The organism is Mycobacterium terramassiliense (assembly GCF_900157385.1).
Taxonomy (GTDB): Bacteria; Actinomycetota; Actinomycetes; order Mycobacteriales; family Mycobacteriaceae; genus Mycobacterium; species Mycobacterium terramassiliense.
In genome coordinates, this window is the sequence record NZ_LT717701.1 from 2396669 (window position 1) to 2512011 (window position 115343).

Consider the following 115343-nt stretch of genomic DNA (forward strand, 5'->3'; position numbering starts at 1 on the left):
CCGGTGACTACGACATCAACATTCCGGTGATGGCCCGCGACGAGATCGGCGATCTCACGGCGGCTTTCAATGAGATGAGCCGCAATCTCGCGATCAAGGAAGAGTTGCTCAACGAGCAGCGCAACGAGAACAATCGCCTGCTGCTGGCGCTGATGCCGGAGTCGCTCGTGCAGCGGTACCGCGAGGGCGAGGCGACCATCGCGCAGAAGCATCAGGACGTCGCGATCATCTTTGCCGACATCGCCGGGCTGGACGAGCTTTCGAACGATCTCACGGGCGACGAACTGGTGGGGATCGTCGACGATCTTTTCCGGCAGTTCGATTCGGCGGCAGAAACCCTTGGCGTCGAACGCATCCGCACGTTCCACAACGGTTACCTCGCGACCTGCGGGGTGATCACGCCGCGATTGGACAGCATTCACCGGACCGTCGACTTCGCCGTCGAGATGCGCCGCATCATCGATCGGTTCAACCATCAGACCGGTCACGAGCTGGGCCTGCGGGTCGGCATCAACACCGGCAACGTCATCAGCGGGCTGGTGGGCCGGTCGAGTCTGGTCTACGACATGTGGGGTGCCGCGGTGAGCCTGGCCTACCAAATGCACAGGGGCGCACCGCAACCCGGCATCTACGTCAGCGCCCCGGTGTACGAGGCGATGCGCGACGTGCGGCAGTTCACGCCCGCCGGCACGATCTCGGTCGGCGGGACGGAGCAGGCGATGTACCGGTTGTCGGAGCGATGATGCATCTGTGGAACTCCTCGTGGTTCTACTGGGCGATCGGCATCGCGATCGGGTTCCCGCTCGGGCTGATCTTCCTCACGGAGTTGCACCACTCGCTCATCCGCCGGAATAGCCGCCTGGCCCGGCAGGTGGGCCTGTTGCGCAACTACCTGCTGCCGCTCGTCGCGCTGTTGCTGCTGCTCGTCAAGGCCTCGCAGGTCCCGGCAGGGGACGTCCCCGTCCGGCTGCTGACCACGGTGTTCGGCTTTCTGGTGCTGGTGCTCATGCTGTCGGGGCTCAACGCCACGGTGTTCGAGGGCGCGCCCGAAGAGAGCTGGCGCGCCCGCATGCCCGCGATCTTCTTGGACGTCGCGCGCTTCGCGCTGATCGGCGTGGGCCTGGTCGTGATGCTGTCCTACATCTGGGGAGTCCGGGTCGGCGGCCTGTTCACCGCGCTGGGCGTCACCTCGGTGGTCATCGGCCTGATGTTGCAGAACTCCGTCGGGCAGATCGTGTCGGGCCTGTTCATGCTGTTCGAACAGCCGTTCCGGATCAATGAGTGGCTGGACACCGGGACGGCGCGGGGCCGTGTCGTCGAGGTGAACTGGCGGGCGGTGCACATCGACACCGGCAGCGGGATGCGGGTCACCCCGAACTCGGTGCTGGCCACGACGGCGTTCACGAACCTCAGCCGCCCCGCCGGCACCCACAAATTGGCTATCACGACGACGTTTGCCGCCGCCGACCCGCCCGACCGGGTTTGCGCGATGCTCTCGCGCGTCGCCCTGGGCCTGCCCCAGCTCAAGCCCGACAGCGTGCCCCGTTCGGTGCCCGCCGGTGGCGGCGAATACCGCACCTCCTTCGGACTGAGCTCACCCGCGGACGATGGCGCCGCGAAGTCGACCTTTCTGCGCTGGGTCTGGTACGCGGCGCGGCGGGAGGGCCTGCACCTGGACAACTGCGACGACGATTACTCGACTCCCGAACGGGTGGAGAAGGCGCTGCGGACCGTCGTGGCGCCGGCCTTGCGGCTCAACGCCGACGAACAGCGCTCGCTGCATTCCTGCGCGCAGCTGGTCCGATACGGCGCCGACGAAACGGTGGAGTACGCCGGTCAGGTGCCCAGGGGGATGACGTTCCTGATCGCCGGGCGCGTGCAACTGACCGCGATGGCCGACGACGGCTCGATCGTGCCGATCAGCACGCTGGTCGAGGGCTCGTTCCTCGGCCTGACCGCGCTGACTCGGCAGCCGAACATGGCAAGCGCGTACGCCCTCGAGGAAGTGACGGCGATGGAGATCGACCGGGAGCACATCGAGCACCTGGTGATGCGTGAACCGTTGCTACTACAGAACTTCGGCCACATCCTCGATGAGCGGCAAAGCAAGGTGCGCCAGGCGCGCCGCGGCGAGCGGGTGGGCTAAGCCGTAGGATCCGGCGCTGGGCGTGGGGCAGCCTGACCTGGTCGGCGAAGGCCCGATACCCTGATTCAATGAGTCTGCAAGCTCCATCGCTTCCTGACTTGCGCCGGGACGTCCACGACGCCGCCCGCCGAGCCCGGGTCGCCGCCCGCGCGCTGGCGCTGTTGCCGACGGTCGCCAAGGATGCGGCATTGCAGTCCGCCGCGGACGCGGTCGTCGCCCACACGGAGCGCATCCTGGCGGCCAACGCCGAGGACCTCGAGGCCGCTCGGGCCGCCGGCACCCCGGCGGCCATGCTCGACCGGTTGGCGCTGAACCCCACGCGCGTCGACGGAATCGCCGCGGGTCTGCGACAGGTCGCGGGGCTGCCCGACCCGGTCGGGGAGGTGCTGCGCGGCTACACCCTGCCCAACGGTCTGCACCTGCGCCAGCAGCGGGTCCCGCTCGGCGTCGTCGGCATGATCTACGAGGGCCGGCCCAACGTCACCGTGGACGCCTTCGGCTTGGCGCTGAAGTCCGGCAACGCGGTGCTGCTGCGCGGCAGTTCGTCGGCGGCGAAATCCAACCAGGCTTTGGTCGACGTGCTGCGCGCATCGCTGATCAGCGAGGACCTGCCCGCCGACGCGGTCCAGCTGCTGTCGGCCGCCGACCGATCCACGGTCACCCACCTGATCCAGGCCCGGGGCCTGGTCGACGTGGTGATCCCGCGCGGGGGAGCGAGCCTGATCGACGCGGTGGTGCGCGACGCCCAGGTGCCCACCATCGAGACGGGCGTCGGCAACTGCCACGTCTACGTGCACGAAGCCGCCGACCTGGACGTGGCGGAACGGATCCTGCTGAACTCCAAGACTCGGCGCCCCAGCGTCTGCAACGCGGCCGAGACGCTGCTGGTCGACGCCGCGATCGCCGGCGTCGCCTTGCCCAGGCTGATCGACGCGCTGGAACACGCCGGGGTGACGGTTCACGGCGGGCTCGGTGCGGACGCAGACGAGGCCGACCTGCGCCGCGAATACCTGTCGATGGACATCGCGGTGGCGGTGGTCGACGGCGTAGACGCGGCGATCGCCCACATCAACGAATACGGCACCGGACACACCGAGTCCATCGTGACCACGAACATGGCTGCGGCCCAACGCTTTACCGATGGAATCGACGCGGCCGCGGTGATGGTCAACGCTTCGACGGCATTCACCGACGGCGAGCAGTTCGGGTTCGGCGCCGAGATCGGCATCTCCACGCAGAAGCTGCATGCGCGCGGACCGATGGGATTGCCGGAAATGACCTCCACCAAGTGGATCGCGTGGGGAGACGGGCAGACCCGCCCGGCCTGACGCCCCGAGAAAGCTTTAGGAGAACTGAGATTGTGAGTGTGCCCGCCCGGCCGGCGCCGTTGTTCGCCGACATCGACGACGTCTCGCGGCGGTTGGCCGAGACCGGTTACCTGCCCGACACCGCCACCGCGACCGCCGTGTTCCTGGCCGACCGGCTCGGCAAGCCGCTGCTGGTGGAGGGTCCCGCCGGCGTCGGCAAGACCGAGCTGGCCCGCGCGGTGGCCCAGGCCACCGGCTCGGGCCTGGTGCGCCTGCAGTGCTACGAGGGCGTCGACGAGGCGCGCGCGCTCTACGAGTGGAACCACGCCAAGCAGATACTTCGTATTCAGACCGGCAACGCTGCCGGACAAGGTGACTGGGACCAGACCAAGGACGACGTGTTCAGCGAGGAGTTCCTGCTGCAGCGTCCGCTGCTGACCGCCATCCGGCGCACCGAGCCGACCGTGTTGCTGATCGACGAGACCGACAAGGCCGACATCGAGATCGAGGGCCTGCTGCTCGAGGTGCTGTCCGACTTCGCGGTGACCGTCCCCGAACTGGGCACCATCACCGCCGAGCGGACGCCGCTCGTGGTGCTGACCTCCAACGCCACCCGCGAGTTGTCCGAGGCGCTCAAACGCCGCTGCCTGTTCCTGCACATCGACTTCCCGAGCCCCGACCTGGAGCGGCGCATCCTGCTGTCGCGCGTCCCGGAGCTGCCCGCGCACCTGGCCGAGGAGTTGGTGCGCATCATCGGCGTGCTGCGCGGGATGCAATTGAAGAAGGTGCCCTCCATCGCCGAGACGATCGACTGGGGCCGCACGCTGTTGGCGCTGGGCCTGGACACCATCGACGACGCGGTGGTCGCCCAGACACTCGGTGTGGTCCTCAAACACCAGTCCGACCAGCAACGCGCGGCCGGGGAGCTCAGGCTCAACTGATGGCCGCTCGGCGCACCCGTCCCACCCGGCCGCTCGCCCCGCACGGCCTGCCGGGCCACCTGGTGGGCTTCGTGGAAGCGCTTCGCGGCGTGGGTATTTCGGTGGGACCCTCGGAGACCGTGGACGCCGGCCGGGTGATGGCCACCCTCGGCCTGAGCGATCGCGAGGTGCTGCGCGAGGGCATCGCCTGCGCGGTGCTGCGCCGCCCCGATCACCGCGACACCTACGACGCCATGTTCGACCTGTGGTTCCCCGCGGCGCTGGGCGCGCGCGCGGTGGTCGCCGACGATGCGGCCGACGCGGAGTCGGGCGGCGAAGCGTTGCCGGCCGACGACGTCGAAGCCATGCGCCAGATGCTGCTGGACCTGCTCAACGAGAACCCCGACCTCGCGGACATGGACGAGCGCCTGGTGGCGATGGTCGCGCGGATCGTGGAGGCCTACGGCAAATACAGTTCCAGCCGCGGCCCGTCGTTCTCCTCGTATCAGGCGCTCAAGGCGATGGCGCTGGACGAATTGGAGGGCAAGCTGCTGGCTGGCCTGCTCGCCCCATACGGTGACGAGCCCACCCCCACCCAGGAGCAGATCGCCAAAGCCCTTGCCGCGCAGCGGATCACGCAGCTGCGCAAGATGGTCGACGCGGAGACCAAGCGCCGCACCGCCGAGCAGCTCGGCCGTGACCACGTCCAGATGTACGGCATCCCACAGCTTTCCGAGAACGTCGAGTTCCTGCGCGCTTCGGGCGAACAGCTGCGCCAGATGCAACGGGTGGTGGCGCCGCTGGCCCGCACCCTGGCGACCCGGCTGGCCGCCCGCCGGCGACGTTCGCGCGCCGGGGTGATCGACCTGCGCAAGACGCTGCGCAAGTCGATGTCCACCGGCGGCGTGCCGATCGACGTGGTGCTGGCCAGACCCCGTCCGGCGCGGCCGGAATTGGTGGTGCTGTGCGACGTGTCGGGTTCGGTCGCCGGGTTCAGCCACTTCACGCTGCTGCTGGTGCACGCGCTGCGCCAACAGTTCTCGCGGGTCCGCGTGTTCGCCTTCATCGACACGACCGACGAGGTGACCCACATGTTCGGGCCCGAAGCCGACCTGGCCGTGGCGATCCAGCGGATCACCCGCGAGGCGGGCGTGTACAGCCGCGACGGGCACTCCGACTACGGCAACGCGTTCGCGTCGTTCGCGCAGGCTTTTCCCAACGTGCTGTCGCCGCGCGCCTCGCTGCTGGTGCTCGGCGACGGCCGCACCAACTACCGCAATCCGGAGACCGAGCTACTGGCCCACATGGTGACCGCGAGCCGGCACGCGCACTGGCTCAACCCCGAACCCAAGCACCTGTGGGGCAGCGGCGACTCGGCGGTGCCGCGCTACCAAGAGGTCATCACGATGCACGAATGCCGGTCCGCCAAGCAACTGGCCGCGGTGATCGACCAGCTGCTGCCGGTGTGAGGGCGCGGGCGCCGTCACGTTTCACGTCGGCCACCCGCGTCCGCGTCGGCACCGATGCCCTTTGTGTCCGCCTCACCGCGACAACCGCGGATTGCCCTGCGTCACCGCGCCTTCGGCAGCCATTTGTCGCTGGGTGGCGGACGGACGACTTGCCGCCCGACGCCGGGGCTGGTGTGGCGGATGTGACCAGAGCCTGGGAAATCGGCCGCCATCGCCGGCTCAAGTAAGCTGGCACATCGTGCAAAAGCAGCTTCGCAGGTTGGGAGTGATGGGCGGGACGTTCGACCCCATCCATTACGGCCACCTGGTTGCCGCCAGTGAGGTTGCCGACCTGTTCGACCTCGATGAGGTGGTGTTCGTGCCCAGCGGCCAGCCGTGGCAGAAGAGCCGGCACGTCTCCGCCGCCGAGGACCGCTACCTGATGACGGTGATCGCCACCGCGTCCAATCCCCGCTTCTCGGTGAGCCGGGTCGACATCGACCGCGGCGGGCCCACCTACACCCGCGACACGCTGCGGGATCTGCACGCCCTCAACCCGGAATCGCGGCTGTACTTCATCACCGGCGCCGACGCGCTGGAAAGCATCCTGTCCTGGCAGGGCTGGGACGAGCTGTTCGGGCTGGCGCGCTTCATCGGCGTCAGCCGACCCGGATATGAGCTGCGACGCGAACACATCACCGGCGTGCTGGGCGAGCTGACCGAGGACGCGCTGACCCTCGTCGAGATCCCGGCGCTCGCGATCTCGTCGACCGACTGCCGCCAACGCGCCGAGCAGGGCCGCCCGCTGTGGTACCTGATGCCCGACGGCGTCGTGCAGTACGTCTCCAAGCGCGGCCTGTACCGGGCCGAACGAACCACCCTGGCCACGGGGAACAACCCGTGAGCGCCACGCAGGAGGCGATCGACATGGCGAGCGTCGCCGCCCGCGCGGCCGCCTCGAAACTTGCCGACGACGTGCTGGTCATCGACGTCTCGGGCCAGCTCGTCATCACGGACTGCTTCGTCATCGCCTCGGCGTCCAACGAGCGGCAGGTCAACGCGATTGTCGACGAGGTCGAGGAGAAAATGCGCAGGTCGGGTTACCGGCCCGCGCGGCGCGAGGGCGCCCGGGAGGGGCGTTGGACGCTGCTGGACTACCGCGACATCGTCGTGCACATCCAGCATCAGGACGACCGCAACTTCTACGCCCTGGACCGCCTGTGGGGTGATTGCCCGGTGGTGCCGGTGGACCTGGACGAGCGGGACGAGGACTCCGACGACCCGGCCGACTCGGCGAGCGCGCAATGAGGGCGCGATGAGAATCAGACGCCTGGTCATGTTGCGGCACGGGCAGACCGATTTCAATCTCGGCAGCCGGATGCAGGGCCAGCTGGACACCGAGCTCAGTGAATTGGGCCGCGCGCAGGCGGTGGCCGCCGCCGAGGTGCTGGGCAAGCTGCAGCCGCTGCTGATCGTCTCGTCGGACCTGCGGCGCGCGTACGACACGGCCGTCAAGCTGGGGGAGCGGACGGGGCTGAAGGTCTGGGTGGACGACCGGCTGCGCGAGACCCACCTCGGCGACTGGCAGGGCCTGACGCACGCGCAGATCGATGTGGAGGCCCCCGGTGCGCGCCTGGCCTGGCGCGAGGACGCGAGGTGGGCGCCGCATGGGGGGGAAAGCAGGGTCGATGTGGCCGCCCGCAGCCTGCCGCTGATCGCCGAACTGGTAGCCGGCGAGTCGGAGTGGGGCGACCCGAACCAGCCGGAGCGGCCGGTGGTGCTGGTCGCCCACGGCGGGCTGATCGCCGCCCTGTCGGCCGCGCTGCTGCGGCTCCCGGTCGACAACTGGCCGATCCTGGGCGGCATGGGCAACGCGAGTTGGGTGCAGCTGTCGGGTCACTCCGACGATTGGGGCGCCGGCGCCGATTTCGACGCCATCCGCTGGCGCCTGGATGTGTGGAACGCTTCGGCGCAGGTTTCCAACGATGTCCTCTGAACGTTCCCCCCGGCGGGGGTCCCGTCCCACCCTGCTGGTGTTCGCCGACTCCCTGTCCTACTACGGGCCGACCGGGGGCCTGCCCGCCGACGATCCGCGCATCTGGCCCAATATTGTTGCCGCACAACTTGATTGGGATGTCGAGCTGATCGGCCGCATCGGCTGGACCAGCCGCGACATCTGGTGGGCCGCGACCCAGGACCCGCGGGCCTGGGCGGCGCTGCCCAGGGCGGGGGCGGTGATCTTTGCGACCGGTGGCATGGATTCGCTGCCGTCGGTGTTGCCGACTGCGCTGCGCGAGTTGATCCGCTATGTGCGGCCACCGTGGCTGCGGCGCTGGGCCCGCGACGGCTACGGCTGGCTGCAGCCCAGGCTTTCGCCGGTGGCGAGGCCGGCCCTGCCGCCGCATTTGACCGCCGAATACCTCGAACAAACGCGTGCCGCAATCGATTTCAATCGTCCCGGCATCCCGATCGTCGCGTCGCTGCCGTCGGTGCACGTCGCGGAGACGTACGGCAAGGCCCACCACGGCCGGGCCGGGACCGTGGCGGCCATCACCGAATGGGCGCAGCAACACGACATTCCGCTGGTGGACCTGAAGGCCGCGGTGGCCGAACAGGTGATGAGTGGCCGCGGCAACCCCGACGGCATCCACTGGAATTTCGAGGCCCACCAGGCGGTTGCGGAGCTGATGCTCAAGGCGCTGGCCGAAGCCGTGCAGAAATCTGAAGTGCCCGAAGAGAAACCACGCGGGTAGGCGCATGTCTGTCGTGGTGGTGACCGATGCGTCGTCGCGCTTGCCCGCCGATCTGCTCGAAAAGTGGTCGATACGAGTGGTTCCGCTGCACGTCCTGCTCGACGGCCGCGACCTGCGTGACGGCATCGACGACGTCCCCGACGACATCTACCAGCGGCACGCCACCACCGCGGCGGCCACCCCCGCCGAACTGGCCAACGCCTACCAGCAGGCGCTGGCCGACAGCGGGGGCGACGGCGTGGTGGCGGTGCACATCTCCTCGGCGCTGTCGGGAACCTGCGGCGCCGCCCAGCGGACGGCGGCCGACCTCGACCCGAACGTGCGCGTCGTCGACTCGCGGTCCGCGGCGATGGGCACCGGTTTCGTCGCACTGGCCGCCGCCCGGGCCGCGGCCGCCGGCGGCGACCTGGACGTGGTCGCGGGCGCCGCGACGTCGGCCGTGGCGCGCGGCCGGGCGTTCATCGTGGTCCATCGGCTGGACAACCTGCGTCGCAGCGGGCGGATCGGCGGGGCCACGGCGTGGCTCGGCACCGCGCTGGCGCTCAAGCCGGTGCTGCGCATTGATGACGGGAAACTCGTTCTGGCCCAACGGATCCGCACCGTCACCCACGCGACGGCGGCGATGATCGACCGGGTTTGTGAGGTGGTCGGTGAGGCGCCCGCCGCCCTGGCGGTGCACCATGTCGCCAACCCGGACGGCGCGAAGGAGGTCGCCGCGGCCCTGGCGGAGCGGCTACCGGCGTGCGAGCCGGCGATCCTCACCCCGTTGGGGCCGGTGCTGGGGCTCCATGTCGGACCGGGCGCCGTCGCGGTGTGTCTGGACCTAGCTCCTGGCGGCTAACGGTGCCGGTGCCGTCACGCTGGGGGGACGGCCGTAGTCACCGCGCGGGTGAACAACGAGCGGCCACCAGAACCAGCGTCCGAGCAGGGTGGCGATCGACGGCATCAGTAGCGTGCGCACGATCAGGGTGTCGAGCAGCAGGCCGATGCACACCGTGGACCCGAACTGCCCCAGCACCCGCAGGTTGCTGCCGAGCATGGACGCCATGGTGAAGGCGAACACCAGCCCCGCGGCAGTCACCACCCCACCGGTGCCGGCCATCGATCGGATGATCCCCGTCTTGAGCCCGCGATGGATCTCCTCTTTGAACCGCGACACCAGCAGCAGGTTGTAGTCAGATCCGACTGCCAGCAGGATGATCACCGACAGCGCCATCACGATCCAGTGGATTCTGATGCCGAACAGATCCTGCCAAATCAGCACCGACAGCCCGAACGATGCGGCGATCGAACTGGCCGCGGTGCCGACGATCACGAGCGCGGCCACCACGCTCCGGGTGAGCAGCAGCATGATCATGAAGATCAGCGTCAGGGCCGACACCACGGCGATCATCAGGTCGTATTTCTCGCCGTCGGCCATGTCCTTGAACGTCGCGGCCGTTCCGCCGAGATACACCCGGGCATCCGCCAGCGAGGACTGTTTCAACCCCTCCTGCGCGGCGGTGCGTTCGGCGTCGACCCGTGCGATGCCATCCGGGGTCATGGGATCGCCCTGGTGGGTGATGAAGAACCGCGCCGACTTACCGTCCGGCGACAGGAACATGCGAAGCCCCGTCTGGAAATCCGGGTTGTCGAAGGCCTCCGGGGGCAAATAGAAGAAGTCGTCGTTCTTGGACTGATCGAAGCTTTGGCCCATGACGATGGCGGTATTGCTCATCGCCTCCATCTGGTTGATCATCGCCTGGAACGTCTGGTAGAGCGTCAGCGTGATGCCCCGGGTGTTCTTCAGCGTCGAGATCAGTACGGGGAACAGCGCATTCAGGTCGTGTGTGGCCTTGGCGGTGTGCGCGATATCGGCGGTGAGGTAGTGGAACTGCTCGGCGAGCTGGTCGAACCCGTCGAAGGTGTCGAAGAGGGACCGCAGCCCGATGCACAACGGGATGTCATAGCAGTGCCTCTCCCAGTAGAAGTAGGTGCGTATCGGCCGGAAGGTGTCGTCGAAATCCGCGATGTGGTCGCGCAGCTTGTCGGTGATCTGTGAGGTCACCGCGGTGGTCTTTGCGCTGTCGTCGGCGGCGTTGGCCAGGTCCAGCGACACCTCGTACTGGCGTTGCGTGGTGTCGATCTGGGTCTGCAGGTCGTCGGCCATCCTGAGGATGTCGTTCATGCGCTCCTTGAGGAAGCTCATGTTCTGCATCGTCGTCTGACTCTGGATGCTGTTCTGGAACGGAATCGAGCTGTGCTGGATCGGGATCCCCAGTGGCCTGGTGATGTCCTGGACCATGGCGATGCCGAGCGTGCGCATCTCGTTCTTTGCCACCCGGTCCAACACCAGCATGTCGGCCGGGTTGCGCATGTCATGATCGGACTCGACCATCAACAGGTCGGGATTCATTCGCGCCTCGGAGAAATGCCGGTTCGCCGCCTCTTGCCCCTGATTGGACGGGGCTGACAACGGCAGGTAATGGCGGTCGTTGTAGCTCGTGTGATAGCTCGGCAGGGCGATCATGCCGACCAGCACGATCGCGCCGCTGACGGCCAAAATCGGTGCGGGCCAACGCACTACGGCGGTACCCACCCGCCGCCACAGCCGACCGCGCTTGGCCTGCCTTTCGAAGAGGTGGAAGCGACTGCCGGCGAAGACGACCGCGGGGCCCAGCGTAAGCCCGGCCGCGACCACGACCAGCATGCCGATCGCCACCGGTGCGCCCATGGTGTTGAACCAGGGCAACCGCGAAAAACTGAGGCAATAGGTCGCCCCGGCGATCGTCAGGCCCGATCCCAAGACGACGGGGGCGACGCCCTTGAATGTGGTGTAGTACGCGCTCTCTCGATCCTCACCGGCGGCCAATGCTTCTTGATAGCGGCCGACGAGGAAGATGCCGTAGTCCGTTCCGGCGGCGATCGCCAGCATGGTGAGGATGTTGGCGGCGAAGGTGGTGAGCCCGAATGCGTTGTGGTAGGCGAGAACCGCGACGACCCCCCGCGAGCAGGCCAGCGCGACAAAGGTCATGAACAGCTGGACGAGCGTGGTGACGATGGACCGGTAGACCAGCAGCAACATGATCGCAATGGCGCCCAGCGTGAACAACGTGATCTTGGCCAGGCTGGCGTTGCCGATGATGTGCATGTCGTCGGACAGCGCGGCGGGACCGGTGACGTAGGCCTTCACGCCGGGCGGCGCCTTGTTCTCCTCGATCACCTTGCGGACCGCGTCCACGGACTCGTTGGCCTGCGTGGTGCCTTGATTACCGGCAAGGTTGATCTGCACATAGGCGGCCTTGGCGTCGGCGCTCTGGGCGCCCGCCGCCGTCAGCCGGTCACCCCAGAAGTCCTGGATGTGCTGGATGTGCTTGGGGTCTCCGCGGAGCTGTCGAATCAGCTTGTCGTAGTACTGGTGCGCTTCGGGGCCGAGGGGTTGCTGGCCCTCCAGGACGATCATCACCGTGCTGTTGGAATCGAATTCGCGGAAGTTATGACCCAGGCGCATCATCGCCTTCATCGACGGCGCGTCCAGGGGCGCCATCGGCGCCGAGTGCGCCTCGCCGACTTTTTCCAGCGTGGGGACGATGACGTTCACCAACACGGTGATGGCCACCCAGGCCACAATGATCGGTATCGCGAAGATGCGGATCGCGTGGGGGAGATAAGGACGGTGGCCGCGATCCGCCATGCTGGGCTTGTTGGTCGGGATCGGGCCCGTGGCTTCGTCGTCTGCGGCGCTTCTCGCGCCGGAATCGGCCTTGTCGGTGTCGGTCATGCGGACTTCACCAGGCAAAAGGTCTGAGCGTTATGGCCGTCGGAATTCTGGTTGTCGCGGACGACACCGTCCACGATGATCTTGCAGCTGATTCGGCTGCCGTCGCTTTGCGCCATGATATTGGCGCTCACCGACGGGAGCGTGGTGGAGATGGTGGTCGACCAGGGCAGCGGGGCGTCGTTGATTTGGTGGGTGTTGGCGTTCTCGTCCCAGTAGTTGATGTTCGCGGTGGACCCCGGCGGGCCGGAGACGTCGTAGACGACGACCTTCGGATTGAACTGAACGATCTCGATCCCCTTGCCCGCGTTCGCGTTGAGGTCCTGGGACCCGAAGATTTTGTGCAGCCGCGAGACGACCAAGGTTGAGACGGCGAGCACGACCACCAACACCAGCGGAATCCACGCTCGTTTGAGCGCCCGGGTTAGGGCCTTCACCTTGACCGCCTTCCGCTCGCCCTGCGGACCACCGGCGCCACCGACAACGCCGGTTCGCCGATACATTGCTCAGCTAAGCATCGTAAACCGTAGTGCACGGAACCGTTCCTGTGGGGTGCCGACTTTGTGGCGGCCAACACAGGGTCAGCGGGCCACCCGGCCGGTGACGGGCGGGAGGTCGGCGAGCGTGACGATGCCCGGCTTGGCGGCGACGACGGCCGGGACCGCGTTGGTCACCGGCATCGCCGTGTAGATCATTCCCAGCCCCATGAATCCGGGCTCCGTCCAATCCTTCGGCGGCAGGCAGTGCAGCACGGTGCGCATGTTGGGCAGGCCGAATACCTGAATGACGTGGCCGTGCTCGAGGGGTTTGGGCGGCACCACGTGATTGCCCATCGTCCAGTTGAACCCGACGCTGACGACGTTGCGATCGCCTTCCCAGCCGCGGTGGTAACCGTAGACGCTGCCCACCGTTCCCGCGGGGATCTTCATGAAGCCCAGATCGGAGTCGGCGGTGGCCGCGGTGAAGGTGACATCGAAGGTCATCCTGTCCAGCTTCGCTCCGATCGCGTCGGCCATCATCGCGGCGGACTCCGCGAAGACCTCGCTTTCGGTCCGCACACTCTCGGCCAGCCCCGGGGTGTCGGGGTCCTGCGAGAACCCCATCGCCGTCTGGGTTTCGGCCGACTCGTACGTCGAGCAGTCCACCGACTCGGTGATGCGGATCTCGTCGACGCGCTCGCAGGAGGCGGACAGCACCATGCCCACCATGTTCGTCATCCCGGGGTGCGCCCCGCTGCCGAAGATCGTCGAACCGCCCCGCTCGCAGGCGTCCGCGATGCGCTTGCGGTCCGCCGGTGTCTGCTTGCCGCCGGTGATCCATGCGGCGCTCGTGCACACGTTGACGCCCGCCTGAAGCAGCCGCACGAGTTCATCGATGTTGGGCCACAACGGGTTATAGCAACACGCGTCGGGCCGCAATGCCAGCAGCGCGTCGATGTCGTTGGTGGCCTTGACCCCGGTCGGCTCCGGCCACCCGGACAGTTCGGCGGCGTCGACCCCGACCTTTTCGGCACCGTGGGCATACACCCCGACCAACTCCATGTCGGGCCGGCCGATGATGGCGTGCAGCGAGCGCCGCCCGATGTTGCCGGTGGTCCACTGAATCACGCGAAACGGACGGTCTGGGCTGGTTGTGCTCATCGAATGGCTCCTTTGCCGGTGCGGTTGGACCATTATGTGCAACCGAGGTCGGGCTCAGGCGTCCAGTCGGGTGAATTGGTCCTGGCGGTATTGCTCGACGCAGGCGGCGCGCCGGATCTTGCCGCTCGTCGTGGTGGGAATCGACCCGGGTGGCACCAGGACGAGGTCCCCGACAGCCAACCCGTGCGCGTTGGATATCGCCGAGGTGACTTCGCTTTTGACACCGGTGAGCCAGTGCGTCGCCTCCTCGGCGGATTCGCCCCGCTTCTTGAGCTCGATGACGGTGACCAGCTTCTCGGTGCTGTTCACCGGGACCGATATCGCCGCGACCCGGCCGCCCGTGATCTCTTGGACCGTCGCCTCGATGTCCTCTGGATAGTGATTGCGCCCGCGGATGATCAGCAGATCCTTGATGCGGCCGACAATGAACAGCTCACCTTCGAAGACGAAACCCAGGTCGCCGGTTCTCAGCCACGGTCCCTCGGCCGTGCCCGGCGACGGGTCGACGAGCACCGCGCCGAAGCAGCGCTGCTCCTCCGGCGGTTTGCCCCAGTAGCCGTCGGCGACATTGGGGCCATGCAGCCAGATCTCGCCGACCGCGCCGGGCGGGCACTCGCGGCTGTCGGAGTCGACGATGCGCAGCGTGGGTGATTGCGGCACTTTGTATTTGACCAGTGCCGTGCCGGTGTCCTCCGCGCAGCGCTGAACACGGCCGGCGGAGAGCTCCGCGGCGTCGAAATGAACCGCGCCCGACGAATCGTTCCAGGTGCCCGCCGTCACGAAGACCGTCGCTTCCGCAAGACCGTACGAGGGACGCACCATGTCATCGCGAAAATTGAAGTGAGCGAACCGATCAACAAAACGTTGCAGTGTGGCCGGCTCGACACGTTCGGCTCCGCTGATGATGCCCAGCACCCCGCCGAGGTCGAGCCCGGCCAGGTCGCCCTCGGTTGTTTTGCGGGCGGCCAGGTCGTAGGCGAAGTTCGGCGCCGCGGAAAACGCGTGCGGGTTTCTCGCCAAAGCTTGCACCCATCTGGCCGGCCGCTCCAAAAACGCGACGGGACTGGTCAGCTCGCCGCGAAAGCCGCCCAGGATCGGTGCGCAGACCCCGAGCACCAGGCCCATGTCGTGGTAAAAGGGCAACCAGGAAACGATCGTGAGATCCGACGGGACTTTGATCTGGGACTCCGCGAAGAAGCTGCGCATCAGCTGGTCGAAATTCACCTGCAGGTTGCGGTGCGAGATCATGACCCCGGTCGGCAGCCGGGTGGAACCCGAGCTGTACTGCAAATAGGCGGTGCTCGGCAAATCGGCTGTGCGGCCGCTCGTTCCGGCATCGGTTTCCAGATCCAGCGCATCGACTTCGATGATCTTCGGAGCGGCCCGAAGGCCGGCCTGGTCGATGTATTCGGCGATGTCATGCGCCACCGCGGACGTGGTGAGAACGACCGCGGGCGACGTGTCGGACAGAACCGCGCCCACCCGCTCATGGGTCGAGCCGCGGTGCGGCAGCGGGAGTGGAACCGCGACGAGCCCGGCCTGCATCGATCCCAGGAATGCGGCGATGTAGTGCAAGCCCTGGGGAGCCAGGATCACCGCCCGGTCCCCGGCCGACCCGTGCCGGCCGAGCTCGCGTCCCAGGTTGAGCGTTCGGCGGGATAGCTGTGACCACGTGAGGCTTTCGGGGACGCCGGCCCAGTCGTGCTCGTAATCGGTGAAGGTGAACGCTATGTCATCGGGTCGCAGGCTGGCGCGCCCGTGCAGCATCGAAAGCACGGATGATTGAGGCGGTGGTGTCACATTACGTCCGTACTGGTTTGTCCAACGCGTCGCATCGACGTCAGTGGTCGGCCTGTCCCGCGCCGTGCGACAACACGGACATGGCACCGGCAAGGATCTGCGAGAACGGGTCCGCACCGCCGCCGAAGGTCGCCTGGTTGGCCGGCGCGGTGACCTCCGCCGGGTCGAAGCCGTGCACCGGATCCACCTGAACCGGAGCGGTCGACGGGTCGTCGTTTCGCGAATAGCCGGCGTTCACCCGGGGCATCAGGATCGCGTCGAGTTTGTTCAGCGTGTCTTCCGGGATCCCGATGTATTTCAGCGGCATGACCAGCGGAAGGTGCTTCTCCGGGACCATGATCGTCGTGTCTTTGGCGCCCCTGGAGTTGATCGTCGTCCGGATGTTCTGCGGCGGCACCATGCTCGGGTTCGTGAAGGCCACCGCGGTGTGACCGGTGGCGAGGCCCATCAGCGTGTTGGCGAACGCGAACATGTTGTCCGGCCGGTCGGGGAAGTCCGCGATGGAGTCGTAGGCGGCCACGAACCTGTTGGTGTCGTACTGGCTCTCGTACGGCGGCGGCATGGTGTAGTCGAGCGCGGGAACGACGCTGCCGACCGGGAACATGGCCGTCAGGAAGCTCTGACCGAAGGCGTGATGCCCGATCGGGTCGCCGAATGTGGCGAAGTTCAGCGTGTTCGGTGGGGGAGCGGAGGGGTCACTCGCCAGCCGCGCCTGCGCGCCGTCCACCACGAACCCGCCCTCGGACAAGCCGATCGCCGTACCCGGGCCACCGGTTTTGATCGCGGCCATAAGGTTGTCCACTCCCGTGTCGACCGACTCGCCGACGCTCGGGCCGTCCAGACCGAGGCCCGGAAAGATCTCATCGCCGACCTTGCCGATGCCCGGGAAGAGTCGCCCCAGCACGTGGCCCTGAACCTGGCCCGCCGGGTATCCGACGATCTCGCGCTTCTGGCCGGGGAACCATTGGGCGCCCTCCTGACGGATGTACTCGTCATAGGGGATGCCCAGCACGTGAGCGCCGCCCAGGGCGAACGCGGTCTGGTCTCCCGGCGCTCCGGGGGTCGGCGGACCGCCGATCGGCGTGTCGTCGGCGGAGACCCTGCCGGCGCCCAAATACCCTGTGGCGCCAACAGTTACCAGCGCCGTCACTCCGGCGAGTAGTTTCTTCATCCCTACCCCTGACCCCTCGGCTTCTCTAGTCTCACATACGTCATGGGTGCGCCCTAACCGGGTTGCGGCCGGACGCCCGTGACGGCCACCAGTTCGCCCGGCCGACCAGCGCGGCGACGGCGGGCACCGTGATGGTGCGCACCAAGAACGTGTCCAGCAAGATTCCCACACCGATCACGAAGCCGCCCTGGACCACGGTTCCGATGCTGGAGAACAGCAGACCGCCCATCGACGCGGCGAAGATCAGCCCCGCGGCGGTGATCACCCCGCCCGTCGAACCCAGGGTGCGAATAATGCCGTAACGCATGCTGCGCGGAGATTCGTCACGCATTCGCGAGACGAGCAGCATGTTGTAGTCGGCCCCCACCGCGACCAACACCACGAATGCCAACGGCGGCACGCTCCAATGCAATTGCTGGCCGAGCAGGAATTGGAACACCAAAACGCCGATTCCCACCGCTGACAAAAACGAAATGACTACGGAAGCAACGAGATACAGCGGCGCGACAATCGCACGGAGCAGCGCTATCAGGGTCAGCAGCACGACGAGCAGGGTCACCGCGATGATGAACCGGATGTCGTGTTGGTAGTAGTCGCGCGTGTCTTTCAGGCCAACGGTGTATCCCGCCATCGATACCGTGGCGTCGGACAGCGAGGTATTCGGTTGGGCTCCCCGGGCCGTCGCGCTGATCGCGTTGACCTGGTCCATGGCTTCGGTGCTGAACGGGTTGAGTTTGGTTTGCACCAGGTACCGCACCGAGTGGCCGTCCGGCGAAATGAATGCCCTGGCGGCCTGCTGGAACTCCTTCAAATGCAGCAGCTGCGACGGGATGTTGAAACCGGCCATCGCCGGTTGTGCCGCGTCCTGTTTCAGCGACAACAGGAACGCCGCCGACTCGCTGAGGCCGGCGCCGAGCTGTTTGACCTGGTCGACGAGCTGGGCCACCGCGTCGGCCACTTGCCGGCTCCCACCGGCGAATCGGTCGGCGCCACTTTGCAGGCTGTTCAGGTTCGCTTGCAGGCCGCCGGGCTGGTCGATTCCCATGGAATGCAGCACGTTGGTGAGCTTTACCAGGGCGACACGCAGGCGCTCCGTCGACGCTTTCAGGGCCCGTTTGTCCTGGTATTCCTGCAGCTGGTGGGCCAGGTCGTTGATCGCGTCGAGGTCTGCCTGGTCGCGCGCGCCGGTCAGCTGCTCGAACGTCCCGCGGGTGGCGCTGCACGACGCGTCGGCATCGCAGATCGGGTTACCCTGCAGCGCCGTCAGCACCGGGCCCATCCAGGCGAACATGTTCTTGGCGGCCGAGAAATTCCAGCCCATGGCGTTGCTGAGCGCGTTGACGTGGTCGACCAGTTGGGCCGTGAGGTCGACCTCTTTGACCAGCGTGTCCCCGCTGTACTGGTTCTTCGTCGACGAGAAGGCATTCTCGAGTTCCTGCACGCTGGTGGCGAGCTGGGTGACCTGGCCGCGGACCTCGCGGAGGTTGTTGGCCAGCGTGCCGGCCCCGTCGACCAGCCGATTGAGATCGCTTGCGTGGTCGTTGATCAGGTTGGAGCCACCGGCGAGCATGGTGCCGATGGCGCCGGCCTGATAGGTGGCCCTGAATTGCTCCGGGACGCTTCCGGTGGGGCGGGTGATGCCGCTGACGGCGGCGACGTTCGGCAGCTGGCTGACCCGGGTGGCCATCTGCTCGAGGTCCGCCAGGGCTTGCGGGGTGCGAAGGTCACGCGGCGACTGGACGAGGATGTACTCCGGGATGGACTGATTCACGTTGAAATGGCGATCGAGCGCGGCGTACCCCACCGAGCTGGGCGCGGAGGGCCGGAGGGCCTTGCGATCGTCGTAGTTGTAGCGCACCAAGCCTGCGCAGCTGGCCAGGATGATCAGCACGAGCAGGCTGGCAACCAGGTGGGCCCTGGGCCGGCGCACGATGCGTACGCCGGAGCGCCGCCAGAACCGAGCGGTCAGCTCGCGCCGCGGCTTGACCCAGCCTCGCGGCCCGGCGAGCACCAAGATCGCCGGCAGCAGCGTCACCGCGGCAAGGAATGCCACGCCGATTCCGATCGCCGACGACGCCCCGACCGTTTTGAACACCCCCATCCGGGCGAAGCTGATCAGCAGAAACGTGATTCCCACGGTGGTGGCCGACGCGGCAATCACCTTTCCGATCGAGCTCATCGCCCGCCTGACCGCATCATCCGGATCCGCACCGGAGCGCCGATAGTCGTGATAGCGGCTGATGAGAAAGACCGCGTAGTCCGTCCCGGCGCCGGCCATGATCGCGCTCAGAAACACCATGGACTGGTTCGACACGCCCGAGCCCGTCAGCTGCGAGTATCCCGCCACCACCGCCTGCGCGATCACCAGGGACAACCCGATCGTCATCAGTGGCAACAGCATGGTGACGAGGCTGCGGTAGACCACCAGCAGGACGATGAGCACCAAGACGCCGATCGCCAGCTCGATGGGAAGCCTGTCCCGGTCACCCGCGACGGTGAGGTCGGCGACGGTCGCCGCGGGGCCGGTGACGTTAGCGGTCAGGGGGGTTCGGGCGACCGTGCGTTTGACGAGGTCGCTGATCCGGTTGAACGCGGCGTAGGACCGCGGCGTGCCCAATTCGCCCGCGACGCCGACCGGCAGCACCCAGGCTTTGTGGTCCGCGCTGGTCACGACCTGACGCAGGGGTGGCGTGGTGACGAAGTCCTGCACCATCGCGACGTCCCGCGTGTCCTGCCGCAGCGCGTTGACGAGTTTGCGGTACACGGCTTCGTCGTCGGGCCCGAGCCCCTTGTCGTTGGTCAGGACCACCAGCAGGAGGTCCTCGGAGCCCGATTCGTGAAACGCCTCGGTCATCTTGCGAGTGGTGACGCTCGACGGTGCGTCGCTGGGCAGGAGGGCCAGGGGATGCTTCTGGGCCATTTCGCCCAACGATGGGAGTGTCAGCGACAGGGCGACCGCGATCGCGACCCACGTCCCAATCACTATCCAGGGCCAACGCACCACAAAATCGGCTAGCCGTCGCATTTCGCCCTCACCTCAAACCGTGCAATTCCGCGTCGCGAACGTCGGGTTACCCCACGCTACGCAACGCGTCCCCAATGGCCGCTGGCGGCGACCCGCGCGCAGACCGACTTCATCGCTTCCATATAGCGGGTCACTGATTTCTGGGCGACCGGATTGTCGGGAAACATGATCGCCATCGCGGTGCCCTCGCCGTACCGAAATACGTAAATTGTCAACTGATACGAATACCGGCCGTCGGAGTAGATTCCGATGTTGTTCGCATAACCCAGGTCGGCGGCGGCCAGGACGGCATTGAGCGGGGCCGCGCCGCCATGCAAGAAGTTCGATACCGGAAAGTTGGGCTGCGGCCAGTTCAACCAGGGCGCCAGCTCCAAGACGCGGTAATACGGCACCTTCGCCAAGTGCAGGCCGGAATCGAACGACGCCTGCGCCGCCCACGCGGCGTCGCCGAAGGAGGCCGCCGCTATTGGCACGGTGATGGGGACGAGGCCGGTGAACCAGCCCTGCGTCATGAAGTTATCGGTGGTCCTGCGGGTGTCCCGGGGTGTGAGGCCGTAGTAGGTGAGGGCGCCGGTGAATTCGTGCTCTACCAGGGCGAAGCAGGCGAACAACCCGCCGATGAAGCGCGCGCCGACCGCGGCGCACGCCGAATCGAACCGCTCCGTCTGTGCTGCGTCCATCAAGAATTCGGAGATCAATTCGCTGCCGCCCGGCTCCAACGGGTTGCCGAGTGGGAGCGGAAATTCGGGAAAGCCGCCATTGTTGTTCTCCGCGAAGTCGATCCACGCGCGCACCCCGGGCGAATCTACGGTTAACGTCGAGGTGTAATGGCGTTCGCGGGCGCAAAAATCGTCAAAGCTACCGGCATCGGGAAGTGCGAGGGGCTCGCCGCCCCCGCTCAGCGCCGCATACATTCCATTGGCCTCGAGCATCGTCGTGCCAATCAGCGTCGCGTCCCCGTGAACGTGATCCATGGCGGCAAAGAACGTAAAATGATCCTCGTTTTGGATGATTCCGAAGGTGAAGCAGCCCCATTCCAGCGGGTTCGGTATGGCCACGACGTGAGCGCGTATTTCGTCGACCGTCATCTTGCCGTGTTCGATCGGCATGAATTCGATGTCGGCGGGATCGCTGAGGCTGTGCCGGACGAACTCGCCATTACCCGTGTGGCGGAACCAGCTGCGGAACGTGTCATGCCGGCGCAGGTACGCGTTGACGGCGTGATGCATGGCAGAAACGTCGCACCGACCGGGCACTTCACAGGTCGCGATGATCTGCCGGGAAAAGTCCAGCCCCGCGTCCGTCCGTTCGTGATAGTTGCGGAGGTGTTGGCCCTGCATGTAGCTGACCGGCACGGAACTGGCCGGCGCGTGCCGGACCTTCTCGGCGGACGTGGTCGTCGGGTGCCAGGAGATGACTGATCCCGGGATCGGCGCCCAATCGCCCAATGAGCCGATCGTGATCTTCCCGATTCGCAATATTGTTCTCCCCGGTCTGCGCGGCTGATTCGGCCGCTGCTAGCGACACCAAGATAACCCTCTCGGCGAGCACCGTCGGCGGTATGCGCGGACGCGTCCCCCCATTCGAAGGCGCACCGCCGCGGTCGTGGCGACCGCCCCGGCGTGGGACGCGACCCCGCCGCCACGCCCCGACCATACTTGCGCGATGCGCCGCAGGAAGCATCCACACTTGGCATACTTGCCGTCGGAGGTGGTTCGGCTGCGGCAACCGGGTCGGCATGTGTACATTCGCCACGACGGTCGCTGGAGCCAGTACGCCGGGGGGACTTCCGCCAGGTCTGTTCCTGGGTGCGTGCAGTGAGCGGCCGAGCACGTGGTTCGGAGCAACCACGGCCACGGCGCCGCAAGGGCGCGGGCATCGAATCTTCCGACCGACACGGGGAGGACAACCGCATGACATCCGCCGAAGATCCGATGCGGGGGCCATCGGGTTCTGCGGGCTTCGCGATCATCGGCTACGCGGCGCGGTTTCCGGGCGCCGCGGACGCGGACGAATTCTGGCAGGTGCTGCGGGAGGGCCGGGATGCGATATCGGAGGTGCCCGAGGATCGGTGGGATGCCGACGAATTCTTCGACCCGGATCCCGACGCGCCCGGGAAGGTTGTCACCCGCCGCGCGGGTTTCGTCGACGACGTTACGGGGTTCGACGCGCCGTTTTTCGGGATGTCGACGCGCGAGGTCCGGTTGCTGGACCCGCAGCACCGGATCTTGCTGGAGACGGCGTGGCGCGCGGTGGAGCATTCGGGAACGGCACCAACGGCTTTGGCGAACACCAATACCGGCGTGTTCGTCGGCTTGGCCACCCATGACTACCTGGGAATGGCATCAGACGAGCTGACGTATCCCGAGATCGAGGCCTATATGGCGATCGGGACGTCGAATGCCGCTGCCGCGGGCCGGATCAGCTACCGGTTGGGGCTGCAGGGCCCGTCGGTCGCCGTCGACACGGCGTGCAGCTCGTCGCTCGTGGCGATCCATCAGGCCTGCCAAGCCCTGCAGCTCGGGGAATGCGACCTCGCGCTGGCCGGCGGCGCGAACGTCCTGCTCACCCCGGCGACGATGATCACCTTCTCGCACGCCCACATGCTCGCGCCCGACGGCCGGTGCAAGACGTTCGATGCGGCCGCCGACGGCTACGTGCGCGGTGAGGGTTGCGGTGTCATCGTCGTCAAGCGGCTCGAGGACGCGATCCGCGACGGCGACCGAATTCGGGCCGTGATCCGGGGCAGCGCGATCAACCAGGACGGGGCATCGGGCGGTTTGACGGTGCCGAACGGTGTTGCTCAGCAACGGGTTATCGCCGCGGCGCTGAAGCGCGCCGGAATCGCACCGGCCGACGTCGGATACCTCGAGGCGCACGGGACCGGGACATCCCTGGGCGATCCGATCGAGGCCCAGGCCGCCGGCGCGGCGCTCGGTGCAGGTCGCGAGCCGGGCCGGCCGCTGTTGATCGGCTCGGCAAAGACCAACATCGGGCATCTGGAGGCGGCCGCGGGGATCGCGGGCGTGATCAAGGTCATCCTGTCGCTCGAGCACGAGTTGTTGCCGCCACACCTGCACTTCCGCAATCCGTCGCCGCACATTCCCTGGGATCGGCTTGCGCTGCAGGTCGTGCAGGAGGCCACCCCGTGGGAGCGCAGCGGCCGGCGACGTATTGCCGGGGTCAGCTCGTTCGGGTTCGCCGGGACCAACGCGCACGTCATCCTCGAAGAAGCTCCCGATGCGGTGGATCAGATCGGCCCGCCACCGGCCGCGGTCGAGGCGCCCGGGGACCGACGGTTCAGCCTGCTTCCGCTGTCGGCGCGCACGCCCGCCGCGCTGGTGCAGATCGCCGATCAATACCGCGACTGGTTGAGCGCACATCCGGAGGCCAGCCTGGCCGATGTCTGCTTTACCGCCGGGGTGGGGCGAGCACACTTCGAGCACCGCGCCGCGTTGGTGGTGAACTCGAGGGAATCCGCCGGTGAGTTGCTCGGCGCGCTCGCGGACGACCGCCCCGCGCCCGGTCTGGTGCGCGGCATATCCGACGACACGCCGAAGACGGCGTGGCTGTTCACCGGTCAGGGCAGCCAGTACGCCGGCATGGCCCGCGAGCTGTTCGAGACCGAGCCGGTGTTCGCCGAGACGCTAACCCGTTGCGCAGCCGTTGTCGCAGATCTGCTCGAAAAGCCCTTGCTGGACGTGATTTTCGACACGGACGGCCCGGAAGGCGAAGAGACGCTGCGGCAGACCTCCTACGCCCAGCCCGCCCTGTTCGCGGTAGAGATGGGCCTGGCCCGGCTGTGGCAGTCGTGGGGCTTCGAACCCGGCGTGGTGTTGGGCCACAGCGTCGGCCAGTACGCGGCGGCCTGCGTCGCGGGCGTGTTCGGCCTCGAGGACGGAATGCTGCTGATGGCCGAGCGGGGCCGCCTGTTCGGCAGTCTGCCCGCCGGCGGTCGGATGGTCGCGGTCTTCGCCGCCGCCGAGCGCGTCGAGAGCCTGACCGACGAGTTCCCGAGCCTGTCGGTGGCCGCCTACAACGGTGCCAACACCGTGCTGTCGGGGCCCGCGCAGGATCTGGAGCAGGCGGCGGCCGGGTTGACGGCCGACGGTGTGCGGTGCGACTGGCTGGACACCAGCCACGCGTTCCACTCGGCGCTGCTGGACCCGATTCTCGACGACTTCGAGGTGTACGCGAACCGGTTCGAGTTCGGCTCGCCACAACGGATGCTGGTGTGCAACCGCACCGGTGCCGCGCTCGGCAGGAGCGTGAAACTCGATGGCGCCTATTGGCGCCGCCACGCGCGCCAACCGGTGGAATTCGCCAAGAGCGTGCGCACCCTGGCCGATCTGGGTTGCAAAGTGTTGCTGGAGATCGGCCCGCAACCCGTGCTCACCGCCGCGGCGCTGCGGGCGTGGCCTGACACGGTCGCCGCACCCCGGGCGATCGCGTCATTGCGCCGGAACACCGCCGACCGCCGCCAGATCACCGAAGCCCTCGCCGACGCGTACGTCCTGGGCCACCTGCCCGACTTCGGCGCCGTCTCAGGCCCGGCGCGCAAGCTCGACCTGCCGACCTATCCGTTCCAGCACCGCGAGTACTGGTATCGGGACAATCGGGAACGCCCCAACCAACAACAGAACATCGTCGTGAGCACCCACGCCGTCCAGCTCCTCGAGGAAGGCCGGATCGAGGAACTCGCCACGCTGGTCGACGGTGCGAGCGGCAATCAGCAGACCCTGAGCGTGCTGACAAAACTTGCCGCGCAACACAATCAGCAGCGTAAGACCCAGTCGATCGCGGACGCGCGCTACGAGATTCGCTGGGAATCCGCTGGGCCCGTTTCGGAGGCACCGGACGCGGCGGCCACCTGGCTGCTCGTCGGCGACGATTCGGCTGCGGTCGCACCATTGATCGACGCGCTGACCGCGCAGGGCCACCGGCACCGGATCGTGGGGCTGCCGGTGTCGGACGCGGACGAGCAACGGCTCGAGGCCACGCTGCGCGAAGCGGCGGCAGACGAAGCCGTGCTGCGCATCCTGCACATCGCGGCCCTCGAATCCGACACCGTGCCGTCGATGCGGTCCCTGTTACGCATGCAACACCGAGTCCTCGGCGGAACGCGGCGACTCTTCCGCGCGGCGGTCGCCGCCGAACTGCGCATCCCCATCTGGGTGGTGACCCGCGGCGCGCAACGCGTCACCGACGCAGACGCCGTGTCGCCGGATCAGGCCTGCCTCTGGGGATTCGGCCGCGCCGCCTCGCTGGAGCATCCGCACGTGTGGGGCGGATTGGCGGACTTGCCGGGTGGCCGCGAAACCGAAGTCAAGGAATGGTCGCGGTTGATCGACCAGGTGGTGACGGCGCCGAGCGGCTCGGCCGCCGGCGAAGACCAAGTGGCCGTGCGCGATGACGCGGTCTATGTGCCTCGGCTGGTCCGGCGGGCGGGGCCGCCGGTCGCCACACCGCCGGCGCTGCGCGATGACGCAACGTATCTGGTGACCGGGGGGCTGGGTTCGGTGGGCCTGGAAATCGCCGGATACCTGGCCGCGCATGGCGCTAGGCATCTGGTGCTGACCGGGCGACGCGCGCCGGGCGATGCCGCGCAGGCGCGCATCGCCGCCATCCGCGAACAACACGGCTGCGAAGTCCGGGTTGCGGCGGCCGATGTCGGCGATATGCATGAGGTCGAGCGCCTGCTGGCCACCGTGCACGCCGAACTACCGCCGGTGCGGGGCATCGTCCATGCCGCCGGCGAGATCGGAACCACCCCGCTGCGCACCCTGGATGACGCCGAGGTGGATCGCGTTTTCGCCGGGAAGGTCTGGGGCGCGTGGCATTTGAGCGAAGCCGCGGCCGACTTGCAGCTGGACTTCTTCCTGAGCACCTCCTCGATCGCCTCGGTCTGGGGCGGGTTCGGTCAGACCGCCTACGCGGCGGCCAACGCCTTCCTCGACGGCCTGGCCTGGCGGCTGCGCGAGCAGGGGGTGCCCGGGTTCAGCGTCAACTTCGGTCCTTGGTCGGCGGGCATGGCCGACGAACAGGCGCGCGCCCGACTGGATCAGCGCGGGGTCCGGACGTTGCCTCCGGCCGATGCGCTGGCGGGGATGGCCGACCTCGTGGCGGCTTCGGCAACCCAAGGGGTGGTGGCCCGGATCGGCTGGGACCGCTTCCTGCCCCTGTACCAGCAAGCCGGAAGGCGACCATTCCTGGCGGAGTTGGAGCGCGAGCTGCCCGAATCAGCGCCCGCGGCGGCGTTGTTGGGGCGGTCCGGGAAGACCCAACTGGTCGAGCAGCTCACCAACGCCCCGGTGCAGCAGCGCAAGAAACTCCTCACGGATCACCTGCGGAACGCGGTGGCGGAGGTGACGCGCGTCGATGCCGCGGAAATTCGCGAGGACGCCGGGTTCTTCGATCTGGGCATGGATTCGCTGATGGCCGTCGAATTGCGGCGCCGCATCGAGCAGGCGGTGGGCAAGGAGGTGCCGGCCACCCTGGCGATGGACCACCCCCGGCTGTCCGACGTGGTGGATTACCTGCTGGGCGAGGTGCTTGGTCTCAGCGAGCAGGCGTCGGCGCAGCCGGGGCTCCGGCTTGCCTCGGCGGTCACGACGCGCACCGATGAGCCGATCGCGATCGTCGCGGTGGCGTGCCACTTCCCCGGCGCGCCCAATCCCGAAGCGTTCTGGGACTTGTTGTCCGGCGGTGTCGATGCGATATCGGAGGTGCCCGAGGATCGATTCGACATCGACGAGTTCTACGACCCGGATCCAGAGGCGCCGGGCAAGATCTACAGTCGCTTCGGCGGATTCCTGGACGAGGTCGACGGATTCGATCCGGAATTCTTCGGCATCTCCCCGCGCGAGGCGATCTGGATCGATCCCCAGCAGCGGCTGATGCTGGAAACCGTTTGGGAGGGTCTCGAAAGGGCGGGCTACGCGCCGTCCGCGTTGCGCGGCAGCCGAAGCGGCATCTTCGTGGGGGTGGGCGCCAACGAGTATTCGCATCTGCTGTCCGCGGACTCGGTGGACAAGCTCGAGCCCCAGTTCATCACCGGCAACGCGCTCAATGCGATCTCGGGTCGAGTTGCGTTCGCGCTGGGGCTGGAAGGCCCAGCGGTCGCGGTCGATACCGCGTGCAGCTCGTCGCTGGTGGCCGTCCACCAGGCCTGCCAGGCATTGCATTCCGGTGACTGCGATTTGGCGCTGGCCGGCGGCGTGAACGTCTTGCTGAGTCCGGTGACCATCATCGCCGCCTCACGCGCCAGGATGCTTTCCCCCGTCGGGCGGTGTAAGACGTTCGACGCCTCCGCCGACGGATATGTGCGCAGTGAGGGCTGCGGGATTCTGGTGCTCAAGCGGCTCAGCGATGCGGTACGCGACGGCGATCGGGTTTGCGCGGTCATCCCGAGCACCGCGGTCAACCAGGACGGTGCGTCCAGCGGTTTGACGGTGCCCAATGGCGGTGCGCAGCAACGGCTTATCAGCATGGCGCTGGCCCGCGCCGGTCTTGTCGGCGGGGACGTCGACTACCTCGAGGCGCACGGGACGGGCACCCCCCTGGGCGATCCGATCGAGGTGCAGGCGGCCGCGGCCGTTTACGGCGCCGCCCGCGACGCGGACCGGCCGTTGCTGATGGGATCGGTGAAGACCAACATCGGCCACCTCGAGTCGGCGTCGGGTGTCGCCGGTCTGATCAAGGTCGTGCTGTCGTTGCAGCACGAAATGCTGCCGCAGAGCCTGCACTTCGAGACGCCGTCCCCGCACATCCCGTGGGATTCGCTGCCCGTGCGCGTGGTGGACAAGTCGATCCCGTGGCAGGCCAACGGGAAACCCCGACGCGCCGGCATCAGTTCGTTCGGGTTCACCGGCACGAACGCGCACGTGCTGATCGAGGAGGCGCCGGCGCAACCGGCGACGCCCGACGAGTACTCCACGGGCGACGTCCGTTCCGACGTCGCCGTGGCCTCGGAGTCGGACGCTGAAGAGGAAACGGTCGGCCTGCTGCCGCTGTCCGCGCGGTCGCCGGAGGCACTGGTGGCGTTGGCGCACCGATACGAGGAGTGGTTGAACGCCCACCCCAAGGTGGACATCGCCGATGTGTGCTACACGGCCGGGGTGGGGCGTTCGCAGTTCGAACACCGGGCCGCGCTGGTCGTGGATTCGGTTCAGGGCGCCCGCGAGCTGCTGGCCGAGCTGGCCGAGAACCGGTTACGACCGGGGGTGGTGCGTGGTGAGTGCACGGACCGGCCGACGACGGCATGGTTGTTCACCGGGCAGGGCAGCCAGTACCCGGGCATGGCGCGCGAGTTGTTCGACGCCGAGCCGGTTTTCGCGGACGTCGTGACGCGCTGCGCGGAAGCGGTGGATCCGATCCTGCCGCGGCCGCTGCTGGAGGTACTGTTCGCGACCGACAGGGAAACCGCGGAAACGGTGCGGCACACGTCATTTGCACAGCCCGCCCTTTTCGCAATCGAGATGGGCCTGGCTCGCCTGTGGCAGTCGTGGGGCGTCGAGCCGGACGTGGTGCTGGGGCACAGCGTGGGCCAATACGCCGCGGCGTGTGTGGCCGGGGTTTTCAGCCTCGAGGACGGGGCGCGGCTCATGGCCGAGCGCGGCCGGCTGTTCGGCAGCCTGCCCGAGGGTGGGCGAATGATGGCGGTGTTCGCCGACGCCAAGTATGTCGAGGAGATCGCCAACGAGTTCCCCCATGTGTCGGTCGCCGCCTACAACGGCCCCAACACCGTGCTGTCGGGACCCGGCGCGGATCTGGAACAGATCGTCGCCCGGGGTGGCAACGACGGGATCCGGTGCACCTGGCTGGAAACCAGCCACGCCTTCCACTCGGAGTTGCTGGAGCCGGTGCTCGATGAATTCGAGTCGTACGCGGCGCAGTTGCAGTTCGCCGTGCCGACGTTGCCGCTGGTCTGCAACCGCACCGGCGCCGTGCTGACCGGGGAAACCCCACTCGACGCGCAATATTGGCGGCGGCATTCCCGCCAGCCGGTGCAGTTCGCCGAGAGCGTGCGCACGGTGGCGGCGCTGGGCTGCTCGGTCTTGATGGAGATCGGTCCGCAGCCGGTTCTGACGGGGGCCGCGGTGCAGGTCTGGCCCGAACATCTGGCCGCGCCGCGGGCGATCGTCTCCCTGCGCAAGGGCATCGCCGACCGCCGCCAGATCGCCGAGGCGCTGGCCGGGGCCTACGTCAGCGGGCATCGACCGAGCTTCGCTGCGCTGCACCGGCAACCGCGCCGCAGGCTCGAACTGCCCACCTATCCCTTCCAGCGGCGCAGCTTCTGGCCCAAGACCTCCGGCGTCCCCGGCCTCGACGGCCAGGGCGCCTCCGTGTCCGGAATTCTGGGTGGTGCAAAAGATCTCGCCTCGGGCGACTGCGTGTACACCAGCCGGCTGTCGGTCAAGTCGCAGCCGTGGCTTTCCGATCACGTGATCTATGGCACCGTCGTCGTCCCGGGGGCGACGTACGCCGCGATGGCACTGGCCGCCGTCGGGACGCCGGGACGGGTGCAAGACGTCTTTTTCTACGAGCCGATCATCCTGCCGGAGAAGGCCTCTCGCGAGGTGCAGCTGACGCTGCATCCGCTGGAGGAGGGCTCGCAGAACGGGGAGGCCTGGAGCTTCCGGGTGCACAGCCGCCCATACGGCGCCCGTGATGCCGAATGGTCGCTAAATGCGGACGGCACCGTGCACACGGGCGCGACTGGCTTCGACGCTGAGCCGTCGCCCGGTCCGGGGGAGTCCACGGATTCCGTTGACGCGGCCATCGAGCGGATGAACCGCATGCGTCCGCAAGAGCTCTTCGACACCTTCGCCGACATGGAGCTGGCGTGGGGGCCCAACTGGTCCGGTTCGTTGAAGTCGCTGTGGCTCGGCGAGGGTGAGGCGATCGGCGATCTCACCGTCGGCGACGAACTCGCCGAGCACCTCGGAAGCGAGCCAATGCATCCGGTGCTGCTCGACCTGTGCACCGGCGTCGCCTTCCCGGCGTTCCCGGCGCTTCTCGCGGCCGAACAGGGCGTGAGCGATCTGTTCTTGCCGCTGCGCTACGGCGCGGTGGAGCTGCGGGAGAAGATGCCCAAGCGGTTCTATTGCCGCGCGAAGTGGCACACCAGCGCCCTGGACGGCGAAACCCAGGTCTTCGATCTCGACTTCGTCGATCGGGATGGGCGGCGCCTGGGCGGGATTCGCGAGTTCACGGTCAAACGCGCGCCACGCGAGGCGTTGCTGCGCGGGCTTGGCGGCGATGCCACCCGGCTGCTGTATGCCCTCGGCTGGCACGAGGTGCCGCCGCCGGCACCGAGCGGTGATGTCGCCGGCGCCGGAAACGCCCTCGGCACCTGGCTGATTGCCGGCTTCGAGGAGCTGGCGGCCCACGTGCCGGGCTGTATCTCCTTTGACCGGAACCCGGACTCGGAGCCGCTGGGGCAGCTGCTGGCGCAGGCCCACGAGCGCGGTATGCCGTTCTCGGGCATCGTCTGGCGCGCCACCGGACCGGGTGCGCAAGAGTCGAGCGCCGAGTCCGTCGCGCGGGTGGAGTCCGAAATCGCCCACCTGCTCAGCGCCGTGCACACCCTGCAGGCCGATGGGGCGATGAAACTTCCGGGCGGGTTGTGGATTGTCACCGAACGGGCCGTCGCGACCGAATCCGGCGAAGCCGTCGACCCGGTGCAGGCGGCGCTGTGGGGACTCGGTCGCACCATCGTCAACGAGGAACCGGCCCTGCGCTGCAGGATGATCGATTGCGACGGATCGGAGCAGGCCGTGCACTCGCTGGCCGGCCTGCTCGGCGAACCGTTTGACGAACCCGAACTCGCTGTGCGCCAAGGGAAGTTCCTGGCGCCCCGGTTGTTGCAATGGTCGCGCAGCGGTCATCTCACGATACCCCGGGCAGCCGATTACGTGCTGGCGCCCACCGAACGCGGCGCGATCGATAACCTGCGCTTGACCGAGACGGAAGTGTCGCCACCGGAGGACGGCTATGTGCAGGTGCGGGTGGAGGCCGCTGGGCTGAACTTCCGCGATGTGCTCAACGTGCTGGGCCTCTACCCGGGCGATCCGGGCCCCATCGGTGGCGACTTCGCCGGTGTCGTCACCGAATTGGGCGGCGGCGTCACCGGACTCGAGGTCGGTCAGCGCGTCTACGGTTTCATGCAGGGCGCGTTTTCCAGCCGGTTCAACGTGCCGGCCCAGCTGTTGGCGCCGATTCCCGCTCGCGTGAGCGCCGTGGACGCGGCGACCATTCCCGCCGCGGCGCTCACGGCCCGGCTCGCCTTCGACTGGGCGCAGCTCAAGCCCGGCGACCGGGTGCTCATCCACGCCGCCAGCGGTGGCGTCGGATTGGCCGCCATCCAGATGGCCCAGCAGCACGGCGCGACCGTCTTCGCCACCGCCAGCACCTACAAGCGCGCGACGCTGCGCAGGCTGGGTGTGGAACACGTCTATGATTCGCGCACAACGGATTTTGCCGACCAGATTCTCGCCGATACCGACGGCGCCGGCGTCGACGTGGTGCTCAACAGCCTGACAAACGAGGGCTTCGTCGAAGCGACCGTGCGGGCCACCGCCCAGAACGGGCGCTTCGCCGAGATCGCGAAGCGGGACATCTGGACCCCGGAGCAGATGGCGGCAGCCCGTCCCGATATCGCCTACGAGATCGTCGCGCTGGACACCGTCACGCTGCAGGAGCCCGAGCGCATCCGCGGCTTGCTGGGTGAGGTGTCGGCCGGGTTGGCCGACGGCGAGTGGGTGCCCCTCCCCGCCGAGATCTACCCGCTGACCGAGGCGAAGACGGCGTTTCGCCGGATGCAGCAGGCGCGGCACATCGGGAAGATCGTGCTGCGGATGCCGAACCCGCTGCAGCCGCGCGGCGATCGGAGCTACCTGATCACCGGTGGGCTCGGCGCGATCGGCCTGCACACGGCGTCGTATCTGGCCCAGCTCGGCGCGGGCGACATCGTGTTGACCAGCCGGCGCGCGCCAGATGCCGACGCGCAGCGCGTGGTCGAGGACATCACCGAGCGCTACCGGTGCCGTATCCACACCTTCGCCGCCGATGTCGGCGACGAGGCGCAGGTCGAGAAGCTGCTGGAGCGGATCCGCGCCGAGTTGCCGCCTCTCGCGGGCGTGGTGCATCTGGCGGGCGTGCTCGACGACGCGCTGCTGCCGCAGCAGAGCCTGGAGCGCTTCCGGACGGCGTTGGCGCCCAAGGCGTTCGGCGCCTGCTATCTGGACCGGTTGACCAAGGGCGACGATCTCGACTTCTTCATCGTGTCGTCCTCGGTGTCCAGCCTGCTCGGTTCACCGGGCCAGGCCAACTACTCGGCGGCCAACGCGCTGCTCGACGGGTTGGTCGCCCGACGGCAGGCGCGGGGCTTGCCGGCAACCGGCGTCAACTTCGGTCCCTGGGCCAAGGGGGGGATGGCGTCCTCGGAGGCCGCGCGCGCCAATATCGGTGCGCAAGGCCTCATTCCGCTGGAGCCCTCGGCCGCCCTCAGCGCCCTCGCCGAGGCCGTCGCCAACGGGGCCGCGCAGGCGACGGTCATCAAGGCCAACTGGCAGCGTGCCGCGAAGGTGCTCGGCAGTTCTCGTCCACCGATTCTCGACCTGGTGCTGCCCAGCGCGGTCACCGAGGCCGCCGGTGACAGCGAACTGCTCCGGCAACTGCAGGAGATCCCGGTGGCCCAGCGCGCCGTTTTCATCACCGAATTCCTGCAGCGCGAGGTGCAGGGCTTCCTGCGGCTCGCGCAACCACCCGCCGCAACCAGCCGGTTCCTGGACCTCGGTACCGATTCGCTGATGGCGGTCGAACTCCGCAACCGGCTGCACAGCCAGTTCGGCGGCGCGTTCACGATCAACGCCACCGCGGTGTTCGACTACCCGACGATCGGAGGCCTCGCCGAGTACCTCGCCGCGCAGCTGCCGGAAGCCGACGCGGACACGCCGGAGGTGGAATCGGTTGCAGCACCGGAGGAGCCGAGCCCGGAAACGGTGGCGGGGCCAGAGCCGAGCTGATGCCCGGCGGGTCAGTCGCTGATATCGAATCCGGCGATGACCTTGGTCGGGCGCAACCGCACCGCCAGCTCGCCGGGAACGGCGTTGCGGCGGCCGAACTCCTCGGCGCGGTCGGCGCCCATGTAGCGGGCACCGGTTCGCGTCGCGATGTCCAGCACGTCCTGCGGGTCCTCGCTCACCGATGCCAGGCCTTGCACCTGGACGAACGAGTACGGCGGGGGGGGGTCGTCGACACAGATCACCACCCGTGAATCACGCGCCAGCGCACGGCCTTTCGAGGTGTCCCGTCCGGTGGTGAACGCCAACTGGCCGTCGTCGACCACGAACCACACCGGGGCGACCAGGGGCCGGCCGTCGGCGGCGACGTAACCCAACATTCCGGTGCGGGTACCGGCCGAGAGGAACTCGATGACCTTGTCGGACAGCTCGGCCATCGGCTTACAGGCGGGCCAAGTCGTAGTCGCCGAGGTGGTCGATCAGATTGTGCAGGTGGTCGCCCGAGGTGCCGAGCGTGTGCTCGATCGCGGTGAGCCGCGCGGCGTAGTGGCTGACCGGATACTCGGCCGTCACGCCGATTCCGCCGTGCATCTGGATGGACTCCTGCGCAATGTGCCGCCCGGACCGGCCGATCTGGACCTTGGCACGCGAGGCGACGACCGGGTCCAGGTTGCCGTCGGCGATCGACATCGCGGCGTACAGGCTCATGCTGCGCGCCAATTCCAGCGACACGTACATGTCGGCCGCCCGCTGGGTGAGCGCCTGAAACTTGTTGAGCGTGACGCCGAACTGCTTGCGCGTCTTGAGGTAATCGGTGGTCAGGCGCAGCGCTTCCTCCATCGCCCCGACGGCTTCGGAGCACAACGCCGATTGGATGCGCACCATGGCGTCGCGGATGGCCCCCGAGGCGTCCGCCGCTTCGCCGAGGGGCTCGGCGGCCGCGCCGTCCAGGTCGATCTGGGCGCCGCGCTGACCGTCGAACGTCGGGTAGGGGTGCCTGGTCACGGCGGCCGCGTCGACCAGGAACAGGCCGGTGCCGCCGTCGGGCAACGCGGCGCTGACCACCAGCGCGTCGGCGCAGTCACCGGCGAGCACCGGGTTCTTGCGCCCGGTGAGAGTCCATGAATCGCCTTGCCGCACAGCTTGAGTGGTGACCGCGGCGGTCGGTTTGCGGTGCCCCGGTTCCAGGTGGGCGAATGCCAGCAGCCGTTGACCCGCCGCGACCTCGTCGAGCTGTTGTTTCTGGTCGTCGCTGCCCAGCTCGGCGATCAGCGCTCCCGGTGCCAGCGCACCGTGCAGGATCGGTTCGGGGGCCAACCGGCGGCCCACCTCGGTGAGCACCACCATGATCTCGATCTGCCCGGCCTCCTCCGGCTCGAACCCCAGGCCCAGGATCCCGGTGTCGGCGAGCTGGCTCCAGACCTCGCGGCTCCAGCCGAGATCGGAGCCGATGACCTTATTGCGGCTCTCCGGGTCATAGCTGCGCGACAGCAGGTCTCGGGTCGTGTCGCGCAGCAGGGCCTGCTCATCGCTCAACTGAAAATCCATGACTGCCTCACAATCCGAGAATGGTGGACGCGATGATGTTGCGCTGCACCTCGCTGCTGCCGCCGTAGATCGACGTCTTGCGGTAGTTGAGGTAGTGCGGGGCGCTGTGCTGCGCCCAGTTGGGAGAGGCGATCTGGGTCGCTCCGTCACCGTCGACCGGCAGCGCGTCCGGGCCGGCCACCTCGACGAGCAGCTCGGTGGCGATCTGCTGCAGTTGGCTGCCGCGCAGCTTGAGCACCGACGACGCCGGGTTCGGCTGCCCGTCGGCGGAGTCCGAGACCACCCGCGACTGCGTGAGTTCCAGCGCCAGCACCTCGTTCTCGGCCTCCGCGAGGCGCGCCGCGAACAGGGGGTCGTCGAGCAAACCGGTCTCGGTGGCGCGCTTTTTCACCTCGGCGAGGCGCACCTTGGTGCGCCCCACCCCGGCGATGCCGGTGCGTTCGTTGCCCAGCAGGAACTTCGCGTACGTCCAGCCCTGATTCTCTTGCCCGACAAGCTGATTGGCGGGCACCCGGACATCGGAGAAGAACAATTCGTTGATCTCCTGCCCGCCGTCGATCGTCTTGATGGGCCGCAGCGTGATGCCCGGCGTCTTCATGTCGAAGAGCAGAAACGAGATGCCGGCCTGGCGCTTGGGCGCTTGCGGGTCGGTGCGCACCAGGCAGAAGATCCAGTCCGCGTACTGGCCGAGCGTCGTCCAGGTCTTCTGTCCGTTGACGACGTAGCTGTCGCCGTCGCGGACCGCGGTGGTGCGCAGCGACGCCAGGTCCGAGCCGGCCTCGGGCTCGGAGAAGCCCTGGCACCACCAGATGTCGAGGCTGGCCGTCGGCGGCAGGAAGCGTTGTTTGATCTCCTCCGAACCGAATTCGGCGATCACCGGGCCGACCATCTTGGTGTTGAAGTTCAACGGCTCGGGTACGCACGCCAGTTGCATTTCGTCGGCCCAGATCTGGTGCTGGGTGGGCGTCCAGTCCTTGCCGCCCCATTCGACCGGCCAGTTCGGCACCGCCAGCCCATGCTCGTGCAGGATCTTGTGGCTGGTGACGATGTCCTCGCGGCGCACCGACGCCGTCCCGGCGCGCACGCGTTCGCGCAGCTCCTCTGGGATCTTCGTGGTGTAAAAGGTGCGGAGCTCATCGCGGAACGCGGCTTCCTCCGGTGTGAGCGCCAACTGCATGGCAGCCTCCTTTGGTCGGGGTGAACGTCGCGACTCATTCCATCTTGACCCATCGGATTCGCAGCCTGTGCACAGCCTCGGATTAGTCCACATGCTGGCTCCGCGGCGCCGTCGCACGCGGCCGGCGTGGCGGTCGGCGCGCCTACGGTCGGCGCATGCGAACAGAATTGCCCGCCGAGCGGCTGCAGCGCCGGCTCGGCCCGGACCCGGACGCCGATCCCCACCCCGATGCCGCGGACGGATCGGGCTCGGACCCCGACCCCGAAGACTCGGGCGAATCGGAAGACCAGAACTCACTGCTGCCGCGGTGGCTGCCGGACACCGCCGAGAGCCGCGGCTGGGTGGCCAAGGTGCGCGCCGACCCCGGCCGCGCGGGTGCGATCGCGCTGGCGATCGTGGCCGCGCTCGCCGTGCTGATCACGGTTTTCACCCTGATGCGTGACCGGCCCGCACCGGTGATGTCGGCCAAGCTGCCGCCGGTGGAGAAGGGGGCAACGGCAAGCCCCCGATCCTCGGCGACGCCTGGCGCCGGCCAGGCCGCCGGTGCCGATCGACCGGTGGTGGTGAGCGTGGTCGGCCTGGTGCACACCCCCGGGCTGGTCACCCTGGCACCCGGTGCGCGCATCGCCGACGCGCTGCAGGCCGCCGGCGGCGCGGTGAACGGCGCCGACACCGTCGGGCTGAACATGGCCCGCCTGGTCGGCGACGGTGAGCAGATCGTGGTCGGGCTCGCTCCCGCGCCGGGGCAGCCGGCCGCGCTTGGCAGCTCGGTGACCTCCGGTACGTCGCCGGTGCCCGGGGCGCGGGGGCCCGCGGGGCCCGCTTCGGGAACGGTGAAGCCGAAGGCGGGCGAGGCGCTCGACCTCAACACGGCGACCGTCGAGCAGCTCGACGGGCTGCCCGGCGTGGGACCGGTCACCGCCGCGGCGATCGTGGCGTGGCGCCAGGCGAACGGCAAGTTCAGCAGCGTCGACCAGCTCGCCGACGTCGATGGCATCGGTCCGGCGCGGCTGGAGAAACTGCGCCCGCTCGTCCGTGTCTGACGTCGGTGCGCCAGCCGGGCGGCGGTGGATCGGCCGATGCGGACGTCGACGTGCGGCTGGTGGTGCCCGCGCTCACCGGCTGGGTGGTGACCGCCGCCGGGATCTGGTGGTCGATCGGGCGGGGCTTGGCGGCATGCTGCGTCGTGCTGGTCGCCGCGGGTGCGCTGGCCCGCTGCGTGGCCCGCGGGTCTGGCCGACGGCGGCTCCCGGCAGTCGGGGCGGGCGTGGTGGCGGTCGGTGTGGTGGGTGCCGGGTTTGGGTTGGCGATCGGGCTGCGTGCCGACGCGGTAGGTCGCCACCCGATCACCGCGGTGTTCGGCACGTCCGCCCCGGTGACGGTCAGCCCCACCGAGACGGCGCTGCCGCTCGGCAGTGGACGGGTGATGTTTCGCGCCAACCTGCGGCGGCTGCACGACGAGGAGGTGTCCGGCCGGGTGGTCGTCTTCGCCCGGGCCTCGGACTTCGGCGACCTGATCGTGGGTCAACCGGTGCGGTTCACCGCGCGCATCAACCGCCCGGCCCGCCGCGACCTGACGGTGGCGGTGCTCAACGCGTCGGGCCGGCCGACGCTGGGGGCCGCCGGCACGGTGCAGCGGTCCGCTCACCACGTGCGCCGCCGGTTCGCCGCCGCCAGCCGCGACGCCCTGGCCGCCGACCAGGCCGCGATGCTGCCCGCGCTGGTCCTCGGCGACACCGCGGGGGTCACCGGCGAGACGAGCCGCGACTTTCGGGCGGCGGGCATGACGCACTTGACCGCCGTGTCGGGGGCCAACGTCACGATCGTGTGCGCCGCGGTGCTGTTTTCGGCCCGGTTGATCGGCCCGCGCGCCGCGGTCGCGCTGGCCGCCGTCGCCCTGGTGGCGTTCGTCATCGTCGTGCAGCCGACGGCAAGCGTCCTGCGGGCGGCGGTGATGGGCGCGATCGCGTTGACCGCGATGCTGTCTTCCCGTCGGCGCCAAGCGATCCCGGCGCTATCGGCCACGGTGCTGATTTTGTTGGCGGTCGCTCCGCAGCTGGCCGTCGACGTGGGCTTTGCGCTGTCGGTGCTGGCCACGGCCGCATTGGTCGTCATCGCGCCCGCCTGGTCGCGGCGCCTGGTCGGCCGGGGCTGGCCCAAGCCGTTGGCGGACGCGCTCGCCGTCGCGTGCGCCGCGCACGTGGTGACCGCTCCGCTGGTCGCCGGGATCTCGGGCCGGGTCAGCCTGGTGGCCGCGGCGGCCAACCTCGCGGTGGCGCCCGTGATCGCGCCGATCACCGTGCTGGGCAGCGCGGCGGCCGCCGGCTGCCTGTTGTGGCCCGCCGGTGCGCAGCTGTTGATCCGGTTCAGCGGGCCCGAACTGTGGTGGGTGTTGCACGTGGCGCGGTGGTCGGCCAGCGTGCCCGCCGCGACGGTGCCGGTTCCGGCCGGTGCGCCCGGCGTGGTGATGGTCGCCGCGGGCACGACGTTGGTGCTCGTGGTGGCGATGCTGCTGTGGCCGCGGCGCTGGTTTCGCCGGGCGCTCGGGCTCGCCGGGTCGGCGGTGGTCGTGTGCTGGCTGGCCTGGTGGGTCGCCGCCGTCAGGCCCGTCGGTCCCGCGTGACACCATCGTGGGGTGAGCGAGGTTGCGCACCACCTGCACCTGGTGTTGGGGGACGAGGAGCTGCTGGTCGAGCGGGCGGTGGCCGACGTGTTGCGCTCGGCGCGCAAGCGCGCCGGCGCCTCCGAGAACCCCGACGTTCCGGTGAGCCGGATGCGGGCCGGCGACGTGAGTACCTACGAACTCGCCGAACTGCTGAGCCCGTCGCTGTTCGCCGACGAGCGCATCGTCGTGCTGGAGGCGGCGGGGGAAGCGGGCAAGGACGCGGCCGCGATGATCGCCGCGGCCGCCGCCGACGTCCCGGCGGGCACGGTGCTGGTGGTGGTGCACTCCGGCGGCGGGCGGGCCAAGGCCCTGGCCGGCCAGCTGCAGTCGCTGGGCGCCGAGGTCCATCCGTGCGCGCGAATCACCAAGCTCAGCGAGCGCGTCGACTTCATCCGCAAGGAGTTCCGTGAGCTGCGGGTCAAGGTCGACGAGGAGACCGTGACCGCCCTGCTGGACGCCGTCGGCTCCGATGTGCGCGAGCTGGCCGCCGCGTGTTCACAGCTGGTCGCCGACACCGGCGGTGACGTCGATGCCGCCGCGGTGCGGCGCTATCACAGCGGCAAGGCGGAGGTGAAAGGCTTCGACATCGCCGACAAGGCGGTGACCGGCGACGTCGCGGGGGCCACCGAGGCGCTGCGGTGGGCGATGCTGCGCGGCGAACCGCTGGTGGTGCTGGCCGACGCGCTGGCCGAGGCCGTGCACAGCATCGGCCGGGTGGGTCCGCTCTCCGGCGACCCGTATCGCCTGGCGGCGCAACTGGGAATGCCGCCATGGCGGGTGCAGAAGGCTCAGAAACAGGCCCGCCGCTGGTCGCGCGACACGGTGGCCACCGCGATGAAGGTGGTGGCGGAGCTCAATGCCAACGTCAAGGGGGCCGTCGCCGACGCGGACTACGCGCTGGAATCCGCGGTCAGGCAGGTTGCGGAATTGGTCGCCGACCGGGGCCGCTGAAGGACCCGGTGGCGACTCAGAGCTTGTTGAGGGCTTGCGCCAGCGCCGACTTCTTGTTGGCGGCCTGGTTCTTGTGGATGACGCCCTTGCTGGCCGCCTTGTCCAGCTTGCGGTTGGTCGACACCAGCAGCTCGGCGGCCTTCTCCTTGTCGCCGGAGTGGGCGGCCTCGCGGAACGCGCGCACGGCGGTGCGCAGCGAGGACTTGACCGCCTTGTTACGCAGGCGGGCGCGCTCGTTTGTCTTGATGCGCTTTTGCTGCGACTTGATGTTGGCCACGCGTCAGTTCCTTCTTCAAAGATCGGTGTTTTGCTCCGGGCGCCCCACACCCATCGCGACTGCCCAGGTTAGCAGTCGGTTACGTTTTCTCCCAAAAGGGGAAACCGTGGCCTGCCAGAACGCCAATTTAAGGCAGCATCTCTAAAGTGAGTCTTCCGAGCCAGCTTGAGGAAACCAGGCGGGGACTGCGCGGCGCGGCGGGGCGCCCGGACGCGCGCGCCGAGCGCATCTTCGGCGGCTACAACGAGTCGGACGGCTACTCGATGGCCTTCGACGAGATGTTCGACGCCCAGGGCACCGTGCGGGGCCCGTACAAGGGCATCTACGCCGAGCTCGCGCCCTCCGACGCCTCCGAGCTCAAGGCCCGCGCCGAGGCGCTGGGCCGCGCGTTCATCGACCAGGGCATCACTTTTTCGCTGTCTGGCCAGGAGCGGCCGTTCCCGCTGGACTTGGTGCCCCGGGTGATCTCGGCCGCCGAGTGGAGCCGGCTCGAACGCGGCATCACCCAGCGGGTCAAGGCCCTCGAGATGTATCTCGACGACATCTACGGCGATCAGGAAATCCTGAACGACGACATCATCCCGCGCCGCCTGATCACGTCCTGCGAGCATTTCCACCGGCAGGCCTTCGGCATCGTCCCGCCCAACGGCGTCCGCATCCACGTCGCCGGCATCGACCTGATCCGCGACGAAAAGGGCAACTTCCGCGTCCTCGAGGACAACCTGCGCTCACCCTCGGGCGTGTCGTACGTCATGGAGAACCGGCGCACCATGGCGCGGGTCTTCCCCAACCTGTTCGCCACCCACCGGGTGCGCGCCGTGGACGACTACTCGTCGCACCTGCTGCGCGCGCTGCGCAACTCCGCGGCCACCAACGAGGCCGATCCCACCGTCGTCGTGCTGACTCCGGGCGTGGCGAACTCGGCCTACTTCGAGCATTCGCTGCTGGCCCGCCAGATGGGGGTCGAGCTCGTCGAGGGCCGCGACCTGTTCTGCCGCGACAACCAGGTGTACATGCGCACCACCGAGGGCGAGCGCCAGGTCGACGTCATCTATCGGCGCATCGACGACGCCTTCCTCGACCCGCTGCAGTTCCGCGCCGACTCGGTGCTGGGCGTGGCCGGGCTGGTCAACGCCGCCCGCGCCGGCAACGTCGTCATCTCCAGCGCGATCGGCAACGGCGTGGGCGACGACAAGCTCGTCTACACCTATGTGCCGACCATGATCGAGTACTACCTCGGCGAGAAACCGCTGCTGGCCAACGTCGAGACCTACCGGTGCTGGCTGGACGACGAACGCGAAGAGGTGCTGGACCGGATCGACGAGCTGGTGCTCAAGCCGGTCGAGGGCTCCGGTGGTTACGGCATCGTGTTCGGCCCCGAGGCCTCCGACAAGGAGCTGGCCACCATGGCCAAGAAGATTCGCGACGATCCGCGCAGCTGGATCGCGCAGCCCATGATGGAACTGTCGACCGTGCCGACGCAGGTGGGAAGCACGCTGGCGCCCCGCTACGTCGACCTGCGGCCGTTCGCGGTCAACGACGGCAACGATGTGTGGGTGCTGCCCGGCGGATTGACCCGGGTGGCGCTGGTCGAGGGCTCGCGGGTGGTGAACTCCAGCCAGGGCGGCGGCTCGAAGGACACCTGGGTGCTGGCGCCGCGCGCCGCGTCCGGCGCCCGCGAGCTGGGCGCCGCCGAGGTCGTCCGGTCGCTGCCGAAGACCATCCCGGACCCGGTGCTCGACGGTGCGCCGCGGTTGTCGCAGCAGCAGCAGCAACCGCAGCCGACGGAAGTTCCCGACGAGCAACCGCAGCAGCAGCAACAACAGAGGATGCGCTGATGCTGGCCCGCAACGCCGAGGCGCTCTACTGGATCGGTCGCTACGTCGAGCGCGCCGACGACACCGCACGGATCTTGGATGTGGCGCTGCACCAACTGCTCGAGGACTCCAGCGTCGACCCCGATCAGGCGTCCCGGCTGCTGTTGCGGGTGCTGGGCATCGACCCACCGGACCATGACCTCGATGTCTGGTCGCTGACGGACCTGGTGGCCTTCAGCACCAACATTTCCGGCGGCTGTTCGATCGTCGACGCCATCACGGCGGCGCGGGAGAACGCGAAGTCCGCCCGCGAGGTGACGTCCATCGAGATCTGGGAGTGCCTCAACACCACCTACCACGCCCTGGCCGAACGCGAGCGTGCTGCCAAACGCCTTGGGCCACATGAATTCCTGTCGTTCATCGAGGGCCGGGCGGCCATGTTCGCCGGCCTGGCCGATTCGACGCTGTCGCGCGACGACGGATACCGCTTCATGCTGCTGGGCCGCGCCATCGAGCGGGTCGACATGACGGTGCGCCTGCTGCTGTCGCGGGTCGGGGACAGCGCGTCGTCCCCGGCGTGGGTGACGTTGTTGCGATCGGCGGGTGCGCACGACACCTACCTGCGCACCTACCGAGGCGTGCTGGATGCCGGCCGGGTGGTCGAATTCATGTTGTTGGACCGCCTGTTTCCGCGATCGGTGTTCTACTCGCTGCGGCTGGCCGAACACAATCTCGAAGAGCTGCTGCACAATCCGCAGAGCCGAATCGGCTCGACCACCGAGGCGCAACGCCTGCTCGGGAAGGCCCGCAGCGAACTGGAATTCGTGCAACCCGGCGTGTTGCTCGAGTCGTTGGAGAGTCGCCTGGCGGGCTTGCAGCGGACCTGCAGCGATGTCGGAGAGGCGTTGTCGCTGCAGTACTTTCACGTCACGCCGTGGGTGGCATGGTCGGACGCCGGCCAGCGCGGCCGGCTGGTCACCCGGCAGGGCGAGAACTGATGTGGAGGCTGCGGGTGGTGCACACCACCGGCTACGCCTACCAGTCGCCGGTCACCGCCTCCTACAACGAAGCCCGCCTGACCCCGCGCTCGGACACCCGGCAAAACGTGATCCTCAACCGCATCGAAACCATCCCCGCGACGCGCTCCCACCGCTACATCGACTACTGGGGAACCGCCGTCACGGCGTTCGACCTGCACGCGCCGCACACCGACCTCACGGTCACCTCCTCCTCGGTCGTCGAGACCGAACGGGGGGAGCCGGCGGTGGCGGAGGTCAACTGGAACGACCTGCACTCCGCGGCCGTGATCGATCGCTTCGACGAACTGCTGCGCCCCACGGCGCACACCCCGACGAGCAAGCGCGTCGCGTCCGTGGCCAAGAAACTCGCCAAGTCCTACGACCCCGCCGAGGCCGTCGTCGCGGCGGGCAAGTGGGTGCGCGACGAGCTGGACTACCTGCCCGGGACCACAGGCGTGCACACGTCGGGACTGGACGCGCTGAACGAGGGCAAGGGCGTCTGCCAGGATTTCGTGCACCTCTCGCTGATGGTGTTGCGCGGCATGGGAATTCCCGCGCGCTACGTGTCCGGCTACCTGCACCCCAAACGCACCGCCGCCATCGGGGACACCGTGGACGGGCGCAGCCACGCCTGGATCCAGGCCTGGACCGGTGGCTGGTGGAATTTTGACCCCACCAACGACAGCGAGATCACCGAGCAGTACGTCAGCGTGGGCGCCGGGCGCGACTACACCGACGTCTCCCCGCTCAAGGGGATCTACTCCGGGGAGGGGGCGACGGATCTCGACGTGATCGTGGAGGTCACTCGACTGGCCTAGCGGGGCGAAGCGTGCGGTACCCCGGGTGGACATGCGGCGTGAGGCCCTGCTGCTGCGCCAGCGTGGCAAGCAGCTCACGCAGGGTGCTGTATTGCTCCACGTCAAGCGCCGAGGCGAATCGAAGCTCGTGCTGGCGTGCGAGCTCGGAGAGCTTGCGCATCAACCTTTTTCCGGCCGCGGTGAGGTAAAGAGCGTGCAACCGGCGATCGTCAGGGTTGCGGCGCCGTTCGATGTGCCCACGCTGTTCGAGCTCGTCGACGTAGACGACGACACGGCTGGGCAACATGCCCAACTGAGCGCTGAGGGCCTGCTGGCTGCGGCCGGGCTCGGCGCCGATGGCGCGCAGAATTCCTGCCTGCGGTGGGCTCAACTCGATGGTGGCCACCTGCTCGGCGAACAGCGCCGCGGCGTGATGACCGAGCTGGGCCAACAGGAAGGCGACGCCGTCGGGACGGTCGCTGGGGACTGACGGCACCGGCACCGTCACATCATAGCCTTCGCGAATAATTCTTGACGTGAATCATTCATGACTTGTCAGTCGTCGAGCCCGGGCATATCGTTCATGGCATGAACGATTCACAGGCAGATGCAACTCGGCCGGCCGCCGGTCGCCGTCGGCAAGGCGGACCGCCGTTGGCGCTGCTTGCCGGCGTCAGCGTGGGATTGCTCTTCGGCGGCCTCGCAATCGGGGTCGCGCTGGGCGGGGTCATGCCGTTGCCCTACGGGCCGGCGACCGCGGTGGTGACATACGTTCGCGCCCATCCGGTGGCGGTGCAAGTAGTCGCCACCGCGGTTTTCGCGTCGTCGGTGCCGTTGGCGATCTATGCGGCGACGGCCAGCACCCGGTTGCGCCAACTCGGCGTCACCGCCCCGGGAGCCACGATCGCGCTGACGGGCGGCACCCTGGCCGCGGGTGCCCTAGGCTTGACCGGTTTGCTGGCCTGGACGCTGTCACGAGCGGACGTCAGCGGCGACGCCGCGCTGGTTCGCGCGATCTACTTCCTGGTATTTCTGGTCGGCGGCCCGGGCCACATCGTGGCCTTGGGCCTGCTGGTGGCGGGGATGGCAGTGCCCATGCTCATCCTGGGATTGACACCGAGACCGCTGGCCTGGGTCGGCCTGGCGACAGCCGTCCTCGCAGAATTGGCGACGCTTGTTTTGGTGTGGCCCGAACTCGGGGTGATCTTGCCGATCGCGCGGGTATCGGCGTTGGTCTGGCTGGTCGTGGCCGGCGCGCTGCTACCCCTGCGACGCACCGATGTTCGGCCGATGACGGTCACGCGTGCGGGCTGACCTCGACCCGAAGTAGGTCGTCGCCCAGCTCGATGCGCCCGCCGAATTCGGTGGCGGCCAGCGCGCGCCACTGTTCCTCTTGGCCCGGCACCAGCGCCGGCACGTAGTGCGTCATCACCAGGGTGCCCACGCCCGCCCGGGCTGCCGTCGCGGCGGCCTCCTGCACCGACGAGTGGTAATCGCAGATGTCCTGCAGCCGCTGCTGCGGGATGTTGACGACGATGTCCTTGCGGATCACGGTGTGCACCAAGGCGTCGGCGCCGCGGGCCAATTCGTCCAGGCCGGCGCACGGCACGGTGTCCCCGGCCAGCACCACCGAGGCGCCATCGGAGTCGATGCGGAACCCGATGGTCGGCGCCACCGGCCGGTGATCGGTCGGCGTCACCCGGATCGACACCCCGTGGCGGTCCCACACCGGGCCCTCGGTGTATTCGTGCACCTCGACCGCGGGCGGATCGTTGAGATCGGCGTGGTGGGCGATGCGGTAGCCGATGTCATGGCCGAACGCCTCCAGGGTCGCCTTCACCGTCTCCGCCGTGCCGGGCGGTCCGATGATCGGCAGCGGCGCCGGGTCGGGCGCGAACGTGCTGATCCACCGGGTGATGAGCAGGTCGCCGAGGTCGCCGATGTGGTCGCTGTGCAGGTGGGTGAGCAGCAACGCCGACAACCCGGCGGCGCCGACGCCGACCGCGGCCGCCCGCTGCAGCACGCCCCGTCCGCAATCCACCAGGAACACCTGCCCGCCGGCCCGCACCAGGGTCGACGGCCCGGCGCGGTTGGGGTCGGGGATCGGGCTTCCCGTCCCCAGCAAAGTGATCTCGATCATCGTCCTATCCTCGCAAGCCGCGAAGGGGCGCAGGGGCGTTTGGCCGATCTGGGTTTGGGCCGGGGATCCGGGGGTATGGGAGCGTCCGGTTCCGGTTCTCGTGGCGGCTTTCCCGGCGCGCGAGTTAGCCGTAGCCTGGTGTGAAGCGGATCACAACCGGCTGGAGGCCTGATGCGGATAGCGGACGTCTTGCGGAACAAGGGCGCGGCGGTGGTGACGATCAATCCGGAGGCGACGGTCAAGGAGTTGCTCGCCGGCCTCGCCGAGCAAAACATCGGTGCCATGGTGGTGGTCGGCGACGACGGCGTCGTCGGCATCGTCTCGGAGCGCGACGTCGTGCGCCAGCTGCACACGCACGGCGCCAGTGTGCTGTCCCGGCCGATCTCGAAGATCATGACCGCGAACGTCGCCACCTGCACAAAATCCGACACGGTCGACTCGTTGAGCGTGCTGATGACGAAGAACCGGGTGCGCCACGTGCCGGTGCTGGACGGCAAGAAGCTGATCGGCATCGTCAGCATCGGTGACGTGGTGAAGACCCGGATGGAAGAACTCGAGGCCGAGCAGCAGCAGCTGCAGTCCTACATCACCCAGGGCTGACCCGCCGTTGCGCCGAACGTGTACTCAGGGCGAAAATTCCGACGATTTTTCGCCGTGGTTACACGCTCGGCGCGGCGTTAGCTAGCTCCAGGCGTATTCGGCGCGCAGCCGCGCGGCCACCACGTCGAAGATCTCGCGGTCCAGGATGGCGCCCTCGCGGCGAATGCTCTCCTCGGGCACGTCGAGCACCCGGTCGAGCCGGACCCAGCTTTCCCGGCCCTCGTAATCCCAAGCGCCCGCGCCGATCCCGACCCAATCGGGGTCGCTGGCGTGCCGCTCCTGGCTGGACACCACCAGCCCCAGCAGGACGCGGCGGTCGCGGCCCACGACGAGGACGGGCCGGTCCTTGCCGCGGCTGGGATCGTCCTCGTAGACCACCCACGTCCAGACGATCTCCCCGGGATCGGCGCGGCCGTCGAGGTTCGGGGCGTAGACCAGCTTGCGGGCCCGCTGGGCGGTCGGGAAGCTGGCGCTGGTAACCGGCCGGCCCGCGGCGATGGCCACGGGCGGTTGCGGTGCGGCCGCGGCGATGACGTTCGCGGTGATCTTCACGGCCTGCTGCAGTTCCCGCGCGACGACCTGGGCGGTCTGCGCGTAGATCACCGCATTGCGGGCGAACCGCTGGAACGTCTTCCACTGGGATTTGCGGGACGACGCCATATTCGCAGCATAGACGCGGGCGCCCGGGCGCGATTGTGTCCAAGTAGGTCCCGGGCACCCCGCACGGATACCCTGGATACACCGGCGAACCGCCGCTTACCCGGCCTCGCGCGGGCCCAGACCAGGAGATTCCCATCAGCAGTTTCGCCGACAAGACCTTCACCCCGCCGGCGCAGATTCGGAATTTCTGCATCATCGCTCACATCGACCACGGCAAGTCGACGCTGGCGGACCGGATGCTCCAGCTCACCGGCGTCGTCGACGAGCGGTCGATGCGCGCCCAGTACCTGGACCGGATGGACATCGAACGCGAGCGCGGGATCACCATCAAGGCCCAAAACGTGCGCCTGCCGTGGAAGGTCGCTGAGCGGGATTACGTTCTGCACCTGATCGACACGCCGGGTCACGTCGACTTCACCTACGAGGTGTCGCGCGCGCTGGAGGCCTGCGAGGGCGCCATCCTGCTGGTCGATGCGGCCCAGGGCATCGAAGCGCAGACCCTGGCCAACCTCTACCTGGCGCTGGACCGCGACCTGACGATCATCCCGGTGCTCAACAAGATCGACCTGCCGGCCGCCGACCCGGACCGCTACGCCGGCGAGATCGCCCACATCATCGGCTGCGAACCGGGCGACGTGCTGCGCGTGTCCGGCAAGACCGGCGAGGGCGTGCCGGAGCTGCTCGACGAGGTGGTCCGTCAGGTGCCGCCGCCGCAGGGCGACGCCGACGCGCCCACCCGCGCCATGATCTTCGACTCCGTCTACGACATCTATCGCGGCGTGGTGACCTACGTGCGCGTGGTGGACGGCAAGATCACCCCGCGCGAGCGCATCGCGATGATGTCCACCGGCGCCACCCACGAGCTGCTCGAGGTCGGGATCGTCTCGCCCGAACCCAAGCCCAGCGCGGGCCTGGGCGTGGGGGAGGTGGGCTACCTGATCACCGGCGTCAAGGACGTCCGCCAGTCCAAGGTCGGCGACACGGTGACGACCGCCCGCCACGGCGCCACCGAGGCGCTGACGGGCTACCGCGAGCCCAAGCCGATGGTGTACTCGGGGCTCTATCCCGTCGACGGCTCCGACTACCCCGACCTGCGCGATGCCCTGGACAGGCTGCAGCTCAACGACGCCGCCCTGACCTACGAGCCGGAGACGTCCGTGGCGCTGGGCTTCGGGTTCCGCTGCGGCTTTTTGGGGCTGCTGCACATGGAGATCACCCGCGAGCGCCTGGAACGCGAGTTCGACCTGGACCTGATCTCGACCTCCCCGAACGTCGTCTACCGCGTCGTCAAAGAGGACGACTCGCAGATCGTCGTGACCAACCCGTCGGACTGGCCGGACGGCAAAATCCGCACGGTGTACGAGCCCGTGGTGAAGACGACCATCATCGCGCCCAGCGAATTCATCGGCACGATCATGGAACTGTGCCAGTCCCGCCGCGGTGAGCTCGGGGGCATGGATTATCTGTCGCCCGAACGGGTGGAACTGCGCTACACCATGCCGCTCGGCGAGATCATCTTCGACTTCTTCGACTCCCTGAAGTCGCGCACCCGCGGCTATGCCAGCCTCGACTACGAGGAGGCCGGCGAGCAGGAGGCCGAACTGGTCAAGGTCGACATCCTGCTGCAGGGCGAGGCCGTCGACGCGTTCAGCGCGATCGTGCACAAGGATTCGGCCTACGCCTACGGCAACAAAATGGCCACCAAGCTCAAAGAGCTCATCCCGCGCCAGCAGTTCGAGGTGCCGGTGCAGGCGGCGATCGGCTCGAAAATCATTGCGCGCGAGAACATCCGGGCGATCCGCAAGGACGTGCTGTCCAAGTGCTACGGCGGTGACATCACCCGTAAACGCAAACTTCTGGAAAAGCAGAAGGAAGGCAAGAAGCGGATGAAGACCATCGGCCGCGTCGAGGTGCCGCAGGAGGCGTTCGTCGCCGCGCTGTCCACCGACGCGGCCGGGGACAAGGGAAAGAAGTAGCCGTGCGGAGAATCTGGGCGGCGACGGCGTTGCTACTGGTCGCCGCGTTGGCGGCGGGCTGCGGCACGGTGGTGGGCGGCACCGCGAAGCCGGCGCCGAATCTGAAGCCGCGGCCGCTCAGCGGTGCGACCGTCAAGCAGGTGCTCCTCGACGGGGCCACGCTGTCGCGGATGCTCAGCCAGCCCTTGGTCGCCCGCAACCCACCCGAGTTCGGCGGCCCCGAAACGCTGTACCACAAGGACGAGACGGTGTCGCCGGCCGGTTGCCTGGGCGTGACCGCGATGCTGCAGAAGAGTGTCTACCTATCCGGCCCGCAGCCCGCCGACGTCAAAGACGTTGCGTCGGAGTCGTGGTGGAACAACGGCGAACCGGCGCAGGTTCTCACCGTGATCGAGGGCGTGGTGACGTTGCCCTCGGCCGCGCAGGCCGCCGCGCAGTTCGCGCAGTTCTCGCAGCAGTGGCAGCAGTGCGGGGGCACCACGATGACGGAACAAACCGGCCCGATCAGCACGACGAACGCGATCAGTGACGTCCGGGTTGCCGATGCCTCGAATACCATTGTCGCCGCGACCAATACGGCGACGTCGACGCTGCCCAACATGCCACCTCTGCGGCCCACCCCTCAGGCGCGAGCCCTCGGTGTCCAGTCGAACTGCCTGGTCGAGGTCGAGGTGGTCTTCTTCGGCGAGCGACGCGCGTCCGACCCGGGATCGGGCAACGTCGACACCAGCGCCGTCGACATCGCGCACGCGATGATGGACAGGGTCAACGCCCTGGGCTGACGCGGGCGCTGAAAAGAGCCTGAGACCTCGCTGCGGCTGGCCTGTGTTTCCGGCGCGCCGTGGTGCGCCTTCGGGAAACGAGGAATAAAATCAAGGTGAACAAAAGGTTAACGACTACGCCGAGGTGAGCGCATGAAACACCGCTGGCTCTTGGTAGTCCCGTTGACTGTCGTGATGTTCGTCGCCGGCTGCGCGGTGCACGTCGGCGGCACGGCGACGCCGGCGCCGGGCCTGGCGCCGCGATCGCTGGGCGGGCCAGCCGTCGACCACGTGCTGCTGGGCGATGAAACGCTCTCGCGAATCCTCAAGCAGCCATTGGACCTTGACCTTCGTTTTCCGCCACAGTTCGGCGGCGCCGAGGCGTTGCAGGACGCTGGAACGGCTTTGCCCGACCGCTGCCTCGGGGTTGTCGCGATGCTGCAGCAAGGCGTCTACGAATCCAGCGAGGTCGAAGAGGTCGCGGTTGCGGCGTGGCGGCACGCCACTAAGCCCGCGGATGTGACGGACGTCAAGGAGGGCGTGGTCAGCCTGCCCACCGCCGCTGACGCCGACGCGTTGTTCGCGACGTTTTCTCGGCAATGGCAGGAATGCAATGGCGCGCAGACGTCGTTGCCGGGCGGTGTGTTCCGGCTCAAGGGCAGGATCACCGACGTGCAGACCGCTGATTCCGTTGTGGCGGCAACGGTTTGGGAAGGATGGCGGTCGTCCGATCCGGATTCGGTGTCCATCCCGGCGCGGCGTGCCATCGCGGTGCGCGGCAATTGCCTCATCGAGGTCGAGGTGGATTTCTTCAATTCCGCACGACCGCCGGCTCGCGGGCCGGCCGATCTCGACGACAGCGCCGTCGAGATCGCGCGCTTCATGATGGACAGAGTCGGCTCGCTGATCTGAGGCGCCGTGTCACATGGGCGCGTTCGCGGGCTGGAAGCCGCCGGTGCTGTCGGCCTCCTCCTCGGCCCGGATGACGTGCACCACGGCGTTGATCAGCGCCAGGTGGGTGAACGCCTGCGGGAAGTTGCCCAGATGCCGTCCGGTGCGCGGCTCGATCTCCTCGGCGTACAGGTGCAGCGGGCTGGCGTAGGACAGCAGCCGCTCGCACAGCCGCTTGGCGCGGCCCACCTCGCCGATCTCGACCAGCGCCGACACCAGCCAGAACGAGCAGATCGTGAACGTGCCCTCCTCGCCGGACAGCCCATCGTCGGTCTCCTCGACCCGGTAGCGCAGCACCAGGCCTTCCTCGGTGAGTTCGTTGGCGATCGCCAGCACGGTATTGCGCACGCGCGGGTCGTCCGGCGGCAGGAACCGGGTCAGCACCACCAGCAGCAGCGACGCATCCAGCGCGTCGCTGCCGTAGCGCTGGGTGAACACGCCGCGCGAGTCCACCCCGTGCTCGAGGATGTCGGCCTTGATCTCCTCGGCGATGGCCCGCCACTGCTGGGCGTAGCTCTTCTCGCCCTGCCGCTCGGCGAGCTTGGTGCCGCGGTCGAGCGCCACCCAGCACATCACCTTCGACGACGTGAAGTGCTGCGGCGCCCCGCGCACCTCCCAGATGCCGCGGTCGGGCTCACGCCAGTGCTTGATCGCCTCTTCCACCTGCTTCTTCAGCACCGGCCACAGGGTCTCCGGGATTTGCTCGCGCGACTTGGCGTGCAGGTAGAACGAGTCCAGGATCGAGCCCCAGATGTCGTGCTGGACCTGGTCGTAAGCGCCGTTGCCGATGCGCACCGGCCGGGCGTGGTCGTAGCCGGAGAGGTGGTGCAGCTCGTCTTCGACCAGGCTGCGCTCCCCGCCGACGCCGTACATCACCTGCAGCGGGTGCCGCTCGTTGCTGTTGGCGCCGGAGACGTCGGCGATGAACGCGAAGAAGTCGTCGGCTTCGCGGTCCAGTCCCAGGGTGTACAGGCCCCACAACGCGAACGTCGAGTCGCGGACCCAGGCGTAGCGGTAGTCCCAGTTGCGCTCGCCGTGCGGCGTCTCCGGAAGCGACGTGGTGCTGGCCGCCAGCAGCGCGCCCGTGGGTGAGTAGGTCAACCCCTTCAGCGTGAGCGCGCTGCGCTGCAGGTAGGCCCGCCACGGGTGGTCGGGGAAGTTGCCGATGTTGATCCATTGCCGCCAGCACTCGGTGGTCTGCCACATCTTGTCGGCGGCCTCTTCGTAGGTCTGCGGCGCGGGGTGCTTGGTCCAGCTCAGGGCGACGAAGATGTCGTCGCCCTCCTTCATCCGGGTGCGGGCGCGCGCTTCGCGGCCCTCCAGCCCGATGCGCAGGTTGGTGGTCAGCCGCAGCGTCGGGTGGGCATCCGGTTGTCGGGTGGCGCGGGCGATGGCCTCGCCGTACGCGTTGGCCGAGTATTCCCAGGTGGAGCCGACGCGGTGGTAGTCGAAGGCCGGCTCGCAGCTCATCATCAGCTCGACGGTGCCGCTGACGCAGCGCACGGTGCGCAGCAGGATGTGCTCGGCGTCCCAGTCCATCGGGGTGCGGCGATGGGTTCGCGACCGCCGCTCGATGTCGTGCCACTTGCCCATCACGAGGGCATCGCGCACGATGAGCCACCCGGTGTGGGTCTGCCACGTGGTCTCCATGATCAGGCTGCCTGGGAGGTAGCGGCGGGCCGAGGGCACCGAGACGCCGTACGGGCCGAGCCGGAAATGCCCCGCGCTGCGATCAAGGATCGCGCCGAACACGCTCGGCGAGTCGGGCCGTGGCACGCACAGCCACTCCACCGACCCGGCGGGGGAGATCAGGCACGTCGTCTCCCAGTCGGACAGGAACGCATAATCGGCGATCGGCGGAAACGGGTTCCGCAGCGACGTGCTGGCCGAGAGCGGCGCGGGCGCGTTGAAATCGATCGGCGAGGGCAGCACCGTGTCACGGGCGGTGTCGAACGTTTCCAGAGCGGGCTCCCCGGGAGCACCGTCGGCCGGCTGGTCGGCGGGTTGGGCGTGCAGAACCATCCCGACATCATCGACTGTCAACCTGCCCGGCGTCCAATGTTCGCAGCGGATGTCGGATTTTGCCGGCGTTCGCGCTATTGCCGCCGAATCGCGCGGAGGGCCGCCGTGTTTCCCTCACCGTGACTTTTACGGCGGCGTGGGCCGGCGCCGGGCCCGGGATCCGGGCGGCGCTCGCGTCGGTGCGCGATCCGCCCACGTTGGTTCGACGGTCCCGGGGCGAATAGGGTGAGGCGGGTGAGCGCGTTCCTGAATTGGTGGGACGGCAACGAGCTGTGGCTTTCCGGCCTGCCGTTCGTCCTGCAGGCCCTGATCGTGATGCCCGCCGTGTTGGCGGTGGCCTACGTAGCGGCGACCGTGCTCGACGGCCTGCTCGGGCGGGGCATCAAGTTGATGCGCCGGATCCGGCACGCCGATGAGGCGCCCGGGTAACGCGCATGCCCCGGTCACACGTGACCTTGATTCTGATCGCGCTCGTCGTGCTGGTGATCGTCGCGTGGCTGGCGACGCGCTGACAAGACGGGTCAAGCGGATCCTGTTAGGCTTCGCGACATGCACGAGGCGTCCGGTGTTTTCGAATGCGCCGTCTTCGTGCACTGTTGTCGCTGACTCCCAAACCCCGTGCGCGGTCTGGTCTGGAGTCGTGAATTCTCCTTTATTGCTCAGCGCCTTTCCGCCGCACCGGGACCGAGGAACCAAGTCCCGCACTGAAAGGCCACCAATGCTCAACGACATCGGCAGCGCCCAGCGCCGGCCGGTTCTTCGGTGTGTCGCGGCGCTGGCGCTGATCGTCGGTGTCGTGGCCGCGTGCGCGGGCGGCCCCAGCGACGTCGTCGGGGGCGGCGGGCCGGGCAACGCGCGCACCAGCATCACCCTGGTCGCCTATTCGGTCCCAGAACCGGGTTGGAGCAAGGCGATTCCCGCGTTCAACGCCTCGGAGGAGGGCAAGGGCGTGCAGGTGATCGCCTCGTACGGGGCCTCCGGTGACCAGTCCCGCGGCGTCGTCGACGGTAAACCGGCCGACGTCGTGAACTTCTCCGTCGAGCCGGACATCGCGCGATTGGTCAAGGCCGGCAAGGTTTCCAAGGACTGGAACACCGACGCCACCAAGGGGATCCCCTTCGGGTCGGTGGTAACCCTGGTGGTGCGCAAGGGCAATCCGAAGAACATCAAGGACTGGGATGACCTCCTGCGGCCGGGCGTCGAGGTCATCACTCCCAGCCCGCTGAGTTCGGGTTCGGCCAAGTGGAACCTGCTCGCCCCGTACGCCGTCAAGAGCCAGGGCGGCAACAACGCCCAGGCCGGTGTCGACTTCGTCAGCAAGCTGGTGCGCGAACACGTCAAACTGCGTCCCGGGTCGGGCCGGGAGGCCACCGATGTCTTCGTCCAGGGCAGCGGCGACGTGTTGATCAGCTACGAGAACGAGGCGATCGCCACGGAGCGGGCCGGCAAACCCGTCGAGCACGTCAACCCGCCGCAGACGTTCAAGATCGAGAACCCGGTGGCGGTGGTGAGCACCAGCTCCCACCTGAATGCCGCCGTCGCCTTCAAGAACTTCCAGTACACCGCCGCGGCGCAAAAGGTGTGGGCGCAGGCCGGCTTCCGACCGGTCGATCCGGCCGTGGCCGCCGACTTCCGTGGCCAGTATCCGGCGCCGGAGAAACTGTGGACGATCGCCGACCTCGGGGGTTGGGGGACAACGGATCCGCAGCTGTTCGACAAGAACACCGGCAGCATCACCAAGATCTACACGCAGGCCACCGGATGACGGCCACCGTGACGCCCGAGTACCCGGCGCCGGCGCGCGCGTGGCGCCTGCGCGGATCCGGGACCACGTCACTGCGGGTCGGCGTTGCGACGCTGTGGCTTTCGGTGATCGTGCTGCTGCCACTGGCCGCCATCGCGTGGCAGGCCGCCGCCGGCGGTTGGCACGCCTTCTGGCTGGCGGTGACGTCGAACGCCGCACTGGAGTCGTTCAGGGTGACGCTGACCATCTCCGCCGGGGTGACGGCCGTCAACGTGATCTTCGGCCTGCTGATCGCGTGGGTGCTGGTGCGCGACGACTTCTTCGGCAAACGGCTCGTGGACGCGATCATCGATCTGCCGTTCGCGCTGCCGACCATCGTGGCGAGCCTGGTGATGCTGGCCCTCTACGGCAACAACAGCCCGGTGGGCCTGCACCTGCAGCACACCGCCTGGGGGGTGGCGGTCGCGCTGGCCTTCGTCACGTTGCCCTTTGTGGTGCGCGCCGTTCAGCCCGTACTGCTGGAAATGGATCGGGAGACCGAGGAGGCGGCGGCGTCGCTGGGTGCCAGCGGCCCGAAGGTCTTCACCTCGGTCATGTTGCCCTCCCTGACGCCCGCGCTGTTATCCGGCGCCGGACTGGCCTTCTCGCGTGCGATCGGCGAGTTCGGGTCGGTGGTGCTGATCGGCGGCGCCGTACCCGGCAAGACCGAGGTGTCGTCGCAGTGGATACGGACGCTGATCGAAAACGATGACCGCACCGGTGCCGCGGCGATATCAATTGTGCTGCTGGCGATCTCGTTCTTCGTGCTGCTCGTCTTGCGGGTCGTGGGCGGGCGCGCCGCCAAGCGTCAGGAGCTGGCCGCATGACGTCGTCGTCCAGGATCCGTTACCTCCTCCGGTTCGCGGCGCTGGCCTACATCTTCGTGTTGCTCGTCGTTCCGGTGACGTTGATCCTGTGGCGGACTTTCCGGCCCGGCCTAGGTCAGTTCTTCGACTGGGTGAGCACACCGGCGGCAATATCGGCGCTGAATTTGACGCTGCTGGTGGTGGCGATCGTGGTGCCGCTCAACGTGGTGTTCGGCATCCCGACCGCACTGGTACTGGCGCGCAACCGTTTCCGCGGCAAGGGGGTGCTGCAGGCGGTCATCGATCTGCCGTTCGCGGTGTCTCCCGTGATCGTGGGCGTGGCGTTGATCCTGCTGTGGGGGGCGGCCGGCGCCTTTGGCTTCGTCGAACGAGACCTCGGGCTCAAGATCATTTTTGGGTTGCCCGGGATCGTGTTGGCCAGTATCTTCGTCACCCTGCCGTTCGTGGTGCGCGAGGTGGAACCGGTGCTGCATGAGCTGGGGACCGACCAGGAGGAGGCGGCCGCCACCCTGGGTTCGGGCTGGTGGCAGACGTTTTGGCGAATCACGTTGCCGTCGATCCGGTGGGGCCTGACCTACGGTGTCGTGCTGACCGTGGCGCGCACCCTCGGCGAATTCGGCGCGGTGATCATCGTGTCGTCCAACCTGCCCGGGAAGTCGCAGACCCTGACATTGCTCGTCGCGGACCGGTACAACCGCGGGGCGGAGTACGGCGCCTACGCGCTGTCGACACTGCTGATGGGGGTGGCCGTGCTGGTCCTGATCTTCCAGCTGGTTCTCGACGTCCGCCGGGCCCGAGCGACCAAGTAAGCGCGACAAGGAGACTCGTGATGACCGACAGCCGACCCGAGCGCGGTGAAAACGCGATCATCGTGCACGACGCATACAAACATTACGGCGACTTCGTCGCCCTGGACCACGTGGACTTCGTCGTGCCGAAGGGCTCGCTGACGGCGTTGTTGGGCCCCAGCGGTTCGGGCAAGTCGACCCTGCTGCGGGCCATCGCCGGCCTGGACCAGCCCGACACCGGAACCGTCACGATCAACGGTCGCGACGTCACCGGGGTGCCGCCGCAGCGCCGCGGCATCGGGTTCGTGTTCCAGCATTATGCCGCGTTCAAGCACCTGACCGTTCGGGACAACGTGGCCTATGGGTTGCGAATTCGCAAGCGGCCCAAGGCCGAAATCAAGGAAAAGGTTGACAACCTGCTGGAAGTGGTGGGGCTGAGCGGATTTCAGACCCGCTATCCCAACCAGCTTTCCGGCGGCCAACGGCAGCGCATGGCGCTGGCCCGGGCGCTGGCCGTCGATCCGCAGGTGCTGCTGCTCGACGAGCCGTTCGGTGCGCTGGACGCCAAGGTCCGCGAGGACCTGCGGGCGTGGTTGCGGCGGCTGCACGACGAGGTACACGTCACCACCGTGCTGGTCACCCACGACCAGGCGGAGGCGCTCGATGTGGCCGACCGGATCGCGGTGCTGAACAAGGGCCGCATCGAGCAGGTCGGATCGCCAACCGAGGTCTACGACTCCCCGGCGAGTGCGTTCGTGATGTCGTTTTTGGGCGCGGTCTCGGAACTCAACGGCGCGTTGGTCCGCCCGCACGACATCCGCGTCGGCCGCAAGCCCGATATGGCCGTGGCCGGCGGAGACGGCACCGCGGAGTCCATCGGCGTGGTGCGCGCGACGGTGGACCGGGTGGTCGCGCTGGGATTCGAGGTGCGCGTGGAGATGACCAGCGCGGCAACGGGGGCCGCCTTCACCGCGCAGATCACCCGCGGCGACGCCGAGGCGCTGGCCCTGCGCGACGGCGACACCGTCTACGTCCGAGCGACCCGCGTCCCGCCCCTGCCCAGCGACATCGGGATCCGGGGTAGCGGGGGCGCCGAGGAGGACCGGAGCACGCTGACGTCGGCGTGAGTCATCCGGGGTCGCCCATGACGGCGCCCTCGCGGCGGGGGTCGGCACCGCCGGTCCATCGAGACGAGCTGCGGGTGATCGCGGAAAGGCCGCTGGACTGGTCGGTCAGATTCACCTGATGTCCCAACGCGCGCAGGCCGGCCACCAGCGGATCGTGATCGCCATTGTCGGAGCGGTTGATCTCCGGATCCTCGCCGCCGACGTTGGTTTGCGGCGAGTTGTCCGCACCGAAGTCGACCAGGGACACCGCCTGCTGCGGGTTCAGGCCCCAATCCAGCATCGCAACAAGAGTTTTCACCACGTACTGAATGATCGTGGAACCGCCGGGTGAGCCCGTCACGGCGTACAACGCCCCCCGCCCCGTCGGCGCGGCATCGAACACCAGCGTCGGGGCCATCGAGCTGCGCGGCCGCTTGCCGGGCTGGACGCGGTTGGCCACCGGCGATCCGTCGGCCGCGCGGGGGTTGGCGGCGAAATCGGTGAGCTGGTTGTTGAGGACGAACCCGTCGACCATGTGGAACGAGCCGAACGGCGACTCGACGGTCGTCGTGAAGGCGGCCGCGTTGCCGTAGGAATCGATGATGCTGACGTGGCTGGTACCGTGCTCCCGCCCGGGCGCTGCGACGCCGCCGGGCGTGCCGAAGTCACCGGCTTTGGCGGTTCCCATGCTGTGCTGCAGCGAGATCAGCGCGGCGCGCCCGGCCAGATAGCCCGGGTCGATCAGCGTGGCGAGTGAACCGCCCGGCAGCCCGACGAAATCGGCGTCGGCGACGTACTTGTCGCGGTCGGCGTAGGCCAGCCGCTCGGCTTCGGAGACCAGGTGCACGCCCAGCACGCTCGGGCGGCCGCCGTTGAGGTCGACGTCGGTGGGCGGATAGTTTCCCATCGGGAAATGCTCGAGGATTCCCAGCGTGGCCGCCACCGCGACGCCGCCCGACGACGGGGTGGGCATGCCGCAGATTTGCCGGCCGCGATACGGCGAGCACAGCGGGTCGCGTTTCTTGGCGACGTAGCCCGCCAGGTCCTCGTGGGTCATCAGGCTCGGCGTGCGCCCTCCCGAGGCATCGCCGGCTTCGGCGACGATGTCGTGCGCGATGTCCCCGGTGTAGAAGGCGTTGGCGCCGGCGGAGGCGATGGCGGACAACGTCTTTGAGTAGGCGGGGTTGGTCAGGCGGGTTCCCGCGGCCCTCGGGCTGCCGTCCGGGTTGAGGAAGTAGCCGCGCGCCTGCGGATCGACCCGCAGTTGTGGAACCGAGTCGACGATGGCGGTGGCCATCCTGGGACTGATGTCGAAGCCGTTGTCGGCCAACGCGATCGCGGGGTTGAAGAGATCGCGCCATGACGCGCGGCCGTGGTCGTGGTGCACCAGTTCGAGCATCCGGGGAATGCCCGGCACCCCGATCGATCGGCCCGAGGCGCGCGCGTCGGGCCGGGGGGTGGCGCGATCGTTGTCGCCGATCCAGCGCAGGTAGTCCTCGTCCGCCCGCGCGGGGGAGACTTCGCGGCCGTCATAGGCCTCGACCGAACCGGCGCCGGCGTCGTAGTACACGGCGAATCCGCCGCCGCCCAGGCCCGACGACTGCGGTTCGACCAGACCGAGGACGGCCTGGGCCGCCACCATCGCATCGGCGGCCGTGCCGCCGTCCCGCAGCACCCGGCAGGCCGCCTGCGTCGACAGGGGATTGGCCGTGGCCACCGCGTAGTGCGCGGTGCGCACCACCGTCATGTCGCTGCGGTATCCGGTCGCCGTTTCGGGGCTGGCCGCGATGTTCCGCGTCGAAGGCGTTGAGGCCGAAGGGGTCTCGGGAACCGGCGTGCCGTTGGGCACGATCTCGCACGGACCCGCCGCATCGGGACTCATCGGGTGGTTGCCGCCGCATGCGGCCAGCCACAGCACCAAGGCGGCCAGCAGCGCTCGAATGGACGGCCCGCTCAAGCCACGAAGTTTACTGGACGGATCGGGTCAATTAGGCGGCGACGCGGACTGCCGCGACCTACGGGTCGTCTTCGGCGCCATTCAGGATTTTTTCGGGGTGCTGCATACGTGTTGACTCGCGGCTGTCTGTCGGTTGGCCGAGATGCAGCGGCGGAATCCATTCGCAGCTTCGCCGTCGATAAAACGGCTTCCTGATCACTGAGCCTCGGGTGGCATCGCGAGGGCGGTTCCGAGAATCCAGGCGAACAAGAAAGCCGGCATTCCCGTAATCGAGAAACCCTCGAGCGAAAGCGGCCCATCATGGACGATGAACGCTGCGAGGAGCAGGGGGTGTACTGCTGCGCCGGCGATCGCGAGGTGCGCGGTAAACCTTGGCAGCACCCGATGGACGTACACCGCAACCGCGAACGACCCCAGCGCCACGACGGTGGGCATTCCCGACATTGCCAGCAATCCGAAGGTCAGGTCGTACAGCAGCGTTGAGTTCTCAGCCTCATGGTGTCGGTAGAGGAGCAGGTCGAACGCGGTGAACCCGCCAAGCAAAAGGACCACGCATCCGATGAAGCCAGCGGCGAAACACGTCGGGAGAGTCGATCTGGCGGGAAGTCGATCACGTAGGAAAGTCCATACTGCGGCGCCGAATACAAGCCAGAGCGTGACGCCGACGGTATTGAGCAGCATCGTCACGACCAACCGATCGTGGTGGGCCGCGGCCCACAGCGCCACTTCGGTACCCGACGTCTGGGTCCCCGGGAATGACCAGATCGGATAAATCGCAAGCGCGATCGTGGGGAGGACGAATCCGGACGTGCCAGCCCATCGCGCCACGCACGCCGACCCGCTAGGTTTTTCAGCCACACTCGGCATGTTGTCGTCGTCCACGCGCCCTCCTGACGACTCGTCTTGCCGATCGAAGGGTCCTCACGATCGGTCCGTCTGCCGCATCATCCGCGCGGTCAATCGCGACGCGGGAGCCGAGATGCTCGACAGAACGTGACCAACGAGGCCTCGTACTGACGCTCGTCGGCTCAGGCCGCGATGCCGTGGATTCGAGATTTCAGGGCTTCGTCGAAGCGGTCCAGCACCGTCTCGGCGACCAAGCGGTGCGCGCCCAGGGGTTCCGCCAGCTCGATGCCGGAGCCGTCCGCGAATTCGCGCACCCGGTCCGGCAGCAGGCCGGGCGCCAGGAACCACGGAGCGATGACCACCCGGAGGGCGCCCTGCCGGCGCAACCGGCCGGCGGCCTCGGCCAGCGACGGCTCCGGACGCGTCACGAACGCCATCGTCGCGCCCGCCCAATTCGTGCCCGCCAGCAGGTGCTGCGCCACCTGCCGAGTGCGCGCATTGGCGCGCGCGTCGGATGAGCCGATCGCCGCCACGAGCACGCCGACCTGATCGTCGAGCCGGGAAACGCCCAACTGCGTGACCCGCTGTCGCAGCAGCGAGATCAGCCGCGGATCCTCGCCAAGGACGTCGGCTTGTAGAACATCGGCGCCGGTGCCGGCGATCTGGGCGGGGATGTCGACGCGCGCGTGGTAGGCGTTCGCCAACAGCAACGGGGTCACCACCGCGCCGCCCGCCAGGTCCCCGAGGACGTCGGCCAGGCTGGGCGTGTTCAGCTCGCAGAAGGCCAGTCGCACGTCCAGGCCGCGCCGCGTGCGCGCGAGCTCGTCGGCGACGGCTCGGGCGTTGGCCGCCGAGCGTGGATCCTTGCTTCCGTGCGCGGTCAGCACGAGCGCCGTCACGACGCGTGCAACCCGCATTCGGTCTTGGCGTGGCCCTGCCAGCGCCCGCTGCGCGGGTCGGCGCCCTCGGCGGGCTTGGCCGTGCAAGGGGCGCAGCCGATCGACGGATAGCCATCGTAGACAAGGGGATTGACCAGCACGTCGTGCTCGTCGATGTAGTTCTGCATGTCCTCGTCGGTCCACGTCGCCAGCGGGTTGATCTTCACCAGCTTGTAGCCCTCGTCGAAGCTGACCAGAGGGGCGTTGGCGCGCGTCGGCGAGTCGCTGCGGCGTAGGCCGGTGACCCACGCCGAGTAGCCGCGCAGCGCCTTGCCCAGCGGGGCGACCTTCCGCAGCCGGCAGCACTCGCCGGGGTCACGCGCGAAGAGGTCCTTGCCCAGCAGCCGGTCCTGCTCGGCCACGGTGTGCTCGGGCGTGACGTTGACCACGCGGATGTCGTAGACGGATTCGATCGCGTCGCGGGTGCCGATGGTCTCCACGAAGTGGTAGCCGGTGTCCAGAAACATCACCGGCACGCCCGGCCGCACCTTGGCCGCCAGGTCAATCAGCACGGCCTCCTGCATGCTCGAGGCCACCACGTAGTTGCATGTCGCCCACGCGCGCGGGCCGTTCACACCGCCGAAATTCTCGTCGGTCCAGCGCAGCAGGTCGGTGGCGCTGGCGCCCTCGAGGTCCACGGCGCCACGGGCGGCCAGCTCACGCAGGTCGGCCTCGGTGGGGCTGGTCGTTTCCAAGCTCATCGCAAGTCGCCTTCCTCGGCGCGAACGACCCACTGGGCGAATCGTTCGCCGTCGCTCCGGTGCTTGATGAAGTTACGTACTACCCGATCGATGTAGTCGCCCAGCTCGTCGCTGGTGACCTTGTGCTGACGCAGTTTTCGGCCGAAACCGCTGTCCAGGCCGAGGCTGCCGCCCAGATGCACCTGGAAGCCCTCGACCGAGCCGCCGTGACCGTCGTCGACCATCTGGCCCTTGAACCCGATGTCGGCGACTTGAATTCGCGCGCACGAGTTCGGGCAACCGTTGATGTTGACCGTGATCGGCACGTCCAGCCGGGAGTTGAGGTCCTCGAGCCGGCGCTCCAGCTCGGGCACCAATTCCTGTGCCCTGCCCCGTGTTTCGGCGAAAGACAACTTACAGAACTCGATCCCCGTGCAGGCCATGAGGTTTCGGCGCCACCGCGACGGGCGGGCCTGCAGACCCAGCGCCTCCACGCCGGCGATCAGCTCGTCGAGCTTGGCGTCGGGCACGTCGAGGACGATCAGCTTCTGGTACGGCGTAAACCGGATCCGGTTTGAACCGGCCCGCTCGGCCAGGTCGGCCACCGTCGACAGGATGGTGCCCGAAACGCGCCCCGCGATCGGGGCGACCCCGACGGCGTTGAGCCCGTTCTTCAGCCGCTGCACCCCGACGTGATCGATCGGATGCGTGACCGGCTCGGGGGCCGGGCCGTCGATCAACGGACGCTTGAGGTACTCGGTTTCGAGAACTTCGCGGAACTTTTCGATGCCCCAGTCCTTGATCAGGAACTTCAGCCGCGCCTTGGACCGCAGGCGCCGGTAGCCGTAGTCGCGGAAGATCGAGGTCACCGCCATCCACACCTCGGGCACCTCGTCCAGCGGAACCCAGGCGCCGACGCGCTGGGCGAGCATCGGGTTGGTGGACAGGCCCCCGCCCACCCAGAGGTCCAGGCCCGGACCGTGCTCGGGATGGTTGACGCCGATGAAGGCGATGTCGTTGATCTCGTGCGCGACGTCCTGCAGGCCGGAGATGGCGGTCTTGTACTTGCGGGGTAGGTCGGCGAAGTCCGGCTTCCCGATGTAGCGACGCACGATCTCGTCGATCGCCCAGGTGGGGTCTATCACTTCGTCGAGGGATTCGCCGGCCAGGGGCGAGCCCAGGATCACCCGCGGGCAGTCGCCGCACGCCTCGGCGGTCTGCAGCCCGACCTCGTCGAGCCGCCGCCAGATCTCGGGGACGTTGCCCACCTCGATCCAGTGCATTTGCACGTTCTGCCGGTCGGAGATGTCGGCGGTGTCCCGGCCGAACTCGGTCGAGATCTGGCCCACGGTGCGCAGGGCGGCGGTCGACAGCGCGCCGCCGTCGCAGCGCACCCGCATCATGAAGTACTTGGCCTCGAGCAACTCGGCGTTCTCGTCGCCGGTGTATGACCCGTCGTAACCCTGTTCGCGCTGGGTGTAGAGGCCCCACCAGCGGAAGCGACCACGCAGGTCGCTCTTGTCGATGCTGTCGAATCCGCCCTGCGCGTAGATGTTCTCGATGCGATCCCGGACCTCCAGCGGTGCGCCGGCCTGCTTCATCTCCTCGTTGGGGTTGAGCGCCTCGCGATTTCCCAGCGCCCACTGGCCCTCGTTGCGCGACTTCGCGGGAGGGGCTGTTGTCATTCGGGGGTTCTCCTTCACGGATCTCACGGGCGTCAGACAGCGCAGGTCACCGATTTATTCCGGCGGCGCAGATCCGGCAGCCAGCTAGAGGTACAGGCGGGGCGGGTCTACGAGATCAAGGCAGACAGCAACAGCTGCAGACGCGCTTGAGATCAATGTGCCGCCGCGCCACGAGGGCGATGCGCAAGCTGCGGTTGGCGGTCACGGCTGCCATTCTGCCATGGACCGGGGCGGGGGTTTCGAGCAGGTCATATTTTTCCTCACGGTGACCCAAACTAGGCAGCGACCCTGGGCGCCCGGGCACACTCAGCCACCAATCCCCTGGGAAAGCGACGGGCTCCGTCCAGGGCCGCTTGAGGGGCGTGACCAGCGTCGATGCGCGCGCCGGCGGGGACGCCGCACGCCGCGACCGGGCCGGCGTGGGAGGATTTGGCATGCCACTTCGCGAGGCCCCGGTCGAGCTGCCCGCCCTGCAGCCGAGTCCCGGGCAGCCGTTCGGGCTGTACGTCCACGTCCCGTTCTGCTTCACGCGATGCGGGTATTGCGACTTCAACACCTACACCCCGGCCGAACTGGGCGGCGTCAACCCCGACGCCTGGCTGGAGGCGCTGGGGGCGGAGCTGGAGCTGGCGGCCGCGCGGTTGGACGGACCGACCGTGAGCACGGTGTTCGTCGGCGGAGGGACGCCGTCGCTGCTGGGCGGCGAGCGGATGGTCCGGCTGCTGGGCATGGTGCGCGATCACTTCGTCCTGGCGCCCGACGCCGAAATCACCACCGAGGCCAACCCCGAATCGGCCTGGCCGGACTTCTTCTCGGCGACCCGCACCGCCGGCTACACCCGGGTGTCGCTGGGCATGCAGTCGGTGTCCCCGCGGGTGCTGGGGGTCCTGGACCGGATACACACGCCGAACCGGTCGGCGGCCGCGGCCCGCGAGGCGCTGGCCGAGGGCTTCGAACACGTCAGCCTCGACCTGATCTACGGAACGCCGGGGGAGTCCGACGACGATCTGCTCCGTTCCGTCGACACCGCGGTCGACACCGGCGTCGACCACGTATCGGCGTACGCCCTGGTCGTGGAGGAGGGCACCGCGCTGGCCCGGCGGGTTCGGCGCGGGGAGCTCGCGGCCCCCGACGACGACGTGCTGGCGCACCGCTACGAATTGGTCGACGCCCGGCTGTCCGGCGCCGGCATGAGCTGGTACGAGGTGTCCAACTGGAGCCGCCCGGGCGGCGAGTGCCGGCACAACCTTGGCTACTGGAACGGCGGCCAGTGGTGGGGTGCGGGGCCGGGCGCCCACGGGTACGTCGGTGCGACGCGCTGGTGGAACGTCAAGCACCCCAACGCCTATGCCGAGCTGCTGGCCGACGGCACGCTTCCGGTCTCGGGTTTCGAGCGGCTCGATGGCGACGCGCTGCACACCGAGGAGGTGTTGTTGAAAACCCGGTTGCGGCAAGGGCTTCCGCTGGACCGGCTGGGGGACGCCGAACGTCAACGCGCCCAAACCGCGGTCGCCGACGGGTTGCTGGCGTCCGAGGGCGAGCGGCTGGTGCTCACTCCGCGCGGCCGGCTGCTGGCCGACGGCGTGGTGCGCACGCTATTGGGATGAGCTTTTACACGCCCGGAAACCAATGCGCGACTGCGCGATTGATCTCGATGTAGAGCGGAATCCCGATGGTGACGTTGTAGGAGAACGTCAGGCCCAGCGACGCGGCCAGCGGCAGCGTCGGGCTGGCCTCGGGGATCGCCAGCCGTTGCACCGCGGGCACGGTGATGTAGGACGCCGCGCCGCACAGCACCGCGAACAGCACATAGGTGCCGGGCTGGAAGTGCGTATTCGTGAGGTCGGCGTAGCTGTAGGCGGCCAGGATCCCCAGCACCGCAAACAAGTTCGGCGCCAGCAAGCCGAAGAGGATGAAACCGCGCCCGGCCAGCTTGAGATCCTGCAACTTACGCGATGCCGTCATGCCCATCTCGAGCAAGAACAGGCACAGCACGCCCTGAAACGCCGCCACGAAGAGTTCGTTCTGGTCGTGGACGACCTTTTGCCCCTGCAGCGCGCTGATGAAACCGATGATGATGCCGCCGATGAGGAGAATGAGCCCGGGGTTGAGGAACACTTCCTGAAAAATCTCGCGGGAGAATATCGGCATCCGCTTGGCTTTCCCGCGGGGCGGGCTGTGGTCTGGCTCCCAGTCCGGGTGCTCCAGCTTTTCCATCGAGAATTCGAGTTCCTGCTCGACGCCCTGCTCCTCGGCGGCGCTGAGGCTCTGACCCGGCAGGGGCCGCGCGGCAGTGCCGGGGCCGACCCCGACCCTCGCCGGTGCGACGTAACCGGGTTCGTCTGGCATATAACCCGATTCGTTGAGCCCACGGTGGCGGAGCCGCATCACCAGGTACAGCGCCACCAGGCAACCGGGAATCTCCATGATGGCCAGCAACACGGGCATGTAGGCGTTGAACGCGATGCCCACGCCCGACAGGACGGCCACGCAGGTGGCGAAGGTTCCCGCGGAGTCCGAACCGTAATAGCCGGCGACCGTCGCGCGGTCGACCCGGCGCATTCGGGTCGTGTATTTCAGCACCACGTACGCCAGGACGCCGATGACGAAGTTCAGAGCGAAGCCCATCACCGCGAACCCCGCGATGTTGTCGATGTCGGCGGGCTGGACCTTGGCGAGTTCTTCGCCGCCCTGCCAGCCGATCGACACCAACAGGTACATGGTCAGGCCCTGGTAGATCACGTAGGGAAACTCGAACCGCACCTTCAGGATTGGGATGAGGAACCCGAAGTAGAAGAACAGCAACAGCGGCTTGAAGAGGTTGTGGGTGAAGTTCTCCCAGAACTCATGCAGCATCAGCGCCTCCGACGGGTGTGTTCGGCGGTGCGGAAAGCAGCAACCAACGCCGGGTTGTCCACAGACATCATTAGTACCTTGGAGACTCACGCGACTTGAGTCAATCGAGTGAAGGCGTCTTTACGAATCGTTAACAACGCGTAACGCGGACGCACAAACGTCCCGCCAGCCCCCCGCCTCGCTCCGTGGGCCGCCGCGGCCCGGCGGACAAGGAGGCCACGGATGCGCCGCGAAAGCGGTATCGCATGTGATACCGCTTTCGACGGTCACCTATCGGCTGACTGCGGGTGGTCGCGGAACGACCGTGACAGGCATCCGGCTTCGTCGGGCCCCTAGGTGAACCAGTGCCCGACCAGGCGGTTGATCTCGATGTAGAGCGGGATTCCGATCGTGACGTTGTAGGAGAACGTCAGGCCCAGCGACGCGGCCAGCGGCAGCGTCGGGCTGGCCTCGGGGATCGCCAGCCGTTGCACCGCCGGCACGGCGATGTAGGACGCCGCGCCGCACAGCACCGCGAACAGCACGTAGGTCCCCGGCTTGAAATCGGCGTGGGTCGCCGACGCGTAGATGTGGGCGGCGATGATGCCCAGCGGCGCAAAGATGTTCGGTGCGAGCAAACCGAAGAAGATGAAACCGGGGCCCGCCGACCGCAGGTCTCGCAGCTTGCGAGACGCCGTCATGCCCATCTCGAGCAGGAACAGACACAGCACGCCCTGGAAGGCCAACACGAAGAACTTGTCGTCGTCGGCGACGACCTTCTGCCCCTGCAGCCCACTGATGAGGCCGATCATGATGCCGCCGAAGAGAAGGACGAGGCCGGGGTTGAGGAACACTTCCTGCAGCAGCTCGCGGGAGAACATCGGCATCCTCTTGGCCTTGCCGATCGGTGGGCTCTGGTCGGGCTCCCAGTTGGGATGCTCCAGCTTCTCCATGGCGAGCTCCAGCTCCTGCTCGACTCCCCGGTCGTGCTCGGACTCCAAGCTCTGGCCGTGCGGGGGCTTGGCCGCGGTGCCGGGCCCGATGCCGACCTTGACCGGTGGCATGTACCCGGGCTCGTCGGGCATGTTCCCCGCCGCGTCCATGTTCCGGTGGCGCAGCAACGCCACCAAGTAGAGCGCCACCAGGCAGCCGGGAATCTCCATGACGGCCAGCATCACGGGCATATACGGGTTGAACGAGATGCCTACGGCGGCCAGGACGGCCACGCAGGTGGCGAAGGTGCCCGCCGAGTCGGATCCGTAGTAACCCGCGACCGTTGCCCGGTCGACCTTCCGTAGGGAAGTGAGCCAGCCCATCAGCACGTAGGCGATGGCCCCGATCAGGAAGTTCAGCAGGAAGCCCAGCACCATGAATCCGACGATGACCCCGATGCTGGAGGCGTTGATCTTGGCGAGCTCCTCACCGCCATGCCAGCCGATGGCGAGCAGCAGGTACATCGTCAAGCCCTGATAGATCACATACGGGAACTCGAAGCGCACCTTCAGGATCGGGATCAGGAAGCCGAAGTAAAAGAACAGCAGGAGCGGCTTGAACAGGTTGTGGGTGAAGTTGTGCCAGAACTCTTGCAGCATTGGGTGCCTCTCTTTTTGAAGCGGTGATCAGGGACGCACCGTGCACAACCGGGGCAACCATGCCGTCCCGAAACCGGTGCAAAACGTAACTCCGCCGATAGGGGTCCGCCACTCGGACACAGCGCGAAAAGCGGATGTTTTACACAGCCGTATCGAAAGAGCGGATTCTCCTCAAACGCTATGGTCACAGCGCCGCTGGTCGGACCGGGTGTGGGGGGATTGGCGTGAATCCACTGTGACTTTTCTGGTGATTCGCTGTGTGGATGGGCGTGGGCGCGGCCGCGGCGCTCCCTGGCGGGCCATGGGGAGGGGTTGCGCGGAGTTAGATAGGTTAGGCTACATTTACTAACCGTGACCGAGGTCAGCGTCGAGACGAGTCCCGCAGGCTCCGAGTCACCGCCGATTCCGTTGCCCCCTGACGTCCACCCGGCCGACTTGGCCGCCGAGCTGGCCCGCGCCCTGCCGGAGCGGCTCGGCGAGGATTACCTGCTCTACGAGCACGACGGGCAATGGGTGCTGGCTAGCGGCGTACGGGCGATGGTCGAGCTGGACAGCGACGAGCTGCGGGTGATCCGCGACGGCGCCGCCCAGAGGCAACAATGGTCCGGGCGGCCCGGCCCGGTCCTGGGCGAGGCCATCGACCGGCTGCTGCTCGAAACCGACCAGCTTTTCGGCTGGGTCAGCTTCGAATTCGGCGTCCACCGCTACGGGCTGCAGCAGCGGCTGGCGCCGGGCACGCCGTTGGCGCGGGTCTTTTGGCCGCGCACCCGCGTCGTGGTGACCCGGGAGGCCGTCCGCCTCTACGGCGCCGAGGCCGGCCACATCGACGCGGTGCATGGCTTGCTGGGCGACGGCCTGTGCGGCCTGCCCGACGCCCGCGCGGTCGATGTGAGCGACGACCCGTCCGGATACCGCGACCGGGTGGCGGCGGCCGTCCGCGAGATCGCGGCGGGCGGCTACCACAAGGTGATCCTGTCCCGTTGCCTCGAAGTCCCTTTCGCGGTGGACTTCCCGACCACCTACCGGCTGGGTCGGCGGCACAACACCCCGGTGCGATCGTTCTTGTTGCGGCTCGGCGGGATTCGCGCCGTCGGCTACAGCCCCGAACTCGTGGCGGCCGTGCACCGCGACGGCGCCGTGGTGACCGAGCCACTGGCCGGCACGCGCGCGCTCGGCCGCGGTGCGGCGCGTGATCGCCAGGCTCGCGAAGACCTGGAATCGAACTCCAAAGAGATTGTCGAGCACGCTATTTCGGTGCGCAGCTCGTTGCAGGAGATGACCGAGATCGCCGAACCGGGCACCGCGGTGGTCAGCGACTTCATGACGGTGCGGGAGCGCGGCAGCGTGCAGCACCTGGGTTCCACGGTCAGCGCGCGGCTGGACCCCTCCAGCGACCGGATGGACGCGCTGGAAGCGCTTTTTCCGGCGGTCACGGCCTCGGGCATCCCGAAGGCGGCCGCCGTCGAGGCCATCCTGCGCCTCGACGAAGGTCCGCGCGGGCTGTACTCCGGTGCCGTCGTGATGGTTTCGGCGGACGGCGGCCTCGACGCCGCGTTGACGCTCCGGGCGGCCTACGAATGCGACGGCAAGACGTGGCTGCGGGCCGGCGCGGGGATCATCGAAGAGTCCGATCCCGAGCGCGAATTCGAGGAGACCTGCGAAAAGCTGTCGACGCTCGCGCCGTACCTGATCGCCCGGCACTAGCGCCCGTCCCGAGGCGAATCTTCGTCGAGATCGACGCTGGCGCGAAGAAGTGCGAGTGAAGTGCACGGCAGCGTCGATCTCGGCGTACCGAACGCCGTTCGCTTGCCTGCGCCGTCGCTTTGCCCGGAAGGACTTTTGGCCCTAGTCGACGGACTCCCGGCATGTCATCTTGATGTAACTGCATGACACAGGTACTGATAGGCACACATAACTGGGAGGGTCCGTGTCCGACAGCTTGACCAACCTGCAGCTACTCCAGGAACTTGAGCCCGTGGTCGAGCAGCTGCTCAACCGCCACCTGTCGCTGTTCAAGGAGTGGAGCCCGCACGACTATGTTCCGTGGTCGGACGGCAAGAACTTCTACGCCCTCGACGGCCAGGACTGGGAGCCCGGCCAGAGCCGGCTTACCGACGTCGCGCAGGTCGCGATGGTGCAAAACCTGCTGACCGAGGACAACTTGCCGTCGTACCACCGCGAGATCGCGATGAACTTCAGCATGGACGGCCCGTGGGGCCAATGGGTGAATCGGTGGACGGCCGAGGAGAACCGGCACAGCACGGCGCTGCGCGACTACCTGGTGGTCACCCGCGCGGTCGACCCGGTCGAGCTGGAGAAGCTGCGGATGGAGCAAATGACAAGAGGGTTCAGCCCGGGCCAGAACCAGCAGGGGGACATGTTCGCTGAGAGCCTGTTCGACTCGGTCATGTACGTGTCGTTTCAGGAATTGGCCACCCGCGTCGCGCACCGCAACACCGGTAGGGCCGCCGACGACACCATCGCCGAACAGTTGATGGCGCGGGTGTCGCACGACGAGAACCTGCACATGATCTTTTACCGCGACGTCAGCGCCGCGGGCCTGGACATCGCGCCCAATCAGGCGATGAGGTCGGTGCACCGAATCCTGCGCAATTTCAAGATGCCCGGATTCACCGTGCCGGAGTTTCGGCGCAAGGCCGTGATCATCGCGGTCGGTGGCGTCTATGACCCGCGCATCCATCTGGACGAGGTCGTCATGCCGGTGCTCAAGAAGTGGCGCATCTTCGAACGGGATGACTTCACCGGCGAGGCCGCCCGGATGCGCGACGACCTCGCCGTGCTGATCAAGGAACTCGAAGTGGCCAGCGACAAATTCGACGAATCCAAGCAGCGCTACCTCGAGCGGGAGGCCCGCAAGGCCGAACGGATCACCGCCAGCAGGGTGCTCAAAACCGAAGGGACACTGACGCTCAGCGGGCGGTAGGCGCTCGGCCCGGTAACGGTTCGGGCACGTTTCGGCCGTCGCCCCGACACGTCATGCCGCGCCGCGGTTCTCCTCGTCGAGAATGCGGGCATGACGCAATCGCGGGGGCCCTCCGTTGGCGCGTGAGATCTCCCGCCAGACGTTCCTGCGGGGCGCCGCCGGGGCGTTGGCCGCCGGCGCCGCTTTCGGATCGGGCCGGCTCGGCGCGGTCCGGGCCACCGCCGCTCCGGCCGCGTCCGGCTGGGACGGCCTTTCCGCAGCCCTCGGCGGCAAATTGCTGTTGCCGGGGAGCTCCCAATTCGGCTCGGCCAAGCAGGTTTTCAACACCAACTACAACGGCTCCACGCCGGCGGCCATCGTCACCCCGACATCGGCGGCCGACGTGCAAAAGGCGATGGCGTTTGCCGCCGCCAATAACCTCAAGGTCGCGCCGCGCAGCGGCGGGCACTCCTACATCGGCGCGTCCACGGCCAACGGGGCCATGGTTTTCGACCTGCGCCAGCTGCCGGGGGAGATCAATTACGACGCGTCCAGCGGCCAGGTCACGGTGACGCCGGCGACGAGTCTGTACGCGATGCACCAGGCCCTGGCCGCGGCCGGCCGGGGCATCCCGACGGGCACGTGCCCCTCGGTCGGCGCCGCGGGCCACGCCCTGGGCGGCGGCCTGGGCGCCCAATCCCGGCACGCGGGCCTGCTGTGCGACCAATTGACGTCGGCGTCGGTGGTGCTGCCCGGGGGCCAGGCGGTCACGGCATCCGCGACCAGTAACCCCGACCTGTTCTGGGCGCTGCGCGGCGGCGGTGGCGGCAACTTCGGCGTGACGACCTCGCTGACCTTCGCCACGTTTCCGACCGGTGACGTCGACGTGGTCAACCTCAACTTCCCGCCCCAGTCTTTCGCGCAGGTCTTGCTCGGGTGGCAGGGTTGGCTGCGCACCGCCGACCGGAACAGCTGGGCCCTGGCCGACGCCACCGTCGACGCGATGGGCACGCACTGCCGGATCATGGCGACCTGCCCCGCGGGCTCCGGCGGCAGCGTGGCGAACGCGATCACCTCGGCCGTCGGACTGCAACCGACCGGGACCGAGAACCACACGTTCAATTACCTTGACCTGGTGCGGTATCTGGCCGTCGGGAACCTCAACCCGGCGCCGCTCGGGTACGTCGGCGGCTCCGACGTGTTCACCACGCTCACCCCGGCCGCGGCCCAGGGGATCGCCGCCGCGGTCAACGCCTTCCCCCGGAGCGCGGGGCGCATGCTGGCGATCATGCACGCCCTCGACGGTGCCCTCGCGACCGTGGCGCCGGGGGCCACGGCTTTTCCGTGGCGCCGGCAGTCGTCGCTGGTGCAGTGGTACGTCGAAACCGGTGACCCGGCTGCGGCCACCAACTGGCTCAACACCGCACACCAAGCGGTGCAACCTTATTCGGTCGGCGGCTACGTGAACTACATCGAGGCGGGCCAGCCGCCCTCGCGCTACTTCGGCCCGAACCTGTCCCGGCTGAGCGCCGTGCGGCAGAAGTACGACCCCGGCCGGGTCATGTTCTCCGGGCTGACTTTCTAGCCGCCCGTCGAGTACTGCACGGGCAGGACGCGTGTCCTAGACTTTTCAGCCGTGCACGAGGCGCAAGGCGTTGCCCGTGAAGCGACGGGCCGTCGTCAATCGGTTCGACGGTGACTCAGGTCGCCGAGCGCGCCGACGGTGGGCAGCCTGCGCCCACGCCGTTGCGCAATCGCCTGTACCGCAGCCTGTTCATCGCGCAGTTCATCTCCAACGTCGGGACCTGGATGCAAAGCGTGGCGGCCCAGTGGTTCTTGATCGAGGAGCAGGGCAGCGCCACCATCGTGTCGCTGGTCCAGACGGCCAGCCTGGGGCCGACGCTAGTGCTGGGACTGTTCGCCGGAGTGCTGGCCGACCTGTTCGACCGGCGGCGGTTGTTGATCTTCCTGCAGTCGTACGCGGTGGCGGTGGCGCTGGCGCTGGCGGCGCTGACCTACGCCGGTCACCTCACCCCGACCTCGTTGTTGCTGTTCACCGTGGCCATCGGCTGCGCCTCGGCGCTGACCGCACCGGCCTGGCAGGCGATTCAGCCTGAGCTCGTTCCACGCGAGCAGATACCCGCCGCCGCCACCTTGTCCAGCGTCTCGGCGAACGTGGGCCAGGCGGTGGGACCCGCGCTCGGCGGCGTCGCCGTGGCGCTGGCCGGCCCCGCCGCCGTCTTCGCGATCAACGCGGTCTCGTTCGCCGGGATCATCGTTGTCCTGCGGGGCTGGAAACGACCCAAGCAAATCGCGCCGATCGAGCGGGAACGCATCAGCCAGGCGATCGGCACCGGATTGCAATACGTCGCCCACAGCCCGATCTTTCGCAGAATCTTGTTGCGCGCCAGCCTTTTCCTGTTCCCCGCCTCGGCCCTGTTGGCCCTGCTGCCCGTGGCCGCCGACCACCGCTGGCACCTGGGAGCCAGCGGCTACGGATTGACGCTGGGGGCCATCGGCCTTGGCGCGACGCTCGCCGTCGCCGTCGCCACACCGCTGCGCCGCAAGGTGTCGGCCAACGTGCTCCTCGCGGCCTGCGCCGCGGTATACGGCCTCGCGCCGGCGGCGGTGGCGTGGCTGCCGTTCGCGGCGGCGATGCCAGTCTTGGTGCTGGCGGGGATGTCCTGGCTGATCACCTTGTCGACGTTGAACGCCGCGGCGCAGCTGCACTTGCCGCAATGGGTTCGGGCGCGCGGGTTGTCGGTGTATCTGCTGGTGTTCACCGGTTCGATGGCGATCGGCTCGTACTGCTGGGGCCTCATCGCCACGCGGGCGGGGCTCGAGATCGCCCTGACGTGCTCGGCGGCGCTGCTGGGGGTGGCCGCCCTCAGCGTCCCCGTGCTGCCACTGCGGGCGGCCACCGGGCTGCTGAGCCGCGACATTTCGACATGCTGGACGTCGCCGATGCTCGTGTTCGAGCCGCGCCCCGACGACGGGCCGGTGCTGGTGACCGTCAACTACCGGGTGCCGCCCGAGAACCTCCCGGATTTCGTGAAGGCGATGAGCGCGGTCAGGCGGTCGCGGCTGCGCACGGGTGGCCACAGTTGGCGGCTGTATCGCAGCGCCGAAAGCGCCGACACGGTCCTCGAGCGGTTCACCGTCGCGTCGTGGGCCGAGTTCGAACGCCAGCACACCGAGCGTTGGCTGGATTCCGATCACGAGGCCGCCGCCAAGGCGGTCGGCTACACCGTCGACCACACCCGGCGGCATCGGTATTACCTCGCGGTGCGTGTGCAGCACTGAATTCGGGTTATGGCCCGCCGAGCCGGCGGGCGAGCCCCTTCTTGTCGACCTTGCCGATCGGCGTGGTGGGCAGCGCCGCCATCGCGACCAGCATGTCCGGCCGAGCATGGGCGGCCACGCCGCGCTCGTCGAGGTGCGCGTTCAGCTCGGCGAGGTCGAGCGGCGTCCCGGCGAAAACGACAGCCGCGCAGATCTTTTCACCCAGGTAGGGATCGGGCAGCCCGACCGCGGCCACCGACCGGATCGCGGAATGGCTCAGCAGGTGCTCCTCGAGCTCCGCCGCCGCGATGGTTTCACCGCCGCGGCAGATGACGTCCTTGACCCGGCCGGTGACCACCAGGTTGCCGTCGTCCCGGCGGCGGACCAGGTCGCCGCTGCGATAGAAGCCGTCCGGGTCGAAGCAGCGCGCGTTGTCGCGCTCGGCGCGGAAGTAGCCGTTGAGCGTGTACGGGCCGCGCACCAACAGCTCGCCCTCGTCGCCGGGTGCCACCGGCGCCCCCGCCGCGTCGACGATGCGCAGTTCGTCGTCGGCGCACAGCGGCCGCCCCTGGGTGTTCTCGACGACCTCCGGCGGATCGTCGGGACGGGTGTAGTTCAGCAAACCCTCTGCCATCCCGAACACCTGCTGCAGGCCCGGGGTCAGCGTGGCGCGCACCAGGCGGGCGTCCGCCGGGTCCAGCCGCGCACCGCCAACCTGTAGCAGCCGCAACGACTTCGGCGTCACCGGCTCCCAGTCGCAGGCCTGCGCCCACAGCTTGGCCAGCGCCGGCACCAGGGCGGTGACCGTGACGCCGTGGCGGGCGATCGCGGCGAACGCGGCCTCCGGGCTGGGGTCGGCGCCGAACACCGTCGTCGCTCCCACGGCCATGGCCCCGAGCAGACCGGGGCATGCGAGGGGGAAGTTGTGGCCCGCGGGCAGCACCGCCAGATAGACGTCCTCGGCGCCCAGACCGCAGACCTGGGCGCTGGCGGTCGCGTTGAACAAATAGTCCTCGTGCGTCCGGGGGATCAGCTTGGGGGTCCCGGTGGTGCCGCCCGAAACCAGTAGCAGCGCAGGGGTTTCCGGATCGGCCGGCGGTATGTGTGAACCTTCGGCCTCGTCCTCGCACAGTTGCGTCCACGGGGTGAATTCCCCGGGATCCCCGTCGACGATGACGTGCCGCAGCGCGGGGTGATCGTCGAGCAGGCCGCGCGCCATCGCCCGGTAGTCGAAACCGCTTGCGCTGTCCGGGATTATCAGACCCGTCGCGTCACTGACCGCGGCGAAGTGAGCCAATTCGGCGGACCGGTGGCCGGGCAGGCACATCACCGGGATGGCCCCCGCCCGCAGCAACCCGAACAGCGCCACCGCGAAGGGGCAGCCGTTCGGCAGCTGCAGCAGCACCCGGTCGCCCGGCGCGATGCCCAGCCGCCCCAGACCGGCCGCGACGCGCTCGGCCCGCTCGGCGAGTTCGGCGTAGCTCAACCCGCCGTCCGACAGCGCGTCGACGACCGCGATCCGGCCGGGCCAGCGGAGTGCCGCGTCGGTCAGCAGCGTGTCCAGCGTCCGGCCCGCCCAATAGCCCGCCGCCCGGTAGGACGCGGCCCGGTCGGCCGGGAACGGCACGAAGCCCTCCGGACCCGGGCGCCGCGGCGTGTTGGGGGCCATCGGACTCCTTGGTTGGGGGGTGGTAGCGGCGACGCAGGTATCGAGGATAGGGTAACCAACAACTTAGGGCAGCCTTTGCTAATTCTGGGAGGATTTTCGTGGTGCGTGCCCCGGCGTGCTCGGAGGACATCCGCGCGGAGGTGGCCGAGCTGCTCGGCGTCCGCCCGGACGCCATCGACCCAGGTGGCAACCTGATCGGCCAGGGCCTGGACTCCATCCGGATGATGACGCTGGCCGGTCGCTGGCGCCGGGACGGCATCGCCGTTGATTTCGCCACGCTGGCCGCGGCCCCGACCGTCGAGGCGTGGTCCGAACTGGTCGCCTCCGTGGCGCCGACGCCCGCCGCCGACGAGCCGGCCCCGGGGCCCCACGCGGCCGGGCACGCCGGCGACCCCTTCCCCCTGGCCCCGATGCAGCACGCGATGTGGGTCGGGCGCCAGGACCACCAGCAGTACGGCGGGGTGGCCGGGCACCTCTACGTGGAGTTCGACGGCGGGCCGGTCGACCCGGATCGCCTGCGCGCGGCCGCGACCCGGCTGGCGCATCGTCACCCCATACTGCGGGTGCGGTTTCTGCCCGACGGCACGCAGCGCATCCCGCTGGACCAATGCGGCGACTTCCCCGTCGCGGTGGTCGACCTGCGCGCCGCCGGCCCGGACGTCGTCGAGGCGCGGCTGGCGGCCCTGCGGGACGCCAAGTCGCACCAGCAGCTCGACGGTGCGGTGTTCGAACTGACGTTGACGCTGCTGCCCGGCGACCGCTCCCGGCTGCACGTCGATCTGGACATGCAGGCCGCCGACGCGATGAGCTACCGCACCCTGATGGCCGACCTTGCCGCCCTCTACCTGGGCCGTGACCTACCCGAATTGGGCTACAGCTACCGGGAATACCGCCAGGCGATCGCGCGGCAGGAGGCCCAACCGCGGCCGGATCGCGACGCCGACCGGGACTGGTGGGCGCACCGCATCCCGCGACTGCCGGACCCCCCGGCGCCGCCATCGACCGGCGGCCGGGGCTCGCGCACCTCCACCCGGCGCTGGCACTGGCTGGAACCGGCCACCCGAGACGCGCTGTTCGCCCGCGCCCGCGCCCGCGGCCTCACCCCGGCGATGGCGCTGGGCGCCGCGTTCGCCGGCGCGCTGGCCCGCTGGTCCACCGCGCGGTTCCTGCTGAACGTCCCCCTGTTCGGGCGCCAGGAGCTGCATCCCGACGTCGACCTCCTGGTGGGCGACTTCACCTCGTCCCTGCTGCTCGATATCGACTTGGTCGGGGCCGACACCCCGGCCGCGCGGGCGCACGCGGTGCAGGACGCCATGCGGACCGCCGCCGCCCATTCCGCCTACCCCGGGCTGTCGGTGCTGCGCGACCTCAGCCGCCACCGCGGCGCCCAGGTTTTGGCGCCGGTGGTCTTCACCAGCGCGCTCGGCCTCGGGGAACTGTTCGGTGCCGACGTCACAACGCAATTCGGCACGCCCGTCTGGATCATCTCCCAGGGTCCCCAGGTGCTGCTCGACGCGCAGGTCACCGAGTTCGACGGCGGCGTGCTGGTGAACTGGGACGTCCGCGACGGGGTCTTTGCGCCCGGCGTCATCGACGCCATGTTCGACCACCACATCGACGAACTGCTCCGGCTCGCGGCCGCCGACGACGCCTGGGACGCGCCCGGCCCGGCGGCGCTGCCGGGGGCGCAGCGCGCGGCCCGCGACGCGGCCAACGGCCGCACCGCCGAGCCCAGCGGCGAGGCGCTGCACGACGGGTTCTTCCGCCGGGCCGAACGGCAACCCGACGCGCCCGCGGTCTTCGCCGGCTCGGGTGACCTCACCTACGGGCAGCTGCGCGATCGGGCGCTGGCCGTGGCGGCCGCGCTGCGGGCGGCCGGGATCGGCGCCGGCGACACCGTGGCGGTGATGGGCCCCAAGACCGCCGAACAGGTGCCTGCGCTGCTCGGGATCCTGGCCGTCGGCGGGGTGTACCTACCGATCGGCGTCGACCAGCCACGCGACCGGGCGGAGCGCATCCTGAAAACCGGCGGGGTGGGCCTGGCGCTGGTGTGCGGTGGCCGGCCCCTTTCGGTACCGGTGCCCACGTTGGTGATCGCCGACCTGCCGCGCGACGCGCCGCCCGACATCCGGCCCGCCAGAACGGATCCCGGCGCGCTCGCCTACGTGCTGTTCACCTCCGGGTCGACGGGCGAGCCCAAGGGCGTCGAGATGACGCACGACGGCGCCATGAACACGGTCGAATTCATCACCCGCCACTTCGAGATCGGCGCCGCCGACCGGTGCCTGGCGCTATCCACGCTGGAATGCGACATGTCGGTGCTGGACGTGTTCGCCACGCTGCGCGCCGGCGGGGCGATCGTGGTGGTCGACGAGGCTCAGCGCCGCGATCCCGACGCCTGGGCCCGGCTGATCGACGCCCACCGGGTCACCGTGCTGAACTTCCTGCCCGGCTGGCTGGAGATGCTGGTCGAGGTCGGCCAGGGGAGGCTGTCGTCGCTGCGGGTGGTGCCCACCGGCGGCGACTGGGTGCGCCCCGGCCTGGCCCGCCGGCTGCGGGCGCAGGCGCCCGGCGCGCGCTTCGCCGGTCTCGGCGGCGCCACCGAAACGGCCGTCCACGCAACCATTTTCGAGGTCGCCGAGGATCTGCCCGAGCGCTGGACCGCGGTGCCCTACGGCAAGCCGTTCCCCAACATCGCCTGCCGGGTGGTCGGCGACGGCGGCGCGGACTGCCCCGACTGGGTGGCCGGTGAACTCTGGGTGTCCGGGCGCGGCATCGCCCGCGGCTACCGCGGGCGCCCCGAGCTGACCGCCGAACGCTTCGTCGCCCACGAGGGCCGGATCTGGTACCGCACCGGCGATCTGGCCCGCTACTGGCCGGATGGCACCCTCGAGTTCGTCGGCCGCGCCGATCACCGGATCAAGGTCAGCGGGTATCGCGTCGAGCTCGGCGAGATCGAGGCCGCGCTGCGGCTGGTGCACGGGGTGCGCGCGGCCGTGGCGGCCCTGGTGCCCGCGCCCGGCGGCGCCGAGGTGCTGGCCGCGCAGGTCTGCCTCGACGACGGCGCCTCGGACGCCCGGCGGATTCGCGACGGCCTCACCGACCTCGTTCCCGCCCATATGATTCCGGCGCACATCTCGGTGGTCGAGCGGATCCCGTTCACCGACGGCGGCAAGATCGACCGGCGTGCCGTCGCGGGCCTGCTGGCCGCGGAGTTGGCCGAGCAGTCGCGCGAGACGTCGGCGCGCCACCGGGCGCCGGCCACGCGGCTGCAGCGCGCGCTGTGCCACATCGTCGCGGAGCTGTTGAACCGCGACGCCGACGCCGTGGGCGTGCACGACGATTTCTTTTCCCTCGGTGGCGATTCCGTGCTCGCGACGCAGGCCGTCGCCGGCATCCGGCAGTGGCTCGATTCGCCGAGCCTGATGGTCGCCGACATTTTCGCGGCCCGGACGGTCGCCGCCCTCGCCCAATTGCTGGTCGGGCGGGAAGCCGACGGCGGCCGGCTGGAGCAGGTCGCCGAGGTGTACCTGGAAATCGCCGACATGTCGAGTGTCGACGTGCTCTCTGCCCTCGATCGGAAGACGACGGCTACCGCCCCGCGGGAGTTCAAGCCCTGGGTGAAGCGGTTCCGCGGTGCCGCCCCGCGCGGCTCGGTGGTGGTGTTTCCGCACGCCGGCGGTGCGGCCGCGGCCTACCGGTCGCTGGCCAAGGCGCTGTCGGCCAACGATCTTGAGGCCTTTGTGGTGCAGTACCCGCAGCGGGCCGACCGGCGGGACGATCCCGCGGCGGACAGCATCGGCGAGTTGGCGCGCGAGCTTTTCGAGGCGGGCGACTGGGCTTCGGCGGCTCCGCTGAGCCTGTTCGGGCATTGCATGGGTGCGGTGGTGGCTTTCGAATTCGCCCGCGTCGCCGAGAGCAATGGGGTGCCGGTGCGGGTGCTGTGGGCGTCGGCCGGGCAGGCCCCGTCGACGGTCGCCGCGTACGGGCCGCTGCCGACCACCGACAGTGGCGTGCTGGCGGACATGGTGGACCTCGGTGGGACCGATCCGGCGCTGCTGGAGGACGAGGAATTCGTCGAGCTCCTGGTGACGGCGGTGCAGGCCGATTACCGCGCCCTGAACGCCTACTCCTGCGGTCCGGACGTACGCATCGGCGCCGACATCCATGCGGTCGGTGGCGACCGCGACCACCGGATCAGCCGGGAAACCCTGGCCGGCTGGGCAACCCACACATCCGGCCGGTTCGCGGTGTCCGAGTTCGAGGGCGGCCACTTCTACCTCAACGACCACCTCGACGCGGTGGCCCGGCTGGTGAGCGCCGATGCCCGATAGGGACCCGGTCGTCGTCGTCGGGCTCGCGGTCGAAGCGCCCGGCGGCATCGAAACCCCGGACGATTTCTGGGCGCTGCTGTCCGAGCAACGGGAGGCGCTGGGGCCGTTCCCCACCGATCGGGGCTGGGCGCTGCGCGAGCTGTTCGACGGGTCGCGGCGGGACGGGTTCAAGCCGATCCGGAACCTCGGTGGATTCCTCAGTAGCGCAACGGCATTCGATCCCGAGTTCTTCGGCATCTCCCGGCGGGAAGCGACGGCCATGGACCCCCAGCAGCGGGTGGGGCTGCGGGTGGCGTGGCGCGGCGTGGAGAACGCCGGGATCAACCCCGAGGACCTGGCCGGTCACGACGTGGGCTGCTACGTCGGCGCCTCCACGCTCGAGTACGGCCCGCCCCTGTCCGAGTTCTCGCACCACAGCGGGCATTTGATCACCGGCACGTCGCTGGGCGTCATCTCGGGGCGCATCGCCTACACGCTGGACCTGGCGGGTCCCGCGCTGACGATCGACACCGCCTGCTCGTCGGCGCTGGCGGCTTTTCACACCGCGGTCCAGGCGATCCGGGCCGGCGACTGCGACCTCGCGATCGCCGGCGCCGTGTGCGTGATGGGCAGCCCCGGCTATTTCGTCGAGTTCTCCAAGAAGCACGCGCTGTCCGACGACGGCCGCTGCCGGCCCTACAGCGCGCTCGCCAGCGGGACCGTGTGGGCCGAGGGTGCGGCCATGTTCGTGCTGCAGCGCCGGTCCAGGGCGGTGGCGGACGGGCGTCGCATCCTCGCCGAAGTACGCGCCAGCTGCCTGAATTCCGACGGGCGCAGCGCCGGGCTGATGGCCCCCAGCGGCGACGCGCAGCTGCGGTTGTTCCGGCGCGCCCTCGCCCAGGCGGGGATCGAGCCCGCCGACGTCGGGATGATCGAGGGCCACGCCACCGGAACCCGGCTCGGGGACCGGACGGAGCTGTTGTCCATGGCGGCCAGTTACGGCACCGCGCCGCCCGGGCGCGGACCGCTGCTGGGGTCGGTCAAGTCCAACATCGGGCATGCGCAGGCCGCGGCGGGGGCGTTGGGTCTGGCCAAGGTGATCCTGTCCGCCGAACACGCCGCGGTGCCCCCGACCCTGCACGTCGACGAGCCCAGCCGCGAAATAGATTGGGAGAGCCAGGGTTTGCGGTTGGCGGACAAGCTGACGCCGTGGCAGGCCGTCGATGGGTGGCGCGTCGCGGCGGTCTCCGCGTTCGGGATGAGCGGCACCAACACCCACGTGATCGTCGCGATGCCCGACGCGGACGGGCGCGGGGTGGCCTGATGGTCGCCAGACGCCTGCCCGACGGCCGGATCCCGGTGCTGCTCAGCGCCCACGCCGGCGAACTCGTCGCCGCGGACGCCCGGGCGATCGCCGACTATCTCGACCGCTTTCCGGAAACGACTGTGGCGCAGGTGGCGTGGCGGCTGCGCGGAACCCGACGGGTCCGCAGGCACCGCGCGGTCGTCCGCGCCGCGGACCGGGCCGAGCTCGTCGACGGGTTACGCGCGCTGGCCGCCGAGCGGGAGCATCCGCTGGTCAGCAGGTCGCCGCTGACCGCCGCGCCCCGACAGGCGTTCGTCTTTCCCGGTCAGGGCGGTCACCGGCCGGGCATGGGCGCTGCCGCGTACCGGGCGCTCGGCGGCTACCGGGCCGCCGCCGATGGTTGCATCGCGGCGTTCGAGGCTGCCGGCGTCGAGTCGCCGCTGCGCTACCTGACGGCCGGGGACGACTCCCGCGCTTTTTCCGAGATCGAGGTGCAGGGAGCGCAATTCGTCCACGCCGTCGCCCTGGCCGAGGTGTGGCGCTCGTGCGGCGTGGTTCCCGACCTCACCATCGGCCAGAGCCTCGGTGAGGTCGCGGCGGCCGTTGTCGCCGGCAGCATCACGTTGCCGGACGCGGTCGCGGTGATCGCGGCGCGCGCCGGTGTGGTCGATCGCCTTCCGGGTCGCTACGCGATGGCAACGCTGGGCATCGGGGCCCGGGAGGCCGGGCCGCTGATCGCGGCCGCCGGCGGCTGGGTAGAGCTGTCCGTGGTCCATTCCGCCTCGACCGTCGCGATTTCCGGAGATCGCGACGCGGTGCTCGCCGTCACCGACGCCGTGCGCGCCGGCGGCGGGTTTGCCCGCGAGATCGTCGCGGGATTTCCGGGGCACACCAGCCTGCTCGAACGGCTGCGCGAGGAATTCCAACGGCGACTCCCCGAGTCGGAATTCGCCGAGACCCCGGTGCAATTCATCGGCGGCACCACCGGCGATGTGGTGGATTCGAAGGCGCGGTTCGGCGACTACTGGTATGCGAACCTGCGCAACACGGTGCGGCTGGACCGCGCGTTCGAGTCGGCAATCCGTTGTGGCGCGGGCTCGTTCATCGAGGTGTCGCCCCATCCCGCGCTGTTGTTCTCGATCGGCCAGGTCTTCGAGTCCCGCGAGGACCCGGCGGTGCTGGTCGGGTCGGCTCACCGGGACGAGCCATTGGTCGAGGCGCTGTCGGCGAATATCGTCACCGCGGCGATCGCCGACCCCGGCCATGGCTGGGGCGACTATCTGGAGCGCGCCGACATGGGTCCGCCCGGATTCCCGAACGCGCCCATGCGCGCCATTCCGATGTGGGCGCACCCAGAACCGCTGGAGGCAGCGGCTGGGTCGCCCGGGCTCAACATTGCGGTCGAGCGCTGGGAGCCGGCGACGCCGTCCACACCGGTCGCGGGCGCGCCCGCGCGTCTCGCGGTGATCGGTCCCGGCGGCGACGCCGATCAGCGCCCCCTGGCCCGGTCGCTGCGCGCGGCGATCGAGTCGCACCCGGCGGCGGCCCTTGCCGCGCCGCGGGATGCCGAGGTCGTCGTGGCGGTCGCCCCGACGTTCGACGGCGCCGACGCCGCCGCGGCCGCCCAGGCCCTCACGGAACTGATCGGGTCCGGGCAGCCCGACTATGCGCGCGCGCTCGGCCCCCGCTGCCACACCGTCTGTTTGGTCACCGTGGGCGCCGAGCCGGTAGGCCATCGCGAGGCGCCGCCGTCACCCACCCAGGCGGCGCTGGCCGCCATGCATCGCAGCATCGGATTCGATTATCCCGAGCAGAGTTTCGCCCACCTGGACCTGATCTCGCGGGAGCTGACGCCGGCCGCGGGTCGCGCTGCCGTCGATGCGTTGTTGTCCGGTTGCGGTGAAACCGCGCTGCGCGAATCCGAAAGCGGTTACGTGCTGTTCGAGCGCTCGCTGCGCGAGGTGCCCGCCCCCGCGCAATGGCCGCTGGGCTCCGGCGCGCTCGACGACGTGGTGATCACCGGAGGGTCCGGGGCCATCGGCCTGCACTATGCCCGCTATCTCGCCGAGCGCGGCGCGCGGCGCATCGTCCTGCTGAGTCGGCGCTCCGCGGATCCCGAACTGCTGAAGGCCTTGACGGCCCGCTACGGCACCGAGCTCGTGGCGCCGCCCTGCGATATCACCGATCCGGTCCAATTGTCGCTCATCGCAGCGGGATACGGCGGCGCCGGCGCGTCGTTGATCGTCCACGCCGCGGGCGCCGCCACGTTCGGCTCGGTACGCGAGCTCGCGGCCGACGCCGTCGCGGACACCTTTGCCGCGAAGGTCCGCGGTCTCGCCCACCTGGCCGAGGTGTGGCCCGTGCGCGCCGACGCCCGAATGCTGTTGTGTTCGTCGGTGTCCGGGGTGTGGGGCGGCCGCGGACACGCGGCGTACTCGGCGGCCAATCGGCTGTTGGACGTGATCGCCGCCCGGCTGCGCGACGCGGGCAGGCATTGCGTCGCGGTGAAATGGGGCCTGTGGCAGGGCTCGACCGAATCGGGCCGGAGCATCGCGGATTCGGCCGGGATCGCCGACATCGAGCGGTCCGGGCTGCGCCCGATGTCGCCGGTCGAGGCGATCGAGGCGAGCCTGCGCGAGTGGCGCGAGGACCCGCTCGTGTTCGCGGCGGACGCGGCCCGATTGCGGGCGTTCCTGGACGGCAGGCGATCCGGGACTCCGACGGTGGAAGCCGTCGCGCACGAACACGACGCGGTGTCGGTGGCCGATGCGGTGCGCGGTCAGCTGGCGGCCGTGTTGGGCATCGAGCGGGCCGCCGAGGTGAACCTCGCCGAATCGCTCTTCGATCTGGGCGTCGACTCGATGCTGGCGCTGGATCTGCGCAAACGTCTCAACCGGATGATCGGCCGGACGGTGTCCCTGGCGACGCTGATGGGCGAAATCACCGGCGACGAACTCGTCGAGCAGCTCGGGGGCACCGTCGAACGCCCCGAAACAGCACAGAAGGTGGACATTTCGCGTGACTGACATCGCCGACACCGGCGCCCGGGTCGATGCGGCCAGGCTGGAACTGCTTCGGCGCAGGCTCGCCGAACGCGGTCTGGCAGCCGCCGAGTACCCTCGTCCCGCCTCCGACGACGAGCTCTCCCACGGCCAGGCCCGCATGTGGTTCGTGCAATCGGCCGACCCCAGCGGCGCACTGCTCAACGTCTGCGTCTCCTACCGGATCAGCGGCGAGCTCGACCCCGCCCGGCTGCGCGACGCCGTCAACGCCGTGTCACGCCGCCACCGCATCCTGCGCACCACTTATGCCCTCAGCGACCAGGGCGACCCGCGGCCCGTGGTGCACGACGACCTCCCCCCGGGGTGGGCCGAACAAGACCTGACCGGCCTCTCGGAGCATGCGCGCAGGCTTCGCCTCGAAGTGCTGGCCCAGCGCGAATTCGGCGCGCCCTTCGACCTTTCCACCGACGCGCCGTTGCGGATCACCGTCGTGCGCACGGCGGCCGCGGAACACGTGCTGCTGCTGGTGGCCCACCACATCGCGTGGGATGACGGCTCCTGGAGGGTGTTCTTCTCCGATCTCACCAGGGCATACCAGGGCGTCCCGCTCGAGCCGCACCGCCGGTCTGCCGCGCCGGGACCGGATACCAGCGAGGCCGACCTGGACTACTGGCGCGCCGTCATGGCCGATCCGCCGGAGCCACTGGAACTTCCGGGCCCGGCCGGAACCCGCGTGCCGACCACCTGGCGCGCGGCCCGCACCACGCTGCGGCTGTCCGCCGACACCGCCGAGCGGGTGACCGCGACGGCGCGGGACACCGGCTGCACCCCATACATGGTGCTACTGGCCGCCTTCGGCGCGCTGGTGCACCGCTACACCCACTGCGACGACTTCCTCGTGGCCGCGCCGGTGCTCAATCGAGGCGCCGGAACCGACGATGCCATTGGATATTTCGGTAACACGGTGGCGATGCGGCTGCGACCGCGCCCGACCATGAGCTTCCGCGAGCTGCTGGCGTCGACGCGAGACGTCGCCACCGGGGCGTTCGCCCATCAGCGGGTCAACCTGGACCGCGTGGTGCGCGAATTGAACCCCGATCGCCGGCATGGCGCGGAACGGATGACCCGCCTGTCCTTCGGGTTCCGCGAGCCCGACGGCGGCGGCTTCCACCCGCCCGGCATCGCGTGCGAGCGCTACGACCTGCGCAGCAACCTCACCCAGCTACCCCTGGGATTCATGGTCGAATTCGAAAGCACCGGCGCGCTGGTCGAGGCCGAGCACCTGCTGGAGATCCTGGAACCCGCGCTGGCGCGGCAGATGCTAGAGCACTTCGCCGTGCTGCTCGATGACGCCCTGGCCCAACCGGACAAGCCGTTGGCCGCGTTGGCGCTACTGGGCGGCGCCGACGCCGACTGGCTGCGCGCGGTGTCGCGCGGTGAGGCCTTCGACACCGCCCCAAGGACCCTCGCCGATCTGGTGTCCGGGCAGGCCGCGCGCACTCCCGACGCCGTCGCCGTGGTCTACGAGGGCCGTCGGTTCACCTACCGCGCCATCAACGAGGCGGCAAACCGCCTGGCGCACTGGCTGATCGAGCAGGGCATCGGCAGTGAGGACCGGATCGCCGTGTTGCTCGACAAGTCGCCGGAACTGGTCGTCACCGCGGTGGGCATCGCCAAGTCCGGAGCGGTGTATGTGCCCGTCGACCCCACCTACCCGCGGGACCGGCTGGAATTCATCCTCGACGACTGCGACGCGAAGCTGGTGCTGCGGGATCCGGTGGGCGACTTGGCCGGCTACCGCGCCGACGATCCGGCGGACGCCGATCGGGTGCGGCCGCTACGGCCGGACAATACCGCCTACCTGATCTACACGTCGGGCACCACCGGATTGCCCAAGGGCGTCGCGGTGCCGCATCGTCCCGTCGCCGAGTACTTCGTCTGGTTCAAGGGGGAGTACGGGGTCGACCACACCGACCGGCTGCTGCAGGTCGCCTCCCCGAGCTTCGATGTGTCGATCGCCGAGATCTTCGGTACGTTGGCCTGCGGCGCGCGGATGGTGATCCCGCGCCCCGGGGGGCTCGGCGACATCGGTTACCTCACCGCCCTGCTGCGCGACGAGGGCATCACGGCAATGCATTTCGTGCCGTCCCTGCTGGGCCTGTTTCTGTCGCTGCCGGGCGTCAGCCAGTGGCGGACGTTGCGGCGCGTGCCCATCGGCGGCGAGCCGCTGCCGGGCGAGGTCGCCGACAAGTTCCACGCCACCTTCGACGCGCTGCTGCACAACTTCTACGGCCCGACCGAAACCGTGATCAATGCCAGCTGCTACATGGTGGAGGGGCCACAGGGCACCCGGATCGTGCCCATCGGCCGGCCCAAAATCAATACCACGATGTACCTGCTCGACGATTCTCTGCAACCGGTGCCGGTGGGCGTGATCGGCGAGATCTACCTCGGCGGAACGCATCTGGCGCACGGATATCATCGGCGCGCGCGGCTGACCGCCGAGCGGTTCGTCGCCGACCCGTTCAATCCGGGGGCCCGGATGTATCGATCGGGGGACCTGGCACGCCGCAACGCCGACGGCGACGTCGAGTTCGTGGGCCGCGCCGACGAACAGGTCAAGATCCGCGGTTTCCGGATCGAACTGGGGGACGTGGCCGCTGCCATCTCGGTCGATCCCACGGTCGGACAGGCCGTCGTGGTGGTCAGCGATCTGCCGCGGTTGGGCAAGAGCCTGGTGGGCTACGTGACCCCGGCGGCCGGCGACGACGGGAAGTCCGGGGTCGACCTCGACCGCATCCGCGCCCGGGTGGCGGCGGCGCTGCCCGAATACATGTTGCCGGCGGCATACGTCGTGCTCGACGAGATTCCGATCACCGGGCACGGCAAGATCGACCGCGCCGCGCTCCCCGAACCGGAGGTCGGTTCCGGCGGCGCGTTCCGCGAACCGGACACGGCCACCGAACGCGGCGTCGCGGGGCTGTTCGCCGAGCTGCTCGGCCGGGAGCGGGTCGGCGCCGACGACTCGTTCTTCGACCTCGGCGGCCACTCGCTGCTCGCCACCAAACTGGTTGCGGCGGTGCGCAACACGTTCGGGGTCGACCTCGGCGTGCGCGAGATTTTCGAGCTGGCGACGGTGGCCAGGATCGCCGAACAGATCGACACGCGGGAGCGCGACTCGGCGAGGCCGCGTTTGGTGCCCGCACCACACGGCGGTCCGGTGCCGCTGTCGTCGTCGCAGCTGCGAAGCTGGGCCACCTATCGCTTCGACGGGCCCAATGCCGTCAACAACATTCCGTTCGCCGCGGCGTTGAGTGGCCCGTGCGACACCGAGGCGCTGGCGGCAGCCATCACCGACGTCGTGGCGCGGCACGAGATCTTGCGCACCACCTACCGCGAAATCGACGGTGTCCCATACCAGGTCATCCATCCGCCCGCCGAGGTGCCGGTGCGGCGCACCGGCGGGCCGGACGAGCGCTGGCAGCGGGCCGAACTGGACGACGAGCGGCGTTACGTCTTCGACCTGGAGCGCGACCTGCCCATTCGGGCCGCGGTGTTCAGCGTTCCGGGCCGGCACGTCCTGTCGTTGGTGGTGCACCACATCGCCGGTGACCACTGGTCCGCGGGGGTGCTGTTCACCGATCTGCTGACCGCATACCGTGCCCGCCGCGGCGGGCAGAGGCCGTCATGGGATCCGCTGCCCGTGCAGTACGCGGACTACGGCAGGTGGCAGGCGGCGCTGTTGGACGAGGGCGCGGGCATCGCCGGACCGCAGCGCGATTATTGGGTCCGCCAACTCGCGGGGATGCCGGCCGAAACCGGTCTGCGCCCGGACTTCCCGCGCCCGGCCTCGCTCAGCGGTGCCGGCGACGCCGTCGAGTTCAGCGTCGGATCGGTGACCCGCGACAAGGTGACCGCCCTGAGCCGCGACCTCGGTATCACCGAGTTCATGGTGCTGCAGGCCGCCGTCGCGGTCGTGCTGCACAAGGCCGGCGGAAGCCCGGACATCCCGATCGGCACCCCGGTGGCCGGTCGCGATGAGGCCGGGCTCGATCGGCTGATCGGGTTCTTCATCAACATCCTGGTGCTGCGCAACGACCTGGGCGGAGATCCGACCCTGCGCGAGGTGCTGCTGCGGACCCGAGAGATGGCGTTGGCCGCGTACTCGCATCAGGACCTGCCGTTCGACCGGGTGGTCGACGCCGTCAGCCCGGCGCGGTCGCTTTCGCGCAACCCGCTTTTCGACGTGGTGGTGCACGTTCGCGACCGATTGCCGCAAGACATCGTGATCGACAGCGGCCCGGCGGGTGACACCACGTTCACCGCGCTGGAGCCCACCTTCGACGTCGCACACGCCGACATGTCGGTCAACTTCTTCGCCTCCGACCAGGGTTACCGCGGCCACGTCATTTTTCGCCCCGAGCTGTATCGACGCGGCACCGCGAGCCGGTTCGCCGAGTGGCTGGTCCGCGTCGTCGAGGCGTTCGCCCACCATCCCGATCAGCGGCTGCGCCACGTCGAGATCGCCGGGCCGCAAGAGCGACAACGCATTCTGGACCGATCCAACGCTGGCACCGGCATGGCGCGGGTGTACCTGCTGGACGCCTGGTTGAACCCGGTCCCGGCCGGCGTGGTGGGCGACGTCTACTACGGCGGCGGTCCGGCTGTCATCGCCCGGCTGGCAAGGCCCTCGCTGACCGCGACCCGCTTGGTCGCCGATCCGTTTGCCGCGCAACCGGGTTCGAGGCTCTACCGCACCGGCGAGCGCGGCGTGTGGAGCGACGACGGCCAACTGGAGCTGGTGGCCGGAGTGGCGACGCCCGCGGCACCGGCACCGGCCGGGCCCGCCGGTGGCCCGGGGGAACCGCCCGCCACCGCCACCGAACGCGCGCTGGCGGCCATCCTCACCGACGTGCTCGACGCCGAGCAGGTCGGGCGCCACGACGAATTCTTCAACCTCGGCGGCGACAGCATCCTCGCCGTGCGGGTGGCTGCGCGGGCGCGCGATGCCGGGCTGCCGCTGACCCCGCGAATGGTGTTCGAACATCCCGTGCTGCATGAGCTCGCGGCCGCGCTCGACGCCAAGTCGGACACCGAAACCGGCTCGCACGACACCCATCACGCGCCGATGAGCACGTCTGGGCTCTCCGCCGACGAACTGGCGGCGCTCACCTCGTCATGGGGTAGTCAGCCGTGACCCGGGCCGAACCGCGACCGGCCATCGAGGACGTGATGGCGCTGAGCCCGCTGCAGCGGGGGCTGTTCGCGATGACGACTCTGACCGATCCCGGGGCGACCGACCCGTATGTCATCGCGATGGCCGCCGACGTGGCGGGCGCGCTCGACGTCGCCCTGCTGCGCGACTGCGCCGCGACGATGCTGACCCGGCACCCGAACTTGCGGGCGAGCTTCGTGCACGGCGATCTCAGCCGCCCCGTGCAGGTCATCCCGAGCGCCGTCGAGGTGCCCTGGCGGCAGGTCCGGGCCGCGCCGGACGAGGTCGAGACCCTGGAGGCCGAGGAGCGCGGCCGCCGCTTCGACCTGGCCCGCGGGCCGCTGATCCGGTTCCTGCTCATCGAATTGCCCGACCGGCGCTGGCATCTGGTCATCGTCGCGCATCACCTGGTGATCGACGGGTGGTCGCTGCCGCTTTTCGTTTCCGAACTGCTCGCCCTGTACCGCGCCGGCGGCGACAGCGCCGCGCTGCCGCCGTCGCCGCGGCCCTATCGCGACTACATCGGCTGGCTGGCCGGCCGTGACCAGGCGGGCAGCCGGGCGCTGTGGGCCCGGCACCTGGCCGGCCTCGACGGGCCGACCCTCCTCTCCCCGGCGCTGACCGCCACCCCGCCGCAGGCGGGCATCCCGCGGCGCACCACGCTGCGACTCGACCGCGACGCCACCACGGCGCTGGCCGAGGCCGCCCGCGCGCGCGGCGTTACCCTCAACGCCCTGGTTCAACTGGCCTGGGCGGCAATACTTTCGGTACTGACCGATCGCAGCGATGTGACCTTCGGGGTGACCGTGTCCGGCAGGCCCGACGAACTGTCGGGCGTGGAGACGATGGTCGGCCTGTTCATCAACACCGTGCCGCTGCGGGTGCGGCTGGACCCCCGCACCACCGTCGGGGCGCAATGCGCCGCGCTGCAACGGGAATCCGCCGCATTGCGCGACCACAGCTACCTGGGGCACGCCGAGTTGCGCTCCCTCGCCGGCATCGGAGAGATGTTCGACACCCTGCTGGTGTACGAGAACTTCCCTCCCGGCGCCGTGGTCGGCGCCACCGAATTCGCGGCCAACGGCGCGACGTTTCGCCCGGCGAGGTTGGAGAGCGTGTCGCACTTCCCGGTGACCATCGCCGCCCACCTGAGCGCGGGCGAGCTCACCGTGCTGGTGGAGGTGCTCGACGGGGCGCTGGGCACAATGGCGCCCGACGGCCTCGGCAGGCGGCTGCTGGCGACCGTGCAGCGCTTGGTGGACAACTGGGACCGCCCCCTGCGCGAGGTCGACGTCCTGCTGGCCGCCGAACACCGCCCGACCCCGCCGCTCGCGCGCGCGGACCCGGTCGCGGTGCACACCAGGTTCGCCGAAATCGCCGCGTCGCAACCCGATTCGGCGGCGCTCGGCTGGGCCGACGGGCGGCTGACCTACGGCGAACTCGACGCGCTCACCGATCGGCTGGCCGCCGCCCTGGGCCGTCACGGCGTGGCCGGGGAGACCCCGGTCGCGATCACGCTGCCCCGGGGCCCGAGCTATGTGGCCGCGATGCTGGCCATCCTCAAGGCCGGCGGCACGATCGTGCCGCTCGATCCGGCGATGCCCCAGGACCGGGTGGCCGAGATCCTGCGCCAGACGTCGGCGGCGATCGTGCTCGACGAAAAAGTGTTCACCGCCCTGGCCGAAACCGCCGCGCCCGCCCGCTTCCGGGCGGCCACGGTGCCCCCGGATCACGCCGCCTACGCGGTCTTCACCTCGGGCACCACCGGCGCACCGAAGGGCGTCATCGGCACCCACCGGGCGCTGTCGGCCTACTCCGACGACCACATCGAGCGCGTGCTGCGGCCGGCCGCGGCACGACTCGGGCGACCGCTGCGTATCGCGCACGCCTGGTCCTTCACGTTCGACGCCGCGTGGCAGCCGTTGGCCGCGCTGCTCGATGGGCACGCGGTGCACATCATCGACGACGCGGGCCGACGCGACGCCGAGGCGCTGGTCGCGATGATCGACCGGTTCGGCCTGGACATGATCGACACCACGCCGTCGATGTTCGCCCAGCTGCATGCCGCGGGGCTGCTGCGCCGGGTGCCGCTGGCGGTTCTCGCGCTCGGTGGCGAAGCGTTGGGTAGGACGGCGTGGCAGGCGATCCAACGGGAATGCGCCCGCACGGCCATGACCGCCTTCAACTGCTACGGGCCCACCGAAGCCACGGTCGAGGCCGTCGTCGCCGCCATCGACGAGCACGCGCGACCGGCCATCGGGCGCCCGACCCGGACCACCCGCGCCTACGTGATGGACTCCTGGCTGCGGCCGGTGCCGGACGGCGCCGCCGGGGAGTTGTACCTGGCCGGCGACCAGCTGACCCGCGGCTACCTCGGGCGAGCGGCCGAGACCGCCGCACGGTTCGTCGCCGACCCGCACGGCCGCGGCGGCCGGATGTATCGCACCGGAGACGTGGTGCGCCGCATGCCCGACGGCGGCCTGGAGTTCCTCGGACGCAGTGACGATCAACTCAAGATCCGCGGCTTCCGCGTCGAGCCGGGCGAGATCGTCGCGGCGCTCAACGGACACGACGGGGTGCGCGGCGCCCATGTGACGGCCCGCAACCATGCCAACGGGCCGCGGCTCACGGCGTACGTCGCGGGTGGCCCTCAGCCGCCGGCGGTGGCCGAATTGCGTTCGATGCTGCTCAAGCGGTTGCCGCGCTACCTGGTGCCCCACCACATCGTCGTGCTCGACGAGTTGCCGCTGACACCGCACGGCAAGGTCGACGAAAAGGCTTTGGCGGCAACCGGTATCGCGGCGGACCGGGCCGTCCCGCCCGAGACGCCCACCGAGGCGGCGCTGGCCGAGGTCTTTACCGACGTCCTGGAAATCGCCGATATCGACGTCACCGCCGGGTTCCTGGACATGGGCCTGGACAGCATCGCGGCCCTCTCGGTCGTGCAGGCCGCCCGCCGGCATGGCGTCGCGCTCCGCGCCAGGCTGATAATGGAGTGCGAGACCATTCGCGAGCTCGCCGCGGCCATCGACGAGGATGCCGAACGGGTCGCGCCCACCGAGGCGAGCGGCCCAATACCGCTGTTACCCAACGCCCATTGGCTCTACGAGTACGGCGAGCCGCGCCGGCTCGCGCAGACCGAAGCCATCCGGCTGCCCGACAGCGTCACGCGCGAACACTTGCACGCCGCGCTGGCCGGCACCCTCGACGGCCACGAGGTGCTGCGCACCAGGCTGGATCGGGCCGCCATGACGCTGGTGGACGGCCCGGCCCCCAGGGCCGTCGCAGACTTCCTCACCGAACTCGACGTCGAGGACCTGCACGCGGCGGTCACGGCGCAGGCGGCCGCCGCCGTCGAGCGACTCGACCCGGAGCGGGGGGCCCTGCTGGCCGCGGTGTGGCTCCGCCCGCCGAGCGGCGGGAGCGTCCTGCTGCTGGCCGCCCACGTGCTGGCGATGGACCCGGCGTCATGGCGGGTGGTGCTCGGCGAATTAGACTCTGCGCTAAGGGCTTTGGCCGCCGGCCGCCCTCCCGCGCCGGTGCGCGAGCACACCAGCTACCGGCGCTGGGCCGCGGCGCTCATCGAGCGCGCCCACCGACTCGACACCGTCGGTTCCTGGCGCGCCCAGCTCCAGGGCGACGATCCCGACATCGGCGCCCGGCGGATCCGGCCGGGCCGGGACGTGGCCCGCGACCTGGTCGTCCGCACCGCCGTGGTCGACGCCGACGTGAGCTTGCGCCTGCTGAGATCCGCAGCCCCCCTGCCCGATCTGCTCGTCGCCGCCGCGGCCGCGATGCTGACGGATTGGCGGCGCGGACGGGGCCAGGCCACGCCGCCGCCCCTGCTCGCGCTGGAAACCCACGGCCGCGCCGACGCGCTGCTGGACGGGCCGGGCGCACGCGCCGTGGACACCGGCGACACGGTCGGGCTGCTCAGCTCGATCTACCCGATGCGGGTCGACCCGACCCGGCCCGTCTCCGAACAGCTCGCCGAGATCCCCGGTGACGGAATCGACTACGGGCTGCTGCGCTACCTGCGCGCCGACACCGCCGAGCAGCTCGCCGGCTTCCCGGGGCCGCAGCTGCTGCTGAACTATCTCGGTGCCGCCCACACCGGTGGCGGCACCGCGCTGCGCCTCGAACGCGAGCTACTCGCCGACGTGTCACCGGTGCCCGAGCCCGACCTCGCGGTGCGCCACGAGCTCACCATCCTCGCCGTCGTGCTCACCGTCGGGGAGCAGCGCATGCTGGCCACGCAATGGCGCGCGCTGCCCGACATCCTCGACGACGCGGATCTGGCCGCGCTGCAACAACTGTGGACAGACAACCTCAGGAAGGTGGCGACATGAGCACGCTTGCGGTCCTGGGCGCCGGAGCCAAGGCGGTGGCCGTCGCGGCCAAGGCATCGGTGCTGCGCGACATGGGTGTCCAGGCCCCCGATGTGGTGGCCGTCGAACGCATCGCGGTCGGGGGCAACTGGCAGGCCAGCGGCGGCTGGACGGACGGGGCGCACCGGCTGGGCACCAGCCCGGAAAAGGACGTCGGGTTTCCCTACCGCTCGGCGCTGGTGCCGCGCCGCAACGCCGAACTCGACGAGCGGATGACCCGCTACAGCTGGCAGTCATACCTCATCGCCACCGCGTCGTTCGCCGAATGGATCGACCGCGGCAGGCCGGCGCCCACCCATCGCCGGTGGAGCCAGTACCTGGGCTGGGTCGCCGATCAGGTCGGCCTGAACGTGGTGCACGGCGAGGTCGAGCGGCTTGCCGTCGACGGCGACCGCTGGGCGCTGCAGACCCACGAAACCACCGTGCACGCCGAGGCTTTGATGATCACCGGACCCGGCCAGGCGGAGAAGTCGCTGCTGCCCGGCAACCCGCGGATGCTGTCGATCGCCCAGTTCTGGGACCGCGCCGCGGCCGACGACCGGATCAGCGCCGAGCGGGTGGCGGTGATCGGCGGCGGCGAGACGGCCGCATCGATGCTCAACGAGCTGTTCCGGCACCGGGTTTCGACGATCACCGTCATCTCGCCGCAGGTGACGCTGTTTACCCGCGGCGAGGGGTTTTTCGAGAACTCGCTGTTCTCCGATCCCACCGACTGGACGGCGCTGACGCTCGACGAACGCCGCGACGCGCTGGCCCGCACCGACCGCGGGGTGTTCTCGGCCAACGTGCAGGAGGCGCTGCTGTCCGACGACCGGATCCGCCACCTGCGCGGGCGGGTCGCCCACGCGGTGGGCCGCGACGGGCAGATCCGGTTGACCCTGTCCAGCAACCGCGGCAGCGAAAACCTGGAGACGGTGCACGGTTTCGATCTGGTCATCGACGGCTCCGGCGCCGACCCGCTGTGGTTCACGTCGCTGTTCAGCCAGGACGCGCTCGACCTGCTCGAACTCGGGCTGGGCGGACCGCTCACCGCCGAGGGCCTGCAGGAGGCCATCGGCTACGACCTGGCCGTCACCGATGTCGCCCCAAAGCTGTTCCTGCCCAACCTGTCCGGGCTCACCCAGGGCCCCGGCTTCCCCAACCTGAGCTGCCTCGGGCTGCTGTCAGACCGGGTGCTGGGCGCCACGGCAGGTTCTGTCAAACACCAAACTGCGAGGAGAAGCGATGAGCACCAACCCCTTTGACGACGACGGCGGCGCTTTCTACGTGCTGGTCAACGACGAGGAGCAGCACAGCCTGTGGCCGGCGATCGCCGAAATCCCGGCCGGCTGGCGCGTGGCGTACGGGGGGGCGAGCCGGTCGGCGTGCCTGGACTACGTCGACGAGAACTGGGCCGACATGAGGCCGAAGAGCCTGCGCGAGGCCATGGCGGCCGGCTGAGCACCCGTCGTGCCCGTACCGTGACCCGCCCGAGACCAAGAACGGCAGGCGCTGGGGGCACAATCACAACTCATACTCACCAGGGGGAGGACTGAACATGAGAATGAAATCCTTGGCCACCGGCGCGTTAGCGCTGGCCACAATGGGCACGGCCGGCATCGCCGTGGCATCCGCCGCGCCACTACCGCAGGATCCGCCGCCCGCGCCGGGGCTGCCGAGCCCGGACCAGTTGTCGACCCTATGCACCCAGGCCACCGATCCGGGCGTCTCGTACACGACCAAAACCAACCTGGTCGAGAACGGCATCTCCCCGGACGAGGGCCACGTGGCCGACCACGACCTGAGGAAGGCCTTCCGGAACGGAAACTTCCCCGAGACGTTCGCCGTGACGAACATCGCGCCGGCCGGGCCGAACATGGCCCAGGCCGATGTCGCCATCTCGGGTCCGAGGTTCGCCGGGCCGGTCGAGAAACACCTCGTGTTCGTCAACCAGGGCGGCAACTGGATCCTGCAGCACGACGCCGCGATCGCCCTCATCCAGGCCGCGTCGGCGACGAACTAGCAACCCGAGCAGCCTGTGCGCCGCACAGTGGGCGCACAGGCTGCTCACACGGTGTGGTCGTAACGTCACGGTGCGCAGACGCGAAACAACAGTAGAAAGCGGCACACTGGCACCGTCCGTCGACGCGTGCCCACCAAAGGGGGGACCATGAAAACCGTGAAATTCTTCGCCGGCGGCGCGGCAGCGCTGGCCGTCATCGGGGGAGCGGCCGCCGGCATCACGTCCATCGCGGCGCCGGGCGAGGCGGCCTCGGTGCGGCTGATCGCCGTCGGCGCGCCGTTGCCGCAGGATCCGCCGCAGGCGGTGAACGTGCCGACGGCCGATCAGTTGACCGGCCTGCTGACCAGCCTCGCCGACCCCAGCGTCCCGTTCGCGAACAAGAGCACTCTGGTCGAAGGCGGCATAGGCGGGATGGAAGCGCACATCGCCGACAAGAAGCTGCAGAAGGCCGCCAAGAACGGCGACCTGCCGCTGGCGTTCAACGTCACCAACGTCCAACCGGCCGCGGCCGGGTCCGCGACGGCCGACGTGGCGGTCTCGGGCCCCAAGCTCACGTCTCCGGTCACCCAGAACGTCACGTTCGTGAACCAGGGCGGCTGGGTCCTGTCGCGCGCCTCGGCGATGGAGTTGCTGCAGGCCGCCGGTCAGTGATCGGCGCGCACGCCGCGCAGGTCTAGCTTGGCGATCCGGTCCGGGTCGGCCAGCACATCGATGGCCGCCACCAGCCCGTCGCGCACCACGAATCCCATGATCGCCGTGGGCCGCCCGTCGACGAACACGACCGCGCCGGCGGCGCCGTTGACAATGGCGGGGCGCACCTCGCGCTCCGGCCCCGCGTAGCCGCGCGCGAGGTTGGCCACCGAGGCCGCGCCCTCGGCGCGGAATCCCGCGGCGCCCCGGCCGAAGTCGCCCCGCAGCACGACGTCGGGGTGCAGCACCGACACCAGCCGGTCGAAGTCGCCGGCTCGGCCCGCGGCGAAGAAGGCGTCGACGGCTTCGCGCTGCGCGGCGACGCCCGCGTCGGGGGCCGGCTCGGCCTGCTCGATGCGCCGGCGCGCCCGGCTGGCCAGCTTGCGCGTCGCCTCCGGGGTCCGCTCGACGATGGGCGCGATCTCGTCGAACGGGACCGCGAACACGTCGTGCAACACGAAGGCCAGCCGCTCGGCGGGCGGCAGCGTGTCCAGCACCACGAACAGGGCCAGCCCCACCGCGTCGGCCAGCATCGCCCGGTGTTCGGGATCGAACTCTCCGTCGGCGTCGACGATCGGATCCGGCAGGTGACCGACCGGCTCCTCCCGCCCGCGTCCGTGCCGGTCGCGCAAGGTGTTCAGGCAGATGCGGGCCACCACCGTGGTCAGCCAGGCGTCGACATTCGCGATGTCCCGGCCGGCGGCGCTGAGCCGCAGCCACGCCTCCTGCACGGCGTCCTGGGCGTCGTCGATCGAGCCCAGCATGCGATAGGCGATGGCGCCCAGCCGGGGCCGCGCCGCCTCGAACCGCGCGGCCAGCGCGGCCTCCGGGTGGTGCGGCCTCGTCACGCGCGGCCCCGCTCGGGCAGGGCGCACACCCGGTCGCCGGAGAAGCCCGACGATCCGATGCCGAGCGCGATGTTGAACCGGGCGCGCATGTTGCCCAGCGTGATGACTCGGCTCACATTAGTTAACCTTTGACCTGGTCGGAAATGGGTTTAAAGCCAGCAAAGATATGGACATAGTGGGACACAAACCCCCATTTCAAAAGATCGGCCAACGGTCTGAGTGCTGCGCTGATGTTGCGGTCATGGCAAAGAAAACTCCGACCATAACCACCGCCGGTCGACGTAGCTGGGGCGCGTTGCGGGCCATGCGATCCGGGCGCATCCTAGGCGTCCTGAATTGCCGATGACGGCATGCGTTACGACTGGCCCCACACTTTCGATGCTCGCATGGACGCCGAGGGATGGCTACAGAACGAACGAAAGCTGATTGCTCAGCGGGGAGCGGTGGCTCAAGTCCAATTTCGGTAATTTGGGATTTTCCTGATTTGCCGCGCTGGCTGCGGGTCATGTTTGCTGGATTTGCTCTAATGGGGTGACCAAAACGCAAAACGCTGTCGGTCCGCGCTCAAAGCTCGCCCGGCAAGCGGTAATGGGCGGAAGCTGCCGAGATGTGACCCCACCCCTGCCCCGAACTGCGCCAATATCAGGTGTCGAACTGTCGGCCTATTTCCTGGGCCGTCATTCGGCCCTTATCCCTGTGCGGGCTTTTGAATGCGGGTCGCGCACTGAACCCGCTACAATCCATATTGGTTTAGCAGGCCAGCAACATAAATATACAACAAAAGGAAAGTTATGGCGGCAAGGAACGGCGGGGCGCCAAGTATGACCAAAAGCGGAAAAACTAACTCAGGATTATTAAAAATAGGGGATATGAGTGGGAACACAAGGTCTTCTATTAATTGCTGAGGCGACGAGGTGGCAATGACGCTGACAACCCCGTTCGCGCCCTGCAACAACGAGGCCAAGGTGGCCTCGACGTCGGCATAGGAGAACGCACCGGCAGTCAAGTGCTGCACAAACTGCTCCTGAAACGCCGCCGCCTGACCGGCCAGCCCCTGATAGTTCGCAGCGTGCTGGGAGAACAGCTGCGCGACACTGGCTGACACCTCATCGGCGGCGGCGGGTATCACCGCGACGGTCGGGGCGGCCGCCACCATGTGGGCCGCGTTGACGTTCGCGCCGGCGGCTGCTAAATCCGTTGCCGCCGAGGTCATCAGCTCTGGCGTTGCGATCACATACGACATCCCGGACCTCCTGCTAGCTAGCCCCTGGTTGTCACGAGCCCGGCGGTCCTCCACCCGTCAGAGCAGGATGGCTTATTTTATGGCGGGGGCGTTAAGTAACCGACTACTGCACATCGAGTAACCGGTTACTGCGGGGAGGCTCGCGGTCAGACGGGCCGCGTCGAAACAAACCCTCCGCTACCCGTCGGCAGTCATGCGCGACCGTCACCCGTGTTTCCGCTGGTCATCGGGCAGCGCGCACACCCGGTCGCCGGAGAAGCCCGACGATCCGATGCCGAGCGCGATGTTGAACCGGGCGCGCATGTTGCCCAGCGTGATGACGTGGGTGAGCCCGACGAGCTGGGCTGTGTCGAAATGGGCGCGCAGCGCGCCGAAGAGCTGATCGGTCACCTCGACCGGGGTGCGGCTCATCGCGGTGGCGTACTCCAGGATGAGCTTGTCCAGCTCGGAGAAGCAGGAGGCGTTGCGGTAATCCGACAGGGCCAGCAGTTCCTCGTCGGTGAGTCCCCACCGGCGCGCGATCTGCGAGCCCAGGTCGATGCAGTACTCGCAGCCCACCGTGGTCGCCGACTTCAGCTCGGCCAGCGCCCGGTGGCGCGGACTGAGGATGTCCAGCTTCGACTCCGCCTGCTCGAGCTTGCCGTAGGCGCTGAGCAATCGGGGGATGTGCGCGTACATCCGCAGCGGTTCGAGCATGCCGGCGGTCTCGAGCCCGGCCATCTGCGCCAGCTTGCGCTTGGTGAAGAAGAAGGCGATCTTGGCGCCCAGGCCGGCATCGCGGTCGGGTACTCCTTGAAGGCGAGGCATGGCGGTCCTCCTTGAACGTGGTCCTTTCTACGTCGACACCCGGCGACATAGAAACGTGACCGCGCCACAAGAGTTACGTCTGCTGGCTCAGCGGCATGTCCATGTCGAACACCCGGGCGTGCAGCACGGTGCGGTTCCGCAACGCGGCGCGCACCGCGCGGTGCAGGCCGTCCTCGAGGTAGGTGATGCCCCGCCACCGCACCGCGTGCGGGAAAAGGTCGCCGTAGAACGTGGAGTCCTCCGACAGCAGCCGGTCCAACGCCAGCACCGTCGTCGTCGTGACCAATTCGTCCAGCCGGATCTGCTGCGGCGGTATCTGCGACCAGTCCTTGTAGGACAGCCCGTGCTCCGGGTACGGCTTGCCGTCGCGCACGCCCTTGAAAATCATTGGCGGATCGTCTCTGACGCATCCCCCGGGCCCGACGAGTACATGGTGGACAGGCTAACCCGCCTGGTGGCGACCCGCTTCGCCCGGCTACGCCGCGCTCGCGATCGCCACGGTCCGCCTGGTGGCGACCCGCTTCGCCCGGCTACGCCGCGCTCGCGATCGCCACGGTCCGCCTGGTGGCGACCCGCTTCGCCCGGCTACGCCGCGAATGGCGGTCACAACCCCGTGACACCGTAAAATGGACGCGATCAAGGAGGTGGGAGCCGATGGGAAGTGCCGACGAGCGTCGCTTCGAGGTACTGCGCGCCATCGTCGCCGACTTCGTCTCCACCCAGGAACCCATCGGTTCCAAGTCGTTGGTCGAGCGCCACAACCTGGGCGTGTCGTCCGCGACCGTCCGCAACGACATGGCGGTGCTGGAGGCCGAAGGCTACATCACCCAGCCGCACACCAGCTCCGGACGGGTGCCCACCGAAAAGGGCTACCGCGAGTTCGTGGACCGGCTGGCCGAGGTCAAGCCGCTGTCGTCGGCCGAGCGGAGCGCGATTCAAAACTTTCTGGAATCCGGTGTCGACCTCGACGACGTGCTGCGCCGCGCGGTGCGGCTGCTGGCGCAACTGACCCGCCAGGTGGCGGTGGTGCAGTACCCGACGCTGTCGACGTCGACCGTTCGCCACCTGGAGGTGATCGGCCTGACGCCGGCCCGGCTGCTGATGGTGGTCATCACCGACTCCGGCCGGGTGGACCAGCGCATCGTCGAACTCGGCGACGTCATCGACGACCACCAGCTGTCCCAGTTGCGCGAGATGCTGGGCCAGGCCCTGGTGGGCAAGAGGCTCGCCGCGGCGTCCACCGCCGTCGCCGACCTGGCAGGTGAGCTGCACGGGCGCAGCGGGCTGGCCAACAACCTCAGCGACGCCGTGGGCCGCTCGGCCACGGTGTTGCTGGAGTCGTTGGTGGAGCACACCGAGGAGCGCCTGCTGATGGGCGGCACCGCCAATTTGACCCGCCACGCCGCCGATTTCGGCGGTTCGCTGCGGTCCATCCTGGAGGCCCTCGAGGAGCAGGTGGTGGTGCTGCGGTTGCTGGCGGCCCAGCAGGAGGCCGGCAAGGTGACGGTGCGTATCGGGCACGAGACCGCCGCCGAGCAGATGGCGGGCACCTCGATGGTGTCCACCGCCTACGGCACCTCCGATACCGTGTACGGCGGTATGGGTGTGCTGGGCCCCACCCGGATGGACTATCCGGGAACTATCGCCAGCGTGGCTGCGGTTGCTCTTTATATCGGCGAAGTTCTGGGTGCCCGATGACCGCGCACCCTGGTGTTTGTTGACGGCCGCATAACGGCGGCACAAGGAAGGTCAGGGCGTGGCACGCGACTATTACGGGCTGCTCGGCGTGAGCAGAAACGCCAGCGATGCTGAGATCAAGCGCGCTTACCGCAAGTTGGCGCGCGAGCTGCATCCCGACGTCAACCCCGATGAGGCCGCGCAGGCGAAGTTCAAGGAAATCAGCGTCGCCTACGAGGTGCTGAGCGATCCGGAGAAACGCCGGATCGTCGACCTGGGCGGGGATCCGCTGGAGAACGCCGCCGCGGGCGGTGGCGGATTCGGCGGCTTCGGCAATCTGGGCGACGTGTTCGAGGCCTTCTTCGGCGGCGGCTTCAGCGGGGGTGCGGCCTCCCGCGGTCCCATCGGCCGGGTCCGGCCCGGGTCGGACTCGCTGCTGCGGATGCGGCTGGACCTCGAGGAGTGCGCGACCGGCGTCACCAAGCAGGTCACCGTCGACACCGCGGTGCTGTGCGACCGGTGCCAGGGCAAGGGCACCAACGGCGATTCGGTGCCCGTGCCCTGCGACACCTGCGGCGGCCGCGGGGAGGTGCAGACGGTGCAGCGCTCGCTGCTGGGCCAGGTGATGACGTCGCGGCCGTGTCCGACCTGCCGCGGCGTCGGGGTCGTCATCCCCGACCCGTGCCACCAGTGCATGGGCGACGGGCGGGTGCGGGCCCGCCGGGAGATCAGCGTCAAGATTCCCGCCGGTGTCGGCGACGGCATGCGCGTCCGCCTGGCGGCCCAGGGCGAGGTCGGGCCCGGGGGCGGGCCGGCCGGTGACCTGTACGTCGAGGTGCACGAACAGGCCCACGACATCTTCGTCCGCGAGGGCGACGACCTGCACTGCACGGTGTCGGTGCCGATGGTCGACGCGGCGCTGGGCGTGACCGTCACCGTCGACGCCATCCTGGACGGTCAGAGCGAGATCACCATTCCGCCTGGCACGCAGCCGGGTTCGATCATCACGCTGCGCGGCCACGGGATGCCGCACCTGCGTTCGGGCGCCCGGGGTAACCTGCATGTCCACGTCGAGGTGGTGGTGCCGACCCGCCTGGACCACCACGACACCGAACTGCTGCGCGAGCTGAAGAACCGCCGCAGCCGCGATGTGGCCGAGGTCCGTTCCACCCACGGCGGCGGCGGGCTGTTCAGCCGGCTGCGCGAGACCTTCACCGGGCGCTAAGTCGCCGGGGCCCCCACATGGTGGCGACGCTGTTCTACGTTGACGCACTGCCCGACACGGGCGCGCTGGCGGTCGTGGACGGCGACGAGGGTTTCCACGCCGCCACGGTGCGCCGGATCCGGCCGGGCGAACAGCTGGTGCTCGGCGACGGCGCCGGCCGCCTCGCCCGCTGCGAGGTCGAGCACGCCGGGCGCGACGGGCTGCGGGCGCGGGTGCTGGGGCGCTGGAGCGTCGAGCCCGGTCGCCCGGCGGTGCGGGTGGTGCAGGCGCTGCCGAAGTCCGATCGCTCGGAGCTGGCGATCGAGTTGGCCACCGAAGCGGGCGCCGACGGGTTCCTGGCCTGGCAGGCGGCGCGCTGCGTGGCCAGCTGGGAGGGCGCCCGGGTCGACAAGGGGCTGCGCCGGTGGCGGGCCGTCGCCCGTTCGGCGGCCCGGCAGTCCCGCCGGGCGCACATTCCGCCCGTCGAGGGCGTGCTGTCCACCGCCGCGCTGATCGAACGGGTTCGCCACGAGGTCGCGGCCGGGGCGGTAGTGCTGGCCCTGCACGAGTCGGCGACCGATCGGCTCGCGGATCACCATGTCGGCCAAGCGGATTCGGTGTGGCTGGTGATCGGGCCCGAGGGCGGCATCGCGCCGGACGAGATCGCCGCGTTGACCGCGGCGGGCGCCGCGGCGGTCCGGCTGGGCCCGCAGGTGCTGCGGACGTCGACCGCGGCCGCGGTGGCGTTGGGCGCGCTGGGCGTGCTCACGCCGCGATGGGACCGACCTGCGGATTCAGACGGGGCGGCAAACGAACCATTGGGACAGGCTCCTGACCAGCGGTAGACTGGCAAGCCAGGATTTCACCACGTCAGACCCGACAAGGCAGGCATCGAAAACCACGTGACGCCCCGCGAGACCAGCGCTGCTGACACGGCATCGACCTCTCACGTTCGCAGCAGCATCAACGTTCCGCCCGATCTCGTCGTGGGCCTGCTTGGATCCGCAGACGAAAACCTGCGCGCCCTCGAACGCACCCTGAACGCCGACCTGCACGTGCGCGGCAATGAGGTCACGATCTCCGGCGAGCCGGCCGACGTCGCCCTGGCCGAGCGGGCGGTCTCCGAACTGGTCGCGATCGTGGCCGGCGGCCAGCCGTTGACGCCGGAGGTGGTGCGCCACAGCGTCGCCATGCTGGTCGGCACCGGCAACGAGTCACCGGCCGAGGTCCTCACCCTGGACATCCTGTCGCGCCGCGGCAACACGATCCGGCCCAAGACGCTCAACCAGAAGCGCTACGTCGACGCCATCGACGCCAACACCATCGTCTTCGGGGTCGGCCCGGCCGGCACCGGCAAGACGTATCTGGCCATGGCCAAGGCCGTCCACGCGCTGCAGACCAAGCAGGTCAGCCGGATCATCCTGACCCGGCCCGCCGTGGAAGCCGGTGAGCGCCTTGGTTTTTTGCCCGGCACACTGAGTGAGAAGATCGACCCGTATCTGCGGCCGCTGTACGATGCGCTCTACGACATGATGGACGCCGAGCTGATTCCCAAGCTGATGTCGGCCGGCGTCATCGAGGTCGCGCCGCTGGGGTACATGCGTGGCCGCACCTTGAATGACGCCTTCATCGTGCTTGACGAGGCGCAGAACACCACCGCCGAGCAGATGAAGATGTTCCTCACCCGGCTCGGCTTCGGGTCGAAGATCGTCGTCACCGGCGACATGACCCAGATCGACCTTCCCGGCGGGGCCCGGTCCGGCCTGCGTTCGGCGGTCGAGATTCTCGACAACGTCGACGACATCCACATTGCGGAGCTGACCAGTGTGGATGTGGTGCGCCACCGGCTGGTTTCGGAGATCGTCGACGCCTATGCCCGCTACGAGGAGCCCGGCTCGGGGATGAACCGGGCGGCCCGGCGGGCCTCGGGCGCCCGCAGTCGCCGATGAGCATCGAGGTTTCCAACGAGTCGGGCATCGACGTGTCCGAGGTGGAGTTGGTCAGCGTCGCGAAGTTCGTGATCGCGCGGATGGACGTCAACCCGAGCGCCGAGCTGTCGATGGTGCTGTTGGACACCGCGGCGATGGCCGACCTGCACATGCGCTGGATGGACCTGCCTGGGCCGACGGACGTGATGAGTTTCCCGATGGACGAGCTCGAACCCGGCGGCCGCCCCGACGCACCCGAGCCGGGACCGGCGATGCTGGGCGACATCGTGCTGTGCCCGGAATTCGCCGCCGACCAGGCCGCCGCGGCGGGTCACACCCTGGGACACGAGTTGGCGCTGTTGACGATTCACGGCGTGCTCCACCTGCTCGGCTACGACCATGCCGAGCCGGCCGAGGAGAAAGAGATGTTCGCCCTGCAGGACCGGCTGCTCGAAGAATGGGTCGCCGAACAGGTCGAGGCCTACCGCCAAGATCGCCAGGAGGAGCGCGACCGCCGGTTGCTGGACAAGTCAAGGTATTTCGACAATTGACCGGCGTTTCCCAGCTGCTGGGCGCGATCGCCCTGATCGCCCTGGGCGGCCTCTTCGCGGCGATCGACGCCGCCGTGAGCACGGTGTCGTTGGCGCGGGTGCAGGAACTGGTGCGCGAGGAGCGGCCGGGCGCGGTGTCGTTGTTCAAGGTGATGAGCGAGCGTCCGCGCTACATCAACCTGGTGGTGCTGCTGCGCATCATCTGCGAGATCACCGCGACCGTGTTGTTGGTGGTGTTCCTCTACGACAACTTCGGCATGAGGTGGGCGTTGTTCGGGGCGGCCACCATCATGGTGGTGACGAGTTTCGTCGTCATCGGAGTCGGCCCCCGCACCCTCGGGCGCCAGCACGCCTATTCCATCTCCCTGGTGACCGCCCTTCCGCTGCGGGTGATTTCGTGGTTGTTGATGCCGCTCAGCCGGTTGCTGGTGGTGCTGGGCAACGCGCTCACCCCCGGTCGGGGGTTGCGGAACGGGCCGTTCGCCTCCGAGATCGAACTGCGCGAAGTCGTCGACCTGGCCCAGCAGCGCGGCGTGGTGGCCGCCGACGAACGCCGGATGATCGAGTCGGTCTTCGAACTCGGTGACACCCCGGCCCGCGAGGTGATGGTGCCGCGCACCGAGATGATCTGGATCGAAAGCGACAAATCCGCCAGCCAGGCGACCAACCTGGCCGTGCGCAGCGGTCACTCGCGCATCCCGGTGATCGGCGAGAACGTCGACGATGTCGTCGGGGTGGTGTATCTGAAAGATCTTGTCCAGCAGACATTCTCCTCGCCCGACCGGGGCCGGGACACCAAGGTGTCGCAAGTCATGCGCCCGGCGGTCTTCGTGCCGGACTCAAAGCCACTGGACGCGCTACTGCGCGAGATGCAACGCGACCGCAACCACATGGCCCTGCTCGTCGACGAGTACGGCGCGATCGCCGGCCTGGTCAGCATCGAGGACGTGCTGGAGGAGATCGTCGGGGAGATCGCCGACGAATACGACCAGGCCGAGACGGCGCCGATAGAAGAGTTGGGCGACAAGCGGTTTCGGGTGTCGGCACGACTGCCGATCGAGGACGTCGGCGAACTGTACGACGTCGAATTCGACGACGACCTCGACGTCGACACCGTGGGGGGCCTGGTGGCTCTGGAATTGGGCCGGGTGCCGCTGCCCGGCGCCGAGGTGGTCTCGCATGGCCTGCGCCTGCGCGCCGAGGGCGGCCCCGATCATCGGGGGCGGGTGCGCATCAACACCGTCCTGCTGAGCCCGGCCGAAGCCGACGGGTCGACGTGACATCGAGCGTGCACTCACTGCGAAAAAATCGCGTCGAATTCGCACTCAGTGCACGCTCGGCGATGGGCGGCCATGACTGAATTCCGTTCGGGCTTCGTGTGTTTGGTGGGCCGGCCCAATACCGGCAAGTCGACGCTGACCAACGCGCTGGTCGGCGCCAAGGTGGCGATCACCTCGAAGCGGCCGCAGACCACCCGGCACACCATTCGCGGCATCGTGCACCGGCAAGAGTTCCAGATCATCCTGGTCGACACCCCCGGCCTGCACCGGCCGCGCACCCTGCTGGGCAAGCGCCTCAACGACCTGGTCCGCGACACCTACACCGAGGTCGACGTGATCGGGTTGTGCATCCCGGCCGACGAGGCGATCGGCCCCGGCGACCGGTGGATCGTCGATCAGATTCGTGCGGTCGCTCCCAGGACAGCGCTCGTGGCCGTCGTCACCAAGATCGACAAGGTGCCCAAGGACCGGGTGGCCGCGCAGCTGGTCGCCGCCAGCGAGTTGGTCGGCGACTCGGCCGAAATCGTCCCGGTGTCGGCGGTGACGGGTGCGCAGGTCGACGTGTTGATCGAGGTCCTGGCCGCGGCGCTGCCCGCCGGACCGGCCTACTACCCCGACGGTGAGCTGACCGACGAGCCCGAGGAGGTCCTGATGGCCGAGCTCATCCGCGAGGCCGCCCTGGAGGGGGTTCGCGACGAGCTGCCGCACTCGCTGGCGGTGGTGATCGACGAGGTCAATCCGCGCGAGGGGCGCGACGACCTGATCGACGTGCACGCGATCCTCTACGTCGAGCGGGACAGCCAGAAGGGCATCGTGATCGGCAAGGGCGGCGCACGGCTACGGGAAGTGGGGACCGCCGCGCGCGCCCAGATCGAGAAGCTGCTGGGCACCAAGGTCTACCTCGACCTGCGCGTCAAGGTCGCCAAGAACTGGCAGAGCGACCCCAAACAACTTGGTCGGCTTGGCTTTTAGAGAGGTTTGACCTCGGCGCGGATATCCGCCGCCGGCTCACCTACGCGACGGCGGCGCCCCGGCGGGCGGCGTGTCGGCACCGTGCCACCACATGGGCGGCTGCTTGGTGGACCAGCCGCAGACGGCCTCCAGCTCGGCGGCCAGCGAGATCAGCAGGCCTTCGCTGTTTGCTGGACCCATCAGCTGCACGCCGATCGGCAAACCTTCGGCGGTAAATCCCGCCGGCACATTGATCGACGGCCACCCCAACAGGTTCCACGGCCAGGTCAACGGGCACGCGGCGATCATGGCGCGGTCGGTGCCAAAGCTGCTCAACCGGTCGAACGAGCGCGCCAACGGCGGCGGTTGGGCGGTCGTCGGGGCCAGCACCACGTCGACGATGTCGAAGATCGAGCCCACCCGCCGCTGGTCGGCCGCCTCGTGGCGGCGCGCGCTGCGCAGAATCGCCTGCCCCAGCACCTGGCCCATGCGCAGGTTCGACACCGTGCGGGGGTCCAGGATCACCCCGTCGCCCAGCCGCTCCTCCCAATCCCGCAGGCCCGCGGTGGACCGGGCCAGGAAGTTCCACGACAACCGCAGGCCGTAGTCGGGATTGCCGGGCACGACCTTGTGGCCGAGCAGCTCGAGTTGCTTGCCGACGGCCCGCGTCGCGGCCAGGATCTCGGGGTCCAGCTTGGCGCGAAAACCGGTGTACGGGAACCGCGTCGACAGCGCGATGTTCAGCGGGCCGGGCGCCTTGCCGACATAGTCGGACGCCGTGATCGGGGGCGGCTTGTGCCGGTCGCCCTCGACGTTGCCCGACGCGGCGTCGAGCACCAGGGCCGCATCGGCCACGGTGCGCGCGAGCACGCCGTTGACCGTGATGCCGTTGAACGCCTCGGGCAGCGGCCAGGTCGAGATGCGGCCGCGCTGCGGCTTGATGCCCACCAAGTGCGTCCACGCCGCGGGGATGCGGACGCTGCCGGCGCCGTCGGAGCCGATGGCGGCGGTCACCAGGCCCGCGGCCACGGCGGCCGCGCTACCCCCCGACGAGCCGCCAGGGGTGTGCCGCCGCGACCAGGGATTGCGGGTGTGGCCGAAGCCGGGCCCGCTGGTGAACGGCCATTGGCCCAGCTCGCAGGTGTTCGTCTTGCCGACGATCACGGCGCCGGCGGCCTTCAGGCGGCGCACCACCTCGGCGTCCTGGGTCGCCGGCGCGACATACCCCTCGGTGCCGAAGGCGGTGGGCACGCCGGCGACGTCGACGTCGTCTTTGACCGCGATCGGGATGCCCAGCAGCGGCGCGGTGTCTCCGGCCGCGCGGCGCCGATCAGCCTCCGCCGCGGCGGCCAGCGCCGACTCGGTCAGCACCACCCGGAAGGCGTTCAGGGTCGGCTGGCTGGAATGGATGGCATGCAGCGAACGGCTCACCAGTGTGGTGGACGTCACTGAGCGGCTGGCCAGCTGATATAGCAGGTCAGTCAGTGTGGGCAGGCGCTGACCGCCGGATCCGGAGATGGACCCGGTGCCCGCCCCGGAAGCGCCGATCACGGGGTACGAGACTAACGGCGCGGATACCCGCAATGTCGCGGCGGGGTGCAAAACTATGGTGATGCGGCTATATCGAGACCGAGCTGTGGTGTTGCGTCAGCACAAGCTCGGCGAAGCCGACCGGATCGTCACCCTGCTGACCCGCGACCATGGCCTGGTTCGCGCGGTGGCCAAGGGCGTGCGCCGCACCCGCAGCAAATTCGGCGCGCGGCTGGAGCCGTTTGCCCACATCGACGCGCAACTGCACCCCGGCCGCAATCTCGACATCGTCACCCAGGTCGTCTCCATCGACGCGTTCGCCACCGACATCGTCAGCGACTACGGCCGGTACACCTGCGGGTGCGCGATGCTGGAAACCGCCGAACGCCTCGCCGGCGAGGAGCGGGCGCCCGCCCCGGCGCTGCACCGGCTCACGGTGGGCGCGCTGCGCGCGGTGGCCGACGGGCGCCGGCCCCGCGACCTGTTGCTGGACGCCTATCTGCTGCGCGCCATGGGCATCGCCGGATGGGCGCCGGCGCTCACCGAGTGCGCCCGGTGCGCCACACCCGGTCCGCATCGGGCGTTTCACGTCGCCGCCGGGGGCAGCGTCTGCCCACATTGCCGCCCGGCCGGCTCGACCACCCCGCCGCCGGGCGTGCTGGAGCTGATGGCCGCGCTGCACGACGGGGACTGGGAGGCCGCCGAGGCGTCGCCGCAATCGCACCGCGGCTACGTCAGCGGACTGGTGGCCGCGCACCTGCAATGGCATCTGGAACGGCAGCTCAAAACGTTGCCGCTGGTAGAGCGGACATACCAGGCCGACCGCACCATCGCCGAACGGCGCGCAGCGCTGATCGGGCAGGATACTGCCTGTGGCTGAGCGCAAGCCGAGGGCGACCGACTTCCCGCAGCTGCCCCCCGCGCCCGATGACTACCCGGTCTTTCCCGACAAATCGACCTGGCCCGTGCCCTTCCCGGAGCTGCCGCCGTCCGCCGGCGGCGGCCCGCGCCGCCCCCCGCAGCACACTTCCAAAGCGGCGGCGCCCCGGATTCCGGCCGACCGACTGCCCAACCACGTGGCCATCGTGATGGACGGCAACGGCCGCTGGGCCACCCAGCGCGGGCTCAGCCGGACCGACGGCCACCGGGCGGGTGAGGCCGTCGTCATCGACATCGTCTGCGGCGCAATCGAAATCGGCATCAAGTGGTTGAGCCTTTACGCGTTTTCCACCGAGAACTGGAAGCGTTCGCCCGATGAGGTCCGCTTCCTGATGGGCTTCAATCGCGACGTGGTGCGCATGCGCCGGGTCAACCTCAACACGATCGGCGTCCGAATCCGGTGGGTCGGTTCCCGGCCCCGCCTGTGGCGCAGCGTGATCAACGAATTGGCGATCGCCGAGGCGATGACGAACGGCAACGACGTCATCACCGTCAATTACTGCGTGAACTACGGCGGCCGCGCCGAGATCACCGAATCCGCAAGGGAAATAGCACGTTTGGTGGAGGCGGGCAGGCTGAAGCCCGACCGGATCAGCGAGTCGACGATCGCCCGTCACATGCAGCGGCCCGACATTCCCGACGTGGACCTGTTCCTGCGGACGTCGGGGGAGCAGCGGTCCAGCAACTTCATGTTGTGGCAGGCGGCCTACGCCGAGTACATCTTTTCCGACAAGCTGTGGCCCGACTACGACCGCCGCGACCTGTGGGCGGCGTGCGAGGAATACGCGGACCGCAATCGACGGTTCGGGAGCGCCTGATGCCGTCACTGCAGGAGCGGCTGGCTTCGGTACTGCGCGACGCCCTTCCCATCGACGAGGAGCCCGACGGCGCGCTGACGTTGCGCCACAACGGCACGCTGGCCTCGTTGCGGGTGGTCAACATCGCCGAGGGCCTCGACCTGGTGTCGCTGACGCAGATCCTGGCCTGGGATCTCCCGCTGACCAAGAAGATCAGCGACCAGATCGCCAAGCAGGCGCACGAGAGCAACTTCGGCACCGTCACGCTGGTCGAGAAGGTCAACCAGCCTGCGGTGCAACGCAATTCCGGGAAGGGGGCGGCCAAAACCGCGGACGTGATGTTGCGCTACAACTTTCCCGGCGGCGGCCTGACCGACGACGCCCTGCGTACCATGGTCCTGCTGGTGCTCGACACGGGCGCCCAGATACGCCTTTCGCTGACGGGCTAGGACACCGCCGCTTTCCTCGGGTCGGCGGCCAGGTCCTCACGGCCACCGGTCCGCAGCAGCGCGGGCATCGTGTCGGGGTCGTAATCGGCCGCTCGGGTCGAGTCGACGAACCGTTCGACGACCTCGACGAAGCGGTCGGGGTGGTCGTGGAATGGCATGTGCCCGGAGTCCTCGAAGATCTCGATGCGCGAACCGGGCATCGCGGCGTGCGCGGTGTGCGCGTGGTCCACCGGGATGATCAGATCGTCTTCGCCCCAAATGATCTGCACCGGCACGGATTTCACGAGGTAACTGCGGTCCAGCATGGTGACGTATTGGCCGCGCGCGTCCACCACCGACCGCAGGGTGCGCGCGAACGCCGCCAGCCCGTCGCGGTCCAGGAAGCCTTCGAGCAGATCGACGACCTCGGCGGCGTCGCGCCCGAACCTGGTGGAACCCAGCATTGTCTGCACGGCGCGGCCGACGCGCCGGATCGTGGGCATCACTCCAGGAGCGCGCAGCACGCCCAGCGCCTCGGCGCCCAGCGGCATCGCGGCCAACCGCAACGCCAGGCTCACGTCCTTGGCGACGCCGCCGGCGCTCACCAGCACGATGCGCTCCACCAGCTGGGGGTATTGATAGGCGAATTGCATCGCGACGCCGCCCCCGAACGAATGCCCGACGACGGTGACGCGGTCGATGCCGAGCACGGCGAGCAGGTCACGCATGCCGTTGGCGAAGGCGGGCAAGGAGTAGTCGGCGTGCGGCTTGTCGGATTCGCCGTGGCCCAGCAGATCCGGCGCGATCACCGTGAACCGTTGCGCCAGCTTGGCGTGCACCGTGTCCCATGACCTGGAGTTGTCGCCGACGCCGTGGATCAACAGCAGGGCCGGTCCCGACCCGGCGATCCGGAAGGCGCGGCGGTAGCCGTGGATCGTGCGGAACTGCAGTGACGGGGCCTCGACCTCGCGGACCGGCCGCAGGTGGGGCGATAGTTCCTTGCGCATCGTGCTCACTTCCCTTGAGGTGTTGTCTCGGCCCGTGGGCCACTCATGGGTAGGAGCACGCGGCGGACGCGTGTCGGACACTTTTTCAGAAGATTCTTTCCGCGCTGCCGCGCTGCGGCGCTTCCGCGCTGCCGCGCTGCGGCGGGCGGCGGGTCAGCCTAGGAGCGGCACTGGGCGCAGGTTCCAAAGATCTCGATGGTGTGGCTGACATCGGAGTAGCCGTGCTTGGCGGCCACTTGCTCTGCCCATTCCTCGACCTCGTGGTCACCCACCTCGATGGTGGAACCGCAGCATCGGCAAACCAGATGGTGGTGGTGATGTTCCGAGCACCTGCGGTAGACCGACTCGCCGGTGTCGGTGCGCAGCGTGTCGACCATGCCCGCCATCGCCATCGACTGCAGCGTCCGGTACACCGTGGTCAGGCCGATGTTCTCGCCGCGGCGGCGCAACTCGTCGTGCAGCTCCTGGGCCGAACGGAATTCGTCCAGGGTCTCGAGCAGTGTGGCGATCGCGGCGCGCTGGCGGGTGGCGCGCACGCTGGCGCCCGTCATGGTGTGTCCTCGCTCGCGTGGGCGACGGCGTCGACGACGACGTGCGCCAGATGGTGGTCGGCGAGCCGATACAGCACTTCGCGGCCGGACCGCTCGCCGGCCACCACGCCCGCCGCCTTGAGGATCTTCAGATGCTGGCTGACCAGTGGCTGCGGCACGCCGAGCGCGTCGACCAGTTCGTGCACGCAGCGGTGCGATTCGCGCAACTGCAGCACGATGGCGATCCGCACGGGCGCGGCCAGCGCGCGCAGCAGCTCGCCCGTGGCATCGAGGATCTCCCGCGGGGGTGGGACGGGATATTCGGGAAACTGCTCGTGTTGGCCCGGACCCGCGCCGCCGTGCACGTGGGCCGGCACCGTCAGCTCCGATCCCATCTCGGCGCCGGCGGCGGCCGGCGCCGAAGACGTTGAGGACGTCGCCATGGGAGAGTGATCACCTCGAGAACAGCCGGGTAGTGGAGGGCCCGTCGCGGGAATCACGATCAGCCACTTCCCACTGTCACATGCGTGATGACGCATGTCAAAGACCGCGGCGCCGGTCGATACCATGACTGATGTTTTGCGAGCGGCGCTTCGCCGCCGCCCCATCCACCCGGATCTTCGAAAGGGAGTGCACAGCCCCGTGGCGTCCGTCATCGACACCGTAGTCAACCTGGCCAAACGGCGGGGTTTCGTCTTTCCCTCGGGCGAGATCTACGGTGGCACCAAATCGGCGTGGGACTACGGTCCCCTGGGCGTCGAGCTCAAGGAGAACATCAAGCGCCAGTGGTGGCGCGCGGTGGTCACCGGCCGCGACGACGTGGTCGGGCTCGACTCGTCGATCATCCTGCCCCGGCAGGTGTGGGTGGCCTCCGGTCACGTCGAGGTCTTCCACGACCCCCTGGTCGAATCGCTGATCACCCACAAGCGCTACCGCGCCGACCACCTCATCGAGGCGTACGAGGCCAAACACGGGCATCCGCCGCCCAACGGGTTGGCCGATATCCGCGACCCCGAGACCGGCGAGCCCGGCAAGTGGACCGAGCCCCGCGAATTCAACATGATGCTCAAGACCTACCTCGGACCGATCGAGACCGAGGAGGGGCTGCACTACCTGCGTCCGGAGACCGCGCAGGGCATCTTCGTCAATTTCGCCAACGTGGTGACGACCGCGCGCCGCAAGCCGCCGTTCGGCATCGGGCAGATCGGCAAGAGCTTCCGCAACGAGATCACCCCCGGCAACTTCATCTTCCGAACCCGCGAGTTCGAGCAGATGGAGATGGAGTTCTTCGTGGAGCCCTCGACGGCGAAGGAATGGCATCAGTATTGGATCGACACCCGGCTGCAGTGGTACGTCGACCTTGGCATCGACCCGCAGAACCTGCGCCTCTATGAGCACCCCCAGGACAAGCTGTCGCACTACTCGGACCGCACCGTCGACATCGAGTACAAGTTCGGTTTCGTCGGCAATCCGTGGGGCGAGCTGGAGGGCGTCGCCAACCGCACGGACTTCGACCTGTCAACGCACGCAAAGCATTCCGGGGTCGACCTGTCGTTCTACGACCAGGTCGCCGACGCCCGCTACACGCCCTACGTCATCGAACCCGCGGCCGGTCTGACGCGGTCGTTCATGGCGTTTCTCGTCGACGCCTACAGCGAGGACGAAGCCCCCAACGCCAAGGGCGCGATGGAAAAGCGGACCGTGCTTCGGCTCGACCCCCGGCTGGCGCCCATCAAGGCCGCGGTGCTGCCGCTGTCGCGGCACGCCGACCTGAGCCCCAAGGCCCGCGACCTGGCCGCCGAATTGCGCAAGTGCTGGAACATCGATTTCGATGACGCCGGCGCCATCGGGCGCCGGTACCGGCGCCAGGACGAGGTCGGCACGCCGTTCTGCGTGACCGTCGACTTCGACTCGCTCGAGGACGACGCCGTCACCGTGCGCGAGCGCGACGCCATGACCCAGGATCGGATTGCGATCGGCGCCGTCGCCGAGTACCTGGCCGTGCGCCTGAAGGGCTGCTAGGCGCCCCTTCCGTAAACGGTTATTTCAATTGTGGTCTTTGCGTAATCACCGATAATTGGCCGAATTAATTGGGCCCTCAAATTGCACGCGAATTGCTGTTGAGGATTCTCGAGAATTTGCCATTGCAATTCTGCGGAGCGTCCGGGCGACGCGGGCGCCGCGGGCGGCAATCCTCGCTGCTCCGACGGCCTATGCTCGACGGTCTGCGAGGTGGCGGCAAAGCCGTTTTCGGATTGGATCAAGTTTGCGTTTTGATCCGGTCAAGTTTGCGTTCTCGATCGATTCAAGTTTAGAAAAATCTGCGGCTTTTCCGTGGTTTTTGCCTTACGATCCGGCCGTGATGTGTGTTGATTTCCGGGGGGCAACGAGGGCTCTGGCACGGTCCGCCGCTCGGAGCTCCTGATGGTTCTCGATTTTTCCTGGTTGCCGCCGGAGATCAATTCGGCGCGGATATTCGCCGGCGCGGGTTCGGGCCCTTTGTTCACGGCGGCGTCGGCCTGGGACGGCTTGGCGTCGGACCTGTCGGGAGCGGCGTCGTCGTTCAACTCGGTGGTGAGCGGCCTGACCAATGGGTCGTGGACAGGCCCCTCGGCGGCCGCCATGGCGGAGGCGGCGGCGCCGTACGTGGGGTGGTTGAACTCAGCGGCGGTGCAGGCCGGGGCCGCAGCGGCTCAGGCCCGCGCGGCGGCGACGGCGTTCGAGTCCGCGCGGGCGGCGACGGTGCCCACCCCGGCGATCGCCGCGAACCGCGCCCAGCTGATGGCGCTGATCGCGGCGAACATCCTGGGCCAGAACACTCCGGCGATCTTCATGACCGAGTTCGAGTACATGGAGATGTGGGCCCAGGACGTGGCCGCGATGGTCGGCTATCACAGCGGGGCCATGGGGGTGGCCGCGGCGTTGCCGGCGTTCAGCCTGCCGCCGGTGAGCCTGGCGGGCCTGACAGGCTTGCTGACGTCGGTGGGGGGTGCGATTGCCGCTCCGCTGGCGCCGGTGACGTCGGTGGTCGGGCCCGCAGTATCGCAGGTGTCGGGCCTGGCTTCGGCGCTGCCGGTGTCGTCACTGCAATCGGTCGCCCAGGTCGTGATGATGCCGGCGAGCATGATGATGTCGCCAATCATGATGGCGGCCCAAGCGGGCATGAGCGCGCATCCGGCACTGGCCAGCGCCACCGACGTCGGGGCCGCTGCGCCGAAATTCGTCAGCGACGCCGCTCCCGCGGGGATGAGGCTTGGCGGCGGCGCGGGCGGCCTGGGCGGCGGCCTGGGCGGCGCGTCCGCGAATTTGGGCGGGGCGCGGCTGGTCGGGGCGATGTCGGTGCCGCCGACGTGGCAGGGGTCAACGCCGGCCCGGATGGTCAGTGCGGCGATGTCGGGGCTGGGCGGCGAGATGCCCGGCGCGGCCGCCGCGGCGGCCGGGGC

At 68.9% G+C, this 115343-nt stretch carries 85 protein-coding genes and 2 pseudogenes (2 of these 87 running past the window's edge); 54 read left to right on the forward strand and 33 right to left on the reverse strand.

Going from position 1 to position 115343, the window contains the following annotated elements:
• The 10 genes from MTAB308_RS26035 to MTAB308_RS26080 all read left to right on the forward strand — a co-directional run.
• On the forward strand, positions 1-743 hold the end of the coding sequence (locus MTAB308_RS26035; RefSeq protein ID WP_077104813.1) for an adenylate/guanylate cyclase domain-containing protein. Its footprint begins 1435 nt before the window's first position; 743 of the gene's 2178 nt are visible here — the last part of the coding sequence; the start codon falls outside the window, past its left edge; the stop codon is at positions 741-743.
• Positions 743-2146: a mechanosensitive ion channel domain-containing protein gene (locus tag MTAB308_RS26040; protein ID WP_077104811.1), complete on the forward strand. Its 1404-nt coding sequence runs from the start codon at positions 743-745 to the stop codon at positions 2144-2146. The genes MTAB308_RS26035 and MTAB308_RS26040 overlap by 1 nt, the downstream gene beginning before the upstream one ends.
• A gap of 68 nt (positions 2147-2214) precedes the next feature.
• A complete protein-coding gene (locus tag MTAB308_RS26045; RefSeq protein ID WP_077103455.1) occupies positions 2215-3474 on the forward strand; it encodes a glutamate-5-semialdehyde dehydrogenase in 1260 nt (419 codons plus the stop codon).
• A 32-nt stretch (positions 3475-3506) separates the two neighbouring features.
• The gene (locus MTAB308_RS26050) at positions 3507-4394 is read left to right on the forward strand and encodes an AAA family ATPase (RefSeq protein ID WP_077103457.1); all 888 of its coding nucleotides are present in this window, start codon (positions 3507-3509) and stop codon (positions 4392-4394) included.
• Entirely contained in the window at positions 4394-5842 is a 1449-nt protein-coding gene (locus tag MTAB308_RS26055) for a vWA domain-containing protein (RefSeq protein WP_077103459.1), read from the forward strand. The genes MTAB308_RS26050 and MTAB308_RS26055 overlap by 1 nt, the downstream gene beginning before the upstream one ends.
• A 238-nt stretch (positions 5843-6080) precedes the next feature.
• Positions 6081-6725, forward strand: a complete 645-nt coding sequence (gene nadD, locus MTAB308_RS26060; protein WP_077103461.1) for a nicotinate-nucleotide adenylyltransferase — start codon at positions 6081-6083, stop codon at positions 6723-6725.
• Positions 6722-7129 (forward strand): ribosome silencing factor, encoded by a 408-nt coding sequence (gene rsfS, locus MTAB308_RS26065; protein WP_077103463.1) that lies wholly within the window; start codon positions 6722-6724, stop codon positions 7127-7129. Before nadD ends, rsfS begins: the two co-directional genes overlap by 4 nt.
• Positions 7130-7136: 7 nt before the next feature.
• Positions 7137-7817: a glucosyl-3-phosphoglycerate phosphatase gene (gene gpgP / locus MTAB308_RS26070; protein ID WP_077103465.1), complete on the forward strand. Its 681-nt coding sequence runs from the start codon at positions 7137-7139 to the stop codon at positions 7815-7817.
• On the forward strand, positions 7807-8574 hold the full coding sequence (octT, locus tag MTAB308_RS26075; RefSeq protein WP_077103467.1) for a diglucosylglycerate octanoyltransferase: 768 nt from the start codon (positions 7807-7809) through the stop codon (positions 8572-8574). Before gpgP ends, octT begins: the two co-directional genes overlap by 11 nt.
• A gap of 4 nt (positions 8575-8578) precedes the next feature.
• Complete coding sequence (locus MTAB308_RS26080; RefSeq protein ID WP_077103469.1) at positions 8579-9415, forward strand: DegV family protein; 837 nt, start codon at positions 8579-8581, stop codon at positions 9413-9415.
• On the opposite strand, the gene MTAB308_RS26085 is transcribed toward MTAB308_RS26080, so the two are convergent.
• From MTAB308_RS26085 to MTAB308_RS26115, 7 genes are all read right to left on the reverse strand, one after another.
• Positions 9398-12334 (reverse strand): MMPL/RND family transporter, encoded by a 2937-nt coding sequence (locus tag MTAB308_RS26085; protein ID WP_077103471.1) that lies wholly within the window; start codon positions 12332-12334, stop codon positions 9398-9400. The two genes, MTAB308_RS26080 and MTAB308_RS26085, sit on opposite strands and share 18 nt — an antisense overlap.
• Positions 12331-12768 carry an MmpS family transport accessory protein gene (locus tag MTAB308_RS26090; RefSeq protein WP_077104815.1) on the reverse strand — a complete coding sequence of 146 codons (438 nt, stop codon included), beginning with the start codon at positions 12766-12768 and terminating at the stop codon, positions 12331-12333. Before MTAB308_RS26090 ends, MTAB308_RS26085 begins: the two co-directional genes overlap by 4 nt.
• Before the next feature lie 144 nt (positions 12769-12912).
• Complete coding sequence (locus MTAB308_RS26095; protein WP_077103473.1) at positions 12913-13971, reverse strand: NAD(P)H-dependent amine dehydrogenase family protein; 1059 nt, start codon at positions 13969-13971, stop codon at positions 12913-12915.
• Between the two features lie 54 nt (positions 13972-14025).
• Entirely contained in the window at positions 14026-15738 is a 1713-nt protein-coding gene (locus MTAB308_RS26100) for an AMP-binding protein (RefSeq protein WP_245831562.1), read from the reverse strand.
• A gap of 73 nt (positions 15739-15811) precedes the next feature.
• Positions 15812-16942 carry an acyltransferase PE gene (gene pe / locus MTAB308_RS26105; protein ID WP_077103477.1) on the reverse strand — a complete coding sequence of 377 codons (1131 nt, stop codon included), beginning with the start codon at positions 16940-16942 and terminating at the stop codon, positions 15812-15814.
• A 40-nt stretch (positions 16943-16982) separates the two neighbouring features.
• Positions 16983-19967, reverse strand: a complete 2985-nt coding sequence (locus MTAB308_RS26110) for an MMPL/RND family transporter (RefSeq protein WP_077103479.1) — start codon at positions 19965-19967, stop codon at positions 16983-16985.
• Positions 19968-20023: 56 nt separating this feature from the next.
• A complete protein-coding gene (locus MTAB308_RS26115) occupies positions 20024-21445 on the reverse strand; it encodes a condensation domain-containing protein (RefSeq protein ID WP_077103481.1) in 1422 nt (473 codons plus the stop codon).
• Between the two features lie 435 nt (positions 21446-21880).
• On the opposite strand from MTAB308_RS26115, the gene MTAB308_RS26120 reads away from it, so the two are divergent.
• A complete protein-coding gene (locus MTAB308_RS26120; RefSeq protein WP_077103483.1) occupies positions 21881-32995 on the forward strand; it encodes a type I polyketide synthase in 11115 nt (3704 codons plus the stop codon).
• Between the two features lie 11 nt (positions 32996-33006).
• On the opposite strand, the gene MTAB308_RS26125 is transcribed toward MTAB308_RS26120, so the two are convergent.
• The 3 genes from MTAB308_RS26125 to MTAB308_RS26135 are packed head-to-tail and all read right to left on the reverse strand — an operon-like array spanning position 33007 to position 35717.
• Positions 33007-33429, reverse strand: coding sequence for a PPOX class F420-dependent oxidoreductase (locus tag MTAB308_RS26125; RefSeq protein ID WP_077103485.1), 423 nt, complete (start codon positions 33427-33429; stop codon positions 33007-33009).
• 4 nt (positions 33430-33433) lie between these two features.
• Entirely contained in the window at positions 33434-34540 is a 1107-nt protein-coding gene (locus MTAB308_RS26130) for an acyl-CoA dehydrogenase family protein (protein WP_077103487.1), read from the reverse strand.
• Between the two features lie 7 nt (positions 34541-34547).
• Complete coding sequence (locus MTAB308_RS26135) at positions 34548-35717, reverse strand: acyl-CoA dehydrogenase family protein (protein ID WP_077103489.1); 1170 nt, start codon at positions 35715-35717, stop codon at positions 34548-34550.
• Between the two features lie 155 nt (positions 35718-35872).
• On the opposite strand from MTAB308_RS26135, the gene MTAB308_RS26140 reads away from it, so the two are divergent.
• Genes MTAB308_RS26140 through holA form a run of 3 tightly spaced genes read left to right on the forward strand, consistent with a single transcriptional unit; the run spans position 35873 to position 39333 of the window.
• On the forward strand, positions 35873-36760 hold the full coding sequence (locus MTAB308_RS26140) for a ComEA family DNA-binding protein (protein ID WP_077103491.1): 888 nt from the start codon (positions 35873-35875) through the stop codon (positions 36758-36760).
• A gap of 50 nt (positions 36761-36810) precedes the next feature.
• Positions 36811-38340, forward strand: coding sequence for a ComEC/Rec2 family competence protein (locus MTAB308_RS26145; protein ID WP_077104817.1), 1530 nt, complete (start codon positions 36811-36813; stop codon positions 38338-38340).
• Positions 38341-38373: 33 nt separating this feature from the next.
• Positions 38374-39333 (forward strand): DNA polymerase III subunit delta, encoded by a 960-nt coding sequence (gene holA / locus MTAB308_RS26150; protein WP_108637474.1) that lies wholly within the window; start codon positions 38374-38376, stop codon positions 39331-39333.
• 16 nt (positions 39334-39349) lie between these two features.
• Here the strand turns inward: holA and rpsT are convergent, their stop codons facing one another.
• Positions 39350-39610 (reverse strand): 30S ribosomal protein S20, encoded by a 261-nt coding sequence (gene rpsT / locus MTAB308_RS26155; protein ID WP_077103495.1) that lies wholly within the window; start codon positions 39608-39610, stop codon positions 39350-39352.
• A gap of 137 nt (positions 39611-39747) precedes the next feature.
• On the opposite strand from rpsT, the gene MTAB308_RS26160 reads away from it, so the two are divergent.
• From MTAB308_RS26160 to MTAB308_RS26170, 3 genes are read left to right on the forward strand one after another with little or no spacing between them, the layout of a single operon-like run.
• The gene (locus tag MTAB308_RS26160; RefSeq protein WP_077103497.1) at positions 39748-41448 is read left to right on the forward strand and encodes a circularly permuted type 2 ATP-grasp protein; all 1701 of its coding nucleotides are present in this window, start codon (positions 39748-39750) and stop codon (positions 41446-41448) included.
• Entirely contained in the window at positions 41448-42425 is a 978-nt protein-coding gene (locus tag MTAB308_RS26165; RefSeq protein ID WP_077103499.1) for an alpha-E domain-containing protein, read from the forward strand. Before MTAB308_RS26160 ends, MTAB308_RS26165 begins: the two co-directional genes overlap by 1 nt.
• Complete coding sequence (locus tag MTAB308_RS26170) at positions 42425-43264, forward strand: transglutaminase family protein (protein ID WP_077103501.1); 840 nt, start codon at positions 42425-42427, stop codon at positions 43262-43264. The genes MTAB308_RS26165 and MTAB308_RS26170 overlap by 1 nt, the downstream gene beginning before the upstream one ends.
• Here MTAB308_RS26170 and MTAB308_RS26175 read toward each other — a convergent pair.
• On the reverse strand, positions 43248-43745 hold the full coding sequence (locus tag MTAB308_RS26175; protein WP_245831498.1) for a MarR family winged helix-turn-helix transcriptional regulator: 498 nt from the start codon (positions 43743-43745) through the stop codon (positions 43248-43250). The two genes, MTAB308_RS26170 and MTAB308_RS26175, sit on opposite strands and share 17 nt — an antisense overlap.
• 86 nt (positions 43746-43831) lie before the next feature.
• Between MTAB308_RS26175 and MTAB308_RS26180 the strand changes: the two genes are divergently transcribed.
• Positions 43832-44557, forward strand: coding sequence for a hypothetical protein (locus tag MTAB308_RS26180; RefSeq protein ID WP_173842231.1), 726 nt, complete (start codon positions 43832-43834; stop codon positions 44555-44557).
• Here the strand turns inward: MTAB308_RS26180 and MTAB308_RS26185 are convergent.
• Positions 44541-45383 (reverse strand): ribonuclease Z, encoded by an 843-nt coding sequence (locus MTAB308_RS26185; RefSeq protein ID WP_077103502.1) that lies wholly within the window; start codon positions 45381-45383, stop codon positions 44541-44543. The genes MTAB308_RS26180 and MTAB308_RS26185 overlap by 17 nt on opposite strands.
• A gap of 171 nt (positions 45384-45554) precedes the next feature.
• Here MTAB308_RS26185 and MTAB308_RS26190 point away from each other — a divergent pair, with 171 nt between their 5' ends.
• Positions 45555-45983: a CBS domain-containing protein gene (locus MTAB308_RS26190; protein WP_066914112.1), complete on the forward strand. Its 429-nt coding sequence runs from the start codon at positions 45555-45557 to the stop codon at positions 45981-45983.
• Positions 45984-46064: 81 nt separating this feature from the next.
• Here the strand turns inward: MTAB308_RS26190 and MTAB308_RS26195 are convergent, their stop codons facing one another.
• Positions 46065-46643: a type II toxin-antitoxin system PemK/MazF family toxin gene (locus MTAB308_RS26195; RefSeq protein ID WP_077103504.1), complete on the reverse strand. Its 579-nt coding sequence runs from the start codon at positions 46641-46643 to the stop codon at positions 46065-46067.
• Here MTAB308_RS26195 and lepA point away from each other — a divergent pair.
• The 3 genes and pseudogenes from lepA to MTAB308_RS26210 all read left to right on the forward strand — a co-directional run bounded on the left by lepA (position 46625) and on the right by MTAB308_RS26210 (position 50292).
• Positions 46625-48619: pseudogene (lepA, locus tag MTAB308_RS26200) on the forward strand (translation elongation factor 4). The gene MTAB308_RS26195 and the pseudogene lepA sit on opposite strands and share 19 nt — an antisense overlap.
• Before the next feature lie 2 nt (positions 48620-48621).
• Positions 48622-49401 carry a sensor domain-containing protein gene (locus MTAB308_RS26205; protein ID WP_077103508.1) on the forward strand — a complete coding sequence of 260 codons (780 nt, stop codon included), beginning with the start codon at positions 48622-48624 and terminating at the stop codon, positions 49399-49401.
• A gap of 132 nt (positions 49402-49533) precedes the next feature.
• Positions 49534-50292, forward strand: coding sequence for a sensor domain-containing protein (locus MTAB308_RS26210; RefSeq protein WP_077103510.1), 759 nt, complete (start codon positions 49534-49536; stop codon positions 50290-50292).
• A gap of 9 nt (positions 50293-50301) precedes the next feature.
• Here MTAB308_RS26210 and MTAB308_RS26215 read toward each other — a convergent pair whose 3' ends face one another.
• Positions 50302-52353, reverse strand: a complete 2052-nt coding sequence (locus MTAB308_RS26215) for a glycoside hydrolase family 15 protein (RefSeq protein ID WP_077103512.1) — start codon at positions 52351-52353, stop codon at positions 50302-50304.
• A gap of 234 nt (positions 52354-52587) precedes the next feature.
• On the opposite strand from MTAB308_RS26215, the gene MTAB308_RS26220 reads away from it, so the two are divergent.
• The 5 genes from MTAB308_RS26220 (at position 52588) to MTAB308_RS26240 (ending at position 56878) form a co-directional block, all read left to right on the forward strand.
• On the forward strand, positions 52588-52782 hold the full coding sequence (locus MTAB308_RS26220) for a hypothetical protein (RefSeq protein WP_077103514.1): 195 nt from the start codon (positions 52588-52590) through the stop codon (positions 52780-52782).
• Between the two features lie 289 nt (positions 52783-53071).
• Entirely contained in the window at positions 53072-54118 is a 1047-nt protein-coding gene (locus MTAB308_RS26225) for a sulfate ABC transporter substrate-binding protein (protein WP_077103516.1), read from the forward strand.
• Positions 54115-54963, forward strand: a complete 849-nt coding sequence (cysT, locus tag MTAB308_RS26230; protein WP_077103518.1) for a sulfate ABC transporter permease subunit CysT — start codon at positions 54115-54117, stop codon at positions 54961-54963. Before MTAB308_RS26225 ends, cysT begins: the two co-directional genes overlap by 4 nt.
• Positions 54960-55772, forward strand: a complete 813-nt coding sequence (cysW, locus tag MTAB308_RS26235) for a sulfate ABC transporter permease subunit CysW (protein ID WP_077103520.1) — start codon at positions 54960-54962, stop codon at positions 55770-55772. Before cysT ends, cysW begins: the two co-directional genes overlap by 4 nt.
• A 20-nt stretch (positions 55773-55792) precedes the next feature.
• Entirely contained in the window at positions 55793-56878 is a 1086-nt protein-coding gene (locus MTAB308_RS26240) for a sulfate/molybdate ABC transporter ATP-binding protein (protein WP_077103522.1), read from the forward strand.
• A 1-nt stretch (position 56879) separates the two neighbouring features.
• Here MTAB308_RS26240 and MTAB308_RS26245 read toward each other — a convergent pair whose 3' ends face one another.
• From MTAB308_RS26245 to MTAB308_RS30690, 6 genes are all read right to left on the reverse strand, one after another.
• On the reverse strand, positions 56880-58814 hold the full coding sequence (locus tag MTAB308_RS26245) for a gamma-glutamyltransferase family protein (RefSeq protein ID WP_077103524.1): 1935 nt from the start codon (positions 58812-58814) through the stop codon (positions 56880-56882).
• Positions 58815-59009: 195 nt separating this feature from the next.
• A complete protein-coding gene (locus tag MTAB308_RS26250) occupies positions 59010-59696 on the reverse strand; it encodes a hypothetical protein (protein ID WP_245831499.1) in 687 nt (228 codons plus the stop codon).
• Positions 59697-59842: 146 nt separating this feature from the next.
• Entirely contained in the window at positions 59843-60577 is a 735-nt protein-coding gene (locus MTAB308_RS26255) for a sirohydrochlorin chelatase (RefSeq protein ID WP_173842232.1), read from the reverse strand.
• Complete coding sequence (locus tag MTAB308_RS26260) at positions 60556-61299, reverse strand: phosphoadenylyl-sulfate reductase (RefSeq protein WP_077103528.1); 744 nt, start codon at positions 61297-61299, stop codon at positions 60556-60558. The genes MTAB308_RS26255 and MTAB308_RS26260 overlap by 22 nt, the downstream gene beginning before the upstream one ends.
• Positions 61296-62963 (reverse strand): nitrite/sulfite reductase, encoded by a 1668-nt coding sequence (locus tag MTAB308_RS26265; protein WP_077103530.1) that lies wholly within the window; start codon positions 62961-62963, stop codon positions 61296-61298. The genes MTAB308_RS26260 and MTAB308_RS26265 overlap by 4 nt, the downstream gene beginning before the upstream one ends.
• A gap of 115 nt (positions 62964-63078) precedes the next feature.
• Complete coding sequence (locus MTAB308_RS30690) at positions 63079-63399, reverse strand: Ms4527A family Cys-rich leader peptide (protein WP_425436331.1); 321 nt, start codon at positions 63397-63399, stop codon at positions 63079-63081.
• Between MTAB308_RS30690 and hemW the strand changes: the two genes are divergently transcribed.
• A complete protein-coding gene (gene hemW, locus MTAB308_RS26270; RefSeq protein WP_077104825.1) occupies positions 63398-64570 on the forward strand; it encodes a radical SAM family heme chaperone HemW in 1173 nt (390 codons plus the stop codon). The two genes, MTAB308_RS30690 and hemW, sit on opposite strands and share 2 nt — an antisense overlap.
• Positions 64571-64574: 4 nt before the next feature.
• Here the strand turns inward: hemW and MTAB308_RS26275 are convergent, their stop codons facing one another.
• Positions 64575-65819, reverse strand: a complete 1245-nt coding sequence (locus MTAB308_RS26275) for a sodium-dependent bicarbonate transport family permease (protein ID WP_077103532.1) — start codon at positions 65817-65819, stop codon at positions 64575-64577.
• 332 nt (positions 65820-66151) lie between these two features.
• Entirely contained in the window at positions 66152-67390 is a 1239-nt protein-coding gene (locus tag MTAB308_RS26280) for a sodium-dependent bicarbonate transport family permease (RefSeq protein ID WP_077103534.1), read from the reverse strand.
• Positions 67391-67741: 351 nt separating this feature from the next.
• Here MTAB308_RS26280 and MTAB308_RS26285 point away from each other — a divergent pair, with 351 nt between their 5' ends.
• The 4 genes from MTAB308_RS26285 to MTAB308_RS26300 all read left to right on the forward strand — a co-directional run bounded on the left by MTAB308_RS26285 (position 67742) and on the right by MTAB308_RS26300 (position 73616).
• Positions 67742-69094 carry a salicylate synthase gene (locus tag MTAB308_RS26285; protein ID WP_077103535.1) on the forward strand — a complete coding sequence of 451 codons (1353 nt, stop codon included), beginning with the start codon at positions 67742-67744 and terminating at the stop codon, positions 69092-69094.
• Between the two features lie 223 nt (positions 69095-69317).
• The gene (locus MTAB308_RS26290) at positions 69318-70334 is read left to right on the forward strand and encodes an acyl-ACP desaturase (RefSeq protein ID WP_077103537.1); all 1017 of its coding nucleotides are present in this window, start codon (positions 69318-69320) and stop codon (positions 70332-70334) included.
• Between the two features lie 115 nt (positions 70335-70449).
• The gene (locus tag MTAB308_RS26295) at positions 70450-71898 is read left to right on the forward strand and encodes an FAD-binding oxidoreductase (protein WP_077103539.1); all 1449 of its coding nucleotides are present in this window, start codon (positions 70450-70452) and stop codon (positions 71896-71898) included.
• Between the two features lie 110 nt (positions 71899-72008).
• Positions 72009-73616, forward strand: coding sequence for an MFS transporter (locus tag MTAB308_RS26300; RefSeq protein ID WP_077103541.1), 1608 nt, complete (start codon positions 72009-72011; stop codon positions 73614-73616).
• A 7-nt stretch (positions 73617-73623) separates the two neighbouring features.
• Here MTAB308_RS26300 and MTAB308_RS26305 read toward each other — a convergent pair whose 3' ends face one another.
• A complete protein-coding gene (locus MTAB308_RS26305; RefSeq protein ID WP_077103543.1) occupies positions 73624-75264 on the reverse strand; it encodes a (2,3-dihydroxybenzoyl)adenylate synthase in 1641 nt (546 codons plus the stop codon).
• A gap of 98 nt (positions 75265-75362) precedes the next feature.
• On the opposite strand from MTAB308_RS26305, the gene MTAB308_RS26310 reads away from it, so the two are divergent.
• The 9 genes from MTAB308_RS26310 (at position 75363) to MTAB308_RS26350 (ending at position 96141) form a co-directional block, all read left to right on the forward strand.
• Entirely contained in the window at positions 75363-79598 is a 4236-nt protein-coding gene (locus MTAB308_RS26310) for a non-ribosomal peptide synthetase (RefSeq protein WP_077103545.1), read from the forward strand.
• A complete protein-coding gene (locus MTAB308_RS26315; RefSeq protein WP_077103547.1) occupies positions 79588-80901 on the forward strand; it encodes a beta-ketoacyl [acyl carrier protein] synthase domain-containing protein in 1314 nt (437 codons plus the stop codon). The genes MTAB308_RS26310 and MTAB308_RS26315 overlap by 11 nt, the downstream gene beginning before the upstream one ends.
• Entirely contained in the window at positions 80901-83909 is a 3009-nt protein-coding gene (mbtD, locus tag MTAB308_RS26320; RefSeq protein ID WP_077103549.1) for a mycobactin polyketide synthase MbtD, read from the forward strand. Before MTAB308_RS26315 ends, mbtD begins: the two co-directional genes overlap by 1 nt.
• On the forward strand, positions 83902-89082 hold the full coding sequence (locus MTAB308_RS26325; RefSeq protein ID WP_077103551.1) for a non-ribosomal peptide synthetase: 5181 nt from the start codon (positions 83902-83904) through the stop codon (positions 89080-89082). Before mbtD ends, MTAB308_RS26325 begins: the two co-directional genes overlap by 8 nt.
• A 35-nt stretch (positions 89083-89117) precedes the next feature.
• Entirely contained in the window at positions 89118-93449 is a 4332-nt protein-coding gene (locus MTAB308_RS26330; RefSeq protein WP_077104827.1) for a non-ribosomal peptide synthetase, read from the forward strand.
• Positions 93446-94732 (forward strand): NADPH-dependent L-lysine N(6)-monooxygenase MbtG, encoded by a 1287-nt coding sequence (mbtG, locus tag MTAB308_RS26335; RefSeq protein ID WP_077103553.1) that lies wholly within the window; start codon positions 93446-93448, stop codon positions 94730-94732. Before MTAB308_RS26330 ends, mbtG begins: the two co-directional genes overlap by 4 nt.
• Positions 94713-94928, forward strand: coding sequence for an MbtH family protein (locus MTAB308_RS26340; RefSeq protein WP_077103555.1), 216 nt, complete (start codon positions 94713-94715; stop codon positions 94926-94928). The genes mbtG and MTAB308_RS26340 overlap by 20 nt, the downstream gene beginning before the upstream one ends.
• A gap of 103 nt (positions 94929-95031) precedes the next feature.
• Positions 95032-95490: an MTB12 family secreted protein gene (locus MTAB308_RS26345; protein WP_077103557.1), complete on the forward strand. Its 459-nt coding sequence runs from the start codon at positions 95032-95034 to the stop codon at positions 95488-95490.
• A gap of 147 nt (positions 95491-95637) precedes the next feature.
• Positions 95638-96141 (forward strand): MTB12 family secreted protein, encoded by a 504-nt coding sequence (locus MTAB308_RS26350; protein WP_077103559.1) that lies wholly within the window; start codon positions 95638-95640, stop codon positions 96139-96141.
• On the opposite strand, the gene MTAB308_RS26355 is transcribed toward MTAB308_RS26350, so the two are convergent.
• Entirely contained in the window at positions 96135-97028 is an 894-nt protein-coding gene (locus MTAB308_RS26355) for a sigma-70 family RNA polymerase sigma factor (protein WP_077103561.1), read from the reverse strand. The genes MTAB308_RS26350 and MTAB308_RS26355 overlap by 7 nt on opposite strands.
• Positions 97025-97138 (reverse strand): annotated as a pseudogene (locus MTAB308_RS26360) (carboxymuconolactone decarboxylase family protein); the annotation flags it as partial. The pseudogene MTAB308_RS26360 and the gene MTAB308_RS26355, both read right to left, overlap by 4 nt.
• 240 nt (positions 97139-97378) lie before the next feature.
• Here MTAB308_RS26360 and MTAB308_RS30725 point away from each other — a divergent pair.
• Positions 97379-97495, forward strand: a complete 117-nt coding sequence (locus MTAB308_RS30725) for a hypothetical protein (protein ID WP_483869904.1) — start codon at positions 97379-97381, stop codon at positions 97493-97495.
• 266 nt (positions 97496-97761) lie between these two features.
• On the opposite strand, the gene MTAB308_RS26365 is transcribed toward MTAB308_RS30725, so the two are convergent.
• The 3 genes from MTAB308_RS26365 to MTAB308_RS26375 form a co-directional block, all read right to left on the reverse strand.
• On the reverse strand, positions 97762-98271 hold the full coding sequence (locus MTAB308_RS26365; protein WP_077104829.1) for a PE family protein: 510 nt from the start codon (positions 98269-98271) through the stop codon (positions 97762-97764).
• A gap of 204 nt (positions 98272-98475) precedes the next feature.
• Positions 98476-99078 (reverse strand): carboxymuconolactone decarboxylase family protein, encoded by a 603-nt coding sequence (locus tag MTAB308_RS26370; protein ID WP_077103564.1) that lies wholly within the window; start codon positions 99076-99078, stop codon positions 98476-98478.
• A 73-nt stretch (positions 99079-99151) separates the two neighbouring features.
• Entirely contained in the window at positions 99152-99466 is a 315-nt protein-coding gene (locus tag MTAB308_RS26375) for a type II toxin-antitoxin system VapB family antitoxin (protein ID WP_077103566.1), read from the reverse strand.
• Between the two features lie 266 nt (positions 99467-99732).
• On the opposite strand from MTAB308_RS26375, the gene hrcA reads away from it, so the two are divergent.
• The 7 genes from hrcA (at position 99733) to era (ending at position 106690) form a co-directional block, all read left to right on the forward strand.
• Positions 99733-100776, forward strand: a complete 1044-nt coding sequence (gene hrcA, locus MTAB308_RS26380; protein WP_077103568.1) for a heat-inducible transcriptional repressor HrcA — start codon at positions 99733-99735, stop codon at positions 100774-100776.
• 58 nt (positions 100777-100834) lie between these two features.
• A complete protein-coding gene (dnaJ, locus tag MTAB308_RS26385; RefSeq protein WP_077103570.1) occupies positions 100835-101980 on the forward strand; it encodes a molecular chaperone DnaJ in 1146 nt (381 codons plus the stop codon).
• A 17-nt stretch (positions 101981-101997) separates the two neighbouring features.
• Complete coding sequence (locus MTAB308_RS26390; RefSeq protein ID WP_077103571.1) at positions 101998-102804, forward strand: 16S rRNA (uracil(1498)-N(3))-methyltransferase; 807 nt, start codon at positions 101998-102000, stop codon at positions 102802-102804.
• A gap of 57 nt (positions 102805-102861) precedes the next feature.
• Positions 102862-103908, forward strand: a complete 1047-nt coding sequence (locus tag MTAB308_RS26395) for a PhoH family protein (protein ID WP_077103574.1) — start codon at positions 102862-102864, stop codon at positions 103906-103908.
• Positions 103905-104438 carry an rRNA maturation RNase YbeY gene (ybeY, locus tag MTAB308_RS26400; RefSeq protein WP_077103576.1) on the forward strand — a complete coding sequence of 178 codons (534 nt, stop codon included), beginning with the start codon at positions 103905-103907 and terminating at the stop codon, positions 104436-104438. The genes MTAB308_RS26395 and ybeY overlap by 4 nt, the downstream gene beginning before the upstream one ends.
• Positions 104435-105718, forward strand: coding sequence for a hemolysin family protein (locus MTAB308_RS26405; RefSeq protein ID WP_077103578.1), 1284 nt, complete (start codon positions 104435-104437; stop codon positions 105716-105718). The genes ybeY and MTAB308_RS26405 overlap by 4 nt, the downstream gene beginning before the upstream one ends.
• A gap of 72 nt (positions 105719-105790) precedes the next feature.
• Positions 105791-106690 carry a GTPase Era gene (era, locus tag MTAB308_RS26410; RefSeq protein ID WP_077103580.1) on the forward strand — a complete coding sequence of 300 codons (900 nt, stop codon included), beginning with the start codon at positions 105791-105793 and terminating at the stop codon, positions 106688-106690.
• A 36-nt stretch (positions 106691-106726) separates the two neighbouring features.
• On the opposite strand, the gene MTAB308_RS26415 is transcribed toward era, so the two are convergent.
• Positions 106727-108220, reverse strand: coding sequence for an amidase (locus MTAB308_RS26415; RefSeq protein ID WP_077103582.1), 1494 nt, complete (start codon positions 108218-108220; stop codon positions 106727-106729).
• Between the two features lie 61 nt (positions 108221-108281).
• On the opposite strand from MTAB308_RS26415, the gene recO reads away from it, so the two are divergent.
• The 3 genes from recO to MTAB308_RS26430 are packed head-to-tail and all read left to right on the forward strand — an operon-like array spanning position 108282 to position 110384.
• Positions 108282-109079, forward strand: a complete 798-nt coding sequence (gene recO, locus MTAB308_RS26420; RefSeq protein ID WP_077104831.1) for a DNA repair protein RecO — start codon at positions 108282-108284, stop codon at positions 109077-109079.
• Positions 109072-109956, forward strand: coding sequence for a decaprenyl diphosphate synthase (locus MTAB308_RS26425; RefSeq protein ID WP_077103585.1), 885 nt, complete (start codon positions 109072-109074; stop codon positions 109954-109956). Before recO ends, MTAB308_RS26425 begins: the two co-directional genes overlap by 8 nt.
• Positions 109956-110384, forward strand: coding sequence for a hypothetical protein (locus MTAB308_RS26430; RefSeq protein ID WP_077103587.1), 429 nt, complete (start codon positions 109956-109958; stop codon positions 110382-110384). The genes MTAB308_RS26425 and MTAB308_RS26430 overlap by 1 nt, the downstream gene beginning before the upstream one ends.
• Here the strand turns inward: MTAB308_RS26430 and MTAB308_RS26435 are convergent.
• From MTAB308_RS26435 to MTAB308_RS26445, 3 genes are all read right to left on the reverse strand, one after another.
• Entirely contained in the window at positions 110381-111370 is a 990-nt protein-coding gene (locus tag MTAB308_RS26435) for an alpha/beta fold hydrolase (RefSeq protein WP_077103589.1), read from the reverse strand. The two genes, MTAB308_RS26430 and MTAB308_RS26435, sit on opposite strands and share 4 nt — an antisense overlap.
• Before the next feature lie 158 nt (positions 111371-111528).
• Entirely contained in the window at positions 111529-111921 is a 393-nt protein-coding gene (locus MTAB308_RS26440; protein WP_077103592.1) for a Fur family transcriptional regulator, read from the reverse strand.
• Positions 111918-112295, reverse strand: coding sequence for an ArsR/SmtB family transcription factor (locus MTAB308_RS26445; RefSeq protein WP_425436359.1), 378 nt, complete (start codon positions 112293-112295; stop codon positions 111918-111920). The genes MTAB308_RS26440 and MTAB308_RS26445 overlap by 4 nt, the downstream gene beginning before the upstream one ends.
• A gap of 235 nt (positions 112296-112530) precedes the next feature.
• On the opposite strand from MTAB308_RS26445, the gene MTAB308_RS26450 reads away from it, so the two are divergent.
• Positions 112531-113922, forward strand: coding sequence for a glycine--tRNA ligase (locus tag MTAB308_RS26450; RefSeq protein WP_077103596.1), 1392 nt, complete (start codon positions 112531-112533; stop codon positions 113920-113922).
• A gap of 402 nt (positions 113923-114324) precedes the next feature.
• On the forward strand, positions 114325-115343 hold the 5' portion of the coding sequence (locus tag MTAB308_RS26455) for a PPE family protein (protein WP_077103599.1). Its footprint extends 154 nt past the window's final position; the window shows 1019 of its 1173 coding nt (coding positions 1-1019); its start codon is at positions 114325-114327; the stop codon falls past the right edge of the window.

Coding starts and splice junctions, on each gene's coding strand:
- MTAB308_RS26370 (WP_077103564.1), bottom strand. CDS start 99,078: ATGCCTCGCCTTCAAGGAGTACCCGACCGCGATGCCGGCCTGGGCGCC.
- MTAB308_RS26390 (WP_077103571.1), top strand. CDS start 101,998: ATGGTGGCGACGCTGTTCTACGTTGACGCACTGCCCGACACGGGCGCG.
- MTAB308_RS26135 (WP_077103489.1), bottom strand. CDS start 35,717: ATGCAGTTGGCGCTCACACCGGAGGAAGCCGCGTTCCGCGATGAGCTC.
- MTAB308_RS26255 (WP_173842232.1), bottom strand. CDS start 60,577: ATGCGGGTTGCACGCGTCGTGACGGCGCTCGTGCTGACCGCGCACGGA.
- MTAB308_RS26170 (WP_077103501.1), top strand. CDS start 42,425: ATGTGGAGGCTGCGGGTGGTGCACACCACCGGCTACGCCTACCAGTCG.
- octT (WP_077103467.1), top strand. CDS start 7,807: ATGTCCTCTGAACGTTCCCCCCGGCGGGGGTCCCGTCCCACCCTGCTG.
- MTAB308_RS26180 (WP_173842231.1), top strand. CDS start 43,832: ATGAACGATTCACAGGCAGATGCAACTCGGCCGGCCGCCGGTCGCCGT.
- hemW (WP_077104825.1), top strand. CDS start 63,398: ATGCCACTTCGCGAGGCCCCGGTCGAGCTGCCCGCCCTGCAGCCGAGT.
- recO (WP_077104831.1), top strand. CDS start 108,282: ATGCGGCTATATCGAGACCGAGCTGTGGTGTTGCGTCAGCACAAGCTC.
- mbtD (WP_077103549.1), top strand. CDS start 80,901: ATGGTCGCCAGACGCCTGCCCGACGGCCGGATCCCGGTGCTGCTCAGC.
- pe (WP_077103477.1), bottom strand. CDS start 16,942: ATGAAGAAACTACTCGCCGGAGTGACGGCGCTGGTAACTGTTGGCGCC.
- MTAB308_RS26045 (WP_077103455.1), top strand. CDS start 2,215: ATGAGTCTGCAAGCTCCATCGCTTCCTGACTTGCGCCGGGACGTCCAC.
- MTAB308_RS26440 (WP_077103592.1), bottom strand. CDS start 111,921: ATGACGGGCGCCAGCGTGCGCGCCACCCGCCAGCGCGCCGCGATCGCC.
- MTAB308_RS26110 (WP_077103479.1), bottom strand. CDS start 19,967: ATGCGACGGCTAGCCGATTTTGTGGTGCGTTGGCCCTGGATAGTGATT.
- MTAB308_RS26040 (WP_077104811.1), top strand. CDS start 743: ATGCATCTGTGGAACTCCTCGTGGTTCTACTGGGCGATCGGCATCGCG.
- MTAB308_RS26120 (WP_077103483.1), top strand. CDS start 21,881: ATGACATCCGCCGAAGATCCGATGCGGGGGCCATCGGGTTCTGCGGGC.
- MTAB308_RS26080 (WP_077103469.1), top strand. CDS start 8,579: ATGTCTGTCGTGGTGGTGACCGATGCGTCGTCGCGCTTGCCCGCCGAT.
- MTAB308_RS26215 (WP_077103512.1), bottom strand. CDS start 52,353: ATGGTTCTGCACGCCCAACCCGCCGACCAGCCGGCCGACGGTGCTCCC.
- MTAB308_RS26315 (WP_077103547.1), top strand. CDS start 79,588: ATGCCCGATAGGGACCCGGTCGTCGTCGTCGGGCTCGCGGTCGAAGCG.
- gpgP (WP_077103465.1), top strand. CDS start 7,137: ATGAGAATCAGACGCCTGGTCATGTTGCGGCACGGGCAGACCGATTTC.
- MTAB308_RS26365 (WP_077104829.1), bottom strand. CDS start 98,271: ATGTCGTATGTGATCGCAACGCCAGAGCTGATGACCTCGGCGGCAACG.
- MTAB308_RS26350 (WP_077103559.1), top strand. CDS start 95,638: ATGAAAACCGTGAAATTCTTCGCCGGCGGCGCGGCAGCGCTGGCCGTC.
- MTAB308_RS30725 (WP_483869904.1), top strand. CDS start 97,379: ATGCGTTACGACTGGCCCCACACTTTCGATGCTCGCATGGACGCCGAG.
- MTAB308_RS26240 (WP_077103522.1), top strand. CDS start 55,793: ATGACCGACAGCCGACCCGAGCGCGGTGAAAACGCGATCATCGTGCAC.
- ybeY (WP_077103576.1), top strand. CDS start 103,905: ATGAGCATCGAGGTTTCCAACGAGTCGGGCATCGACGTGTCCGAGGTG.
- MTAB308_RS26445 (WP_425436359.1), bottom strand. CDS start 112,295: ATGGGATCGGAGCTGACGGTGCCGGCCCACGTGCACGGCGGCGCGGGT.
- MTAB308_RS26275 (WP_077103532.1), bottom strand. CDS start 65,819: ATGCTGCATGAGTTCTGGGAGAACTTCACCCACAACCTCTTCAAGCCG.
- MTAB308_RS26185 (WP_077103502.1), bottom strand. CDS start 45,383: ATGATCGAGATCACTTTGCTGGGGACGGGAAGCCCGATCCCCGACCCC.
- MTAB308_RS26340 (WP_077103555.1), top strand. CDS start 94,713: ATGAGCACCAACCCCTTTGACGACGACGGCGGCGCTTTCTACGTGCTG.
- MTAB308_RS26190 (WP_066914112.1), top strand. CDS start 45,555: ATGCGGATAGCGGACGTCTTGCGGAACAAGGGCGCGGCGGTGGTGACG.
- MTAB308_RS26125 (WP_077103485.1), bottom strand. CDS start 33,429: ATGGCCGAGCTGTCCGACAAGGTCATCGAGTTCCTCTCGGCCGGTACC.
- MTAB308_RS26100 (WP_245831562.1), bottom strand. CDS start 15,738: ATGCTGCACGGGCGCGCCAGCCTGCGACCCGATGACATAGCGTTCACC.
- MTAB308_RS26195 (WP_077103504.1), bottom strand. CDS start 46,643: ATGGCGTCGTCCCGCAAATCCCAGTGGAAGACGTTCCAGCGGTTCGCC.
- MTAB308_RS26305 (WP_077103543.1), bottom strand. CDS start 75,264: ATGGCCCCCAACACGCCGCGGCGCCCGGGTCCGGAGGGCTTCGTGCCG.
- MTAB308_RS26345 (WP_077103557.1), top strand. CDS start 95,032: ATGAAATCCTTGGCCACCGGCGCGTTAGCGCTGGCCACAATGGGCACG.
- cysT (WP_077103518.1), top strand. CDS start 54,115: ATGACGGCCACCGTGACGCCCGAGTACCCGGCGCCGGCGCGCGCGTGG.
- MTAB308_RS26330 (WP_077104827.1), top strand. CDS start 89,118: ATGGCGCTGAGCCCGCTGCAGCGGGGGCTGTTCGCGATGACGACTCTG.
- MTAB308_RS26225 (WP_077103516.1), top strand. CDS start 53,072: ATGCTCAACGACATCGGCAGCGCCCAGCGCCGGCCGGTTCTTCGGTGT.
- MTAB308_RS26260 (WP_077103528.1), bottom strand. CDS start 61,299: ATGAGCTTGGAAACGACCAGCCCCACCGAGGCCGACCTGCGTGAGCTG.
- MTAB308_RS26165 (WP_077103499.1), top strand. CDS start 41,448: ATGCTGGCCCGCAACGCCGAGGCGCTCTACTGGATCGGTCGCTACGTC.
- MTAB308_RS26280 (WP_077103534.1), bottom strand. CDS start 67,390: ATGCTGCAAGAGTTCTGGCACAACTTCACCCACAACCTGTTCAAGCCG.
- MTAB308_RS26130 (WP_077103487.1), bottom strand. CDS start 34,540: ATGGATTTTCAGTTGAGCGATGAGCAGGCCCTGCTGCGCGACACGACC.
- MTAB308_RS26430 (WP_077103587.1), top strand. CDS start 109,956: ATGCCGTCACTGCAGGAGCGGCTGGCTTCGGTACTGCGCGACGCCCTT.
- MTAB308_RS26085 (WP_077103471.1), bottom strand. CDS start 12,334: ATGACCGACACCGACAAGGCCGATTCCGGCGCGAGAAGCGCCGCAGAC.
- MTAB308_RS26375 (WP_077103566.1), bottom strand. CDS start 99,466: ATGATTTTCAAGGGCGTGCGCGACGGCAAGCCGTACCCGGAGCACGGG.
- era (WP_077103580.1), top strand. CDS start 105,791: ATGACTGAATTCCGTTCGGGCTTCGTGTGTTTGGTGGGCCGGCCCAAT.
- MTAB308_RS26140 (WP_077103491.1), top strand. CDS start 35,873: ATGCGAACAGAATTGCCCGCCGAGCGGCTGCAGCGCCGGCTCGGCCCG.
- cysW (WP_077103520.1), top strand. CDS start 54,960: ATGACGTCGTCGTCCAGGATCCGTTACCTCCTCCGGTTCGCGGCGCTG.
- MTAB308_RS30690 (WP_425436331.1), bottom strand. CDS start 63,399: ATGCCAAATCCTCCCACGCCGGCCCGGTCGCGGCGTGCGGCGTCCCCG.
- hrcA (WP_077103568.1), top strand. CDS start 99,733: ATGGGAAGTGCCGACGAGCGTCGCTTCGAGGTACTGCGCGCCATCGTC.
- MTAB308_RS26055 (WP_077103459.1), top strand. CDS start 4,394: ATGGCCGCTCGGCGCACCCGTCCCACCCGGCCGCTCGCCCCGCACGGC.
- MTAB308_RS26435 (WP_077103589.1), bottom strand. CDS start 111,370: ATGCGCAAGGAACTATCGCCCCACCTGCGGCCGGTCCGCGAGGTCGAG.
- MTAB308_RS26095 (WP_077103473.1), bottom strand. CDS start 13,971: ATGAGCACAACCAGCCCAGACCGTCCGTTTCGCGTGATTCAGTGGACC.
- mbtG (WP_077103553.1), top strand. CDS start 93,446: ATGAGCACGCTTGCGGTCCTGGGCGCCGGAGCCAAGGCGGTGGCCGTC.
- MTAB308_RS26265 (WP_077103530.1), bottom strand. CDS start 62,963: ATGACAACAGCCCCTCCCGCGAAGTCGCGCAACGAGGGCCAGTGGGCG.
- MTAB308_RS26210 (WP_077103510.1), top strand. CDS start 49,534: ATGAAACACCGCTGGCTCTTGGTAGTCCCGTTGACTGTCGTGATGTTC.